This window comes from Methylobacterium sp. NEAU K, from assembly GCF_030700285.1.
Classification (GTDB): Bacteria; Pseudomonadota; Alphaproteobacteria; order Rhizobiales; family Beijerinckiaceae; genus Methylobacterium.
The window spans coordinates 109,699-222,671 of sequence record NZ_JAUYZJ010000002.1 but is presented as its reverse complement, the minus strand read 5'-3'; the positions used below and the strand labels follow the sequence as shown (position 1 = coordinate 222,671).

101 protein-coding genes, 3 tRNA genes and 1 other annotated feature (2 of these 105 only partly in view) are annotated in these 112,973 nt (G+C 69.2%); of the genes, 56 read left to right on the top strand and 48 right to left on the bottom strand.

Translation table 11 applies throughout. From position 1 onward, the window contains the following. Together Q8W67_RS02690 and Q8W67_RS02685 are read left to right on the top strand one after the other, a co-directional pair. Positions 1-163: the 3' portion of an HPr kinase/phosphorylase gene (locus Q8W67_RS02690; protein WP_305540300.1), read on the top strand. It extends 278 nt beyond the left edge of the window; the window shows 163 of its 441 coding nt (coding positions 279-441); its start codon lies off the left edge, out of view; it ends in the stop codon at positions 161-163. Between the two features lie 175 nt (positions 164-338). Continuing rightward, the gene (locus Q8W67_RS02685) at positions 339-740 is read left to right on the top strand and encodes a PTS sugar transporter subunit IIA (protein ID WP_243973829.1); all 402 of its coding nucleotides are present in this window, start codon (positions 339-341) and stop codon (positions 738-740) included. Between the two features lie 7 nt (positions 741-747). Here Q8W67_RS02685 and Q8W67_RS02680 read toward each other — a convergent pair whose 3' ends face one another. The 6 genes from Q8W67_RS02680 to Q8W67_RS02655 all read right to left on the bottom strand — a co-directional run bounded on the left by Q8W67_RS02680 (position 748) and on the right by Q8W67_RS02655 (position 8,409). After that, entirely contained in the window at positions 748-1,572 is an 825-nt protein-coding gene (locus Q8W67_RS02680; RefSeq protein WP_305540594.1) for a DMT family transporter, read from the bottom strand. A 62-nt stretch (positions 1,573-1,634) separates the two neighbouring features. Then, positions 1,635-2,948: an ATP-dependent protease ATPase subunit HslU gene (gene hslU, locus Q8W67_RS02675; protein WP_305540297.1), complete on the bottom strand. Its 1,314-nt coding sequence runs from the start codon at positions 2,946-2,948 to the stop codon at positions 1,635-1,637. Positions 2,949-3,233: 285 nt separating this feature from the next. Further along, complete coding sequence (locus tag Q8W67_RS02670) at positions 3,234-4,730, bottom strand: SulP family inorganic anion transporter (protein WP_305540294.1); 1,497 nt, start codon at positions 4,728-4,730, stop codon at positions 3,234-3,236. 60 nt (positions 4,731-4,790) lie between these two features. After that, positions 4,791-4,846, bottom strand: a sequence feature (sul1 is cis-regulatory element that is thought to sense ions involved in sulfur or methionine metabolism; They are found in Alphaproteobacteria). Between the two features lie 52 nt (positions 4,847-4,898). Beyond that, on the bottom strand, positions 4,899-6,569 hold the full coding sequence (locus Q8W67_RS02665; RefSeq protein WP_305540291.1) for a methyl-accepting chemotaxis protein: 1,671 nt from the start codon (positions 6,567-6,569) through the stop codon (positions 4,899-4,901). 201 nt (positions 6,570-6,770) lie between these two features. Beyond that, positions 6,771-7,301 (bottom strand): ATP-dependent protease subunit HslV, encoded by a 531-nt coding sequence (gene hslV, locus Q8W67_RS02660; RefSeq protein ID WP_305540592.1) that lies wholly within the window; start codon positions 7,299-7,301, stop codon positions 6,771-6,773. A gap of 109 nt (positions 7,302-7,410) precedes the next feature. Beyond that, positions 7,411-8,409: an SGNH/GDSL hydrolase family protein gene (locus Q8W67_RS02655; RefSeq protein ID WP_370693801.1), complete on the bottom strand. Its 999-nt coding sequence runs from the start codon at positions 8,407-8,409 to the stop codon at positions 7,411-7,413. Positions 8,410-8,617: 208 nt separating this feature from the next. On the opposite strand from Q8W67_RS02655, the gene Q8W67_RS02650 reads away from it, so the two are divergent. Together Q8W67_RS02650 and Q8W67_RS02645 are read left to right on the top strand one after the other, a co-directional pair. After that, entirely contained in the window at positions 8,618-9,844 is a 1,227-nt protein-coding gene (locus Q8W67_RS02650) for an MSMEG_0565 family glycosyltransferase (RefSeq protein WP_305540288.1), read from the top strand. 172 nt (positions 9,845-10,016) lie between these two features. Further along, a complete protein-coding gene (locus tag Q8W67_RS02645) occupies positions 10,017-10,316 on the top strand; it encodes a hypothetical protein (RefSeq protein ID WP_305540286.1) in 300 nt (99 codons plus the stop codon). A gap of 88 nt (positions 10,317-10,404) precedes the next feature. Here Q8W67_RS02645 and selB read toward each other — a convergent pair whose 3' ends face one another. Then, a complete protein-coding gene (selB, locus tag Q8W67_RS02640) occupies positions 10,405-12,324 on the bottom strand; it encodes a selenocysteine-specific translation elongation factor (protein WP_370693800.1) in 1,920 nt (639 codons plus the stop codon). Between the two features lie 372 nt (positions 12,325-12,696). Between selB and Q8W67_RS02635 the strand changes: the two genes are divergently transcribed. The 10 genes from Q8W67_RS02635 to Q8W67_RS02590 all read left to right on the top strand — a co-directional run bounded on the left by Q8W67_RS02635 (position 12,697) and on the right by Q8W67_RS02590 (position 23,085). Continuing rightward, a complete protein-coding gene (locus Q8W67_RS02635) occupies positions 12,697-14,214 on the top strand; it encodes a CYTH and CHAD domain-containing protein (protein ID WP_305540279.1) in 1,518 nt (505 codons plus the stop codon). 379 nt (positions 14,215-14,593) lie between these two features. After that, positions 14,594-15,055, top strand: a complete 462-nt coding sequence (locus tag Q8W67_RS02630; protein ID WP_305540276.1) for a tellurite resistance TerB family protein — start codon at positions 14,594-14,596, stop codon at positions 15,053-15,055. A gap of 106 nt (positions 15,056-15,161) precedes the next feature. Next, a complete protein-coding gene (locus tag Q8W67_RS02625) occupies positions 15,162-16,442 on the top strand; it encodes a Zn-dependent hydrolase (protein ID WP_370693799.1) in 1,281 nt (426 codons plus the stop codon). Next, complete coding sequence (locus Q8W67_RS02620; RefSeq protein ID WP_305540273.1) at positions 16,439-17,671, top strand: allantoate amidohydrolase; 1,233 nt, start codon at positions 16,439-16,441, stop codon at positions 17,669-17,671. The genes Q8W67_RS02625 and Q8W67_RS02620 overlap by 4 nt, the downstream gene beginning before the upstream one ends. Positions 17,672-17,728: 57 nt before the next feature. Continuing rightward, positions 17,729-19,012: a beta-ketoacyl-ACP synthase gene (locus Q8W67_RS02615; RefSeq protein WP_305540270.1), complete on the top strand. Its 1,284-nt coding sequence runs from the start codon at positions 17,729-17,731 to the stop codon at positions 19,010-19,012. An 8-nt stretch (positions 19,013-19,020) separates the two neighbouring features. Continuing rightward, entirely contained in the window at positions 19,021-19,776 is a 756-nt protein-coding gene (locus Q8W67_RS02610) for an SDR family NAD(P)-dependent oxidoreductase (RefSeq protein ID WP_305540584.1), read from the top strand. Positions 19,777-19,884: 108 nt separating this feature from the next. Continuing rightward, entirely contained in the window at positions 19,885-20,175 is a 291-nt protein-coding gene (locus Q8W67_RS02605) for an SH3 domain-containing protein (protein ID WP_305540267.1), read from the top strand. An 8-nt stretch (positions 20,176-20,183) separates the two neighbouring features. Continuing rightward, positions 20,184-21,206, top strand: a complete 1,023-nt coding sequence (locus Q8W67_RS02600; protein WP_305540265.1) for a zinc-binding dehydrogenase — start codon at positions 20,184-20,186, stop codon at positions 21,204-21,206. A gap of 87 nt (positions 21,207-21,293) precedes the next feature. Then, positions 21,294-22,310, top strand: a complete 1,017-nt coding sequence (locus Q8W67_RS02595) for a lipid A biosynthesis lauroyl acyltransferase (protein WP_305540262.1) — start codon at positions 21,294-21,296, stop codon at positions 22,308-22,310. A 7-nt stretch (positions 22,311-22,317) separates the two neighbouring features. Continuing rightward, positions 22,318-23,085 (top strand): thioredoxin family protein, encoded by a 768-nt coding sequence (locus Q8W67_RS02590; protein ID WP_305540247.1) that lies wholly within the window; start codon positions 22,318-22,320, stop codon positions 23,083-23,085. Between the two features lie 24 nt (positions 23,086-23,109). On the opposite strand, the gene Q8W67_RS02585 is transcribed toward Q8W67_RS02590, so the two are convergent. From Q8W67_RS02585 to Q8W67_RS02570, 4 genes are all read right to left on the bottom strand, one after another. Further along, positions 23,110-23,319, bottom strand: a complete 210-nt coding sequence (locus Q8W67_RS02585; RefSeq protein WP_305540244.1) for a hypothetical protein — start codon at positions 23,317-23,319, stop codon at positions 23,110-23,112. Between the two features lie 290 nt (positions 23,320-23,609). Next, positions 23,610-23,684: transfer RNA gene (locus tag Q8W67_RS02580), tRNA-Gly, on the bottom strand. Positions 23,685-23,791: 107 nt separating this feature from the next. Next, a complete protein-coding gene (locus Q8W67_RS02575) occupies positions 23,792-24,259 on the bottom strand; it encodes an NUDIX domain-containing protein (RefSeq protein WP_305540241.1) in 468 nt (155 codons plus the stop codon). A gap of 16 nt (positions 24,260-24,275) precedes the next feature. Next, on the bottom strand, positions 24,276-24,971 hold the full coding sequence (locus Q8W67_RS02570; protein ID WP_305540237.1) for a fumarylacetoacetate hydrolase family protein: 696 nt from the start codon (positions 24,969-24,971) through the stop codon (positions 24,276-24,278). A gap of 137 nt (positions 24,972-25,108) precedes the next feature. Here Q8W67_RS02570 and Q8W67_RS02565 point away from each other — a divergent pair, with 137 nt between their 5' ends. From Q8W67_RS02565 to Q8W67_RS02555, 3 genes are all read left to right on the top strand, one after another. Next, on the top strand, positions 25,109-26,560 hold the full coding sequence (locus Q8W67_RS02565) for an FAD-binding oxidoreductase (RefSeq protein WP_305540235.1): 1,452 nt from the start codon (positions 25,109-25,111) through the stop codon (positions 26,558-26,560). A 254-nt stretch (positions 26,561-26,814) separates the two neighbouring features. Further along, positions 26,815-27,108 carry a DUF2218 domain-containing protein gene (locus tag Q8W67_RS02560; RefSeq protein ID WP_305540232.1) on the top strand — a complete coding sequence of 98 codons (294 nt, stop codon included), beginning with the start codon at positions 26,815-26,817 and terminating at the stop codon, positions 27,106-27,108. Positions 27,109-27,325: 217 nt separating this feature from the next. After that, on the top strand, positions 27,326-28,918 hold the full coding sequence (locus tag Q8W67_RS02555) for an ABC transporter substrate-binding protein (RefSeq protein ID WP_305540229.1): 1,593 nt from the start codon (positions 27,326-27,328) through the stop codon (positions 28,916-28,918). 39 nt (positions 28,919-28,957) lie between these two features. On the opposite strand, the gene putA is transcribed toward Q8W67_RS02555, so the two are convergent. Next, positions 28,958-32,644: a trifunctional transcriptional regulator/proline dehydrogenase/L-glutamate gamma-semialdehyde dehydrogenase gene (gene putA / locus Q8W67_RS02550; RefSeq protein ID WP_305540226.1), complete on the bottom strand. Its 3,687-nt coding sequence runs from the start codon at positions 32,642-32,644 to the stop codon at positions 28,958-28,960. A gap of 363 nt (positions 32,645-33,007) precedes the next feature. Here putA and Q8W67_RS02545 point away from each other — a divergent pair, with 363 nt between their 5' ends. Continuing rightward, positions 33,008-34,054, top strand: coding sequence for a trans-acting enoyl reductase family protein (locus tag Q8W67_RS02545; protein WP_305540223.1), 1,047 nt, complete (start codon positions 33,008-33,010; stop codon positions 34,052-34,054). Between the two features lie 220 nt (positions 34,055-34,274). On the opposite strand, the gene Q8W67_RS02540 is transcribed toward Q8W67_RS02545, so the two are convergent. Beyond that, the gene (locus Q8W67_RS02540; RefSeq protein WP_305540219.1) at positions 34,275-34,712 is read right to left on the bottom strand and encodes a DUF3429 domain-containing protein; all 438 of its coding nucleotides are present in this window, start codon (positions 34,710-34,712) and stop codon (positions 34,275-34,277) included. A 141-nt stretch (positions 34,713-34,853) separates the two neighbouring features. After that, positions 34,854-38,096: a hypothetical protein gene (locus Q8W67_RS02535; protein WP_305540216.1), complete on the bottom strand. Its 3,243-nt coding sequence runs from the start codon at positions 38,094-38,096 to the stop codon at positions 34,854-34,856. Positions 38,097-38,389: 293 nt separating this feature from the next. On the opposite strand from Q8W67_RS02535, the gene Q8W67_RS02530 reads away from it, so the two are divergent. Continuing rightward, complete coding sequence (locus Q8W67_RS02530; protein WP_305540214.1) at positions 38,390-40,177, top strand: acyl-CoA dehydrogenase C-terminal domain-containing protein; 1,788 nt, start codon at positions 38,390-38,392, stop codon at positions 40,175-40,177. 162 nt (positions 40,178-40,339) lie between these two features. On the opposite strand, the gene Q8W67_RS02525 is transcribed toward Q8W67_RS02530, so the two are convergent. From Q8W67_RS02525 to Q8W67_RS02515, 3 genes are all read right to left on the bottom strand, one after another. Beyond that, complete coding sequence (locus Q8W67_RS02525) at positions 40,340-41,620, bottom strand: O-acetylhomoserine aminocarboxypropyltransferase (protein WP_305540211.1); 1,281 nt, start codon at positions 41,618-41,620, stop codon at positions 40,340-40,342. A gap of 191 nt (positions 41,621-41,811) precedes the next feature. After that, the gene (locus Q8W67_RS02520; RefSeq protein WP_305540208.1) at positions 41,812-42,027 is read right to left on the bottom strand and encodes a hypothetical protein; all 216 of its coding nucleotides are present in this window, start codon (positions 42,025-42,027) and stop codon (positions 41,812-41,814) included. Positions 42,028-42,055: 28 nt separating this feature from the next. Then, the gene (locus Q8W67_RS02515; protein ID WP_305540206.1) at positions 42,056-42,298 is read right to left on the bottom strand and encodes a hypothetical protein; all 243 of its coding nucleotides are present in this window, start codon (positions 42,296-42,298) and stop codon (positions 42,056-42,058) included. Between the two features lie 253 nt (positions 42,299-42,551). Between Q8W67_RS02515 and Q8W67_RS02510 the strand changes: the two genes are divergently transcribed. Then, a complete protein-coding gene (locus Q8W67_RS02510) occupies positions 42,552-42,752 on the top strand; it encodes a hypothetical protein (RefSeq protein WP_305540204.1) in 201 nt (66 codons plus the stop codon). A 30-nt stretch (positions 42,753-42,782) separates the two neighbouring features. On the opposite strand, the gene Q8W67_RS02505 is transcribed toward Q8W67_RS02510, so the two are convergent. Beyond that, positions 42,783-43,112, bottom strand: coding sequence for a hypothetical protein (locus tag Q8W67_RS02505; protein ID WP_305540202.1), 330 nt, complete (start codon positions 43,110-43,112; stop codon positions 42,783-42,785). A gap of 269 nt (positions 43,113-43,381) precedes the next feature. Between Q8W67_RS02505 and Q8W67_RS02500 the strand changes: the two genes are divergently transcribed. Further along, positions 43,382-45,205 carry an ATP-binding protein gene (locus Q8W67_RS02500; protein WP_305540200.1) on the top strand — a complete coding sequence of 608 codons (1,824 nt, stop codon included), beginning with the start codon at positions 43,382-43,384 and terminating at the stop codon, positions 45,203-45,205. Positions 45,206-45,207: 2 nt separating this feature from the next. Further along, complete coding sequence (locus Q8W67_RS02495; protein WP_305540198.1) at positions 45,208-46,881, top strand: bifunctional diguanylate cyclase/phosphodiesterase; 1,674 nt, start codon at positions 45,208-45,210, stop codon at positions 46,879-46,881. Positions 46,882-47,379: 498 nt separating this feature from the next. Here Q8W67_RS02495 and Q8W67_RS02490 read toward each other — a convergent pair whose 3' ends face one another. Both Q8W67_RS02490 and Q8W67_RS02485 read right to left on the bottom strand, forming a co-directional pair. After that, positions 47,380-47,616 carry a hypothetical protein gene (locus Q8W67_RS02490; RefSeq protein ID WP_305540196.1) on the bottom strand — a complete coding sequence of 79 codons (237 nt, stop codon included), beginning with the start codon at positions 47,614-47,616 and terminating at the stop codon, positions 47,380-47,382. Positions 47,617-48,795: 1,179 nt separating this feature from the next. Further along, entirely contained in the window at positions 48,796-50,010 is a 1,215-nt protein-coding gene (locus Q8W67_RS02485; RefSeq protein ID WP_305540194.1) for an NADP-dependent isocitrate dehydrogenase, read from the bottom strand. A 197-nt stretch (positions 50,011-50,207) separates the two neighbouring features. Between Q8W67_RS02485 and Q8W67_RS02480 the strand changes: the two genes are divergently transcribed. Next, positions 50,208-50,993 (top strand): RNA methyltransferase, encoded by a 786-nt coding sequence (locus Q8W67_RS02480; RefSeq protein ID WP_305540191.1) that lies wholly within the window; start codon positions 50,208-50,210, stop codon positions 50,991-50,993. Here Q8W67_RS02480 and Q8W67_RS02475 read toward each other — a convergent pair whose 3' ends face one another. Then, on the bottom strand, positions 50,994-51,179 hold the full coding sequence (locus Q8W67_RS02475) for a hypothetical protein (protein ID WP_305540188.1): 186 nt from the start codon (positions 51,177-51,179) through the stop codon (positions 50,994-50,996). Between the two features lie 174 nt (positions 51,180-51,353). Here Q8W67_RS02475 and ccmA point away from each other — a divergent pair, with 174 nt between their 5' ends. The 6 genes from ccmA to Q8W67_RS02445 all read left to right on the top strand — a co-directional run bounded on the left by ccmA (position 51,354) and on the right by Q8W67_RS02445 (position 57,281). Next, positions 51,354-51,989, top strand: coding sequence for a heme ABC exporter ATP-binding protein CcmA (gene ccmA / locus Q8W67_RS02470; RefSeq protein WP_305540185.1), 636 nt, complete (start codon positions 51,354-51,356; stop codon positions 51,987-51,989). Then, the gene (ccmB, locus tag Q8W67_RS02465; RefSeq protein WP_305540182.1) at positions 51,986-52,654 is read left to right on the top strand and encodes a heme exporter protein CcmB; all 669 of its coding nucleotides are present in this window, start codon (positions 51,986-51,988) and stop codon (positions 52,652-52,654) included. Before ccmA ends, ccmB begins: the two co-directional genes overlap by 4 nt. A gap of 283 nt (positions 52,655-52,937) precedes the next feature. Further along, the gene (gene rpsT, locus Q8W67_RS02460; RefSeq protein WP_007561677.1) at positions 52,938-53,204 is read left to right on the top strand and encodes a 30S ribosomal protein S20; all 267 of its coding nucleotides are present in this window, start codon (positions 52,938-52,940) and stop codon (positions 53,202-53,204) included. A gap of 488 nt (positions 53,205-53,692) precedes the next feature. After that, entirely contained in the window at positions 53,693-55,186 is a 1,494-nt protein-coding gene (gene dnaA, locus Q8W67_RS02455; RefSeq protein ID WP_305540175.1) for a chromosomal replication initiator protein DnaA, read from the top strand. 252 nt (positions 55,187-55,438) lie between these two features. Then, entirely contained in the window at positions 55,439-56,647 is a 1,209-nt protein-coding gene (locus Q8W67_RS02450; protein WP_305540172.1) for an acetyl-CoA C-acetyltransferase, read from the top strand. Between the two features lie 124 nt (positions 56,648-56,771). Continuing rightward, positions 56,772-57,281 carry a hypothetical protein gene (locus Q8W67_RS02445; RefSeq protein WP_305540169.1) on the top strand — a complete coding sequence of 170 codons (510 nt, stop codon included), beginning with the start codon at positions 56,772-56,774 and terminating at the stop codon, positions 57,279-57,281. A gap of 30 nt (positions 57,282-57,311) precedes the next feature. Here the strand turns inward: Q8W67_RS02445 and Q8W67_RS02440 are convergent, their stop codons facing one another. Beyond that, positions 57,312-58,091: an EAL domain-containing protein gene (locus tag Q8W67_RS02440; protein ID WP_305540166.1), complete on the bottom strand. Its 780-nt coding sequence runs from the start codon at positions 58,089-58,091 to the stop codon at positions 57,312-57,314. Between the two features lie 113 nt (positions 58,092-58,204). Here Q8W67_RS02440 and Q8W67_RS02435 point away from each other — a divergent pair, with 113 nt between their 5' ends. Next, positions 58,205-60,403 (top strand): 3-hydroxyacyl-CoA dehydrogenase NAD-binding domain-containing protein, encoded by a 2,199-nt coding sequence (locus tag Q8W67_RS02435; protein ID WP_305540163.1) that lies wholly within the window; start codon positions 58,205-58,207, stop codon positions 60,401-60,403. 63 nt (positions 60,404-60,466) lie between these two features. Here the strand turns inward: Q8W67_RS02435 and Q8W67_RS02430 are convergent, their stop codons facing one another. The 3 genes from Q8W67_RS02430 to Q8W67_RS02420 all read right to left on the bottom strand — a co-directional run bounded on the left by Q8W67_RS02430 (position 60,467) and on the right by Q8W67_RS02420 (position 65,200). Next, entirely contained in the window at positions 60,467-61,336 is an 870-nt protein-coding gene (locus tag Q8W67_RS02430; RefSeq protein WP_305540160.1) for a 3'-5' exonuclease, read from the bottom strand. 73 nt (positions 61,337-61,409) lie between these two features. Next, entirely contained in the window at positions 61,410-63,842 is a 2,433-nt protein-coding gene (gene ligA, locus Q8W67_RS02425; RefSeq protein ID WP_305540157.1) for an NAD-dependent DNA ligase LigA, read from the bottom strand. A gap of 65 nt (positions 63,843-63,907) precedes the next feature. Further along, the gene (locus tag Q8W67_RS02420) at positions 63,908-65,200 is read right to left on the bottom strand and encodes an MFS transporter (protein WP_305540154.1); all 1,293 of its coding nucleotides are present in this window, start codon (positions 65,198-65,200) and stop codon (positions 63,908-63,910) included. Between the two features lie 127 nt (positions 65,201-65,327). Between Q8W67_RS02420 and Q8W67_RS02415 the strand changes: the two genes are divergently transcribed. The 3 genes from Q8W67_RS02415 to Q8W67_RS02405 all read left to right on the top strand — a co-directional run bounded on the left by Q8W67_RS02415 (position 65,328) and on the right by Q8W67_RS02405 (position 67,532). Then, positions 65,328-66,026 carry a 4'-phosphopantetheinyl transferase superfamily protein gene (locus tag Q8W67_RS02415; RefSeq protein ID WP_305540151.1) on the top strand — a complete coding sequence of 233 codons (699 nt, stop codon included), beginning with the start codon at positions 65,328-65,330 and terminating at the stop codon, positions 66,024-66,026. Between the two features lie 147 nt (positions 66,027-66,173). Then, a tRNA-Pro gene (locus tag Q8W67_RS02410) sits at positions 66,174-66,250 on the top strand. Positions 66,251-66,476: 226 nt separating this feature from the next. Then, positions 66,477-67,532 (top strand): hypothetical protein, encoded by a 1,056-nt coding sequence (locus Q8W67_RS02405; protein ID WP_305540148.1) that lies wholly within the window; start codon positions 66,477-66,479, stop codon positions 67,530-67,532. A gap of 71 nt (positions 67,533-67,603) precedes the next feature. Here the strand turns inward: Q8W67_RS02405 and tgt are convergent, their stop codons facing one another. Next, the gene (gene tgt / locus Q8W67_RS02400; protein ID WP_305540145.1) at positions 67,604-68,740 is read right to left on the bottom strand and encodes a tRNA guanosine(34) transglycosylase Tgt; all 1,137 of its coding nucleotides are present in this window, start codon (positions 68,738-68,740) and stop codon (positions 67,604-67,606) included. Next, a complete protein-coding gene (gene queA / locus Q8W67_RS02395) occupies positions 68,737-69,801 on the bottom strand; it encodes a tRNA preQ1(34) S-adenosylmethionine ribosyltransferase-isomerase QueA (RefSeq protein WP_305540142.1) in 1,065 nt (354 codons plus the stop codon). Before queA ends, tgt begins: the two co-directional genes overlap by 4 nt. Positions 69,802-69,899: 98 nt before the next feature. Here queA and Q8W67_RS02390 point away from each other — a divergent pair, with 98 nt between their 5' ends. The 3 genes from Q8W67_RS02390 (at position 69,900) to Q8W67_RS02380 (ending at position 71,360) form a co-directional block, all read left to right on the top strand. Then, the gene (locus Q8W67_RS02390; RefSeq protein WP_305540139.1) at positions 69,900-70,148 is read left to right on the top strand and encodes a hypothetical protein; all 249 of its coding nucleotides are present in this window, start codon (positions 69,900-69,902) and stop codon (positions 70,146-70,148) included. Positions 70,149-70,153: 5 nt separating this feature from the next. Then, entirely contained in the window at positions 70,154-70,375 is a 222-nt protein-coding gene (locus Q8W67_RS02385; protein WP_305540136.1) for a hypothetical protein, read from the top strand. 97 nt (positions 70,376-70,472) lie between these two features. After that, a complete protein-coding gene (locus Q8W67_RS02380; RefSeq protein ID WP_305540134.1) occupies positions 70,473-71,360 on the top strand; it encodes a cation diffusion facilitator family transporter in 888 nt (295 codons plus the stop codon). 62 nt (positions 71,361-71,422) lie between these two features. On the opposite strand, the gene Q8W67_RS02375 is transcribed toward Q8W67_RS02380, so the two are convergent. Next, positions 71,423-71,662: a hypothetical protein gene (locus Q8W67_RS02375; RefSeq protein WP_305540131.1), complete on the bottom strand. Its 240-nt coding sequence runs from the start codon at positions 71,660-71,662 to the stop codon at positions 71,423-71,425. Between the two features lie 272 nt (positions 71,663-71,934). Between Q8W67_RS02375 and Q8W67_RS02370 the strand changes: the two genes are divergently transcribed. After that, positions 71,935-72,684 (top strand): Crp/Fnr family transcriptional regulator, encoded by a 750-nt coding sequence (locus Q8W67_RS02370; protein WP_305540127.1) that lies wholly within the window; start codon positions 71,935-71,937, stop codon positions 72,682-72,684. Positions 72,685-73,240: 556 nt separating this feature from the next. Here the strand turns inward: Q8W67_RS02370 and Q8W67_RS02365 are convergent. The 10 genes from Q8W67_RS02365 to coxB form a co-directional block, all read right to left on the bottom strand. Continuing rightward, the gene (locus Q8W67_RS02365) at positions 73,241-74,497 is read right to left on the bottom strand and encodes an SfnB family sulfur acquisition oxidoreductase (RefSeq protein ID WP_305540124.1); all 1,257 of its coding nucleotides are present in this window, start codon (positions 74,495-74,497) and stop codon (positions 73,241-73,243) included. Between the two features lie 44 nt (positions 74,498-74,541). After that, entirely contained in the window at positions 74,542-75,657 is a 1,116-nt protein-coding gene (sfnG, locus tag Q8W67_RS02360; protein WP_305540120.1) for a dimethylsulfone monooxygenase SfnG, read from the bottom strand. A gap of 211 nt (positions 75,658-75,868) precedes the next feature. Then, positions 75,869-76,633 (bottom strand): SURF1 family protein, encoded by a 765-nt coding sequence (locus Q8W67_RS02355; RefSeq protein WP_305540118.1) that lies wholly within the window; start codon positions 76,631-76,633, stop codon positions 75,869-75,871. Next, on the bottom strand, positions 76,630-77,037 hold the full coding sequence (locus Q8W67_RS02350) for a DUF983 domain-containing protein (protein ID WP_370693798.1): 408 nt from the start codon (positions 77,035-77,037) through the stop codon (positions 76,630-76,632). The genes Q8W67_RS02355 and Q8W67_RS02350 overlap by 4 nt, the downstream gene beginning before the upstream one ends. A 116-nt stretch (positions 77,038-77,153) precedes the next feature. Continuing rightward, positions 77,154-78,014: a cytochrome c oxidase subunit 3 gene (locus Q8W67_RS02345; RefSeq protein ID WP_305540112.1), complete on the bottom strand. Its 861-nt coding sequence runs from the start codon at positions 78,012-78,014 to the stop codon at positions 77,154-77,156. Positions 78,015-78,155: 141 nt separating this feature from the next. Beyond that, positions 78,156-78,767 (bottom strand): cytochrome c oxidase assembly protein, encoded by a 612-nt coding sequence (locus Q8W67_RS02340; RefSeq protein ID WP_305540109.1) that lies wholly within the window; start codon positions 78,765-78,767, stop codon positions 78,156-78,158. A gap of 10 nt (positions 78,768-78,777) precedes the next feature. Beyond that, positions 78,778-78,942: a hypothetical protein gene (locus Q8W67_RS02335; protein ID WP_305540107.1), complete on the bottom strand. Its 165-nt coding sequence runs from the start codon at positions 78,940-78,942 to the stop codon at positions 78,778-78,780. Between the two features lie 5 nt (positions 78,943-78,947). After that, the gene (locus tag Q8W67_RS02330; RefSeq protein ID WP_305540104.1) at positions 78,948-79,901 is read right to left on the bottom strand and encodes a heme o synthase; all 954 of its coding nucleotides are present in this window, start codon (positions 79,899-79,901) and stop codon (positions 78,948-78,950) included. Between the two features lie 202 nt (positions 79,902-80,103). After that, positions 80,104-81,732 (bottom strand): cytochrome c oxidase subunit I, encoded by a 1,629-nt coding sequence (ctaD, locus tag Q8W67_RS02325; RefSeq protein WP_305540101.1) that lies wholly within the window; start codon positions 81,730-81,732, stop codon positions 80,104-80,106. A gap of 50 nt (positions 81,733-81,782) precedes the next feature. Next, complete coding sequence (coxB, locus tag Q8W67_RS02320) at positions 81,783-82,622, bottom strand: cytochrome c oxidase subunit II (protein WP_305540099.1); 840 nt, start codon at positions 82,620-82,622, stop codon at positions 81,783-81,785. A gap of 291 nt (positions 82,623-82,913) precedes the next feature. Here coxB and fdhD point away from each other — a divergent pair, with 291 nt between their 5' ends. Further along, a complete protein-coding gene (gene fdhD / locus Q8W67_RS02315) occupies positions 82,914-83,756 on the top strand; it encodes a formate dehydrogenase accessory sulfurtransferase FdhD (protein WP_305540096.1) in 843 nt (280 codons plus the stop codon). Between the two features lie 2 nt (positions 83,757-83,758). Here fdhD and Q8W67_RS02310 read toward each other — a convergent pair whose 3' ends face one another. Beyond that, a complete protein-coding gene (locus tag Q8W67_RS02310) occupies positions 83,759-84,634 on the bottom strand; it encodes a hypothetical protein (RefSeq protein WP_305540093.1) in 876 nt (291 codons plus the stop codon). 542 nt (positions 84,635-85,176) lie between these two features. Here Q8W67_RS02310 and gltB point away from each other — a divergent pair. Together gltB and Q8W67_RS02300 are read left to right on the top strand one after the other, a co-directional pair. Beyond that, on the top strand, positions 85,177-89,892 hold the full coding sequence (gene gltB / locus Q8W67_RS02305) for a glutamate synthase large subunit (protein WP_305540090.1): 4,716 nt from the start codon (positions 85,177-85,179) through the stop codon (positions 89,890-89,892). Between the two features lie 101 nt (positions 89,893-89,993). Beyond that, the gene (locus Q8W67_RS02300) at positions 89,994-91,427 is read left to right on the top strand and encodes a glutamate synthase subunit beta (RefSeq protein WP_305540087.1); all 1,434 of its coding nucleotides are present in this window, start codon (positions 89,994-89,996) and stop codon (positions 91,425-91,427) included. A gap of 31 nt (positions 91,428-91,458) precedes the next feature. On the opposite strand, the gene Q8W67_RS02295 is transcribed toward Q8W67_RS02300, so the two are convergent. The 3 genes from Q8W67_RS02295 to Q8W67_RS02285 form a co-directional block, all read right to left on the bottom strand. Further along, entirely contained in the window at positions 91,459-92,898 is a 1,440-nt protein-coding gene (locus tag Q8W67_RS02295) for a DUF459 domain-containing protein (RefSeq protein WP_305540084.1), read from the bottom strand. A 98-nt stretch (positions 92,899-92,996) separates the two neighbouring features. Further along, positions 92,997-94,202: a lytic murein transglycosylase gene (locus Q8W67_RS02290; RefSeq protein ID WP_305540081.1), complete on the bottom strand. Its 1,206-nt coding sequence runs from the start codon at positions 94,200-94,202 to the stop codon at positions 92,997-92,999. Positions 94,203-94,206: 4 nt separating this feature from the next. Further along, positions 94,207-94,404: a hypothetical protein gene (locus tag Q8W67_RS02285; protein ID WP_305540078.1), complete on the bottom strand. Its 198-nt coding sequence runs from the start codon at positions 94,402-94,404 to the stop codon at positions 94,207-94,209. Positions 94,405-94,711: 307 nt separating this feature from the next. Between Q8W67_RS02285 and galU the strand changes: the two genes are divergently transcribed. Continuing rightward, a complete protein-coding gene (gene galU / locus Q8W67_RS02280) occupies positions 94,712-95,578 on the top strand; it encodes a UTP--glucose-1-phosphate uridylyltransferase GalU (protein ID WP_305540076.1) in 867 nt (288 codons plus the stop codon). A 302-nt stretch (positions 95,579-95,880) separates the two neighbouring features. On the opposite strand, the gene Q8W67_RS02275 is transcribed toward galU, so the two are convergent. Then, positions 95,881-96,783: an N-formylglutamate amidohydrolase gene (locus Q8W67_RS02275; RefSeq protein ID WP_305540072.1), complete on the bottom strand. Its 903-nt coding sequence runs from the start codon at positions 96,781-96,783 to the stop codon at positions 95,881-95,883. Positions 96,784-96,991: 208 nt separating this feature from the next. On the opposite strand from Q8W67_RS02275, the gene cpdR reads away from it, so the two are divergent. From cpdR to Q8W67_RS02255, 4 genes are all read left to right on the top strand, one after another. After that, positions 96,992-97,348, top strand: coding sequence for a cell cycle two-component system response regulator CpdR (gene cpdR, locus Q8W67_RS02270; RefSeq protein WP_305540069.1), 357 nt, complete (start codon positions 96,992-96,994; stop codon positions 97,346-97,348). A 152-nt stretch (positions 97,349-97,500) separates the two neighbouring features. Then, entirely contained in the window at positions 97,501-97,770 is a 270-nt protein-coding gene (gene grxC, locus Q8W67_RS02265; protein WP_305540064.1) for a glutaredoxin 3, read from the top strand. Then, a complete protein-coding gene (locus tag Q8W67_RS02260; protein ID WP_305540061.1) occupies positions 97,763-98,620 on the top strand; it encodes a carbon-nitrogen hydrolase family protein in 858 nt (285 codons plus the stop codon). The genes grxC and Q8W67_RS02260 overlap by 8 nt, the downstream gene beginning before the upstream one ends. 8 nt (positions 98,621-98,628) lie before the next feature. Beyond that, on the top strand, positions 98,629-99,084 hold the full coding sequence (locus Q8W67_RS02255) for a DUF1178 family protein (protein WP_305540058.1): 456 nt from the start codon (positions 98,629-98,631) through the stop codon (positions 99,082-99,084). Positions 99,085-99,093: 9 nt separating this feature from the next. Here Q8W67_RS02255 and Q8W67_RS02250 read toward each other — a convergent pair whose 3' ends face one another. Next, a complete protein-coding gene (locus Q8W67_RS02250) occupies positions 99,094-99,582 on the bottom strand; it encodes a disulfide bond formation protein B (RefSeq protein ID WP_305540055.1) in 489 nt (162 codons plus the stop codon). A gap of 2 nt (positions 99,583-99,584) precedes the next feature. Next, positions 99,585-100,166, bottom strand: coding sequence for a YqaA family protein (locus Q8W67_RS02245; protein WP_305540052.1), 582 nt, complete (start codon positions 100,164-100,166; stop codon positions 99,585-99,587). A 137-nt stretch (positions 100,167-100,303) separates the two neighbouring features. On the opposite strand from Q8W67_RS02245, the gene Q8W67_RS02240 reads away from it, so the two are divergent. The 4 genes from Q8W67_RS02240 (at position 100,304) to Q8W67_RS02225 (ending at position 102,943) form a co-directional block, all read left to right on the top strand. Continuing rightward, a tRNA-Leu gene (locus tag Q8W67_RS02240) sits at positions 100,304-100,388 on the top strand. A 286-nt stretch (positions 100,389-100,674) separates the two neighbouring features. Next, positions 100,675-101,616, top strand: a complete 942-nt coding sequence (locus Q8W67_RS02235; RefSeq protein WP_305540050.1) for an NAD(P)/FAD-dependent oxidoreductase — start codon at positions 100,675-100,677, stop codon at positions 101,614-101,616. Beyond that, positions 101,613-102,533 carry a histone deacetylase gene (locus tag Q8W67_RS02230; RefSeq protein ID WP_305540047.1) on the top strand — a complete coding sequence of 307 codons (921 nt, stop codon included), beginning with the start codon at positions 101,613-101,615 and terminating at the stop codon, positions 102,531-102,533. Before Q8W67_RS02235 ends, Q8W67_RS02230 begins: the two co-directional genes overlap by 4 nt. A gap of 236 nt (positions 102,534-102,769) precedes the next feature. Then, positions 102,770-102,943 carry a hypothetical protein gene (locus tag Q8W67_RS02225; RefSeq protein WP_305540044.1) on the top strand — a complete coding sequence of 58 codons (174 nt, stop codon included), beginning with the start codon at positions 102,770-102,772 and terminating at the stop codon, positions 102,941-102,943. Positions 102,944-103,383: 440 nt separating this feature from the next. Here the strand turns inward: Q8W67_RS02225 and Q8W67_RS02220 are convergent, their stop codons facing one another. The 3 genes from Q8W67_RS02220 to Q8W67_RS02210 form a co-directional block, all read right to left on the bottom strand. After that, entirely contained in the window at positions 103,384-104,544 is a 1,161-nt protein-coding gene (locus Q8W67_RS02220; protein WP_305540042.1) for a DSD1 family PLP-dependent enzyme, read from the bottom strand. Positions 104,545-104,661: 117 nt separating this feature from the next. Beyond that, positions 104,662-105,297: a 2-dehydro-3-deoxy-6-phosphogalactonate aldolase gene (locus tag Q8W67_RS02215; RefSeq protein WP_305540040.1), complete on the bottom strand. Its 636-nt coding sequence runs from the start codon at positions 105,295-105,297 to the stop codon at positions 104,662-104,664. Further along, positions 105,294-106,190, bottom strand: a complete 897-nt coding sequence (locus tag Q8W67_RS02210; RefSeq protein ID WP_305540037.1) for a 2-dehydro-3-deoxygalactonokinase — start codon at positions 106,188-106,190, stop codon at positions 105,294-105,296. Before Q8W67_RS02210 ends, Q8W67_RS02215 begins: the two co-directional genes overlap by 4 nt. A gap of 291 nt (positions 106,191-106,481) precedes the next feature. On the opposite strand from Q8W67_RS02210, the gene Q8W67_RS02205 reads away from it, so the two are divergent. The 7 genes from Q8W67_RS02205 to mutL all read left to right on the top strand — a co-directional run. Then, positions 106,482-107,240: an ABC transporter ATP-binding protein gene (locus tag Q8W67_RS02205; protein WP_305540035.1), complete on the top strand. Its 759-nt coding sequence runs from the start codon at positions 106,482-106,484 to the stop codon at positions 107,238-107,240. Further along, a complete protein-coding gene (locus Q8W67_RS02200) occupies positions 107,233-107,976 on the top strand; it encodes an ABC transporter ATP-binding protein (RefSeq protein WP_305540032.1) in 744 nt (247 codons plus the stop codon). The genes Q8W67_RS02205 and Q8W67_RS02200 overlap by 8 nt, the downstream gene beginning before the upstream one ends. 93 nt (positions 107,977-108,069) lie before the next feature. Next, positions 108,070-109,287, top strand: coding sequence for an ABC transporter substrate-binding protein (locus tag Q8W67_RS02195; protein WP_305540030.1), 1,218 nt, complete (start codon positions 108,070-108,072; stop codon positions 109,285-109,287). 28 nt (positions 109,288-109,315) lie between these two features. Then, the gene (locus Q8W67_RS02190) at positions 109,316-110,203 is read left to right on the top strand and encodes a branched-chain amino acid ABC transporter permease (RefSeq protein ID WP_147855162.1); all 888 of its coding nucleotides are present in this window, start codon (positions 109,316-109,318) and stop codon (positions 110,201-110,203) included. Between the two features lie 23 nt (positions 110,204-110,226). Then, positions 110,227-111,213: a branched-chain amino acid ABC transporter permease gene (locus Q8W67_RS02185; RefSeq protein ID WP_305540024.1), complete on the top strand. Its 987-nt coding sequence runs from the start codon at positions 110,227-110,229 to the stop codon at positions 111,211-111,213. A gap of 91 nt (positions 111,214-111,304) precedes the next feature. Next, the gene (locus tag Q8W67_RS02180; protein ID WP_305540022.1) at positions 111,305-111,664 is read left to right on the top strand and encodes a hypothetical protein; all 360 of its coding nucleotides are present in this window, start codon (positions 111,305-111,307) and stop codon (positions 111,662-111,664) included. A 69-nt stretch (positions 111,665-111,733) separates the two neighbouring features. Further along, positions 111,734-112,973, top strand: partial view of a DNA mismatch repair endonuclease MutL gene (gene mutL, locus Q8W67_RS02175; protein ID WP_305540020.1) — the 5' portion only. The gene runs 740 nt beyond the window's last position; only the first 1,240 of its 1,980 coding nucleotides appear in the window; the start codon lies at positions 111,734-111,736; its stop codon lies off the right edge, out of view.

The window sequence follows — 112,973 nt, the reverse complement described above, 5'->3', positions numbered from 1 at the left end:
CGTCGTCGATCTCGTTGCGTCGTCTCCCCGGCTGCCCGAGCCCCCGGCGGACGCCGAGATCCTCGGAATCCGCCTGCCGCGCCTCGTCCTCGACCCAGGCGTCCGGGCCGCAGGGCTGGCGCCGCTCCTGGTGCGTGCGGCGCTGCGAAAGCAGCGGCCGTGACTTCGCAGCCGCACAGGTCCGGCGATTCGCGCAACGGTGGTGATCCCCCATGGCGCCTGGAGTGCGCGCGTGGCATGATTGCCGGAATGTCCGAGCAAAATAGTCGCGATCGCCTTGTGGGTGTCTGTGCGATGCACAACATGGCGGCAGACACAGGACGTTGGAACACGTGTCGATGATTGGCATGGTGCTCGTCACCCACGGGCTGTTGGCGACCGAATTCAAGGCCGCTCTGGAGCACGTGGTCGGCCCGCAGGATCAGATCGAGACGATCACGATCGGGCCGGAAGACGATATGGAGCTGCGGCGACGGGACATCATGTCCGCGGTCTGTCGCGTGAACAGTGGAGAAGGCGTGGTGGTGCTGACCGACATGTTCGGCGGCACGCCCTCCAATCTTGCGCTCTCCTGCATGAATGGCGGCTCGGTCGAGGTGGTGGCGGGCATCAACCTGCCGATGCTGATCAAGCTGGCCAGCGTGCGCGACGAGGAGAATCTCGGCGACGCCGTCCTCCACGCCCAGGAAGCCGGCCGCAAGTACATCAACGTCGCCTCGCGGGTCCTCGCGGGCAAGTAAAGCGTCCTCAGCGGTCCACCGTGACCGCCTCCGTCAGCGGCGGCCGGGCCTTGGCGGTGATTCCCGCGGATGCCGCGATCACCAGCCCGATGGCGAGCCACTGCATGCCGCTGAGCCGTTCGCCCAGGACCGCGAAGCCCGCGCAGGCGGCAAGCGCCGGCTCCAGGCTCATCAGCACGCCGAAACTCTTCCGGTCGAGCCGGCGCAGGGCGACCATCTCCAGCGAATAGGGCAGGGCGCTCGACATCAGCGCCACCGCGAGTCCTGCAGCCAGTATGTCGGGGGCAAAAAGGCCTATGCCCGCCTCGGCGACGCCGAAGGGCGCCGCCACGAGGGCAGCGGCCAGCATCCCGAGCGACACCGCCTGCCCCCCGTCGACCCGACCGGCGCGCTGGCCGCACAGGATGTAGAGCGCCCAGGCCACGGCCGCGCCGAGGGCCAGCAGGACGCCGAGCGGGTCCAGTGCGCTGGTCGAGGAAATCGGCAGTAGCAGCCCGAGCCCGAGCACGGCCACGCCGATCCACAGGAAATCGGCCCTGCGGCGAGAGGCGGCCAGCGCGACCGCTAGCGGCCCCGCGAACTCGATCGCCACGGCCGGCCCGAGCGGCAGCCGCGCCAGCGCCAAGTAAAACAGCAGGTTCATCAGGCCGAGCGCCGCGCCGTAGAGCGCGATCCAGCCCGCGTCCCACCGGGAGATGCTGTGCCGCCACGGGCGCCACACCGCCATCAGGATCAGCGCCGAGAAGCCGACCCGCAGGGCCGCCGTACCGGCCGCCCCCACGGCCGGGAACAGGCTCTTGGCGAAAGTCGCGCCGCATTGCAGCGAGACCATGCCGGCGACCAGTGCCGCGACCGGGAGAAGCGTCGAAGGCAGCGCCGGCCGCCCGGCGGCGCTCACAGGATGAACCGGCTCAGATCCGCGTTGGCCGCCAGATCCTCGACCCGCGCACGTACGTATGCGGCATCGATCGGCACGGTCTCGCCCGAACGGTCGGTGGCGGTGAACGAGATCTCGTCGATCACACGCTCCAGGACGGTCTGGAGGCGGCGGGCGCCGATATTCTCGACCGACGAATTCACCTCGACAGCGACGCGGGCCAGCGCATCCACCGCGTCGTCGGTGAACGTGAGGGTCACGCCCTCGGTCTCCATCAGGGCGACCGTCTGCTTGATCAGGCTGGCCTCGGTCGAGGTGAGGATCTTGCGGAAATCGTCCACGGTCAGCGGCTGCAGCTCGACCCGGATCGGAAGCCGACCTTGCAGCTCGGGCAGGAGATCGGCCGGCTTCGAGACGTGGAAGGCGCCGGAGGCGATGAACAGCACGTGGTCGGTCTTCACCGGGCCGTGCTTCGTCGCCACGGTCGTCCCCTCGATCAGGGGCAGCAGATCGCGCTGGACGCCCTCGCGCGATACGTCGCCGGACGACCGGCCTTCGCGCGCGCAGATCTTGTCGATCTCGTCGAGGAAGACGATGCCGTTGTTCTCGACCTCGCTGATCGCCTCGCGCACCAGCGCCTCGTCGTCGACGAGCTTGTCGGATTCCTCGGCCAGCAGCGGCGCGTAGGCGTCCCGCACCAGAATCCGGCGCGGCTTGCCGCGTTGGCCGCCGAGCGCCTTACCGAGCATGTCGCCGATGTTGATCGCACCCATTGAGGCACCCGGCACGCCGGGAATCTCGAACATCGGCAGCCCCGCGGGCGCGCCCGATGTCAGTTCCAGCTCGACCTCCTTGTCGTCGAGCTCGCTGTTCCGGAGCTTGCGCCGGAAGCTGTCGCGGGTGGCCTGGCTTGCGGTCGGACCGACGAGGGCATCGAGGATGCGATTTTCCGCGGCGGCCTCGGCCTTCGCCTTCACGGCCTCTCGTTTCACCTGCCGGGTCAGGCCGATCGCCACCTCCACGAGGTCCCGCACGATCTGCTCGACATCGCGACCGACATAGCCGACCTCGGTGAACTTGGTCGCCTCGATCTTCAGGAACGGCGCGTTGGCGAGCCGGGCGAGCCGCCGGGCGATCTCGGTCTTGCCGCAGCCGGTCGGGCCGATCATCAGGATGTTCTTGGGGGCCACCTCCTCGCGCAGCGGACCGGTGAGCTGCTGGCGCCGCCAGCGGTTGCGGAGCGCAATTGCGACGGCGCGCTTGGCGTCGTGCTGCCCGACGATGAAGCGATCGAGTTCGGACACGATCTCGCGCGGAGAGAACGTCGTCACCGCTTTGCCATCCCTGTTCCCGGGCCCGAAGTCCCGACCCACCGGCCCGGAATGGGGTCGCGCGCCGCGCCGCGCAAGAGGCCGCCCGCACCTGCGCGCAGCTGTAGCAGACTGCAAGAACGATGGCCTGACCGCAACGACAGGGCGGTCGACGGCCGTGCAGAGCGCGTGCCGGACGAGGGACCGATGACCGCACACGCGCGCGATGAAGGCACACGCTGAGAGCATCGGGTGGCTCTTATCCGTCTCGGATCACGCATCCGCGGCGTGCGAGGGACGGCAGCCTCAGTGAGCCGCGGGCGAGGGTGCGGATCCCGGTTTATCGTGCATGCCGAACCGCTCGACCAACGTCGCGCTCGCGACGTTCAATCCGACGACCTCGACGACACGTCCGCGAGCCCGGGCCTTGAGGACCACGCGATCGAGGGCGGCGACCGCCGAGATGTCCCAGAAATGCGCGGCGTGCACGTCGATGACGAGGCGCTCCACCGGCTCGAGCACGTCGATCGCCTCCGAGAAGGTGCCGGCCGAGGCGAAGAACACCTGTCCGGTGACGCGGTAGGTCCGGGTCCGGCCGTCGCCCGAGAGCGTGGACGTCACCTGGCTCAGCCGCGACACCTTGCCGGCGAAGAACACGCCGGACAGGAGCACCCCGGCTAGGACGCCGATCGCGAGGTCCTTGGTGGCCACCACGACCAGCACGGTCGCCAGCATCACAGCCGAGGACGGCAGCGGGTTGGTCCGCAGCTGCGCCAGCGAGCGCCAGGAGAACGTGTTCAGCGAGACCATGATCATCACGGCTGTCAGGGCCGCCACCGGCACCACGGCGAGCAGGTCCTGGAGCGCCACGAGCAGCAGGAGCAGGAAGGCGCCCGCCACCAGGGTCGACAACCGGCCCCGCGCCCCCGAGGAGACATTGATCACCGACTGCCCGATCATCGCGCAGCCGCCCATGCCGCCGAACACCGCCGACGCCATGTTGGCGAGCCCCTGACCCATGCATTCCCGGTTCTTGTTGCTGCCGGTATCGGTCATGTCGTCGACGATCTGCGCGGTGAGCAGGCTCTCCAGCAGGCCGACCGCCGCCAGAGTCGCCGCATAGGGCAGCAGGATCCGCAGGGTCTCGAGGGTCAGGGGCACGTTCGGCAGCGCGAAGCTCGGGAGCGCCGAGGGCAAGGCGCCCAGATGCGAGACCGTGCGCACGTCGAGGTGGAAGACCGCAGTGATCGCGGTGAGCACCGCGATCGCCACGAGCGGCGACGGGACCGCCCGCGTGATCCGCGGGAAGCCGTAGATGATCGCGAGCCCGAGGGCGATCAGCCCATAGGTCGCCGGCGTGACGCCGGTGAGCTCGGGCAGCTGCGCCAGGAAGATCAGGATCGCCAGCGCGTTGACGAAGCCGGTCATCACCGACTGCGAGACGAACCGCATCAGCCGGCCGAGCCTGAGCAGGCCGGCGAGGATCTGGATCACCCCCATCAAAATGGTCGCGGCGAACAGGTACTGCACGCCGTGCTCGCGGACGAGATCGACCATCACCACCGCGGTTGCCGCGGTGGCGGCCGAGATCATCGCCGGGCGGCCGCCCGCGAAGGCGATGGTGCAGGCGATGACCACCGAGGCGTAGAGGCCGACCTTGGGGTCGACCCCGGCGATCACCGAGAAGCCGATCGCCTCCGGGATAAGCGCGAGGGCGACGACGATCCCCGACAGGGTGTCGCCGCGGATGTTTGAGAACCACGGGCCGAGAGCGCCGACGGTTCCGGATGTGCTGCGTTGCATGGAGAAATCCGCACGAGACGCGCGGCCGCATTCGGAGCGGTCGGAGGTGCGTCTCGGATGCGTGGTCCGGCGGATCGGCGGCCGGAAGAGCCACCCGGGCTTTCACCGGGTCCTTGCGAATGCCGCGACCCTACGGGGCCTCGCGCTGCGACGCAACATCCGCTCGGCTCAAGCCGCCCGTACCTGCGCCACGAAGCCCGCGACCTCGCTGCCGAGGCCGTCCGAGCGGCGGGCGATATCGGCCGCCGCGTCGAGGACCTGGGCCGCGCTGGCGCCGGTCTCGTGGGCGGCGCCGAGGACGAGCGCCATCGTCTCGGTCACGGCGCGTGTGCCGCTCGCGGCCTCGGAGACGCTGCGGGCGATCTCCTGCGTGGCGAGCTGCTGCTCCTCGACCGCCGCGGCGACGCCGATCGCGATACCGTGGACCTGCTCGATGGTGCCGCCGATCTCCTCGATGGCCACGATCGCCTCGTGGGTGGCGGCGCGCATCGCCGCGATCTGCCCGGCGATCTCGTCCGTGGCCTTGGCGGTCTGGGTCGCCAGCTCCTTCACCTCGGTGGCGACGACCGCGAAGCCGCGCCCGGCCTCGCCCGCCCGGGCCGCCTCGATCGTGGCGTTGAGCGCCAGCAGGTTGGTCTGGCCGGCGATGGTGGAGATCAGCGACACGACCTGCCCGATGCCGTCGGCGCTGCGGGCCAGCGCCTGGACGCTCGTCCGGGTGCGGCGGGCCGCCTCGACGGCGCCGGCCGCGGCATCGGAGGTCTGCGTGACCTGGACGCCGATCTCGCTCGCGGTGGCGGCGAGTTCCTCCGTGGCGGCGGCCACGGCCTCGACGTTGTAGGCGGTCGTTTCGGCGGCGCGGGTCACCGCGCGGGACTGGGTATCGGTGTGCTTCGCATTGCCGGCCATGGCGGCGGCGGCGCGCTCCATGCCGGCGGCGGCGTCGGCCAAGTGACCGACGAGCCCCCCGATGCTGCCCTGGAAGCGATCGGCGAGACCGATCATTTCCGCCCGCTTGAGCGTCGCCACCTCGACGCCCGAGCGCTCGCGTTCCTGCCGCAGGCCTTCCGCCTCCCGCATCGTCCCGGCGAAGACCTGCATGCTCGCCCAGATCGCCCCGATCTCGTCGCGGCTCGGCTTGACGACCGGAAGGGCGAGGTCTCCGCGGGAGAGACGCTGGATCGCGTCGGAGACCGCCCGCAGCGGCCGGACGATCTGCCGCTGCCCGACGAGGAGGCCGAGCGCGAAGCACACCAGCGTCCCGACGAGCGCCAGCCCGAGCAGGAGCAGCATGCGCACCCGGAAAAGATCCTGCGTCTCGGCCTTGATCGCGGCCATCTCGGCGCGGCCGCCGGTGACGAGGGCGTCGATGCTCGTCTGGAAGGCCTTGCGGTTGCCGCGGTTCGCGTCGTTGAAGCCGAGATCGGCGGCGGCGCGGGGGCTGATCTGCTCTCCCGCATCGGCGACCGCATTCCGCAGGGTCCGGAAGGCATCGGCGTTGCGCGCCATCACGTCGAACAGAGGACGCTCGGATTCGATCACCCGGGGGGCCCAGGCGGTGCGCAGCGCATCCATCTCGGCGAGGCCCTTGCGGATGCCATCGGCGTACTTGGCAGCCTCGGCCCGGTCGGCCGAGGCGTAGACGCCGCGTGAGTCCATCGTGACTTCGGCGGCGAGGCGATTGAAGTTCGCAGCGTTGAGCGCGCGGATCGAAGCGTCCTCGGCCCGCGCCAGCGATTCTTCGAAGCGCTGGAGCGTCATGACGCTCACGCCGGCCACGACCAGCGTCGTCAGGCTGCAAGCGCCCACAAAGCCGAGGAGTTTCCCACCGATCTTCATCGTGCTTCCGCCCGTGACGTATTCGTAGGCGGATTTTGATGAAAACTGCTCAATAGCCCGTTAACCGGGGCCAATAATCGGCGAGTATCAGAAATCAGGCCGCAGCCGGTGAACGTCCCCCCACGGCGACATCGCGGAATGCGAATCTGCCGCATCCCTCGGATCCGGCATCAGAGTCGCCGCCGGCGCGGCGACCGATGCTCAGGGCGCATCGAGCGCCTCGATCACGAGGTTTCCGTTGGTGTAGACGCAGATCTCGGCCGCGATTGCCATGGCGCGACGGACGATTGCTTCCGCGTCGAGATCGCCGTCCTCCAGCGCGCGGGCGGCCGCCAGCGCGTAATTGCCGCCGGAGCCGATCGCCATGACGCCGCTTTCCGGCTCGAGCACGTCGCCCGAGCCCGACAGCAGCAGGCTCACCTCCCGGTCGGCCACCACCATCATCGCTTCCAGGCGGCGCAGGTAGCGGTCCGTCCGCCAATCCTTGGTGAGCTCGACGCAGGCCCGGGTCAGCTGGCCGGGATACTGCTCTAGCTTGCCTTCGAGGCGTTCGAACAGCGTGAAGGCGTCCGCTGTGGCCCCCGCGAAGCCGCCGATCACCGCGCCCTTGGCGAGACGCCGGACCTTGCGGGCATTGCCCTTCACGATGGTCTGGCCGAGGCTCACCTGCCCGTCGCCGCCGACCACGACCCGTCCGCCCTTTCGGACCATCAGGATCGTGGTTGCGTGCATCTGGGGCGGGCCGCCCCTGTCATCGTACCTGAATGCGTCCTGGCTCACGGTTCCGCTCCGGTCTCGGTCGGTGCCGAGATGGGGAGCTTTGCCGGCCGCGTCCAGCCGCCTATTCCGCGACGGCCTCGGCAGTCTGCACCGAACCCGCATCGTTCAGGATCGACTCGGCCGCAGCCTGGGCCAGCAGGGCATAGCCGCCATCGGCCATGTGCAGCCCGTCGGAGGCGAAGAGCTGCTTCGTGGTCAGCTTCCCCTCGCGGACCCAGCCGTGCATCAGATCGGCGCGGCGTATCACCGGGACATCGAGCTCGTCCCCGATCGCCCGCACGGCTTGGAGGAACCGGGATGATCCGGGCGTCGAATCGAGCTTCGGGCACCATTGCGGCTCCATCAGCACGACGTCGATGCCTGCCTCCCGGATCCGCCGGATCGCCGCGACCGTGGCCTCGCGGAAATGCTCGATCGAGACACCGCGCAGGGGATCGTTGCTGCCCGTCTGCCAGATGACAAGCTGCGGCTCCGCCGCGATCACGTCACGGTCGAGGCGGGCCAGCATGTCGTCCACGTGTTCGCCGCCGATGCCGCGGTTGATTACGGCGACATCCATGCCGCGCAGCTTCTTGCGCAGGTCGACCTGCAGGCGCGCCGGATAGGAATTGGCCGGTGTGGACGCCCCGATCCCTTCGGTGGACGACGAGCCGAAGGCCACGATCTTGAGCGGGGCACCGATGGCGATCTGCCGGGCGACGTGCGGCAGATCCGGGCTTTCGCGCAGGTCGATGCCGAGAACATCCAGCGAATCGGGCAGCAGGTCCGCGTAGGCCAGGACCGCAGTCGGGACCGAGAGGAGCGCACACAGCACCAGGCGCTGCAGACGCCTGCGACGCGGCTTGGCGGAACTGGTGTGAATCGACGATTGGGCCACGGGACCGACTGCTCCGGCGCTCGTCACCGACGGATACAATCTGTCACATAGGCTTGAAAAGAGCGGTTCCGCGGGATGCTTGAAGAGAAAGTGCATTCGTAACGCAAAATTAGGAGTGCGGACCGGCGGTCCGCTACCGTCGACCGATTCATCATGCGGCACCCGATGCGGCACCCGCGGCACGGGTGGGCTGGCGCATAGCCCGGACTCTCGGATCTGGCGCCTGAGCAGGCGGAACCGGACGTTTTTGCGCCATCGTGACCACTGCGTCCCGGACCGGCACGATCAATGCGAACCGGGTGGAGCGGATCTCCGAGAGGGCGGCGGAGAGCGTGGTCCGGGACTTCGCGCGTGAGTTCTCGACCGGCTGCGGGCCTCGGTATGCTGTCCGATGGTCGACCGCTTGCGCATCGCGATCCTCACGCACTCGACCAATCCCCGCGGCAGCGTGGTCCATGCCCTGGCGCTCGGCGAGGCCCTGTGCGGCCTCGGGCACGAGGCGGTGGTCCACGCCCCCGACCCGACCGGCCGGGGCTTCTTCCGCGGCGCGCGCTGTCCGGTGGTGTCGGTGGCCGGGCAGCCCGTCACCGAGCCGACCGTCGCCCTCGTCCGTGCCCGGATCGCCGATTTCCTCGCGCATTTCTCGACGCCGGCCGCCTGCGAATTCGATGTCTTCCACGCCCATTGCGGCATCAGCGGCAACGCGCTGGCGACCCTGACGCGCCGACGCCTGATCCCGGGCTTCGTGCGCACGGTCCACCACATCGATACATTCTCGGACCCGCAGCTCGCCCAGTTGCAGGAACGGGCGATCGTCGATGCCACGCGGCTGCTCTGCGTCAGCCGGACCTGGGCGGCGACCCTCGCGGCGGAATACGGCGCGCAGGCGGACGTGGTCGGCAACGGCGTGGACGGGACGGTCTTCACCCCCGATGCGGCCGCAGAGGATGCCGAACTCCGCCGGGGGTTCGGGCTCGGGCCGGGCCCGGTCTTCCTCAGCGTCGGCGGCTTCGAGGCGCGCAAGAACACGCTGGCGATCATCGAGGCCTTCGCGATGCTGCGCCGGCGCGTTCCCGGTGCGCAGCTCTTGGTGACCGGGGGCGCCTCCCTCCTCGACCACGCGGGCTACGAGGCCCGTTGCTGCGCCGCGCTGGAGCGCGAGGGCCTGGAGGTCGGACCGGGAAGGCCGGTAATCCGAACCGGGCCGATCGCACAGGCCGACATGCCGGGCCTCTACCGGGCCGCCGACACGCTGGTCTTCCCCTCCCTGAAGGAAGGCTACGGCCTCTGCGTGCTCGAGGCGATGGCCTGCGGCACGCCCGTCATCGTCTCGGCGCGCCCGCCATTCACCGAATATCTCGCCCCCGGCGAGGCGCTGTCGGTCGATCCCGACGATACCGGTGCGATCGCGGCGACGATGCTGGCAAGCCTGGAGCCGGGGCGGCGCGGTCGCCTGCGCAACGCCGGGCGAGAGGTGGCCCGGGCTCATGCTTGGGAGGCCTGCGCAGCGCGACACCTGCCCTCCTACGCGGCGCTCGCCCCGGGCCCCGCCCCGGTGGTCGCCGTTGCCACGGGCTCGGCGGCCTGGAACATCACGCGCAGACCCGGCGATGCCTGATACAGTCACCGTGATCGCGGACACTCGCGCCCTCGGCGAGGACGCCCCCCCTTCCGACCCGTGTGCGGAGGCTGCCTTTCCCCATGACGCACATCCGTGGCGAACGGACGCAGGTGGCGCTGCCGATGCGCCTGTGTTGTCCGTGTGTCCGCACTCTACGGAGGCGCCTTCGATGATCGTCCGGATCGCCGCTGCCCTCGCGGTGGTCGCATGTCCCGCCGCGGCGCAGACGCGGCCGTCCAGCACCACGATGACCTGCCGGGAAGCGATTCGGCTGATCCAGGCTCGCGGCGCCGTCGTCCTCGGGACCGGCGGCCAGACCTACGACCGCTTCGTGCGGGATCGCTCGTTCTGCGAGGTTACTGAGATCGCCAGGCGCGCCTTCCGACAGACTCGTGACAATCCAGCCTGCCTGATCGGCTATACCTGCTACGAGCCTGGACCCGGCGACCGGCTCGGCGAGGATTTCTAGGGCGTCGCCCAGGAGATCGGGCGCTCGGCGATGTGCTCGCCGAGTAGGCACGGCGACGTGCGCGACCAACAGGCACGGCGACGGGGGCTCAGGCCACCACCCGGGGCGCCTCCAGCGCCACGATGACCCGGCGGTCGCCGGCCCGGCGGGTGAAACCGACGGCGTCGAGATGCTCGAGGAGCGGGATCGAGAACTTTCGCGAGATTCCCAGGGTCGCGCCGGCCTCCCGGGCCAGGAAGCCGGTCTCCGGCGTCGCGGCGTTCGGGAACGCTTCCGAGAGCCGGGTCCGGGCGCTCGCCACCGCCTCCCGATGGAACAGAACCGCCCGGCGCTGCACCCGGTCGACGGCGCGGATCACCGTGCCGGCGCCGACCAGATAGGTCAGCGCCTCCCGCCGGCGCAGGTCGCGGCCGACCGCCTCCGTCTCGTCGGGCGGGTTCAAGCCGGCGCGGCGGAACATCTGCTCCAGCCGTCGGGCGGCCTCGCTCTCGTTGCGGGCCGGGTCGAAATCGGCGTGGCGCCAGAGGGTTCCGACCTGGACCGCGGCACCGGTCGCCGCAAGATCGCGCAGCACCGCGACGGTCACGGTTTCCGGGAGCGCCAGCATGCGGGCGACGCGCTCGATGGCGACGCCGTGCTCCATCGGATTGTCGCGGTGATGCTGGGATAGCGCCGCCAGTGTCCCGGTGCGGAGCGCCGCGAAGGCCGGCGCCCCGATGAAGCGGTCGCCGATCTCATGGGCGCCCGAGGCACTCAGCATCTGCCGGACCCGCGCCGTCCCGGTCCCGGAGAGCCGGGCCAGTTCCGGCAGGGCGGCTCCGGCCGCGCCTGCCTGTGCGAGGCGGATCGCGACGGCTTCGACGGCCTGCCCCGTCGCGAGCGCGGCCAGGTCGGCGAGGACGCGGTCGTCATGGCGCCGCCGCCGCCGGCTCCCCGGATCGATCACATGGCCGCCCGCCACCGTCGAGGCGGGCGAGTCGAGACGCAGGACGAACGGTTCGCGTGCCGGCACCGTCACCGGCTCCGCGAGGTGAAGCTGTGCCTGCGCGCTCGCACCCGGCTCCAGCGCGTCGCGATCAAGCAGCCGCAGCCGGGCCCCGACCTCGGTGGTGCCGAACAGGAGGCGACAGGCGGTGCCGCCGGCCAGCGCGGCGTCCGCGCTCGCCGCGGCCGTGATCGCGACGTCGAGCCAGTCGGACGGGGCAAGCAGGCCGGGGACCGACAGGGCCTGCCCGCGGGCGACCTCGTCGAGGCCGATGCCGCGCAATGCCACGGCGGTCCGCCGTCCGGGCTCGGCCCGCTCGACCGGGCGGCCGTGGATCTGGAGACCGCGTACCACGGCGCTGCGTCCCCCGGGGACGATCTCAAGGGTGTCGCCGACCGCGAGCGGCCCCCGTCGCAGGGTGCCGGTCACCACCGTGCCGAAGCCAGCCCGGGAGAAGACACGGTCCACCGGCAGGTACGGGAAGCCGTCGTCGGTCACCGGCTCCGCGTCCGTCAGCAGCGCGGCGAGAGCGTCTCCAAGATCGTGGATCCCTGCCCCCGTCAGCGTGGACGTGGCGATCACCGGTCCCGCGGCGATCCCGGCCCTGGACGCGGCAGCGGCGATCTCGGACGAACGCGCCGCGATCCCGTCGGGCGAGGCCAGATCGGATTTGGTCAGGGCCAGGACACCCCGGCGCACGCCGATGAGACGGGCGATCTCCAGATGCTCGACGGTCTGCGGCTTGATGCCCTCGTTGGCATCGACCGCCAGCAGCACGGCGCGCATGCCGGTGGCGCCGGAGACCATGGCGCGGACGAAGCGCTCGTGGCCGGGCAGGTCGACGAGATCGATCTCGCCGCGTTCCGAGGAGAGGAGGGCGAAGCCCGGGACGATGGAGACGCCGCGGGCCTGCTCCTCCTTGAGCCTGTCCGTCTCGACCCCCGTGAGCGCACGCACCAGCGCTGTCTTGCCGTGATCGACGTGCCCGATCACGCCGACGAGTATTGTCTTCAACCCAGTCACCGACCCGAATACCTCTATTGTGACGCCGTCCACGCTGGGCGCACCGCTCTGGAAGCAAGGGACACCATCTCGCTGGCTCCGCGTCGAGCCGTGAGCCGCCGGACGGTCGGGGCCGGGGCGCAGGAGGCAGGTGAATTGTGGACAATCGATTTTGCCACGGCATCCCGATTTGGGAAAGCGCATTTTTAACGCGGTGCAACATGCGCGCCGCCCGCCCGTTCGTCATCCCGCGATAGGCGCTCTCGGCGGGCGGTTCGCCGACGAATCGGCAGATGGCGTGTGTCGGCCGTGCTAGACCCTCGCAGCGGGGCTCCGGTGCGATCCGGCGGCCCACTCGCTGAGTCGGCGCCTGGACGTTTCGAAGAGGAGATCATGAGCGAGACCGAAAGCCGCGCCCCGGCAGCCCCCCGCGAAGTCGAGCTGAAGCTCGACTGCGCAGCATCCGACCTCTCGGCCCTGGCAGCGCATCCGCGGCTCCAGGGCGCCGGGGACTCCGCGCCGACGCCCCTCGTCACGACCTATTACGACACGCCGGATCGCGACCTGCGCGCGGCCGGGCTGACCCTGCGGGTCCGGGCGAAGGGCGGTCGCCACATCCAGACCGTGAAGGCGGGGAATGGCGGCGTCGGCCTGTTTGACCGGGCCGAGTGGGAGGCCGAGATCGCCGGCGAGACGCCCGACCCCGGTGCCTGGGCCGGCACGGCGGCCGAGGAGGTCTTGCGCAAGGCGGACGCATCCCTGGAGCCGCTCTTCTCCACCGTGATCATGCGCCGGGTTGTCCCGGTCGAGCAGGGGGCCTCGCGGATCCTCGTCACCCTCGACGAGGGGCGTGTCGAGAGCCGGGCCGGCGCCGCGCCGCTGGGCGAGCTGGAGCTGGAGATCGAGAGCGGTGAGGCCGCTGACCTGTTCGCCCTCGCGCAGACGCTCGCCGAGAGCGTGCCGCTGCGCCTGAGCGTGAACGCCAAGAGCGACCGCGGATTCGCTCTCGTGGATGGAATCGGCCCGGCCGTGGTCAAGGCGGAGCCTGTGGAACTGCCCGAGGGGGCGAGCGTGCGCGAGGTCTTCCGCCGCGTGGCGCGCGCCTGCCTGCGCCACATGCGGCTCAATGAGACCGCCTTCCTGGACGGCGGCCGGTCTCCCGAGGCCCTGCACCAGATCCGCGTGTCCCTGCGGCGGCTGCGCTCGGCGCTGTCGCTGTTCTCCCCCATGCTGGCGGGTGACCCGCGGGCGGTGAGCTTCGGTGACGAGATCAAGCGCGTCACCGAGCCGTTCGGGCATGCCCGCAACCTCGACGTGTTCCTGGGCCACACCCTTCCGGGCCTTGCCAAGGAGCGCCCGGATGAGCCGGGCCTCGACGACCTCCGGATCCGGGCCGAGGCCGAGCGCGAGCGTGCCTACGATGGGGTGCTGGCGATCCTGGAGAGCCCGCAATGGCGCGGCCTGATCATCGACTTCGCCGGCTGGATCGAGGCGGGCGCCTGGGCCGCCCAGCCCGCGGCCACCGAGGACGGCCGCGACTTCGCCGCCCGGGTTCTGGAGCGGGCCCGGCTCCGTTTGAAGAAGCGCGGGCGCGGCTTGAAGCGGCTGGATCCGCAGACCCGCCATCGGGCGCGGATTGCCGCGAAGAAGTTGCGCTACGGTGCGGAATTCTTCGCACAATTGTTTCCGAAGACGAAGGCCCGCCGGCGCCAGGACAAGTTCGGCGCCGCGCTCTCGGACCTGCAGGATCATCTCGGCGCCCTGAACGACCGGGAGACGGCCCGTTCGATGACCGAGAGCCTGGACGGCCCGGGAATGCCCGGTTCTGACGACGCGGGTGCCCGGGATCAGCTCGATGCGGCCGCGGCGGCAAGAGCCGAGCTTCTCGACGTGAAGCCGTTCTGGCGCTGAATCTCTCGGAACGCTCACACCCGGGACGGCAGCCGGTTCTGCAAGAGCGATCGCGTCGGCCGCGCGCAGGGAACCCACCGTCGGAACGGTGGACGCGGCTGGGGCCACCCGCGCACCGTCCCGACGGCGTAACGATGGATCCGGAACCGCGCGAGGGGGGGAACGCGGCGCCGGGACCCGTCGACCGCGCTCGCGGCGCGGTTGGACCAACGGATCCCACGCGCATGTTGCCGAAGGATGTCTGGATCCGGATGTTGTATGCCAAGCTGTCATTCATACGGATCCCGCGGCGCGTTGAACGGCGGCACCCAGACGCCTTCCTTCCGCCCCGCGCTCTGCTATCCCTCTCCCTCCGCAACGGACATCTCGAACATCCGGCATGAGCCTTCTGCGCGACATCTTCGGCCGTGTCGGTCGCACCGTGACGGCCTATGCGGGTGACAAGGCCCTGATGCTGGCCGCCGTCTCGGCCTCGGCCAACGTCATCGTGGCCGACGGGGAGGTGGCGGGCGAGGAGTTCGACGCTGCGCTCCACGGACTGCGCGCCGATCCGGTCCTGGTGAAAGGCTACGACGCGCTGATGCTGGAGACCGAGTTGTACGAGGGCATTGCCCGGGCCCGCACCCGTCTCGGTCGCGCCGAGAACCTGCGCCACGTCTCCGCAATCGTCGAGCGGCCCCTGAGCCAGCGCGAGAACGTCTTCCTGATCGCCGCGGATGTGGCCGATCAGGACGGCATCAGCGGAATCGAGGCGAATGCGCTCGGCGAGATCGCGGCGGCGTTACGGGTCGACGGCGTGGGGCTGTTGCGCGCCAATCCGGTGCTGCGGCCGCCCGTCTGACGCGGCCGGATGGCATCGGCCTTGCGCTGCGCCGGCGCAGAGCCCGCAAGCGTCGCCACAACATAATGCACTTGCCGCGCGGTATCGCGCCGTGAAAGGAGCCGCCATGGCCGAGACGAATCTGAGCAAGACCCACAACCTGCGCGCAGATGGCTCGCGCCTCTGGGCGACGATCCTGGAGACGGCCGCGTTCGGCGGCACGCCGGCCGGCGGCATCAACCGCCTGACCCTATCGGCCGATGACGGCCGCGTCCGCGACTGGTTCCGGGACGCCTGCGAGGCGGCGGGGCTGACGGTCTCGGTCGATGCGCTGGGCACCCAGTACGCCGTGCGGCCGGGGCGCGACATGAGCCGGCCGCCCGTCGCATTCGGTTCCCATCTCGACACCCAGCCCACCGGCGGCAAGTTCGACGGAGTGCTCGGGGTCCTGGCCGGTCTCGAGGTGATGCGCAGCCTGAACGACGCCGGCATCGAGACCGAGGCGCCCCTGATGGTGGTCAACTGGACCAACGAGGAGGGCTCGCGCTTCGCCCCCGCCATGATGGCCTCGGCGGCCTATGCTGGCGAATTCACCACGGACGAGATCCTGGGCAAGCGCGACGCGGCCGGCACCACCGTGGCCGAAGCTCTGGAGGCGATCGGCTATCGCGGCGGCGAGGCCGTGGGTACGCGGGAGATCGGCGCCTTCGTCGAGCTGCACATCGAGCAGGGACCGATCCTGGAGGCCGAGGGCAAGACCATCGGCGTGGTCGAGGGCGGCCAGGGCATCATGTGGTTCGACGGGCTGATCACGGGCTTCGAGAGCCATGCCGGCACGACGCCGATGCCGCGCCGCCGGGATGCACTGCTGGCCCTGTCGGAGCTCGCGTTGGCCGGCGAGCGGATCGCCCTGTCGCATGCGCCCTCTGCGGTGGCCACGATCGGCGAGTCCACGATCCTGGCGCCCTCTCGCAACGTCGTGCCCGGCCGCGTCGCCTTCACTCTGGACGTGCGCGATCCCCGCTCGACGGCCCTCGACGCGATGGAGGCCAGCCTGCGCGAGGCTGCGGCCGAGATCGCCGAGCGGCGGCGGCTGGAGATCGCTCTGACCCGGATCTGGCGCAAGGAGCCGGTGCCGTTCGATCCCGCCATCGTGGCGGCTGTCGATGAGGCGGCGGAGAGCCTCGGTCATTCCCGGCGCCGCATCATCTCCGGGGCGGGCCACGACGCCTGCAACCTCGCCGCGAAGGTGCCCACCGCGATGATCTTCGTGCCGTGCAAGGACGGCGTCAGCCACAACGAATCTGAATCCGCCACGCAGGGCGACTGCGCGGCCGGGGCAGACGTCCTGCTTCAGACGGTCCTTCGCCTCGCCAACGCGCCCCGCGGCGACCGGCCTGTGGGATGATCTTCGCCCCGCGCATCCAGGAGCGCCTCGACGCGCTGGCGGCGATCACGGCCGAGCCCGCTGCCATCACCCGCCTGTACCTGACACCCGAGCAGGCGCGTGCCGAGGCGCTGGTGGCCGGCTGGATGCGCGAGGCCGGGATGGCGGTGCGCCAGGACGCCGTCGGCAACCTCATCGGCCGGATCGAGGGGCCGGTTGAGGGCGGACCGGCCCTCGTCATCGGCTCGCATCTCGACACCGTGCGCAACGCCGGCCGGTACGATGGGCCGCTCGGCGTGATCACGGGAATCGCCTGCGTGGAGGCGCTCGCCCGCAACGGGATACGGCTGCCGCACGCCCTGGAGGTGGTGGCCTTCGCCGACGAGGAGGGCGTGCGTTTCGCTGCCACGCTCACCGGCAGCCGCGCCTTCGCGGGCCATCTGGACCCGGTGGCACTCCGCACCACGGATGCCGACGGGATCACGCTGGCCGCGGCGATGCGGGACTACGGACTTGATCCCACGGCGATTGCGTCCGCGGCGCGTCGGCCCGACGACATCCTGGGCTACCTGGAACTGCACATCGAGCAGGGGCCGATGCTCGAGCGGGCAGGGCTGCCGGTCGGCGTGGTGACGGCGATCTCCGGGGCCAGTCGCCTCGAATTCACCGTGACGGGGGAAGCCGGCCATGCCGGCACGGTCGCCATGTCCGAGCGGCGCGATGCCCTCGGGGGCGCAGCCGAGTGCGTGCTCGCCGTGGAGGCGCGCTGCCGCGATGCGGAGCACCTCGTTGGCACCGTCGGCCGGATCCACGCGCATCCGGGGGCGGTGAACACGATCCCGGGCCTGGTGCGCTTCTCGATCGATCTGCGCGCGCCCGACGACGCGCAGCGTCTTTCAGCGCTCGCCGACATCGACACGGCCTGCAAGCGTATCGCCGTGCGCCGCCGTCTCGGCCTCGGCATCAGCCTCCTGCACGAGGCCGAGGCGGTCCCGTGCGATCCCGGGCTGACGGCGCTGATCAGCAACGCGATCGCCGCAGAAGGTTATCCCGTGCACAGCTTGCCGAGCGGCGCCGGCCATGACGGCATGGCGGTGGCGGCGATCGCCCCGATCGCCATGGTCTTCGTGCGTTGCCGGGGTGGCGTCAGCCACAACCCGGCGGAATTCGCGAGCCTGCATGACATCGAGGCCGGTGCCCAGGTTCTGTTCGGGGCGGTCAAGGCGTTTGGGATGCGGCGCCGGAGCTGAGCCGTGCTTCCGCAGACCGGGTGTGCGAAGCCGGAAAATACCGATATGGACGGTTCCATGAGCGCGCGATCCCACCGCGACGCCAGGGGCCGGCCGCTGATCGCGGTGACGGGCATCGGCGTCGTCTCCTCCCTCGGACGGGGCCAGACCGACACCTGGGAGGCCCTGGTCGAGGGCCGGTCCGGCATCCATGCGATCGCCCGGTTCCCGACCGACGGGCTGCGGACGCGCATCGCCGGCACGGTCGATTTCCTCGACACCGAGCCGCTGGTCGCGCCGCTCCTGTCCGAACGCTTCGCCGCGGTGGCCGCCGAGGAGGCCGTGGCGCAGGCCGGGATCGGCACGAAGGGCGACTTCCCGGGCGCGCTGTTCATTGCGGTTCCCCCGGTCGAGATGGAGTGGCCGCAACGGCAGGCGCTCGCCGAAGCCGCCGGCGGAGACGGGGCGGTCGACTATGCCGGATTGCTCAGGGCCGTGGCCACGCGGCGATTCGACGACTGGCACGACCTGTTCATCTTCGGCACCGTGGCGGAGCGCATCGCCGACCAGTTCGGCACGAAGGGGTCGCCGATCTCCCTCTCCACCGCCTGCTCCTCTGGCGCCACCGCGATCCAGCTCGGCGTCGAGGCGATCCGGCGCGGCGAGACCGCGGCCGCGCTCTGCATCGGCACCGACGGTTCGGTGAACCCGGAATCTCTGATCCGCTTCTCGCTGCTCTCGGCGCTCTCCACCCGAAACGACGCGCCGGAGGCGGCTTCGAAGCCGTTCTCGAAGGACCGGGACGGCTTCGTGATGGGCGAGGGCGCGGCCGCCCTGGTGCTCGAAGATGCCGGAGCGGCGGCGGCGCGGGGCGCCGAGATCCTCGGCTACGTGCTCGGCTGCGGCGAGAAGGGCGACGGCTTCCACCGCACCCGTTCCAGTCCCGACGGGGCGCCGATCATCGCGGCGATCCGGGCCAGCCTGGAGGATGCCGGGCTCGGGCCCGAGGGGATCGACACGGTCAACGCCCACGGCACTTCGACTCCGGAGAACGACAAGATGGAGGCGCTCGGCCTCGCCGCGGTGTTCGGCGACAGCGCGCCTTCTCTGCCGGTGACCTCCAACAAGTCGATGATCGGTCACACGTTGACCGCGGCCGGTGCCATCGAGGCCGCGGTGTCGCTGCTGACCATCCGCTACGGCCGCATCCCGCCGACCATCAACCACCGTGTGCCGGATCCGGCGATCGGCATCGACGTGGTCGAGACGGCCCGCGACCTGCCGGTGCGCACGGTGCTGTCGAATTCCTTCGGTTTCGGCGGCCAGAACACCTGCCTGGTCTTGGGGGCGGAGCCGGCGTGAGCGCAGAGATGAACGCGCGCCGTGTCCTCGTCACCGGGGGCGCCTCGGGGGTCGGAGCAGCGATCGTGCGCGCCCTGGCCGGCGCCGGCCACGCCGTCGACTTCACCTATCGCGCGTCGGGCGACGCCGCGGAGGCGCTGATCGCTGAATTGCGCGCGGCGTATCCGGATCGGGCATTTGCCGGGCATGCCCTCGACCTCGCCGACAAGGCCGCCCTCGAGGGGTTCTGCGAGGTCGCCGAGGGCACGGGCTACTACGGCCTCGTCCACAATGCCGGGCAGCCCTGCGACGCGCTGGCGGCGATGTTCGACCAGGACCGCGCCGAGGCGGCCATGCAGGTCAACTTCTTCGCGCTGACCCGCCTCGCCAAGGCGCTGGTCCGCGAGATGATCCGGGCGCGCACGGGCCGGATCGTCGCCATCGGCTCCGTGGCCGCCCTGCGGGGCAATGCCGGCAACGCCGCCTACGCGGCTACCAAGGGCGCGCTGGTCGCCTATTGCCGCACCCTTGCCGTCGAGTCGGCCAAGCGCGGGGTCACCGTCAACGTGATCGCGCCAGGCTTCGTCGACACCGCCATGATGGAGCGCTACGCCGCCCACCGTGCCGGGATGGAGCGGCAGATCCCCGCCGGCCGGTTCGCGCAGCCGGAGGACGTCGCTGCGCTCGCCGCCTTCCTGATGGGCGAGGGCGCCGCCTACATCACCGGCGCGGTGCTGCCCGTCGATGGCGGCCTGACCGCGATGATGGGCGTCCACCGCGCTTGACCGGCACGGATACCGTCGTTCTGGAGATACCCGTCTCTCCGCCGTCGGCGTGACGGTTTCGGAAAACCGAATTCCCCTTTTCCGCATCATGCTCTAGCGACCTTGACGATGCGTGCCCGCCTCGCCCTCACCGCCGCACTCTGCCTCGCGCGCCCGCTGGTCCCAGGTGACGCCCGGGCCGAGCCCGAGACCTACCGAATCTCGGGGCTGCCGGCCGGTGAGGCCCTGAGCATCCGCGCCGAGCCGGATCCGGGGGCTGAGCAGGTCGGCGAGATCCGGGACCGCACCCTGGTCTTCGGGTGTACCAACGACACGCCGAGCCGGACCACGTGGTGCCGGGTCAAGGCCGGCCGGGCCTTGGGCTGGGCACGGCGGCGCTACCTGGCGCCGGAACGATGAGAGACAGGATGAAAGCCCTCCAACTGTTCGGCGACCGCGATCTGCGCCTCACCGAGGTCGAGGCCCCCGAAGCCCCCGGGCCGGGCGAGGTGCGGATCCGCATCCGCGCGGTCGGCCTGAACTTCATCGACGTCTGGGGGTTTCGCGGCATGGCGTTCGCCAAGCGGACAATGCCGCTGATCGTCGGCGCCGAGGCCGCGGGCGTCGTCGAGTCGGCGGGAGAGGGCGTCGCTGGCCTTGCGCCGGGCGACCGGGTCGTCCCCTACGGCGCGATGACCTGCGGGCAATGCCGGGCCTGCCGCGAGGGCCGCGACAACCTCTGCGAGGAGGTGGCGGGCGTGATGGGCTTCCACATCGACGGGTTCGCCCGCGAGCTGGTGACCGTGCCGGCCCGCTTGGTCGTGAAGGTGCCGGACGGGGTCAGCGACACCGACGCGGCCTGTGCCGGCATCGCCTTCGGCACGGTCCAGCACATGCTGTTCGACAATGCGCGCCTCGAGTCCGGTGAGAGCATCCTCGTCCACGCAGGCGGCTCAGGGATCGGCACCGCGGCGATCCGCATGGCCAAGGCGATCGGCTGCACCGTCTACACCACGGTCGGCGACGACGAGAAGGGCCGGAAGGCGGCGGAGCTCGGCGCCGACCACGTCGTCAATTACCGAACCGAGCGGTTCGAGGGCGAGGTCCGGCGGTTGACCAGGCGCAAGGGCGTCGACGTGGTTTTCGAGCATGTCGGCGCCGACACTTGGAACGGCTCGCTCCTTTGCCTCAAGCGCGGCGGCCGCTTGGTGACCTGCGGCTCGACCTCGGGCGTCTCGGCCACCATGAACCTGATGCAGCTGTTCCAGCAGCAATACCGTATCACCGGCTCGTTTGGCTGTTCGCTGGCGAATATCGGCCAGGCCCTCGACAAGATGGCGCAGGGTATCCGGCCGGTGGTGGACACAGTCTACCCGCTCGCCGACTTCGCACAGGGCCTGGAGCGGCTGGAATCGCGCCGGGTGTTCGGCAAGCTCCTCGTCAGCCTCTGAAACATTTCGCGCCGTGCAGGAAATGGCTTAAGCGTCGCCTTATACGCGAGCTGCCGGGCCTGCCCGCACCGTGCCCGGGAATCGAACGTGCTGCGTCTCGCGCTTATCCTCAGACGGTCGTTCCCGCGGCTCGCGGGGTTCGCCATGATCCCGCTGATCCGCGCCCTGGTCTGGCTCGCCCGCGCGCTCGGGCCGGAACGCTCGACGGCGCTGGGCGCCGCAATCCTGCGCGGGGTCGGCCCCCTGCTACCGGCGCATCGCACGGCGCTTGCGAACCTTCGCGCAGCCTTCCCTGACATGCCCGATGCGGAGCGCAGGCGGATCGCCCTGGAGGCCTGGGACAATCTCGGGCGGACGGGGGTCGAGTACGCCCACCTCGATAGGCTGTTCGACTACGATCCCGCGGCCCCGGGTCCGATGCGCACCGAGGTCGCCGGCATCGAGCATTTCTTTGCCCTGCGCGACGATGACAAGCCGGGGCTGATCTTCTCCGCACATCTGGCGAACTGGGAACTGCCCGCGATCTGCGCGGCGCGGTTCGGCCTGGACGCGACCGCCGTGTTCCGGCCGCCCAACAACCCGGCGGCCGCCCGGCTGGTGCAGGAGGTCCGCCGCCGATCCATGGGCGGGCTGGCGGCCTCGATCCCCGGGGCCGTCTTCGCCATGCGCGACGTGGTCGAGCACGGCGGTCATCTCGGTCAGCTGATCGACCAGCACTTCACCCGCGGCGTCGTGGTGGACTTCCTTGGCCGGCCCTGCCTCGCCAATCCGCTCTTGGCGAAGCTCGCCCGGCACTACGATTGCCCTGTGCACGGCGTCCGCGTCGTGCGCCTGCCCGAGGGCCGTTTCCGGCTGGAGCTGACCCCGGCCCTCGACCTGCCCCGGAATGCCGATGGGGTGATCGACGTGGCCGGGGCCATGCAGGCGATGACCGCGGTGGTCGAGGGCTGGGTGCGGGAGAACCCGGGCCAATGGCTGTGGATGCACCGCCGCTGGCGCCCGGACATGTTGCCGAAGCCGAAAGTCGTGCGGACGGCTCCGCAACCTATGGTAGAAGACTCTCAAGCCAACGTGATTTCACACGCGGCGTCCCAGACGCTCTGATGGTCCGATGACGCTTCGGCCTCGTACCCGGACCGGCGACCGCCGCGCGCTGTACGCTGCCCTGATGCTCTACGCCGTTTCGGCCGCAGCCCGGGTGCAGGCCGAGCCTATTCGCGCTGTGGTCGAGTTGTTCACCAGTCAGGGTTGCGGTGCTTGCCGGTCCGCCGATCCGGTCATCCGCGACCTGGCCCGCCAGCCCGGCATGGTCGCGCTGACGCTGCCGGTGACCTACTGGGATTACCTGGGCTGGAAGGACACCCTGGCGTTGCGGCCGCTGAACGAGCGCCAGCGCGCCTACGCGCGGGGCCGTGGTGCCCGCCAGATCTTCACCCCCCAGGTGGTGGTCGATGGCGGTGGCGTCGCGGTCGGCTCCGATCGCGCGGCCCTCGAACGGCTGCTGCGCGAGGCGTCGCAGCGCGGCGGGTTGCCGATTCCGGTCCGCGGCGAGATGCATGGCGACCGGATCCTCGTCGAGGCCGGCGCCGCCCCGGAGGCCAAGCCCGAGTTTCGCGGTGACGTCTGGCTGGTCCCGGTGCTGCGCAGCCGCGCCATCGCGATCCAGAGCGGCGAGAACGGCGGCCGGACGGCGACCTACATCAACGTGGTGCGCGGGATGGTGCGCCTCGGCCCCTGGACCGGCCAGCCGACGCACTTCGACGTGCCCTGCACCCTCGCCGAGATCGCCGATGCCGACAGCTGGGTGGTCCTGCTCCAGGGCGCCTCGGAGGGCCGGCCCGGCCGCATCCTCGGGGCCGCCAAGGGACCGGGATTGTAGCGAAGCGCGCAATCTTCCGAACCCCTAGCGCAGGCCGATCGGGCCGATCCGGTGCCGGCGTGGCCGCTCGTGGCGCGCGTTCGACTCCTGCGCCAGTTCGGCGAACGTCGCGTCCAGGCGGTCGGACAGGCGGCCGACGCGAGCTATAGTCGCGTCGATGAGCCTGCTCACAAGGGCGACCGTGCCGATGACGGCGGCAATGATGACCTGACCGGTCCGGGGGAAGATCCGCATGTGTCGCTTCTCGCAGTCGAGGCGGCGCCGAAAACGCCCGTTGCGACGGGAGGTAGCGCGGCGCTGCCCCGGCCCAATGCGGCCGAAAGCGGCGTCTGCGGGAGCGCATGCGGCGGAACTTCTTGGCGGCTTGCTACCGACGCCGCGCCGCTTCGCGCGCGATGATACGCCGAGCTAGTCAACCGGAAATAGTATGCTTTGAGCAGCGCTATCACGGCGGCCTGCAAAGGCCACAAACAACAAAGGCTGCGCGGAGGCAGCCTGTTGTTCAGTATTTTGGTTGGGAAAACTGGAGCGGGCGAAGGGATTCGAACCCTCGACCCCAACCTTGGCAAGGTTGTGCTCTACCCCTGAGCTACACCCGCTCACTAGTGCCGCGCCGCCCGGACTTTCGTTCCGGCGGCCCCGGCGGCGCTCTCTAAACACCATTCCGCCGGGCGACGCAAGCGTCTCTTTTGCCCGCCATGTCGATTCACCAATTCGGGTCGGCGGGGAGGCCGAGCCGGATCTCGCGCAGGCGGGCGCGGGTCGCCCGCGTGGTGCCGTCCGGCGGCGCATCGGCCGGGAAGAACCCGCAGGCGGCGATCTCGCGGTCCGGCACCTTGGGCCGCAGCACCGCGAAGGTCGGCAGCACGAAGAGCGCCACGTGGTCGCGCGGCGCCGTCCCGGCGTTCCGATAGAGGCCGAGAAGGCGCGGCGTCTCTTCCGGGACGATCTCGGCCTCCTCGCGGAACTCACGCACCATCGCGTCGAGGGCGGTCTCGCCGCGTTCGACGCCCCCGCCCGGCAGGTGCCATCCACTGACATAGGTATGACGCACAAGCGCCACGCGACCCTGGCCGTCGATGGCGACGCCGCGCACGCCGAGCGTCATACCCCGGGACGCGAGCGCCCCGAGATGGAACAGGCGCCGCAGCAGCGGCCGGTCGAGGAGCGTCAAGAGCGCGGTTCGCGGGTCAGACGACGTCGAGGGCGATCTCGCCGAGCCCGGCGATCGCCGCGACCATGCGCTCGCCGCGCTTCACCGGCCCGACGCCCGAGGGCGTCCCGGTGAAGATCAGGTCGCCGGGATGGAGGACGAACAAGCCCGACAGGTAGGCGATCTGCTCGGCCACCGACCAGATCATGTCGGCGAGGTCGCCAGTCTGGCGGATCTCGCCGTTCACCGACAGGGTGATCGGCCCGCGCGCGGGATGACCCACCAGCGACACCGGGCGCAGGGCGCCGATCGGGCCGGAATTGTCGGCCGCCTTGGCGGTATCCCAGGGCCGCGACATCCGCTTGGCCTCGTCCTGGAGGTCACGTCGGGTCATGTCGAGGCCGATCGCGTAGCCGTAGACGTGATCGAGGGCGGCGTCGACCGGGATGTCGCGGCCGCCCTCGGAGAGGGCCGCCACCATCTCGACCTCAAAATGGTAGTTCTGGGTCCTGGGCGGATACGGATGCGCCACCGGCTCGGATCCCACGATCTGCAAAGCATCGGCGGGCTTCATGAAGAAGAACGGCGGCTCACGATCCGGATCGGCGCCCATCTCGCGGGCATGGGCGGCGTAGTTGCGCCCGACGCAATAGACGCGGCGCACGGGGAAGAAGTCGCTGCTGCCGACGATCGGGAGCGCGACGCGGGGCGGGTTCTGGATGACGGAGAGCATCGCTGCCTCTGCGGTGGAGCGTCTTGAGGTCCGGGCGTGGGGCGGCCCCGGGTGTACGGGGCCGTTGTAAGGCCTGCGCAGGCCCGTGCCATCCCGGCGCTTGCAACCACCGCGTCCGCGCCTACAGAATTTCACCGATGACGCCGCCAGTCCCCGCCCACGACGCCCTGCTCGCCGCCCTGCGCGAGAGTCTCGGCGCGCGCCACGTCGTGACGGATCCCGTGGACGTCGCCCCCTACCTGATCGAGAGCCGCCGGTTGTTCACCGGCTCAGCCCTGGCGGTGCTGCGGCCGGGCACCACCGACGAGGTCGCGTTCGCGGTCCGGGCCTGCGCACAGGCCGGCGTCTCGGTGGTCCCGCTCGGCGGCAATACGGGGCTCACCGGCGCCGGGGTGCCGCTCGGCGGTGTCGTCCTCTCCCTGGAGCGGATGAACCGCGTGCGCGCGGTCGATCCGGTCGCCGCCACCATCACGGTGGAGGCCGGGATGATCCTGTCGGCGGTGCAGGACGCCGCCGAGCAGGCCGACCTGTTCTTCCCGCTGTCCTACGCTTCCCGTGGCTCGGCGCGGATCGGGGGCGGCATCGCCACGAATGCGGGTGGCATCGCCGTGCTGGCTTACGGCAATGCCCGGGACCTCGTCCTCGGGCTGGAGGTGGTGCTCCCCGACGGGCGGGTGTGGAACGGGTTGAAGGCCCTGCGGAAGGACAATGCGGGCTACGACCTCAAGCAGCTCTTCATCGGCTCGGAGGGCACGCTCGGCATCGTCACCGCGGCGGTGCTGAAGCTGTTCCCGAGAGCCCGCTCCACGAGCGTCGCCTTCGTCGGGCTGGATTCCGCGCGCACCGCCCTCGACCTGTTCGTGTCGCTGCGGGCGCGGATGGACCGGGACCTCACCGCCTTCGAGTACCTGCCTCCCTTCGCGCTGGAGATCGTGTTGCGGCACGATCCGGGTGCGGTCCGCCCGCTGGCGGACGCACACGGCGCCTACGCGCTGATCGAGGCCGCCTCCGCCAGGCCGGACGCCGACATGCGCGCCGAACTGGGATCCGCCCTCGGCGAGGCGCTGGAGGCCGGGTTGATCGCCGACGCCACGATCGGCGCCAGCGGGTTGCAGAACGACGCGCTCTGGCGCCTGCGCGAGGGCGTGCCTGAGGCTCAGACCCGCGAGGGCGCCTCGATCAAGCACGACGTATCGGTGCCACTCTCGCGCCTGCCCGAGTTCCTGGAGCAGGCGAGCGCGGCCTGCATGGACGCGATGCCCGGCCTGCGCCCATGCGGCTTCGGGCATTTCGGCGACGGCAACATCCACTTCAACCTGACACAGCCGGTCGGCATGGCCCGCGAGGCTTTCCTGGCGGAATGGGGCCGGTTCAATCGCGTCGTTCACGACATCGTGCACGCGCACGGCGGCTCGATCGCGGCGGAGCACGGCGTCGGTCTGATCAAGCGCGACGAGCTGGAACGCTATGCCGATCCGGTTGGGCTCGACCTCATGCGGCGGATCAAGGCGGCGCTCGACCCCGAGAACCTGCTCAATCCCGGGAAGGTCGTCCTCCTCCGGGACCGGGAGCCAACGTGCCGGCCGTAATTTTTGTGCGGCGCGCCATAATTCGGCACGCCGGCGGGTGCACGACGGTGCCGCGACGGCGCGTTCCACTGCCGTGGCTCGAAGCATTAAGCACCTGCTAAGGCTTCGGACCCACCTTGAACGAAGACGGCGAGGACGCGTCGGTCAGCGTCAGGCATGGCATTTGCTGTGAGGCCTTACTATCTCGCAGTTGCGAGAGCGAGCGACGGCCAGCCCACCGACAGCCCGCACCAACCTCTCTGGAGACAGACGGAATGCCCACCTCTCAGGCCCGCGTGCAGACCACCGAGGCAAGCCGCTACCTGCAGCAGCTGTGCCGGCACTGGAGCCACAAGTTCCAGGTCGAGGCGACCCCCGAGCACGGCACCGTGCCGTTCGGCGAGGACCGCGTCTGCACCTTCGATGCCGAGCCCGACGCGCTGGTGATGCGCATCGACAGCGCCGACCCGGTCAATCTCACGCGGCTTGAGAACGTGGTGGCCGACCACCTCGCCCGCTTCGCCTTCCGCGAGAGCCTCGGCGACATCCGCTGGTCGCGCGCCGCCTGAACGTCTCGGCTCTCACCGGCATATCGGTGCGGGTCCTGAAGGAGGGCTCCGCATCGCGACAAGCCACGCCGCTCGACCCGCCCGGTCCCGGATCAGGCGGGTTTTTCGTATCCCGGACGGTGCCGTAATCGGCGATCCGGCCCGCCCGCTGGCCTACCCTTTGCACACCGGCCACGCCGCGGTTTCTGCAACCCACGACCACCACCGGGACGGATCGATGAAGCGACGCACCCTGCTGGGCGGCGCCGGCGCCCTGATCGCCGGGGCTGTCGCCCGCCCCGCGCTGGTCCGGGCGGCATCGGCGACCACCCTGCGCTTCGTGCCCTACGCCGACCTCGCCCTGCTCGATCCGATCATCACCACGAACTACGTCACGCGCACGCATGCGCTGATGGTGTTCGACACGCTCTACAGCCTGGACGCCTCCTACCGCGCCCAGCCGCAGATGGTGGCGGGCCACACGGTATCGGAGGACGGCCTCACCTGGCGCCTCACCTTGCGCGAAGGCCTGCGCTTCCACGACGGCACGCCGGTGCTCGCCCGCGACGTGGTAGCCAGCCTGAAACGCTGGTCAGTGCGCGATTCCTACGGCGGTGCCCTGTTCGCCGCCGTGGACGAGCTGTCCGCCCCCTCCGATGCCGTGGTGCAGTTCCGCCTGAAGCGGCCGTTCCCGCTCCTGCCGGACGCCCTCGCGAAGCCGACCTCCTATCTTCCCGCGATCATGCCGGAGCGCTTGAGCGCCACGCCGGCCACGCAGGCGGTGACAGAGGTGATCGGCAGCGGCCCCTATCGCTACGTCGCAGCCGAGCGCGTGCCCGGCTCGCTCAACGTCTACCGCCGGTTCGAGGATTACCGGCCGCGTTCGGACGGCAGCCCGAGCTTCACCGCCGGGCCGCGGATCGCCCATTTCGACCGGGTGGAGTGGCGGACGATACCCGACGGCGCCACCGCCGCGGGTGCCCTGCGCTCGGGCGAGGTCGATTGGTGGGAGCAGCCTCTCGTCGACCTCGTGCCCGACCTGATGCGCAAGCGGGACGTGCGCGTCGAACTGCTGGAGACCGCCGGCCTGATCGGCCAGATCCGCCTCAATCACACGCTGCCGCCCTTCGACAATCCGGCGATCAGCCACGCCCTGCTGTCGGCGGTCGACCAGACCGAAATGATGGACGCGGTGGCCGGCAGCGACCCCGCGATCCGGCGCGGCCCCGTTGGCGTCTTCACCCCCGGCGGCCCGATGGCGTCGCAGGCCGGCATGGAAGTCCTCACCGGCCCGCGCGATCTCGCGGCGGCCAGGCGGGCGCTGGAGTCGGCCGGATACAACGGCGAGCGGGTCGTGCTGCTCTCAGGGACCGACGTGCCGCGGATCAACGCGATCTGCGAGGTCATGGCCGACCTCTGCCGCAAGCTCGGGATGAATCTCGACGTCGTGGCCACCGATTGGGGCACGGTGAACCAGCGGATCCTGAACTCGAAGCCCCTGGACCAGGGCGGATGGTCGATGTTCGGCATCTTCTCCGGCGGTCTCGACCAGCTGTCGCCGGCCTACCACTTGGTGATCCGAGGCAACGGCCGCGCCGGCGTCCCGAGTTGGCTCACGGACGCGCCGCTGGAACAACTGCGCGACCAGTGGTTCGCAGCGCCGGACCTCGCCAGCCAGAAGGCGCTCGCGGAGAGGATCCAGGCCCGCGCCCTGGCGGTCGGCGCCTACGTCCCGTGCGGCCAGTATTTCCAGCCGACCGCCTATCGGCGCGACCTCGCGGGCATGCTCACCGGCCTGCCGCTGTTCTGGAACCTGCGCCGGTCGGCCTGACGCGGCGGCGGCCCATGTCCGGCTCCGACCCCTGCCGGCTCAGCCGATCGCCATCAGGCTGGCATTGCCGCCGGCCGCAGCGGTGTTGATCGAGGTCGAGCGCTCCTCGACCAGACCGGTGAGGGCATAGTCGTCACCGCCCGCGAGCGCTTCGGGGGTGCGGCCCTGGACCGGCAGGATCCGCCCGAGACGCGCGGCGACCGCTCGGTTCACCGTGCGTAAGCCGGCCAGGTCGCCCTCGAACAGGATCGCCCGTACGTCGCCCGCGTCCTCGAGGCGCGGAGCCGGCTCGATCCGCCCCGCCAGCCCGGCCGGGAGGTCGCGCAGCACGTCGACGATCCGGTCCGGGGCGATCGCGACGGCACGGTTGCCGGTAGCCAGGATCGAGCCGAGCTGGATCAGCAGCCCGTGCTCCGTCCGGGCGATGGCCGCGATGCGACCGCGCGGATGGAGGGCGTAAAGATTGCGCTCGCCCACCGGCCCGGCCAGCTCCATCTCGGCACCGGCGGGACAGCGCATGGCCGAGACGCGATCCGCGAGCCCCGGCTGCCCGCGGGACCGGAGCCAATCGGCATAGCGGCAGACCGGGCTGCTGTCGCCGCCGGGAAACCCGGCGAGGGCGGCGGCCGGCGGCCGCTTCACCAGCCGTCCGAGATAGAGCGGGCCGCCGGCCTTGGGTCCGGTGCCCGACAGGCCGGATCCGCCGAAGGGCTGCACGCCTACCACCGCGCCGATGACGTTGCGGTTGACGTAGCGGTTGCCGGCTCCGACACGTCCAAGCACCCGCTCCACGGTCTCGTCGATGCGGGTATGCAGGCCGAAGGTCAGGCCGTAGCCAGTGGCGTCGATCTCCGTCAGGAGACGGTCCAGATCCTCCCGGCCGTAGCGCAGCACATGCAGCACCGGCCCGAAGATCTCGCTCTCGACATCAGACACGCTGTCGATCTCGATCAGGGTCGGGGGCACGAAGGTCCCGAGGGCAGCCCCCCGCGGCAGCGGGACCTGCTCGACCGAAAAGCCCCGGCTCCGCATCGCCGCCACGTGATCCCCGATGCGGTCGGCGGCCTCGCGGGTGATCACCGGGCCGACATCGGCCGCCAGCCGGCGCGGATCGCCCACATCCAGCTCGCGCATGGCGCATTTCAGCATCCGCAGGGTGCGTTCTGCGATCTCCGCCTGCAGACACAGGATGCGCAAGGCCGAACAGCGCTGGCCGGCCGAATCGAAGGCCGAGGCGATCACGTCCGCGACCACCTGCTCGGCCAGCGCGGAGGAATCGACGACCATCGCGTTCTGGCCCCCAGTCTCGGCGATGAGCGGGACAGGCTCGCCGTCGCGGCTCAGGCGCTCGGCGAGGCGGCGCTGGATCGTCTTGGCGACGGCGGTCGAGCCGGTGAACATCACCCCCTGCACCCGCGGATCCTCGACCAGTGCCGCGCCGACTTCGCCAGCCCCGGGCAGGAATTGAAGCGCATCCTCCGGGACCCCGGCGCCGTGCAGCGCCCGGACGGCCTCGGCGGCGATGAGTGGCGTCTCTTCGGCGGGCTTTGCCAGGACCGCGTTGCCGGCAGCCAGGGCGGCCGCGACCTGCCCCATGAAGATCGCCAGCGGGAAGTTCCAGGGCGCGATGCACACGACGGGCCCGAGCGGCGAGGTTCCCTCCAGCGTGCGTTCGGCCTCGACCGCGTAGTAACGCAAGAAATCCACGGCCTCGCGCAGCTCGGCCACCGCATTGCCGAAGGACTTGCCCGCCTCGCGCACGACCAGCCCGATCAGCACGGGCATCCGCGCCTCCAGTGCGTCGGCGGCACGGCGCAGGCAGGCTGCGCGCGCGGCCGGCTCCTTCGCCCCCCAGGCGCCGGCCGCAGCCTCCGCCCGGGCGAGCGCACGTTCGATCTCGTCGGGCGATGCGGCCCGGCACCGGCCGACCACGTCGCGATGATCGGCCGGGTTGCAAACCGACGCGTCCGCCGAATCCGGGTCCGCGCCGGACGGCAGGGCAATCCATGGCGTCCGGCCACCCTCGGCGAGCGCATCGACCAGGCGTTCGAGTGCCGCCTCGTCGGCGAGGTCCAAACCGGCCGCGTTGGCGCGGGGCGGCCCGTAGAGATCGCGGGGCAGCGCGATCCCCGGGTGCGGCGCGCCCGGGACCGGCATCGCCTCGACGGCGGCGACGGGATCGGCGATCAGCACCTCGACCGGCACGGTCGCGTCGCCGACCCGGTTCACGAACGAGGTGTTGGCCCCGTTCTCCAACAACCGGCGGACGAGATAGGCCAGCAGGGTCTCGTGGGTGCCGACCGGCGCGTAGATGCGGCAGGGCCGGCCGAGCCTGCCGGCGCCCACCACCGCCTCGTAGAGCGGCTCGCCCATGCCGTGCAGGCACTGGAACTCGTACTGGCCGAGACGGAAGTCGGGCCCCGCCATCTCGATGATGCTCGCCAGCGTCTGCGCGTTGTGGGTGGCGAATTGCGGGAAGACCGCGTCGGGCGCGGAGAGGAGCTTCCGGGCGCAGGCGAGGTACGACACGTCGGTGTAGACCTTGCGGGTATAGACCGGGAAGCCGTCGAGCCCGTCCGCCTGCGCCCGCTTGATCTCGCTGTCCCAATAGGCCCCCTTCACGAGGCGGACCATCAGCCGGCGGCGGCTGCGCCGGGCGAGGTCGACGAGCACGTCGATCACGTACGGGCAGCGCTTTCCATAGGCCTGGACGACGAAGCCGAGGCCGTCCCAGCCGGTAAGCTCCGGGTCCACCGCCAGAGTTTCGAGTATGTCGAGCGACAGGTCGAGCCGGTCGGCCTCTTCGGCGTCGATGTTGAGGCCGATATCGCAATGCTTCGCCAGCCGGGCGAGGCCCAGGACCCGCGGCACCAGCTCCGCCATGACGCGCCCGCGCTTGGACCGGACGTAGCGCGGATGGAGCGCCGAGAGCTTGATCGAGATGCCCGGACCGGCCAGCACGCCCCGCCCGGCCGAGGCCGCGCCGATGGCCTGGATCGCCTCTTCGTAGGACCGGAGATACCGGTCCGCATCCTCGGCGGTGACGGCGGCCTCACCGAGCATGTCGTACGAGTAGGTGAACCCCTTCGCTTCCATGGGCGTGGCGTTTCGGATAGCCTCCGCGATCGTTCGCCCGGTGACGAATTGCTCGCCCATCATCCGCATGGCGAGGTCGACCGCCTTGCGGATCAACGGCTCGCCCCCGCGGCCGATCAGGCGGGTGAGCGCCGCGGCGAGGCCGGCCTCGCTCCGGGTCGCCACGAGCCTGCCGGTGACCACCAGGCCCCAGGTCGCGGCGTTGACGAAGGGCGACGGGCTGTGGCCGAGATGTGCGGCCCAGTCCCCGCCGGCGATCTTGTCCCGGATCAGCGCGTCCCGGGTCGCGGCATCCGGGATGCGCAGGAGCGCCTCCGCGAGGCACATCAGCGCCACGCCCTCCTGGCTCGACAGGGAATATTCGTGGATCAACCCCTCGACGCCGCCTCGGCGGCTCTGGCGACGCAAGGTCTCGACAAGGCTTCGGGCGGTGCCGGCGACGCGCCGGGCGGCCTCGGGTGCCAAGCGGCCGAGGTCGAGGAGGGGCACGATGCAGTCCGGCTCGGGCCGTCGACAGGCGGCGACCACGGCCGCTCGAAGCGGCGACAGGTCCGGCAGCTCGGACGCGAACGCGCCGAACGGAGGGCTCTGCGCGGCGGCCGCAGGATCGGGAATTCCGGATCCGGACATGGTTCGCCCCTCGCGACGGGGTGATGCGGCGGATCACACGCCTCCGCCGCCCCAAGCTACGCCGTCTGCCGACGCTGTTGAAGGGCCTATCATCGCGCTCAATCGGCTGAAGATGCGCGTCCGGTCAAAATAATATCGATCGATTTTCTATCGATCAAGACTTGCATGGGCCGTGCTCAACCTCGGATCGAGGGAACCTGATTACCTTCAGCATGTCTTTCCGGCTCGCTCATCTTTTGCGGGAGTCGATTTTCATACGGTTGCCGGATTGCCAAGCCGCCCCGGGAATCCATCGCCGCGCCCTGCCGCACGGCCCGGTCTCGCGGCTTGGAGGCGGCCCGGCGCGATGGCAGAACGGCGGCCATGACCACGATACTGATCTACGGCGCGACCGGCTATACCGGCACGCTCCTGACCGAACACGCCGTCGGACAGGGCCTTCGACCGATCCTGGCCGGCCGCGACCCGGATAAGCTCCAGTCCCTCGCCGGCCGGCTCGGGCTCGACTGGCGGGCGGCGCCCCTCGATGCTCCGGACCGCCTGCGGGAGGCACTCGCCGGAATCGCCGTGGTGATCCACGCCGCCGGCCCGTTCTCCAAGACGGCCCGGCCGATGGCCGAGGCCTGTCTGGCCGCTGGGGCGCACTACGTCGACATCACCGGAGAGATCGATGTCCTGGAAGCGTTCGCCGCGCGGGATTCAGAGGCGAAGGCGTCGGGCGTCGTGCTGCTGCCCGCCGCGGGGTTCGACGTGGTACCGAGCGACTGTCTCGCCGCACACGTGGCGGCCCGGCTGCCCGGTGCCACGCGTCTGAGGATTTCCATCGGCGGCTTCGGGGGCTTCAGCCGGGGTACGGCGCGCACCATGGTCGAGGGCATCGCCTGGGGCACACGGGTGCGCCGCGATGGCCGGATCGTCGAGCTGCCGAGCCCGCCCCGCGGCAGCGCCGATTTCGGCCGCGGCGCGCGGCGCACGGTAGGCCTCGGCTGGGGCGACGTGTCGAGCGCGTGGTACTCGACCCGGGTTCCCAACATTGACGTCTATTTCGAGGCGCTCCCCGCCATGGCGGCCGTCGCGGGCCTGCCGGCCGGGATCCGCCGGATCATCGCCGGCGGCACCGCGCAGCGGCTGATCAACCGCGGCATCGACCGGCTGCCGCCGGGCCCCTCCGCGGCGGCGCGGGCGACGGCGCGCAGCACGTTCCTGGCCGAGGCCTGGGATGCGCGAGGCAATCGCGCGGCGAGCCGCATGGAGACCCCCGAAGGCTACACCCTGACGGTTTGTACCGCCCTGGAGATTGCCCGGCGCGTGGCGTCGAACGCGATTCCGGCCGGCTTCCACACCCCGGTCACCGCCTTCGGACCGGATTTCATCCTGGGATTTCCGGGTGTGAGCCGGACGGACCTCTGACGGCGTTTCCGGTTGATTGGGTCGGTTTGGATTGCTGCGGTCACCATCGGGAGAGCGTGTCGGCGCGCAGGGTGTCGGGCTCGTCTGCGCGGTCCCGGCATGGCCGGCCTGGTCGCCGGAAGGCCGCCGCCGGTGCTGCGAGCACGGGCGTGAGCCGCTGTTTCGATGTGCGCACGTTTGCCGGACCGGTCGATACGCCCTGCAGCGAGCGCCCTGACTCTCAAGCCGCCACCAGCAGGGCGGCGCCGGCGACGCCGGAGAGCAGGAGCCGCAGTCGGCCGAGCCAGAGGGGCACGAGGCCCCGGCGCGACAGGTCCTGGTCTATCAGGCCCCAGGCCAGCACCAGTGCGCCGAGGATACGCAGATCCCAGGGGGCGGGAGCCGCCATCGCCGCCCAGGCCACCAGGGATGGCACGATCGCGACGACGTAATCCCCGTTGCCGGTGTTGCGCGCCGCAGCGGCACCCCAGCGGATGCCGCCGAGGAACGACGCGATCACCGCCCCGTAGGCGGACAGAATCGTGCGCGGCGAGAGCCCGATGCTGCTCAGGCCGCCGTCGCTGCCCGAGACCGCCAGTGCCGCAAAGCCCAGGAATGGGACCAGGCCGGCCACGCCGAGCACGAGCGCGCTGATCGGGACAGGGTTCCGGCGCGCCATCCATCCTCCGTGCCGCGGCGAGGGCGGCGACCGCGCAACCTCGCCGCGCTCTGCCGCCCTTTCGACGGAGCGTTCCCGCATCGCGGCAAGGCGGTCAAGCTGGGATCGGGGCGGCAAAATAGGCCCCGCCCGTATCGGACGCTAGGTTTTGCGGCCCGGTGCGATGAACGCCGTCGGGCTCGGACTGGGAGCGCCGAGGAGGGACATCGGCGCGGTGATACCCTCCTTCGGGGCCGGCGGTTCGTTGACCGCCGCGTCGGTCTTACGCGGCTTGAACGTCGCCGCGAGGCTCTTCGCGCTGGCGAGGTCGGCAGCGCTCATCTTGTTCGCCACGTCGTCGCGCTTCTTGGCCGCATCGTCGTCGCCCTGTGCGGCAGCCGCCGCGAACCACGCGTAGGATTGCACCAGATCCTGCGTCAGGCCGAGGCCCCGCGCGTAGAGCACGGCAAGATTGTACTGGCTGTCGCGGACGCCGAACTCGGCGCCCTGGCGGAACCAGGATGCCGCGGAGGCGAAGTCCGGCTTGCCGTTGGCCGAGGGGTTCTCGGCGTAGATCACCGCCAGGTTGTGCATCGAACGGGCGTGGCCCTGTTCGGCCGCGCGGCCGTACCAGAGCTTCGCCTTGTCGAGGTCGCGAACCACCCCCGAGCCCTTCTCGTAATGGCCCGCCAGTTTGTACTCGGCGGGCGCGTAACCGGCCGAGGCCAGCTTCTCGTACAGCTTGGCCGCCACCGCGAGGTCGCGCGGCATGCCGCGGCCATCGGCCTCACGCGTGGCGAGGTCCCAGATCGCCGTGCCGTCTCCGTCGAGGGCGGCCTGCTTGACCTTGGCGAGCGCCGGCGGAACGGTTCCGAGGTCCGCCTGCAACGTGTTCATGCCCGAGACTTGGGGCACCGCAGCCTTCGGCAACGGACGCGCAGCTGCGGGGATGGGATTCGGCAGGGATTGCGTGGTGACCGGATCGACGGCGGACGGCTTGGAAGCCGGAGTCTCCGCAGCTGCGTCCTTGGGCGCGTCCTTGCCCGCCTCCTTGCCCGCGTCCTCGCGGACCGGGGTGCCCTGGGACGTCGGCACCGCGTGCGGCGCCTCCTCGGGGGTGCGCATGCTGATCGCCTGGAGCGCTCCAAGCGCCAGGACGATGGCGGCGAGCCCGAGCAGCAGCGGCCGGCGCCGCCGGTCGATCTCGGCGCGCAGCCGGCCGATCCGGCTCTCCGTCCCCGCCGATTGCGCCGGGACGGCGATGCGGGCGCGCAGGTCGCGGCGCTCGGTCGGGGTTTCCGCGGCCAGCTCCGCCTGCGCGGCCTGGGCGGCGCGACGGGCCGCCGCGATGAAGCTGGTCTTGATGTCGGTGTCGCCACCGGCCTCCGCGCCGGATCGGCTGCGTTCCGGGTCGCGGCCCTGCACGATCGGACGCTCCTGCGCGGCGCGCGACTCGCGTCCCGGCCGCCCGCTTCCGGGTTCGAGCAGGTCGTCGGCGAGCCGGGAGGATTCGGCCGTCGCGTCGCGGTGCGTACCGCCTCGGCCTTCCGGCGGGACGAAGCCCGCCTCCGGGCTCGTCGAAGCGAGCAGGCGCTGGTCGAGCGAGAGCCCCCGCGCGTTCGTCGCCTCGGCCGGCCCGAGCCGGCTGACGAGGCGCTCGAGGGCGGACTGGACGCCCTCCAACGTGGCGCCCAGGCGCTGGTCCGAGGCGACCTGCCGTGCCTGCATGTCGGCGAGGCTGGCCCGAAGGAGGCCGATCTCGCCCAAATCGGCGGCGGCGATGCCGGATCCCTGGAGGGTCTGAGCCACAGCTTTGCGGGCGGCGCGCTCGACGACGGCCTCGCTCGGCGCCGACTCGCGCAGCGCCGTCACCTGCCGCAGCAGGTCGTCCATGGTCCGCTCGAGGCCAGCGAGGGCCGGATCGCCGCTGCGGGGTGCGTCGAGCCGCCCCGCGAGCGAGACCACCTGCTTCTCAAGGGCGTCGAGACCCTCGTGTTCCGAGCGGCTGCCGACCTGGTCGACTTTCTCGGCGAGGCTGCGCAGCATCGCGTGGATCGAGGCCATGTCGCCGGACCGCGCGGATTCCACCTCTTCCGCGCGCTCCGTCCGCTCGAACTGGTCGTCCCTGGCGCACAGGGTGTCGACCTTATCGGCAAGGGTCTGGATCTGCTCGGCGATCGCCATCGGCGCCGCAGTCCTGACGTCGCTGCGGATCTCCTCTAGGAGCGGACGGAGGCCCGCGTCTGTGCCGATCCGCTGCAGCTGTGCAATCTGGGCGCTGACAGCCTGAAGACTCTGCGCGAGGCCCTGGATGCGCTCCGGGCCGGCCAGGGCACCGATCAGGCGGCGGATCTCCTCAAGTTCGGAAAACAGCCCGGCAAGGGTGTGGCCGTCGGGACCGGCGGTGCCGGCCGCCGCGACGCTGTCGAGCCGCTCCGCGAGCCGGCGCACGTCGTCGGCCACCCGGCTGTGGACGTTCTCCGCGACTTCCTCTGCCAAGCGCTCGACCTGCGCGCGGATCTGCTCGATCGGTGCGGCGATGACGGTGAGGTCGGTGCCGACCTGCGCGCGCTCGATCCCGTCGGCGAGCGAGATCACGGCCTGTTCGAGGGCGCCGACATCCCGGCTGGTCGCGAGCTGATGGATGGCCTCGCGCAGGCACACGATCTCGCTCTGAAGCTCGGACACGGCGTCCGACGGTGCGGCGGTCTCCTCGACGCGCGCCTCCAGGCGACGGGCGAGATCCAGGCGCATGCTCGCCACGACGCCGCCATCCGACTGGGCCGACCCCGCACTCGCGCCCTGCGCGAGTTCGCGCTGACGCTGGCGGATATCCTGGACCGCGTTGCGAATCTCCACGGCCGCCGGGCGCCCACGGCGGCCGAGCGGCCGCGAGACAGCGAACTGCTCTCCGAGCTGGGACATCCGGCGCTCGATGTCACCGAGGCGCTCGGTCACCTGCTGAACGGGTGTGGCCTTCAGGGCGCGCTCGATCCGGGTCTCGATCTCGGCCAAGCGCCGCGCCTCCGCCTCCTGGGCGAGGCGCCGCTCCTCGTCCAGCGTGCGATCGAGGCCGTCGAGGCGGCTCATCAGGGCGGCGAAGCCGTCGCCGTAGGGCTCGGAGACAGGCTCCGGGCGGGGCCCGGCGCGCCGCTCCGGCCGTGGGCTTTCGGCGTCTGCACGAGCCTCGTGATGCTCGCGCTCCTGCCGGGTCTCAAGACCGGCGCCGGCCTCGGCGCGGTGACGGCGACGTTGGCGCCGGTTGCCTTGCGCACTCTGCTGCTGCGGAACGACGGAGGCGATCCAGGTCTCGAGCGGAACGCCCGCCCGGGCCGCCACGTCGCGCGCGGCGTCCAGCACCTCCGGATCGAAACTGTCGAGCTGTGGCATCGCGTTGCGAGTCATCGGTGGCCTGTCGTCGGCAGCGTTCGGCGTCCGATCCTGTTCGCGAGATGGGACCGAGGGACGGTATCCACGGAACGCGGGTGCCGGATCGTGTGAGGCGACCTTTAACTTTCTTGGTAAACACACGGTTAAGGCGAGGCGATCGCAGTAATCTTCTGCGCTGGCGTGCATGCCCCTGACACATCCGAAATCCGGCGAGGCTTGGCCGTTGCTCCGGAACGGTCCGCGCGCTTAGATGGCGGCAAAAGGCGGGCCGAATTGGGCTGTCAGCCTGTGCTTGGGGGAAGCAAGCCATGCCGCAGTACCGTGCACCCGTCGACGACACTCTTTTCCTGCTGACCGATGTTCTGGGGTTCCACGCCCGGGACAACCTCGCGGGATTCGCCGACGCCTCCCCGGACGTGGTCGAGGCGGTCCTGCGCGAAGGCGCCAAGCTCGCCGAGGAGGTGCTCGCCCCGGTCAACCGTGTGGGCGACCTCGAAGGCTGCCGCCGCGAGCCCGATGGCAGCGTGCGCACGCCTACGGGCTTCAAGTCCGCCTACGATGCCTACGCGAAAGGCGGCTGGATGGGCTTGGCGGTCCCGGAGGAATTCGGCGGGCAGGGCCTGCCGCACACCGTCAACACTGCGATGCAGGAATTCGCCTCGGGGGCGAATCTCGCCCTCGGGATGTATCCGGGCCTGACCCAGGGTGCGATGGCCGCCCTTCTGGTCCACGGCTCCGACGAACAGAAGGCGCTCTACCTGCCCAAGATGGTCGAGGGCGCCTGGACCGGCACCATGAACCTCACCGAGCCGCATTGCGGCACGGATCTCGGCCTCCTGAAGACCAAGGCGGTGCCGAACGGCGACGGCTCCTACAGCCTGACCGGCACCAAGATCTTCATTTCCGCGGGCGAGCACGACCTCGCCGAGAACATCGTCCACCTGGTGATCGCCCGGATCGAGGGCGCGCCGGCGGGCACGAAGGGCATCTCCCTGTTCGTCGTGCCGAAGTTCCTGGTTAATCCGGACGGCTCGCTCGGCGCCCGGAACGGGGTGTCCTGCGGCTCCCTGGAGCACAAGATGGGCATCCACGGCAACGCGACCTGCGTGATGAACTACGACGGCGCCACGGGCTGGCTCGTCGGCCAGGAGAATCGCGGCCTCAACGCGATGTTCGTGATGATGAACGAGGCGCGGCTCGCCGTGGGCGTCCAGGGGCTGGGCCAGTCCGAGGTCGCCTACCAGAACGCGGTCGCCTACGCGAAGGAGCGGCTCCAGGGCCGGGCCCTGACCGGCGCCAAGGCGCCCGACAAGGCCGCCGACCCGATCATCGTGCATCCGGACGTGCGCCGCACGCTGATGCAGATCGGCGCCTTCAACGAGGCGGCGCGGGCGCTGATGCTCTGGACCGCCCTCCAGGCCGACATCCTGCACCGCTCGGAGGACGCCAAGGAGCGCCAGACCGCCGACGACCATCTCGGGCTGCTGACCCCGGTGGTGAAGGGCGTGCTGACCGATCGCGGCTTCGCCAACGCGGTCGAGGCGCAGCAGCTGTTCGGCGGCCACGGCTATATCGAGGAATGGGGCATGTCGCAGTTCGTGCGCGATGCCCGCATCGCCATGATCTACGAGGGTGCCAACGGCATCCAGGCCATGGACCTGATCGGCCGCAAGCTGCCCAAGGACGGCGGCCGGGCGATGATGGCGTTCCTGGGCGAGGTCCAGACCTTCCTGAAGGACCACGGCGAGGATCCCGCGATGGCGCCGTTCACCCAGCCGCTCCAGGCCGGGCTGAACGACCTCCAAGGCGCCGTGATGTGGCTGATGCAGAACGCGTTCTCGAAGCCCGACAATGCCGGCGCCGGCGCCTCCGACTTCATGCACCTCTTCGGCCTCGTGGCCCTGGGCTACATGTGGGCGCGGATCGCCAAGGCGGCCCTGGCCCGGAATGCCGAGACGGCCTCGCCCCGCTGGGAAGCCAAGCTCACCACCGGCCGGTTCTTCATGGAGCGGATGCTGCCGGAGACCGCCTTGCGGCTCGTGCGGATCAAGGCCGGGGCTGATACGACCATGGCGCTGGCGGACGAAGCGTTTTAGCCAGCGGACCGGATGTCCCGCCCAACCCATTCATCCCGAGGAGGCCGCATCGGCGGCCCCCGAAGGAGGGCCGCCGACATCGCGCGGCCGCTGGACGGCTCCTTCGAGGGCAACGCTGCGCACCGCCGCTCCAGGATGAGATGATCCGGCAGGATCAGGGCGTCACGCACTGAGAGCCGCGTCCAGATCCTCGATCAGGTCCGCCGGATCCTCAAGCCCGATCGACAGCCGCACCACCTCAGGCCCGGCGCCCGCGGCCGTCTTCTGCGCATCGGTGAGCTGGCGGTGCGTGGTCGAGGCCGGATGGATGACCAGCGAGCGGGTGTCTCCGATATTCGCGAGATGTGAGAACAGCTGCAGGTTCGAGACGAGCTTCACGCCCGCCTCGTAGCCGCCCTTCAACCCGAAGGTGAATACCGCGCCGGCGCCGTTCGGCGTGTAGCGTTTGGCGAGCGCATGGTAGCGGTCGGCCTCCAGGCCCGGGTAGCTCACCCAGGACACCGCCTCGTGCTTGGACAGGTGCGTGGCCACGACCAGCGCATTGTCGGAGTGGCGCTGCATCCGCAGCGGCAGCGTCTCAATGCCGTTGAGGATCAGGAAGGCGTTGAACGGCGACAGGGCCGGCCCGAGGTCGCGCAGGCCGAGGACGCGGCACGCGATGGCGAAACCGAAATTGCCGAAGGTCTCGGCCAGGACCATCCCGGAATATTCCGGCCGGGGCTGGCTCATCATCGGGTAGCGGGCATCGCCGACCCACTGGAACGAGCCGCCGTCGACGATCAGGCCGCCGATCGAATTGCCGTGCCCACCCAGGAACTTGGTGGCCGAATGCACGACGATGTCGGCCCCGTGCTCGAACGGCCGGATCAGGTACGGCGTCGCCATGGTGTTGTCGACGACCAGCGGGATGTTGTGCTTCTTGGCGACCTGCGAGAGCGCCGCGATGTCCGTGATGACCCCGCCCGGATTGGCGATGGACTCACAGAAGATCGCCTTGGTGCGCGGCGTGATCGCCGCCTCGAACGAGGCCGGGTCGTCGTTGTCCGCCCAGGCCACCGACCAGCCGAAGTTCTTGTACGAGTGATTGAACTGGTTGATCGAGCCGCCATACAGCTTGTTCGAGGCGACGAACTCGTCGCCCGGCTGCATCAGGGCATGCATCGTCAGGAACTCGGCGGCGTGGCCCGAGGCCACGGCCAGCGCGGCGGTGCCGCCCTCGAGCGCCGCGATGCGCTCCTCCAGCACGGCGTTCGTCGGGTTGGTGATCCGCGTATAGATGTTGCCGAAGGCCTGAAGTCCGAACAGCGAAGCGGCGTGGTCGACGTCGTCGAAGACGAAGCTCGTGGTCTGGTAGATCGGCGTGGCCCGCGCGCCCGTGGCGGCGTCGGGTGCGGCGCCCGCGTGGATCGCCAGCGTGTTGAAGCCGGGCAGGCGGTCGGTCATCGTCAGGTCTCCTCGGACATGGTCCGCCTGTACGCCCGCGCGAGAGCGCGGCGCAAGGTTGCACCCGGCTTCGGGACGTGAAACCGGGCCGACTCGATCGCGCCTGAACGCACGCTGGCGACGTGGATCCGCTTCGGCGAAGGCGTGCGCGTCAGGACAAGGACGCGTAGCGGCATCCGTTGGGCACCGTTCTAGGCCTCGCGCGGGGCGCCGCTATCGATGTGCGGTTGCCCGGCATCGACCAGGGCGCGGTCGACCGCCTCGATCGCCAGCAGCGTCCGGGTCAGGTCCTCGGCCATCGAGATCGGGGCGACCTCAAGGCCGCCGAGCCGCTTGGCGATGGCGTTCCTCTGCCGCGCCAGGGCACCGCGAGCCCGCTTCAAGTCTTCGACTTCGTCGACGCTCATCCGCATTCCCTTTCCAGGCCCGAGGCGGTCAGTCTCCGGGAGTCCAGTCGATGTTAGGCCGCTGGGCCAGCATCCGGTCGAAGTAGTTGGCCACCGCCTGAGCCCCGTCGGTGTGCATCATCGCGACCGGATGCGCGAGGTAGGCCCGAGCGAGATCCATCGGAATCTGTCCGGACTGGAGCGCGCTCAGAACCTCGTCGATGAACGCGTCGTTGGCTTCGTTGAAGTCGCTCGACAGCTTCTTTCGTTCGTTGAGCGCCTTGATCGGCATACCGTATCCTCTGTGTGGAGATTGCGCCGCCGACCGGGCAGGCGGCCATGCGGCGGCCTTCCAAGTCGTTGCGGCGGATCGGGAAATCGGGGGGCGACGGGCCGGCACCGTCCGGCCGAACCTGGGCGAGAATAAGGATTCCCGGCGCAGGCGACCGGTCACCAGGGTGCGCGCAGGCCGGTCCGCGCACACTTAGGTAACCGCGCGCGACAAAGCGGTGGAGCGGTTGTCGATCCTGAGACGTTAACAGGCTATGTCGACCAATCCGCTCCATTCCCATACCGTCGAGGTCGTCCCGTGCGCGCTCGACCCGCGATGCTTCCGCTGGATCATCCGCGCCGACGGCGGCATGATCGTCGAGCGCTCGCCCTACGCGTTCGTGACTCACAATGGCGCCCGCATCTCCGGCGAGTGCTGGAAGCGCGAACATTTCGGCGAGGGACTCGGCTTCTGAACCAGCGGGCATCGATGACGGGATGCAGGGTTACGGCGCCTGCCCATCCTCGATCATCCGTTCTCCGATGGGAACCTGCGGGGTTGCACGCGTTCCGGTTTCATATCCCGGGAACCGATGGTGCCGACTTTCCGAGTCGGCGTGACGTCCTTTTCCGAAGCTGTCGCCGATGCGGTGGTGGCCGGTCGCTTTCCTGGAGCGGCGCTCGACGATCGAGTCGTGGATCTGCTGTCCGTCAGCGTCCGTCGGTCTCGCAATCGCTCCTGTTGGCGGGTTGAGGCGGCGTCCTCGACTTCGGATGCCGAGACGATGCGCCAGCGCCTTGCCTTGCATCGACTTTTTCCGAAATTCGGCGGCCATCCTTCGGGTCGCGGCTCTCTCCATGCCCAGGCCGTTGTGCGCCCGGGAAAGCCTCCGCTGTATCGCAGGTCGGTATCGACCATGATGCGTAAACAGCGACATCACTAGAGCCCGTGTAGCAAAATTTGATTCGTTGGGAGTGCGGCGGCCTCGGTGAAGCAAATGATTAAGCATTGCTCGACCGACATCTTCGCATTGCAGGATCTTTAAGCAGGACCGTCCAGAATGGACGTACATACGATGCACAATGCGCGTCGAGGGACCCGGTGATGCTGGACGTCAACGTTACGTTTCGGGACGAGCAAGCTGCGACGCAGATGGGTTCGGTGACCTCGATCGAGGGGTCGAAGGTCCACCTTGAGCTGCTGGGGCAGAACGGTCGCCCGAACATCCGCGTGACCGTGGGAAATTTCGTTCGGATCCGGGCCGGAAATGCCGTGCTGGTCGGCATCATCACCACCCTCTCGTCGGGCAGCGACCGTGCGCGGGTGTCTGGCGCCTATGCCAGCCTGGATCTTCTCGGCGAGATTCTGGTCGAAGGCGGCGCGAAGCGTTTCCGCCGCGGAGTCACATGCTATCCGGCCATCGGAGACGCGGTCGATCTGCTCCCGGCGGGCGACCTGCGCATCGTCTATCAGGTCGCGGACTTGAACACGGCCCCCGTGGGCGCGCTGTACCAGGATCCGGATACGCCGGCCTGCATTAAGATCGACGACCTGTTGACCAAGCATTTCGCGGTCCTCGGCACGACCGGCGTCGGCAAGTCCAGCGGCGTGGCCGTCATCCTCAATCAAGTCCTGGGTGCGCAGAAGAACGTGCGCGTCTTCCTCCTCGACGTCCACAACGAGTACGCCGCCTGTTTCGGCGAGCGCGCGAGCGTGATCAACCCACGAAATCTCAAGCTTCCCTTCTGGCTGTTCAATCTGGAGGAGATCGCGGACGTCATCTATGGCGGACGCTCGGCGATCGACGAGGAGATCGAGATCCTGGCGGAAGTGATTCCCCTGGCAAAGAGCAAGTACGCTCAATACAAGGAAGCGAGCGACCGGCAGATCGTCAAGCGGTCGATCGGCAAGAGTGCCGGCTACACGGTCGACACCCCCGTGCCGTACATGCTGCAGGACCTCATCTCCCTCATCGACGAACGGATGGGCCGCCTGGAGAACCGCGTCTCGCGGATGCACTACCACCGCCTGATCAGCCGGATCGAAGCGATCCGCAATGATCCGCGCTACGGCTTCATGTTCGAGAACGCCAATGTCGGCGGCGACATGATGGGCGAGATCCTCGCCCACCTGTTCCGGCTTGAGCCGGACGGGCGGCCGATGACGATCATGCAGCTGGCCGGGCTGCCGATGGAGGTGGTCGACGCGGTGGTCTGCGTCCTCTGTCGCCTCGCCTTCGAGTTCGGCATCTGGAGCGAGGGCGCGATCCCGCTCCTGTTCGTGTGCGAGGAGGCCCACCGCTACGCCTCGGCGGACCGCTCGGTCGGCTTCACGCCGACGCGTCGCGCGCTGTCTCGGATCGCCCGCGAGGGCCGAAAGCACGGCGTCTATCTGGGTCTGGTCACTCAGCGCCCCGCCGAGCTCGACCCTACGATCATGTCACAGTGCAGCACGCTCTTCGCCATGCGGATGACGAACGAGCGAGACCAGGCCTTCCTGGCTGCAGCCGTCTCGGATGCGGTGAATCTGCTCACCTTCGTGCCGTCCCTCGGGACTGGCGAGGTCATCGCGTTCGGCGAGGGCGTGCCCATGCCGGCGCGGATGACGTTCACGCCGCTGCCCCCGGGACGGCAGCCGCGCAACGACATGAGCGGGCGCGCTCCCGAGGATGGTGAGACGATCGCCGGCGCCGCCTTCGTGGGCGCCGTGGTCGAGCGCTGGCGCGGGGCGACCATGAGCAAGGCGAGCGGGCCCGAACAGGACGGGTCGGGGATGGCGCGCCTCAATCGAGAGCCGGGCACCGAGGGCGGCAACGGCGTCGCCCTCGATCAAGTGCACCGTCGGCTGCTCCGACGCCCCCTCGAAGCTGGAGAAACGCAGGGAGATCCGGGCCTGCGCACCGTGAAGCCTCTCTGGCAGCAGGGCTGAGCGTGAGCGACCCGGTCCAGCCCAGCCATCGGCGCAGCCTGCTCGAGGCAGCCATCCAGGCGCTCCCGATCGGGGTCGTGGTCCACGACGAGCAAGGGCTCTGCATACTCGCGAACGCCGCCGCGCGGGCGCTCGGGCCCGAGGCTGCCCGCGACGTACCGGAAGCCGCTTTCGACGCAAAGGCATCGCAGCTCGTCGAGCAGGTCGACGGGCGTGTCGTGGAGGCACAGGCGCGCACGATGGTGGCCGAGCGCGAGGCCTACACGCTGACCACCCTGACCGACGTCACGCACCACCACAAGATCCAGCGCGATCTCATCGCCCGCGCCTTCATCGATGCGCTCACGGGGCTGCCGAACCGGACGATGTTCGAGCAGAGCATCGAGGAACTCGTCGCGGAAGCGTCCTCGACAGACCGCTTCGCCCTGGCCTTCATCGACCTGGACAACTTCAAGCACATCAACGACTACTACAGCCATGCTGCGGGTGACGCGCTCCTGCGCAAGGTGGCCGACCGGATCCGCGGCGCCCTCGGTCCCAGCGACCTGCTGGCCCGCCTCGGCGGCGACGAGTTCGTGCTGCTTCTGAATCCGATAACCGATCAGGACACGACACTGGCGGCCGTCTCCGACATCTCGGAGCGCCTGAAGCAGCCATTCTTCATCGACGGCCACGAGATCTTCGCCTCGGCGTCGATCGGCCTGAGCCTTTTCCCGGAGCACGGGACCACCTACGAGGTGCTGCGCCGCCAAGCCGACAACGCGATGTACCGGGTCAAGGGCGGCGTGAAGGGCGGCGTCAGCGTCTTCGAGGAGACGATGAGCCACGCCGCCACGGCCCGCATGGCGGTGGAGCAGCGTCTCCGTCTGGCCATCCGCGACCGCTGCTTCTGCTGCGCCTTCCAGCCGAAGGTCGACATGCGCACGCACGCGGTGCTGGGCGTCGAGGTGCTGCTGCGCTGGCGGGACGAACTGGGAGTGATCCAGGCCCCCGGCGATTTCATCGGGCTCGCCATCGAACTGGGTCTGATCAACGAGATCACCCTGCAAGTCCTGGCCGACACCGTCCTGGCCATGCCCGACATCGACGAGGTCTTCGGTTCCGATGTCTCCGTGAGCATCAACATCGCAGCCAAGCAGGCCTGCGACGTACCGTTCATGACCATGTTTTGCGACGCCCTCGGTGCGACCGGCATGGCCGACCGCTTCGTCCTCGAGCTGACCGAGGAGGCGTTCTTCACGAAGGGCCGTTTCCAGCGCGAGGTCCTGCCGCGCATCCGCGCGATCGGGGCGCGGGTCTCGATCGACGATTTCGGCGTCGGCTACTCGTCGCTGGCCGCCCTGGCGGAGATCACCGCTGACGAGTTGAAGATCGACCGCTCGTTCATCATGGATATCGACAAGCGGCCGCGCAGCCAGATCGTCCTCAAGGCCATCGAGTCCCTGGGCTTGGCACTGGGGATGTCGGTGGTCGCCGAGGGCGTCGAGACCTACGAGGAAGTCGCCTACCTCCTGGGCGCGACCCAGATCCGGTGCGCGCAGGGCTACTATTACGCGAGGCCCCTGCTGATCGATCAGATACGGCTGTCGGACCCGCGGAATTCCGGGCCGCGCGCGGCCGTATCCCAGAGCCGCGCGTCGGATCTCCGGCCGGCGAGCTTCCTGCGACGGGCGTGATCGCAGCAGGATCGGACAGGCCAAGCCTTATAGGCGACTGGTGTTGCCCCGGTTTGGATAGCGCTGGCGCAGTGGGTCGTCCGGTCTGGTGCGGTGGGCATTCGCGGATCGAGGCGCAGAATGCGCCATGATCCGGGAGGCTGCGGATATCCCTCCATCCGACGCTCGACGCAGGCGTGCCGACCGTTACGCCCACCGTCGACCACGCCGCGTGTCCCCGCGGCCGATGCGATGCGCTGGCGCATCCACTGGACGGACCTGCTCGGCCTCAACCTGACCGACCCCGGGCTTCGACGCCGCGGTCCTGAGCGAATTCCGCTCCCTCCTCATCGACGCAGACGGCCTCGTGGCATCCCCATGCGGTCCCGGCGCCGAACTGATTGGGCCGGTGCCCAACGGGGATCAGTGGCGTGCGCGGTCGTCGGCGAAGGCAATCGATCAGGTCGGCGGATTTCCCACGAGGTCAAATCGGCAGGGTCGCCATTTGAAAACACACCATCAATGGCGGGACTGCCGCGCCATCTCACGGAGCAGTTCCAGCACCGCGCCCCTTCGCGTCGGCGATCTGATGGCGCGGAACAGAGTTGAGACCTCGTCGCATTGTATGACGGTCGGCCGATCCGGGTTGGCCGAGCCGATATCCGCGTTGAAGAAGTAGCTGGCAGGTAGGTTCAGCGTCGCAGCGATCCGTTCCAGCATGCGGCGTGTCGCCGGAGGTGTCTCGTCGTCCATCATTTGCCCGAGGCCCACATCCGACCCGCTTCACGCATCGACGCCGCAGTGATCTTGGAATCCGCGATCTCGGAAGCCGCAGGGCCTCGCGGTCAGCCTACCGCCAAAGCGTCATCGTTTCCATCCTCAGGTTGTGCTGAGGATCCGTCTTGGCACATGACGTGCAGAAACTCGGGAGCGAGCCCGCCGCAGGCGAGGCATCTGGACAGGACGTTCAGCATTCTTGGGCCACTCGATCAGGCCGCGACGCCCGACGAGATCGCTCGAATGCTGGTCGCCGCTTTCGCAGGCTGCGCGATTATCGACTTCATGGCCGGCATGCTGCCGGGACCGCACACGCCGACGTCGTTCTCTTCAGCACCATGCCGGAGGAGGGGGCAATCCGCGACGTGACGCGCGGCCACCCTGCGCACGGTCCCACATTACCAACGGCTCGGCACCAGCGCGCCGCCCTTCGACCGACCGGCGGGCGTCGTGCAACCCGACACGCCGGCGGCCGCACGGGTGCTGGGTATCACGGCGGAGGGCATCGACTTTCATCGCCGCTGGGCGCGCGCGAAGCGCGACACGGTCCAAAGCCCAGACGGGCGCGCAGGCCTGATGGTCCGGAGAGACCACTTGGTTCCGACCGGCCTTGATCCTCGGCCGCAAACGAGGGAGCGCCTCCGTTGCCGTAGGCTCGACTGAAGAGCGATGCCCACAACCCTAGGTTTTGCGTCACAGCCCGCAGGTTCTGAGCGAAGAACGCGCGCGGCATGCTAACTTTAGGTTTCTTCATGATCCATGTGGTCGCCCTCGCCAAAGCCGATCGTCGCCTCGGCGGCTGCTGTTCGGTGCGGGTGTCCGCGCCCGCCTACCTGGCCACGTGACGAGAGGCCGCGCCATGAACCAAGCCCGCTGGACGGGCTCGCCGCGCAATGCATCACCATCAGTCGTCTCGTCGGTGCGATCCGCGATCCGCGCATGCGCGCGGCCATCGAACTGGTGCCGATCGAGGTTGCCAGAGCGCTGGCGGCGATCTGCTTGCCGGTGCGGCCAGGCGACGCCTGCGCGCCTTCCCGGTTTTCCCCGGGCAGAAGTCGTCGGGATGGTGATGACGCGTGTCCCGGCCGCCCACACCGACAGCCGAATGAAGTACGGCGGGCCCCCGGGGGCCCGCCGTTCTGTTGGACGGAAAGCGCCTCAGGCGCCCATCGCGGTCTTCAGGTTCTGGTCGACCTTGTCGAGGAAGCCCGTGGTCGAGAGCCACTTCTGGTCGGGGCCGACCAGGAGCGCGAGATCCTTGGTCATGTGCCCGGCCTCGACCGTGTCGACGCAGACCTTCTCAAGGGTCGCCGAGAACTTCGCCAGATCGTCGTTGCCGTCGAGCTTGGCGCGGTGAGACAGGCCGCGGGTCCAGGCGAAGATCGACGCGATCGAGTTAGTCGAGGTCTCGCGGCCCTTCTGGTGCTCGCGGAAGTGGCGGGTGACGGTGCCGTGAGCGGCTTCGGCCTCGACGGTGTTGCCGTCCGGCGTCATCAGCACGGAGGTCATCAGGCCGAGCGAGCCGAAGCCCTGGGCCGCCGTGTCGGACTGCACGTCGCCGTCGTAGTTCTTGCAGGCCCAGACGTAGCCGCCCGACCATTTCAGGCACGAGGCGACCATGTCGTCGATCAGCCGGTGCTCGTAGGTGATCCCGAGCGCCTTGAACTTGGCCTCGAACTCCTCCTCGTAGACCTTCTGGAACAGGTCCTTGAATCGACCGTCATAAGCCTTGAGGATGGTGTTCTTGGTCGACAGGTACACCGGGTACTTTCGCGCCAGTCCGTAATTCATCGAGGCGCGGGCGAAGTCGATGATCGACTGGTCGAGGTTGTACATCGACATCGCGACGCCGGCACCGGGGAACTTGAAGACCTCCTTCTCGATCACCGTGCCGTCGTCGCCCTCGAACTTGATCGTCAGGCGCCCCTTGCCGGGCACCTTGAAGTCGGTCGCGCGATACTGGTCGCCGTAAGCGTGACGGCCGATGACGAAGGGTTGGGTCCAGCCGGGCACGAGGCGGGGCACGTTCTTGCAGATGATCGGCTCGCGGAAGATCACGCCGCCCAGGATGTTGCGGATCGTGCCGTTGGGCGAGCGCCACATCTCCTTGAGCTTGAACTCCTGAACCCGCTGCTCATCGGGCGTGATGGTGGCGCACTTCACGCCGACGCCGTGGCGCTTGATGGCCTCGGCGGCATCGACCGTGACCTTGTCGTTCGTGGCGTCGCGGTGCTCGACGCCGAGGTCGTAATACTCGAGGTCGATGTCGAGATAAGGGTGGATGAGCTTGTTCTTGATCTCGGCCCAGATGATCCGGGTCATCTCGTCGCCGTCGAGTTCGACGACGGGGTTCGCTACCTTGATCTTCGCCATGGACCGATGCCTTCTCGCGTTGTCCGCGCGCACGGCATGCAAGGGCCGTACGGTCGCCTGCCCAAAATCCGATTGGGTGTGTATCGCACCGGCGACATAGCGCGGCCCTTTCGGCAGCGGAAGGCGCGGGCTGTCATCCGGTCGGCTTCGTCACCCGGACCTCGACGGGGGGGCGCCGAGCATGCCAGAGGGCCGGTATGACGACCCACGACACGCCGAGCGAAGTGCCCAGGCACGCGCCCAAGACGGTCACCGAGATCCCGCCCGGCCTCGCGCCTGCCGTGATTCTGGTGGAGCCGCAGCTTGCCGAGAATATCGGCATGACGGCCCGGGCCATGGCGAATTTCGGCCTGTCGGAGCTGCGCCTCGTCAACCCCAAGAACGGCTGGCCCAAGAAGGGTGTGCGCGAGGCCGCCTCGGGCGCCACCCACGTCCTCGACCGGGCGACGATCCACGGCAGCGTCGCCGAGGCGATCGGCGACCTTCACTACGTGCTGGCCACCACGGCGCGGGAGCGCGGCCAGATGAAACGCGTCTTCTCCCCCGAGGACGGGATGGGAGAGCTGGTCGCCCGGGAGGGGCAGCGCACGGCGGTGATGTTCGGGCGCGAGCGGGTCGGACTCACCAACGAGGAGGTGTCGCTCGCCGATGCCATCGTCACCTTCCCGGTCTCGCCGGACTTCCCGTCCCTGAACCTCGCGCAGGCGGTGCTCCTGGTCGGCTACGCCTGGCGTCAGGCCAGCGGGCGCGCGCGGCTGCCCTTTTCGGGCGAGCTGCTGTCGCCGCCCGCGACCCGGGAGGCCCTCGTGGCGCTGTTCGGGAGTTTGGAAACGGCCCTTGAGGAGGCCGGCTTCTATCCACCGGAGAAGCGCGACATCATCGCCCGCAACATGCGCGACATGCTGCACCGCATGAGCCTGACCGAGCAGGATGTGCGCACCTTCCGCGGTGCGCTGCGCGCCCTGACCCGCCGGGGCGCCTGATCAGTCGGCGCCGGCCTTCGCGTCCGGCGGCTTGCCGCCGCCGAAGCAGCGTCCCACCGCCTCCCAGAACGCCGCCTGCTCCTCGTGCGTGCACCGGGCGATCCGCGCCTCGATCAAGGCCCGTCCGGCCACTGCGTCGGCGGTGGCGGCGACCTCGGCCTCACTCGGGTTTCGAGCCTCGTTCATGGATTCCTCCGCACCGGAGGAAAGCCGACGCACAGCTCTGCGGTTCCGTTGCGGGCCGCAATCGGGCATGGAAGCGCCGCGCGCATTTTTCCCGCAGAGCCGAGATCAGGGCGCCGGGGCGGGAACGGCACGGAGCGGTCTTGGCCGGCCGCGGTTGAAGGGGCGAGGTATCGGGTGCGGCTCAGCGTCGAGAATCTGGCCTGCCGCCGCTCCGGGCGCCGCATCTTCTCTGGCCTGGCCTTCGTCCTCGGACCGGGCGATGCCCTGGCGGTCACCGGGCGGAACGGGGCCGGCAAGTCGAGCCTGCTCGCTATCCTGTCGGGCCGGCTGCGGCCCGATGCCGGGCGCATCGCGGTGGCCGATGTCGGCGAGGCGAGCCTGCCCGAATGCCTTCATGCGGTCGGCCATCGAGACGGGCTGAAGAGCTCGCTCACCGCCGGCGAGAACCTGCTCTTCGCGCAGAAGCTCCTCGGGGCGCCGCGGCTCTCGCCGCACGATGCCTTGGAGCAGCTCGGCCTCGGGCACGCCCACGACCTGCCGGTGGGCTACCTCTCGGCCGGCCAGCGGCGGCGGGTTGCCCTGGCACGGCTGCTGGTCTGCGAACGCCCGCTCTGGCTCCTCGACGAGCCGACCGCGGCCCTCGACGCCGCCTCGCAGGCGGTGCTCGCCGGGCTCATGGCGGCACATCGGGCCGACGGCGGCCTCGTCATCGCGGCGACCCACCAGGCGCTCGGCCTCGAGGGGGCGGCGGAGCTGCGTATCGACGCCGGGGCCGCGCCTGAGCCCGAGCCCACGGAGGATTGGGCGTGACCCGCGCCATCCTCGCCCTGATCGCCCGGGACCTGCGGCTGGCCGGTCGCGTCGGCGGCTCCGGCGCTTTGTCGCTGGTGTTCTTCCTGATGATCGTCGCCCTGGTGCCGTTCGCGCTGGGGCCCGACCTCAACCTGCTGTCGCGGATCGGCCCGGCGATCCTCTGGCTCGCCGCGGTGCTCTCGACGCTGATTGGCCTCGACCGCCTGTTCCAGGCCGATGAGGAGGACGGCTCCCTCGACCTGATGACCGCGGCCCCGGTCCCGCTCGAAGGCGTGGTGCTCGCCAAGGTCGCCGCGCACTGGCTCACCACCGGCCTGCCCCTGGCGCTGGCCTCGCCGCTCTTCGGCCTGCTCGTCGCCCTAGACGGCACGGCCATGGGCGCCACGGGGCTGACGCTGCTCGCCGGCACCCCGGCGCTCAGCTTCATCGGCGCGGTCGGGGCGGCACTCACGGCCTCGATTCGGCGGGGCGGGCTGATTCTCGCCGTTCTGGTCCTGCCGCTGATGATTCCGAGCCTGATCTTCGGCGTCTCGGCCGCACAGGCGGCGACGGGGGGTACGGTACCGTTCCTGGTGCCGCTGGCGGTGCTGGCGGCGCTGACCCTGATCGCCGCCGTGGTCGGGACGTTGGCGGCGGCGGCGGCGTTGCGCTGGCCGGAGTGAGCGTTTCGGGATTGGAGGCCTTCTCAGGTCTGGATGACGTCGCCTGCCGGTACTGCTCCGACACCGTGCCGAAGAGGTTGGTCGCCTCCCGGCTGCCCAGTCAGCGCACAAGCGTCACCCGCGTTGACGCGCCGCATCGCGCTAACTATAGAAGGCGCTTCGCCGAGGGGCCGCGCTTCAGCGCGCGCTGCGTCTCGGCCATCGCCTGACAACCTGTTGCGTTGACCGATCACCGGCCGTTCCGGCCCGTCGGCATCGCCCGACGAAGAGAACGAGGACGTAGATGGCCAATACCGCGTCGGCCAAGAAAATGACCCGCAAGATCGCCAAGCGCACGGCGATCAATCGTTCGCGCCGCTCGCGTATGCGCACCTTCGTCCGCAAGGTCGAGGAGGCGATCGCCACCGGCAACCAGCAGGACGCCCTGGCCGCCCTGCGCGCCGCCGAGCCCGAGATGATGCGCGCTGCCCAGCACGGTATCGTTCATAAGAACAACGCCTCGCGGAAGGTCTCGCGTCTGGCGGCCCGGGTTAAGGCGCTCGCCGCCTAGACTGCCACCGCACGACCGAGACGACACAAAGCCCGGCCATCGCGCCGGGCTTTTTCGTGTCTGCGTACCGGATTCGCGCGACCAGTCCGGACGCGTCGGCCTCGCGAACCGTTAACCCTAGATCAGAATTTGGCGCATTGCAGAGTCTAAGGGCGGCGTGTAGCTTAACAGAAACTGACTGCGTTCAAGCAAAAACTGCCGATTTCGGGACGAGGGCGAATCAATCCGATTCGCCAAGACTCTAGCAAGCGGTTTGGTTGGGTCCGGGAACACTTGCAGTTGGGAATCCGGGCCGTCCCCGCAAGTCCCACTGTTAAAGGAACTGTAGGTAATTGTTGATAGGCTCTTCCAATCGGCAAAAGTTCCTTGGTGGGGAGTTGACTCCACCAAAGGAGTCTGTCCCGCCCGGTCATGCGGGACGCTGAGGGCGTAAATCGTGCGTACGCGCAGCCTGCGGGTTTCCGCCGGCGGCGTCGGGAGAGCCAGTGATGCGTGTCGACGGAACGGTGGCGAGCGACGACGAGGGCGGCCGCAGCGGCGGCAACACGGATTTCGGATCCGCCTGGGCACGGGTGAAGCGGCGGCTGCGCGCCGAGTTGGGCGAGGACGTATTCGCCAGCTGGTTCGCCCGTCTGGAACTGGAAGGCGTTGCGGCCGGGACGGCGCGGCTGACGGTGCCAACGCGCTTCCTAAAGAGCTGGATCGAGTCACACTACCTCGATCGGGTGCTCGGCACCTTCAAGGCCGAGGCCGAGGAGATTGCCCGGATCGAGGTCGGCGTGCGCGGCACGGCCGCCCCGGTCCGCGCCGCCGCTGTCGGTGCGGCCAAGGCCGGTCCGGCCAGCGGGCCGCTCGCTCGGCTCCACGCGACCGGAACGCCGGCACCGGTGGCTGCGGTCTCCACGGCCGCCGAGCATCGCGGCGCCGATGCCGGGGGCGACCTCAGCGGCACGCCTCTCGATGCGCGGCTGACCTTCGCGAGCTTCGTCATCGGCCGCTCGAACGCGCTCGCCCACGCCGCCGCCGAGCGGGTCGCCCGGCACCAGGGCGAGGGCGCGCTCTACAACCCGCTCTATCTCCATGCCGGCGTCGGCCTGGGCAAGACCCACCTGCTGCACGGCATCGGCCACGCCGCTCGCGAGGCGGGGCGCCGGGTGATCTATCTGACCGCCGACCGCTTCATGTACGGCTTCGTCAGCGCCCTGAAGACCCAGTCGGCACTGGCCTACAAGGAACGGCTGCGCGGCATCGACCTGCTGATCCTCGACGACGTTCAGTTCATCCAGGGCAAGTCGATCCAGGCGGAGTTCGGCCACACCATCAACGCGCTGATCGATGCCGGCCGGCAGGTCGTCGTCGCTTCGGACCGGCCCCCGACCGAGCTGGAGGCCCTCGACGAACGCGTGCGCTCGCGCCTGGGTGGCGGCCTTGTGGTCGAGATCACCGCCCTCGACGAGGCACTGCGCGTCTCGATCCTCTCGGCGCGACTCGCTGCCGTGCGGGCGGCGCATCCGGGCTTCGATGTGTCGCCGCAGGTGGCGACCTATGTCGCCCGGGCGATCACCGCCAACGGCCGCGACCTCGAAGGCGCGGTCAACCGTCTGCTGGCCCATGCCACGCTCACCGGCGCCGCCGTCACGATGGAGACCGCCGAGAGCGCGATCCGCGACCTCGTGAAGAATCGCGAGCCGAAGCGCATCAAGATCGAGGACATCCAGAAGCTGGTGGCGTCGCGCTACAACGTCTCGCGGTCGGACATCCTTTCGGAGCGGCGCACCGCCGCCGTGGTCAAGCCACGCCAGATCGCCATGTACCTGTCGAAGGTTCTGACCCTGCGCTCGCTTCCCGAGATCGGCCGCCGCTTCGGCGGGCGCGACCACACGACCGTGCTGCACGCGGTGCGCAAGATCGAGAAGCAGATCGGTGAAGATACGGTGCTCGGCGATGAGGTCGAGCTCCTGAAACGCATGCTTCAGGACTAGCCCAAGATTCTCCCGCGCCGGAGCGGCTCTCATCCCGGCGCGGGAGAAGGTGAATCCCTACCTGTTGCGTCTCGATCGGGGACCTTCAGCTAGCAAAGTCATTCGAGCCCCGCCCGCTGTTGCGAGAAACCGCCAAGCTTCCCTCCCGCCCGGGGTGGCACAACCCCTCTGCCCCGTGTCAGACTGGCGCCCAGCGAGTCGGGCGGCTAAGGCCGCGTCGCGACAAGGCAAGAACACGTCTGGGGAGCGCCGATGCCGGAAGCCTTCATCTACGATCACGTCCGCACCCCGCGCGGACGCGGAAAGGCGGATGGTGCCCTGCATGAGGTGACGGCCCTGCGCCTCGCCGAGACGGTCCTTCGGGCGCTCAAGGAGCGGACGGGCCTCGATACCGCGCTGGTGGATGATGTCATCCTGGGCTGCGTCGACCCGGTGGGTGAGGCGGGCGGCGACATCGCCCGCGCCGCGGCCCTGGTGGCCGATTACGGCGATCAGGTCCCCGGCGTGCAGATCAACCGCTTTTGCGCCTCCGGCCTCGATGCGGTGAACTTCGCCGCCGCGCAGGTGATGAGCGGCCAGCACGAGATGGCGGTCGGTGGCGGCGTCGAATCGATGAGCCGGATCGGCATCGGTGCGTCGGGGGGGGCATGGCCGGTCGACCCTGCGATCGCCATCAAGTCGTACTTCATGCCGCAGGGCGTCTCGGCCGACCTGATCGCCACCAAGTACGGCTTCTCACGGGACGATTGCGATTCCTACGCGGTGCGCTCGCAGGCGCGCTCCGCCAAGTCCTGGGCGGACGGTCTGTTCGACGGCTCGGTGGTTCCGGTGCGCGACGTGAACGGCATCACCCTGCTGGACCGTGACGAGCACATGCGCCCGGGTACCGACATGCAGTCGCTGGCCGCGCTGAAGGCCTCCTTCGTGCAGATGGGTCAGATGGGCGGTTTCGACGCGGTTGCGACCGACGCGCACCCCGATGTCGAGACGGTCAACCACGTCCACCACGCCGGCAACTCGTCCGGCATCGTCGATGGGGCAGCAGCGGTGCTGATCGGCTCGAAGGCGGCCGGAGAAGCCGCGGGGCTGCGGCCGCGTGCGCGGATCCGGGCCTTCGCCAATATCGGCTCCGACCCGGCCCTGATGCTGACCGGTCCGGTGGACGTCACCCGGAAGGTGCTGGCCCGGGCCGGAATGAGCCTGTCGGATATCGATCTGTTCGAGGTGAACGAGGCTTTCGCCGCCGTGGTGCTGCGATTCTGCCAGGCCTTCGAACTCGATCCCGAGGTCGTCAATGTCACAGGCGGCGCGATTGCGCTGGGCCATCCGTTGGGCGCCACCGGCGCGATGATCCTCGGGACGGCGCTCGACGAGCTGGAGCGCACTGGCAAGGAGCGCGCGCTGGTCACGCTCTGCATCGGTGCCGGCATGGGTACCGCGACGATCATCGAGCGGATCTGACGATCGGCGCCGCATGGGAGCGGCTCGGGCCCGCTCCCCAAAGTCCGGGAACGCTGCTAGAGGCGCGGGCGACGACTGGGCCGGACTATGCGGGCCGGTCGATAAATCGATGGGAGACAAGCCCTTGAACCGCCTGATCACGACGCTCTGCCTGGGCGTCACTCTGAGCATGCCGCTCGCCGCGCGCGCCGACGACTCGTCGGAGCGCATCGCCGAGGCCACATCGCTCGTGAACAAGACCCTGATCAAAAATCTTCAGACCGGCTTCAACGTCGCACTAGAGAAGACCGTCGCGCCGATGCCGGAGGCGCGCGGCGAAGCCGTCCGCAAGGAACTCACCGACGAGTTCGAAAAGCAGCGCGGCATCATGGTCGAGGGGCTGTCGAAGGAATACGCCCAGAAGTTCACTCTCGCCGAACTAAAGCATCTCGACGAGATCTATTCTGACCCGACCTACCTCAAGTTCCAGACGATGAACGCCGATCCCAATTCCTCGGTGACGGCGATCTCACAGAACTCGGTCACCAAACTGCTCAACATGCTGGCCGTGGCAGCCGCCACCGACAACACGCCCAAGGGCGGCACCCCCCCGGCCCCGCCGCCGGCGGCTCCGCCCGTCCCGGCTCCCAAGTAGATCATGGCGTCCGCGCGCAATCGGCTGGCCTCAGGCCGCGCGCGCGGCCGCTCTCGGGGCGAATCCCTCGACCTGGGGCAGCTCTTCAAGCCTCGGCTTGGCGAAGTGATAGCCCTGTACCAGCGTGATCCCGAGACTGCGCAAAGCGCCGAGTTCCGATGCGGTCTCGATGCCCTCCGCCAGCACCGTGATTCCGAGCGCGCGAGCGATGTCGTTGATTCCCGTGACGATCGCGCGGCGTCCAGGATCGCTGTCGATGCCGCGCAGGAGTTCCATGTCGATCTTGATCAGATCGGGGCGGAAGTTGGCGAGGAGGTTCAGCCCGGCGAAGCCCGCCCCGAAATCGTCGAGGGCCGTCAGGAAGCCCTGCTGGCGATAGGCGGCGACGATGCGTTTGACGTGCTCAATGTCGCGGAACCGCTCCTGCTCGGTGAATTCAAACATGATGCGGCGGTGCGAGAAGTCGACGCGCCGTGCGGCCTCCAGCGAAGCGCGGATACAGGCATTCGGTTCGTAGACCGCGTTCGGCATGAAGTTGATCGAGAGCCGTGTGTCGCTGTCCCGCGGGAACAGGCGCCCGGCGAGTTCGATCGCCTTCACGCGGGCAGCCTGGTCGAACTGATAGCGGGTCTCGTCGGTCACGCGGCTGAGGATCGTGCCGGCCGGCTCCCCGTTGAGGCCGCGCACCAAAGCCTCGTAGGCCCAGACACTTCCGGATCCGACATCGAGGATCGGTTGGAAGGCCATCGTGAAATCGAAGTCGAGAGTGTTGCCGGCGCGGCATGCGCGGCAACCGATGTCCTTCGTCATAAGCGGATTCCGTCGGTGCCCCTCGACGCGCGGATCATGCGCGACGGCACTCAACGCAACCTTAATGCAAGCTCGCCGGCGGATTAACGGCGGTAGCCTGGGAGGACGGCACCATGACGCTGACCGATTTCCGCTTCGAGACCGACGCCGACGGCGTCGCGCTGGCGAACTGGGACATGCCCGGCCGCTCGATGAACGTGATCACCGAAGCGGTGATGGACCAGCTCGAACGGATCATCGAGCAGGTCGCTGCCGACCCCGCGATCAAGGGATGCGTCATCGCCACCGGCAAGGATAATTTCTCCGGCGGGGCCGACCTCACCATGCTCCAGGGTCTCGGCCGCGCCTACGAGACGCTCAAGGTCGAGCAGGGCGAGGAGGTGGCGATGCGCCACTTTTTCGAGGCTTCCCGCCGCCTTTCGCTGCTCTTCCGGCGGCTCGAGACCTGCGGCAAGCCGTTCGCTGCGGCGATCCAGGGCCTGTGCCTGGGGGGCGCCTTCGAACTGGCGCTGTCCTGCCACCATCGGGTCGCCTCGGACGACGCGAAGACCCGTGTCGGGCTTCCGGAGATCAAGGTCGGGCTGTTCCCGGGCGGTGGCGGCACGCAGCGGGTCGCCCGGCTGATGCAGACCGGCGACGCCCTCCAAATGCTGTTCAAGGGCGAGCAGATCCGCGCGCCTATGGCCAAGGGCATGGGCCTGATCCACGCTGTGGCGCCCCAAGCTGAGATCGTCGAGCGCGCCAAGGCGTGGATCCGCGAGGGTGGCTCGGCGGTGGCGCCCTGGGACGTGCCGAATTTCAAAGCGCCGTCCGGGAAGGTCTACTCGCCCGCCGGCATGATGATCTGGCCGCCCGCCAACGCGATCTACCGGCGCGAGACGCACGACAATTACCCGGCCGCCAAGGCGATCCTGGCCTCGGTCTACGAGGGCCTGCAGCTACCCATGGACCTCGCGCTGCGCGTCGAGAGCCGGTACTTCGCCCATATCCTGCGCTCGAAGGAGGCGGCGGCGATGATCCGCACGCTGTTCATCTCCATGGGCGAGCTGAACAAGGGAGCCCGCCGGCCAAAGGAGGTCCCCGCCACCGACCTGCGCCGGGTCGGGGTGATCGGCGCCGGCTTCATGGGCGCCGGCGTTGCCTACGTCTCGGCCCAGGCCGGCCTCGACGTGGTGCTGGTCGACCAGTCGGCGGAGGCCGCCGACAAAGGCAAGGCCTACGCCCACACTCTGATCACCGGCCAGATCAACAAGGGCCGCGCCAAGACAGCAGACCGCGACGCGCTGCTCGCCCGCATCACCGCGACGTCGGACTATGCCGCGCTCGCCGGCTGCGACCTCGTGATCGAGGCGGTGTTCGAGGATCCCAAGGTCAAGGCCGAGGTGATCCAGAAGGTCGAGGCCGTGATCGGCCCCGACGCGATCTTCGCTTCCAACACCTCGACTCTGCCGATCACCGGCCTGGCCAAGAGCTCGCGGCGGCCGGAAAAGTTCGTCGGCATCCATTTCTTCTCGCCGGTGGAGAAGATGATGCTGGTCGAGATCATCAAGGGCGAGGCCACGGGCGAGGCAGCTCTGGCCGCGGCCCTCGATTACGTGCGGCTGATCAAGAAGACCCCGATCGTCGTCAACGACTGTCGCGGCTTCTTCGCCAACCGCTGTGTCGGCGCCTACATCCTCGAAGGGCACAAGATGCTCGCCGAGGGCGTGCCCCCCGCGATGATCGAGAGCGCCGGCCGTCAGGCGGGCATGCCGGTCGGGCCGCTGTCGCTCAACGACGAAGTCGCTCTCGACCTCGTGCTCAAGATCGCCAAGGCGACTGAAGCGCAAGTGGGCGAGGGCGCCGTGGACCCGGCCCAGAAGGCGATCCTGTCCACCATGGTGGAGGGCGAGGGGCGGCTCGGACGGAAGAACCGCAAGGGGTTCTACGATTATCCCGAAGGCGCGCCGAAGCGTCTGTGGCCCGGCCTCGCCACTCTCCAGCCCGACCGGCTCGACTCGGAGTCGGTCGACTTCGCCGAGCTGAAGCAGCGGCTCTTGGTCGTTCAGGCGCTCGAGGCTGCCCGCACCTATGGCGAGGGCGTCGTCACGGATCCGCGCGAGGCCGATGTCGGCTCGATCCTCGGCTTCGGATTCGCCCCCTTCACCGGGGGAGCCCTGTCCTACATCGACTTCATGGGCGCGGCGGCGTTCGTCGAACTCGCCCGCCGGCTCGAGGCCAAGCACGGCCCCCGCTTCCGGGTGCCCGACACCCTCGCCGCCATGGCCGAGCGCGGCGGCACGTTCTACGGCGAGGGGGAGCGCGCCGCTTGATCTGAGGTTGCCGGGCGCCCGATCGCGGTGCCCGGCCTCCGCCGCGACGCGGCGATTGCACCCTCAGGCGGCTCCCGCCATCCGCCCCTTCGCGCCGATCATGCGGGCGAGCAATGCGACGTCGGACACGTTGTCCGAGAGCAGGTCGGTGATGTCGCCGACCTCCAGCGCCTTCACGTGGCGGCAGCGCATCCCGTAGCGGCCGGCCGTGCAGGTGCAGCGCAGTTGCGGACCGCCCGGCCGCTCCTCCAGCACCACCGCGTATCGGTTGCCGGTGGAGCCCCGCATGGCGAAGCTGAGCGCCGTCGGGGCGGCCGGGACGGCGGCGAGCGCCCGGTCGCTGATCACCCCCGGCGCACGGCGGGGGAGGGGCGGCCCACCGGTCACCCGCGTCACTGGCACGCCGATCGCCGCCGCGAGCCCGTGCACGTCCGCGGCTTCGGTCTCGCGCATAGCGGCGAGCGCGATCTCCGCGCAGGCATAGGCGTCCTCGCCGGCGTCATGGTGCTCGAAGCGGATGCCGAGGCGCCGCGCCACCTTGCCGAGGCCGCAGCCCTCCGGCGCCGGGAACACCCGGCGGGCGATCTGGACGGTGCAGAGATACGACAGGGCCGGCACCGGCAAGCCGGCGCGTGCCAACCCCGCCCGCAGTACGCCGATATCGAAGCTCGCATTGTGCGCGAGGATCAATCCGCGCGTCAGGTCGTCCAGATAGGGCGCCATCACGCCGGCGAAGTCCGGCTCGCCCGCCACGTTGGCCGGCAGGATGCCGTGGACCCGGATGTTGCCCGGCGCGAAGCGCATCTCCGGCGGCCGGATCAGGTGGCTCTCCCGCCGCACCACGCGGCCCTCCGCGATCCAGGCGAGTCCCACCGCGCAGGCGCTGTCGCGCCGCTCGTTGGCCGTCTCGAAGTCGAGGGCCAGGACCGTCATCGCGGGTGGACCATGCCGGGAAAGGGTTCTGGAGACGTGGCCCCGGGAGGTCTAGAGCTCGCCGACTCAGGCTTCAACCCTGCCCCACCATCCCCAACCAATCATCTTCCGACACCACCCGGACGCCGTGCTTCTCAGCGTCCTTGAGCTTGGAACCGGCGCCCGGCCCGGCGACCACCAGGTCGGTCTTGGCCGAGACCGAGCCGGACACCTTCGCCCCCAGCCGCTCGGCCACCGCCTTGGCCTCGTTGCGGGTCATCTTCTCCAGGGTGCCGGTGAAGACCACGGTCTTGCCCGCGAAGGCCGAGGCCGCGGCCGGCCGCTCCATCGGCTCGACCTCCACCGCGTCGAGCAGGGCCGTCACGGCGTCGGCGTTGTGCGGCTCGGAGAAGAACAGGATCAACGCCTCGGTCGCCACCGTGCCGATCTCGCCATCGTCGGCGAAGGCCCGGTAGGCATCCCCGGGGCGTTGCCCCGCCGCCCGGCCGATCGCGGCCCGAACCGCTTCCGCGTCGCCGTAATGCTTGAGCAGGTTCTCGCGCTGCACGGCGCTCAGGCGCGCCCGCTCCGTACCGGGGGCCACGCCGTCCTCCGGGTAGCCGAGATCGAGCAGACGGTCACGGGTCGTCCCGCCGACCCGGGGCACCGCGGTCAGCTCCACCCAGTCCGGGCCCGGCTGCATGGTGGCCGCCTCACCGATCGCCGATATGAGTGACGGCATATCGGGAAACCGCTTGGCCAGCGCCTTGGCGGTGGCCTCGCCGATTTGCGGGATCCCCAACGAGAACAGCAGGCGGTTCATCGGGACCCTGCGGCGCGCCTCGACGCCGGCGAGCAGGTTCTTGATCGCCTTGTCGTCCTCCTCGCCCTTCTTCTTGGCCCCCTTCCTGGGCGGATCGGCAGCCCCGGCCTCGGCGCGCCGCTCGGCCGAGAGCGCCTCGCGTCGCGCTACGATGGCAGCCTTCAGCGCGTCGAAATCGAGCCGGAACAGGTCGGCCGGCTGATGCACCAAGCCGGCTTCGAACAGCACCTCGACGTAGGTCTCGCCGAACCCCTCGATGTCGAAGCCATTGCGCGACACGAAGTGCTTCAGCCGCTCGACGCCTTGCGCTGGGCAGATCAGGCCGCCGGTGCAGCGGCGCACCGCGTCGGGGCGGCCGGTACGCGGGTTGACCGCTCGCACGGCGCGGCTGCCGCAAGCCGGGCATGTCTCCGGAAAGGCATAGGGCCTCGAATCCGCCGGGCGCTTGGCGAGGTCGACATCCATTACCTTCGGGATCACGTCGCCGGCCCGGACCACCGTCACGGTGTCCCCGACGCGGATGTCGCGGCCGTCCCGGATCGGCTCGCCATCGGCGCCGACGCCCTTCACGTAGCCCTCGTTGTGCAGGGTCGCGTTGGAGACGACCACGCCGCCCACCGTCACGGGCCTGAGCTTCGCCAGGGGATTGAGCGAGCCGGTGCGGCCGACATTGATGACGATGTCCTCGACCAAAGTCGTCGCCTCCTGGGCGGCGAACTTGTGAGCCAGCGCCCAGCGGGGCGAGCGCGAGACGAAGCCGAGCCGCTTCTGGAGCGCAAGATCGTCGACCTTGTAGACAACGCCGTCGATATCGTAGCCGAGCCCGGCCCGGCCCGCCTCGATAAGGCGGTAATGAGCGAGCATCACCGCCGTGTCGGTGAAAGTCTCGGTGAGCGGGTTCACCGGCAGGCCCCAGGCGGCGAGATGCTGCAGGGCGCCGGATTGCGTCGCGGCGATCGGCTCGGACAGCTCGCCCCAGGCATAGGCGAAGAACCTCAGCGGCCGGGACGCTGTGATCTCCGGGTCGAGCTGGCGCAGGCTGCCGGCGGCGGCATTACGCGGATTCGCGAAGAGCGGCTTGCCGGCCGTTTCCTGGCGCAGATTGATGGCGGCGAAGTCGGCGTGGGACAGGAAGACCTCGCCGCGCACCTCGCAGATCTCCGGCCAGCCCGTACCGGCGAGCCTTGCCGGGATGTCCTTCACGGTCCTGGCGTTGGCCGTGACGTTCTCGCCGACCTCGCCGTCGCCCCGCGTCGCCGCGGTCTCGAGCCGTCCGTTCACGTAGCGCAGCGACAGGGACAGGCCGTCGATCTTGGGCTCGGCCGTGAAGGCGAGCGGCGCCTCCTCGGGCCAGCCGAGGAACCGACGCACCCGGGCCACGAACTCGGCGACCTCGCCCTCGTCGAAGGCGTTGCCCAGCGACAGCATCGGCACCGCATGCCGCACCTTGGCGAATTTCTCCGCGGGCTTGGCGCCCACCGAGGTGCTGGCCGCCCCGGTGCCCGTGAGATCGGGGAACCGGGCCTCGATCGTCTCCAGGCGGCGGCGCAGGCGGTCGTATTCTGCGTCCGAGATCTCGGGGGCGTCCTCCTGGTGGTAGAGCCTGTCCGCCTCCAGGATCGCCTCCGAGAGTTGCGCGTGCTCTGCGCGTGCTTCGTCCGCGGTGAGGTCGAGGTCGGGGGTGTCGGGTTTCGCGGCGGCCATGGCGGCGGTTCTAGCGCATCCCCGGCGCTGCGTGAGCCGCCCGGACCGCAGCATCCCCGCTTCTCTCATCCGCGGGGCGCGAACAGATCGCCGCGGCCGACCATCCGGAACGCGGCCAGGAACGCGGCGGCGACCAGGGCGGCCACCAGAGCCAGCGGCATCAGGGGAGCGAACCAGCCCGCCAGTGCGGTGCCGGCGACCGAGCCGAAATTCATCGCCGCCATGTAGATCTCGAACTGCGTCGCCGCGCCGGCGCGCCCGCGACTGGCCTGGAGGAGGGCCGGCATCAGCGCGACGATCAGCAGCCCCGGGAGCGCGCCGGTGAGGGCGAGGAGCGGGCCCGCGGAACCGACGAATCCGGCTGCGATCAGGCCACCGGCCAGCACGAAGGTGACGGAGCTGGCCAGCAGCAGCGCCCGCATCGGGCGCACGGGCCCGGCCCGGTCCGACCAGAGTCCGACCGCGAAGGCGCCGGCCGTGCCACTCGCGAGCGCCAGCGCCGCCTGGAGGCGCGACAGGGCAGCCGGATCCCAACCGTGCCGCTGGATCAGCTCGACCGAGAAGGGCAGCTCGAACAGGCCGAGGGCGCCGTCGAGGCCGAAGCACAGGGCGAGGAGCCGCAGGGCCGCGGGTCGACGCAGGGCGAGTCCGAGCCGGCGTAGGAAGCGCCGGACGGGCAGACGACGCGGTGCCGGGCCGCGCCGGCCGAAACCGATCAGCGTGTCGGCCGGTGCCTCGCGCACAGCCAGCATCGGCAGGGTCGCGAGCGTCCCGAGAAGCAGCATCCAGACGAGGGTTGCCGCGAGCCCATGGGCCGCGAGCGTCCAGGCGAAGAGGGCGGCGCTGAGGCTCGTGCCGACCACGAATCCTGCCCGCGTGCACGCGCTGACCCGGCCGAGCTCGCCGGCCGGCACGTGATCCATGATCATCCGATCGCAGGCGGTGTCCAGGAGGGACGCAAACAGGCTGTGGGCCAGGAAGGCGAGACCGAGAAGGCCGACGCGTTCGGCGTCGAGCAGCAGCGTGAGGGCGAGCGTCGCGTGGCAGCCGAGGATCGCAATCACCGCGAAGGGCCGGCGCCGGCCCATCCGGAATTCGCCGGCCCGGTCGACCAGCGGACCCCACAGGATCGGCTGAAACGTCCAGGGCAGACCCGCAAGCGCGAAGTGGGTCCCGATCTCGGCTGCCGAGACGCCGCGGGCCGCGAGGTGATTGGCCAGCGCGGTCAGCGAGAACCCTGCGATCAGGCCCTGATAGAGGTAGGTCGCGAAGAAGACGCCGTAGCGGGTGCTCCGCGCCTCGAGACTCGACAGGAACGGTGCGCCGTATCGGGCAGGCGCGAGGGTCGGCGCGCTCAAGCCGGGGCGCCCTTGCCCGGCCGCCGTCTGACGACGATGCTTCTCATCCCGCGCTCACCGGACCCGTCCCCGTGCCGCCTCCCCCCGACTTTGTTAGCCCCTGCCATCCACAGCCGCGAGGCGTCGCGTGAGCGCGGCCACGATCTGGGTTGTCGATCTCGCCCTGTCGGAGCGGCAGCTCGACCGATGCGCCGCGATCCTCGATCCGTCGGAGCGTGATCGTGCCGGGCGCTTCCTGCGGCCGGCGGATCGGGCACGCTACTTGGCGAGCCATGCCGCCCTGCGGCTGATTCTCGGCGAGGAAACGGGTACCGCTCCGGTCGGTATCCGCCTCGCGGCCGGCATGTCCGGCAAGCCGGCGCTCGCCTGCGCGGCGAGCGAGCCCGTCGAATTCAACCTCTCGCATTCGGGGCGCCGTGCCCTGATCGGCATCGCGCGCGGCGCGGCGGTTGGCGTCGATGTCGAAGCGATCCGACCGCTGCCGGACGCGTTGCGAATCGCGCGCGCCCATTTCGCCGCCGACGAGGCCGCCGGACTGGCGGCCCTGCCGCCGCGCGCGATCGAAGCCGCCTTCTTCAGCCTGTGGACCCGCAAGGAAGCCGTGGTGAAGGCCCTGGGCACCGGTCTCGCGCTGCCCCTAGACCGCTTCAGCGTGAGCCTGCCGCCCCTGCCGGCCCGCCTCCTGCGCATGGCGGAGCCCGGCCCCTGGACCCTCGCCGACATCGAGGCCGGTCCCGGCCACGCTGCGACGCTCGCCCTGCGGGCACCGGACGCCGCGATCTGCCGCCGCACCCTCCCGGTCGACTGGCCGGATCGTCTCGGATGAATACGCATTTAAAATCAGATACTTAGGCTATGTCCTGATGGTGCTGCGTCCGGGAACGGACGGAAGTTGGAACACTGTGCTTGCGGCCCGGGACAGGCACGGCTATAAGCCCGCTCGCCGGCCCTGGCGGACACGCAGGCCGGCCTTCGGAGTGTAGCGCAGTCTGGTAGCGCACCACGTTCGGGACGTGGGGGTCGCAGGTTCAAATCCTGCCACTCCGACCAGCTCCTTTGCGGAGCAAAGGTCTTCCCGAGATGTTCTGGAAATTGCGACCGGCGAAGCTCGCACAGGCTTTGGGCCAGCCGGGTTCGTAGCGTTTCCGGCGAAGGCGATGCGGTTCGGCGTGAGCGAGCGCGTCGCGGGCTCCCATCCGGTGAGTCGCCCGAAGGTCGGCGATGCGGCTCCGATCCCCGCGACGGCACGGCCCGCAGCTTGTATGGGGCTTGTCGCATGGCCCCCGAACCGCCAGCCTGTTCCGCCCGCATCGATGCCGCGCCCGCTGCGTGGGCCAGGTTCGCGCGCACCTTCCTGATCGGCGCCACGCTGCTCGGGCTAGTCGTTATCGCCTTCGTGGCAAGCCTCGATCCATACGGCCTGCGCGCGGCGCCCGGGCAGCCGCCCGGTCCGATCATGGATGCGAACCAGCGGCTCTCCTACCCACAGATCGCCCGCGGCGGCCCGTTCGATGCGGCGGTCTTCGGCACCTCGACGGCGCGGCTGCTCGACCCGGAGGCTCTCGACGCCGCCTTCGGCGCCCGCTTTGCCAACCTGGCGGTGAACGCGGCGACGCCGGATGAACAGATGCGTCTCGCCGGGCTGTTCCTCGCGCGACAGCCGGTGCGGGCGATCCTGTTCGGGCTCGATGCGACTTGGTGTGCCGCAGACCCGCCGCCCCGCACCGACAACGCGTTCCCGGATTGGCTCTACGAGACGGGAGCGCCCTGGGGCGTGCTGCGGCAGGTCAGCCTGCGCGCGGTCACGACCGCCGTACAGGCCGGGCTCGCGCGCCTCGGCTGGGCGCGCCAGCGGATCCGCCCCGACGGCTACGCGGTCTTCACCCCGCCCGAGGCGCGCTACGATCCCGGGCGTGCCCGTATCCATATCCGGTCTGGCGCCCTCGATCCGACCGCGCCCGCGGCGCCGCCGGAGGCCCCCATGCCGGCGCTGGCACAGCTCGACACGCTTCTCGGACGCGTCCCTGCGGATGCGCTGAAGCTCGTCGCCTTCATGCCGGTGCACGCGGCGGCCCAAGGCGCGCCCGGGTCGCCGGCCGGGCGGCGCGAGGCGGCCTGCAAGACCCGCGTCGCGGAGATCGGCGCCGGTCGCGGCGCGGTGGTGGTCGATTTCCGGCGGCGCTCGCCGGTCACCACCCAGGACGCGAATTACTGGGACGCGCTGCACTACCGCTTGCCGGTGGCGGCGCGGATCGTAGCGGACCTGAAGGCGGCGGTCGCGTCCGGCGCCGACGATCCGGAGGGCGTCTACCGCGTCTTGACGCACCCCTGACGCGGCGGCCCAGCGCCTTGCATCGCTTCGCCTTCTCCCGAAAGCCGGCGCTCCCCTTCCGGGGCGATCCTCTAGGCCGCCGGCCGCTCGGCCTGCGCCCAGGCCGCGCGCGTGGCGGCGCAATAATCCGCGAACCGCCCCTCCCGGATCGCCGCCCGGGCGCCGGCCATCAGGTCCTGGTAATAGGCGAGGTTGTTCCAGGTGAGCAGCATCATCCCGAGGATCTCGTTCGACCGGACGAGGTGATGCAGATAGGCCCGGGAATAATCCCGCGCGGCGGGGCAGATCGAGGCTTCGTCCAGCGGTGCGGTGTCCTCGGCGTGACGGGCGTTGCGCAGGTTGACCCGGCCGTGGCGGGTATAGGCGAGGCCGTGGCGGCCGGCGCGGGTCGGCATCACGCAGTCGAACATGTCGATGCCGCGGGCGACCGCGCCCAGGATGTCGTCCGGCGTGCCGACGCCCATCAGGTAGCGGGGCTTGGCCTGCGGCAGGTGCGGCTCCACCGTCTCGATCATCGCAAACATCACCGCCTGCGGCTCGCCCACCGCCAGGCCGCCCACCGCGTAGCCCTTCAGGTCCAGGTCGGCCAGCGCGCGCGCGCTCTCGATCCGCAAGGCCGGGACATCGCCGCCCTGGACGATGCCGAACATCGCCCGGCCCGGCTGCTCGCCGAAGGCAACCCGGCAGCGCTCGGCCCAGCGCAGAGACAGGTGCATGGCCTTCTCGATCGCCCCGTGCTCGGCCGGCAGGCGCACGCATTCGTCGAGCTGCATCTGGATGTCGGAGCCGAGCAGCCCCTGGATCTCAATGGAGCGCTCCGGGCTCATGTGGTGGGCGGTGCCGTCGATATGGGAGCGGAAGGTCACGCCCTGCTCGTCGATCTTCCGCAGGGCCGAGAGCGACATCACCTGAAAGCCGCCGGAATCGGTGAGGATCGGCTGGTCCCAGTTCATGAACCGGTGCAGGCCCCCGAGCCGGGCCATCCGCTCCGGGCCCGGGCGCAGCATCAAGTGGTAGGTGTTGCCCAGCACCACGTCGGCGCCGAGGTCGCGCACCTGATCCGGATACATCGCCTTGACGGTGGCGGCCGTGCCCACCGGCATGAAGGCCGGCGTGCGGATGTTTCCGCGCGGGGTGGCGATGGTGCCGGTCCGGGCCGTGCCGTCCTGCGCGTGCAGGGTGAAGCCGAAGCGCTCTGTGTCGGTCATGGTATGTCCGCGCGCGGGGCCGGGAACAGCAGGCTCGCGTCGCCGTAGGAGTAGAAGCGGTAGCCGGTCCGGATCGCGTGCGCATAGGCCGCCCGCATCGTCTCCAGGCCCGAGAAGGCCGAGACCAGCATGAACAGCGTCGAGCGCGGCAGGTGGAAATTCGTCACCAGGGCATCGACCGCGCGGAACCGGTAGCCCGGCGTGATGAAGATGTCGGTCGCGCCCGAGAACGCCGAGAGCGTGCCGTCCGGGGCGGCGGCGCTCTCCAGGAGCCGCAGGGCCGTGGTGCCCACCGCGACGATCCGGCCGCCGGCCGCTCGGGTTGCGTTGAGGGCGGCGGCCGTGTCGGCGTCGAGGATTCCGATCTCGGCGTGCATGCGGTGGCCGTCCGTGTCGTCCGCCTTGACCGGCAGGAAGGTGCCGGCGCCGACATGCAGGGTGACGTGGCAGCGCCGCAGGCCGGCCGCGTCGAGCGCCCCCAGCAGATCCTCGGAGAAGTGCAGTCCGGCCGTCGGTGCCGCCACGGCACCCGGATTTCTTGCGTAGATTGTCTGGTAGTCGGTGGCGTCGCGGCCGTCCGTGGCGCGCTTGCCGGCGATGTAGGGCGGCAGGGGCAGTGCCCCCTCAGCGGCGATGGCGGCGTCGAGCGCCGCGCCGGCCCGGTCGAATTCGAGGACGATCTCGCCGGCCTCGCCCTTCTCCGCCACGGTCGCCCCGAGATCGCCGAAGCGCAGCGCATCGCCGCGGGCGAGCCGCTTGGCCGGGCGGGCGAAGGCGCGCCAACGCGAAGGCGCCTCGCGCAGGTGCAGCATCACCTCGGTGCGCTGGCCCGAAGCGCCGGGACGGGTCCGAACGCCGTTGAGTCGCGCCGGGATCACCCGGGTATCGTTGAACACCAGGGCATCGCCGGCCTGTAGCGCCCCCGGCAGGTCGCGCACGGTCCGGTCGGCCAGCGTCTCGCCGGGGCGCACGACCAGGAGCCGCCCGGCATCGCGCGGCTCGGCCGGGCGCAGGGCGATACAGCTCTCCGGGAGGTCGAAGTCGAACAGGTCCACGCGCATCGCCGGCTGCCTGCACCGAACGGCACGCGCTTTCAACCTCGGAACTGGTCCCCGGCCCCGCCGGTTCTCGCCTCACCGCAGCATGAGAACTCCGAACGATGCCCTGGTACGCCGTGCGCCCACGTGATGTTGCCGATCCCCGCTGGCCGCTGCCCGGTACGCCCGAGATCGTCCTCAAGGCCGACGATCCGGCAAGAGCCCGAGCGAAGTTCGAGGAGGCCTATCCCAGCGAGCCTTTCGGCAGCCCCGCCGTCCCGGTGCCCGGTGCGGGGGCGGGCAGCTTCCACGGGGATGCGGACGCGCTGATCGTGGCCGAGACCGGCGAGCCGGCCGCACCCAGGGATTGATGGCCATGGTTGGAACCGTTCGGCGCCGGCAGATCACCCTGGACGGGCAACTGCTGACCTACTGGGAACGCGAGGCCGCCCGGCTCGACACCCTCGCCGCTGCCACGCGCTTCGCCTGGCAAAGGCGGCGCTACCTGCGCAAAGCGGTCGAGGCGCGCGCAAAGGCCGAGCGCAGCCGCCAGCGCGAAGTGGTCCGCGGACGGGGTCCCGAGCCGACCGACGTTTAGCCGAAGCTAAGATTCATTCGGAGGCGTCGAAGCTTTGCCGTGGCCTTGGGCGCGGTGCATCCCGTATGGGCGCGTCGACTCGTGACCGGCGCATTCCATGGACCGCACCCAAAAAGCAGCCCTGCTCAGTGCCGGTATCGGCTTTGCCGTAACCGCGCTCAAATTCTACGCGGCGTGGCTCACCGGCAGCCTGGCGCTGTATTCCGACGCGCTTGAGAGCATCATCAACGTCGTCGCGGCAATCGGGGCCTTCGTGGCCCTGCGGGTCGCCGCGCGCCCGGCCGACGAGGAACACCCCTACGGCCACCACAAGGCCGAGTTTTTCTCCGCGGTGATCGAAGGCGCGCTGATCATCGTGGCCGCGCTCGTGATCATGCGCGAGGTGTATTTCGGCCTGATCGCCCCCGAGCCCCTCGACGCGCCGGCATTGGGACTGGCCGTCAATTTCGCGGCCGGCGCTATAAACGCCGTCTGGGCCTGCGCGCTGATGCGCTGGGGCAGCCTGTGGCGGTCGCCCGCCCTGATCGCGGACGCCCGCCACGTGTTCGCCGACGTGGTGACCTCCTGCGGCGTGCTCGCCGGCGTCGCCGCCGTCTGGCTGACGGGCTACCCGATCCTCGATCCGGCCGTGGCTGGGCTCGTCGCGCTGAACATCCTGTGGTCAGGCTTCCGGATGGTGCGCGAATCGGTCGACGGCTTGATGGATCGGGCCGCGCCCCCCGAGATGGTCTCCGAGATCCGTGCGCTCATCTCCCGCCACGGGGAGGGGGCGCTGGAAGCCCACGATGTCCGGACTCGCTCGGCCGGGCAGGCGACCTTCATCGACTTCCATCTCGTCGTACCGGGCGCCATGACCGTCGAGGCCTCGCACGCCATCTGCGATCGCCTGGAAACCGCCTTGGAAACCACGATCCCGGGGGCGGTGGTGACCATCCACGTCGAGCCCGGCGAGGAAGCCAAGGCCCGTGGCCTGCCGGTTCTCTGACGCCTGCCGATCCAACGTCGGCGTAGGTCTTCAGCGGCTTCCCCGCCCGCGCCTGTCAGGTTTCAGCGGATCAGCCAGAGCCCGACAAGTGAGAGCGTCGCCGAATAGACGGGACGATGATCCTCATCGGTCACCAGAACCGTATAATTCTGGCGGTCCCCCTCCCTGGGTGCCTCTTCGCGCGCGAGATCGGGGAGAAGGCGCATAGCCTGCGCACGCGCGGCTTCCAGCGTCGCGCATTCCGTGCCGTCCTCGTCGAATTGGATTGTGCCGTCGTGAATATCGAAGAAATAGCGTGCCACGGATGTGCTCGGCGCGTCTAGGGCGGGAGCGCACACCTCTCTCAGGCACTGACAGCCAGAATCGAAGCCAGCGATTATCGATTGTGGGACAATTATCGTCAAGGTATACTAACTTACGTTATTAAGCATCCCATGTTTTCGATCCTGTTTTTCAAGTTGCGGGTTGCGGTTTGAGTGACATGGATTAATTCTTGAGTATCGCCAGCTGGAACGATCAGGGCGCTGGCGGCTGGAAGGGGACATCTTCCGCCTGCTCGACGAGGCAGAGCGCTGTGGTTGCCGTCGCGAACAGTACCGCCGCCATCCTCATCCAGAAGTTGAGCGGCGCTGGCGGCCTGTCGGATGCCGAGCAGGACGGGCTCCGGGGCCTGCCGGTCGCGGTCCGCACAGTGGCTGCGCGGCAGGACATCTTGCGGGATGGCGATGCAACCGGATCCTGCTGCATCCTGCTCGATGGCTGGACGTGCTGCTACCAGATGCTCAACGGGGGCAGGCGTCCGATTCTGGCGATCCACGTTCCCGGGGATCTGCCGGATCTCCAGAGCCTGCACCTGCCCGAGCCGGATTTCGGCATGGTAGCGCTGACGCCGGCGACCCTCGGCTTCGTCCCACATGCGGCCGTCCGCAGGCTGATGGAGGCCTTCCCGAACTTGGCGGCGGCGTTCTGGCGCGAGGCGTTGATCCTCGCGGCGATCCAGCGGGCCTGGATGGCTGGGCTCAGCCGTCGCGATGCCCGCGGACGGCTCGCGCACCTGTGCTGCGAGTTGTACCTGCGGCTCTCCTCGACCGGCCGGACCGATGGACCCGCCATGCCGATGCCGCTCCGGCAGCACGATCTTGCGGATGCGCTTGGGTTGACGCCCGTCCATGTGAACCGGACCCTGAAAGATCTGCGGGACGCCGGATTGATCAGCCTGCACGGCCGCAGGTTGGAGATCCTGGATTGGCTGGGCTTGCGCTTGGCGGCCGAGTTCGATGACCAGTACCTTCATTTGAACAGCGCAGAACATGCCTTCGCCTGAAGGCCAGGGGCGGCGGTAAGGGAGTCTGGCGATTCATCGGACGGCCTGAGTCGGTGCTGGCCATCGGCCCATCGTTACAGGGTCACGACCTGGCCCGGTGTCGCTGAGCCCTCATGAGGCGCGAGAAGCTGCCAGCCGGGCGCCCAAGTCTCGGAAGGTGGCCGCCCGTCGGACGAGGGCGATGGCGGGCGCCCCTGACAACGGATCCACATGTCGGTGACGGGCTGGGCGAACGCACCGTGCGGGCGCGTCAGACCGTCGGCTGGACATACACGTCGCCCTTCCCGCGCAGTAGGAGAAGGGAGACTTGGCGCCCCTTCTTGCGGGGCCTCACGTGCTGACGCGGACGATCCTGATCCCGATGCGTGGATCCCGCAGGCTGCCAAAAGCGGGACCGGACCGCTCCGGCGACTTCTCCGACTTCACGCTCTCCCGCTCGGGGTGAGGTGGCGCGTCGCGGCTTGCCCGGGTCGAAGTGGCAATACCAAAGGGCGGCCACGCGGGGGCGGGGCCTGACCGGCGATCGAGCCATCGCGGGAAAGCCTCTCGTCCCCGCTCAGCTCCAGGCGTGGAAGGGCGGGGCGACCCCGTTCAGCGCGTGATTGCCGATGATGGCGTATTTCCAGCGCACCGGGTCGTGCAGGGTGTGCGTGCGGGCATTGCGCCAGTGCCGGTCGAGATTCTCGGCCGCCAGGGTGGAGCGGGTGCCCGACAGCTCGAACAGCTTGTTGGCCGCCGCAAGCGCGACTTCGGTGGTCAGCACCTTCGCCTCGGCCACAGCGAGCTGCGCTGCCGCAACGTTCTCCGCGCTCGGGTGCGTGATCGCCTCGTCGAGGGCGAGGCCGGCCCGGTCCAGCAGCGCTTCGGCCGCATGCTGGCGGAGGGTCAGGTCGCCGATCGCCTGGATCGTGTAGGGATCGTCGGAAGCCCGTTCCAGTCCACTGTCGATCCAGGGCCTCGACTTCTCGCGCACGAACCGGATCGTGTCGTCGAGGGCCTCGCGGCCGATGCCGGCATCGATGGCTGCCTGGATGATCTGGAACACGGCGCCGTCCGAGCGGGTCTGCTCGTAGCCCTTCCAGGCCGGAACGAGGTGGGTCTTCTCCACCCGGACGTCCTCGATCAGCACCGTGCCGCTCGCGGTGCCGCGCTGGCCGAAGCTGGACCAGTCGTCGATCACCGTCAGCCCCGGCGCGTCCCGCTCGGCGATCGCGTACCAGGCGCGCCCTTCGGCATCGAGGGCGACGATCGGTACGAGATGGGCGAGGAGCGCCCCCGTCGCGTAGAACTTCTGTCCGCGCACCAGCACGTGGTCGCCGTGATCGGTGAACCGCGTCTCGAAATCGGCCGCGCGCTTGGTCCCCCGTTCGGAGAACGCGTTGCCAAACCGGGTGCCGCGCAGGACCTCCCCGAACAGGAACCGCTTCTGCGGCTCATCCGATACGGTCCGGATCGCCGCCACGATGCCGAGGTGATTCTGGGCGATCTGCCCGATCGCCGGATCGGCCGCCGAGATGATCGCGATCACCCGTGCGAGGGTCCGATAGGAGACCTCCGCGCCGCCATAGGCCCGGGGGATGTTGATCGACCACAGGCCGTTCTGGGAGAAGGCGTCGAGTTCCTTCAGAGGCCGGGCATGGCTCCGGTCGCGCTCCGAGGCGCCGGCACGGAATTCGACGGCCAGCCGGCGCGCCACGTCGAGGGCCTCGGTATCGTCGCGGATCACGCGAGCCGGGGAGGGCGGCCGGTCGGGGCCGGGAACTCCCCGCGGTTGCGGGGTCTCGAAGGTACGCGCATCGACGGCGATGTTCATGGCTCACTCCGGAAGGGTCGAGGATCTCGGTCGGGTGGCGCCGGTCAGGCCGCCACAGCACGCTTCTCGCGCGCGGCCTCCAAGGCGCGGACCCGCGGAATCACCTCGGCGCCGAAATACGCGACCTCCTCCTGGACGTGCAGGAACGCCAGCAGCGCGAGATCCGCGCCGGCATCCTTGAGCGCCAGGATCCGCTCGGCGATCTGCTCCGGTGTGCCAATCAGATCGGTCTTGAAGCCGTCGTTGTACTGGACGAGGTCGTTGAAGCTCGACCTCGCCCAATTGCCCTCGCCCTCCGGGGACGCTTTGCCGGCGTTCTTCACCTCGTGGCCAAAAGCCTTCACGGCGTCCGGATCGGCGTGGTCGATGATGTCCTGGAGGACCGCGCGAGCCTCTTCCTCCGTGTCCCGCGCGATCACGAAGGCGTTGACGCCGATCCGCGGCCGGTTGCCGCTCTCGGGCGCTTTGGCGCGGATATCGTCGACCTGCGCGCGGATGTTCTCGGGCGTGTCGCCGTTCGTGAAGTACCAATCGGAGACGCGGGCCGCCATGTCGCGCGCCGCCCGGGACGAGCCGCCCTGGAAGATCTCCGGCAGCGGTTCGGCCGGCTTCGGCTTCAGGGTGTAGTCGCTGTAGCGGTAGAAATCGCCCCGGAAGGTGAAGTTGTCCTGCGTCCAGATCCCCCGGAGGCTGCGGATGAACTCTTCTGAGCGCCGGTAGCGCTCATCATGGTCGAGCCAGGGTTCCCCGATCGCCCGGAACTCGCCGGAGAACCAGCCCGAGACGATGTTGACGGCGATGCGGCCCCCGGTGAGCTGCGAAATCGTGGCGATCTGCTTGGCCGCCAGCGTCGGGTTCCAGGGCCCGGGCAGGATCGCCGCGATGACCTTGAGCCGGGAGGTCGCGGCGAGCAGCGCGTGGCTGAAGGCGACCGATTCGTGCTGGTACTCGGCGCCGTAACCCGCGGTGAAACGGATCTGCGTCAGCGCATAATCGAAGCCGGCTTCCTCAGCGACCTGCGCGAGGCGTCGGTTGTAGTCGGCGTCCCAGCTCGTGCGCTGCGGAATTTTGCTGATCACGAGGCCACCCGAGACGTTGGGCACCCAGTACGCGAAGCGAATCGGATTAGGCGACGTTTCTTCGGCGAACCGCACGGTCATGGCGCGCACCCTCAATCGAACGGAGCCGTTGCTCCGCGTCATCTTCGAATGATCGCCGCAAACTGAATACACGATGCAGACAAGGGCGACCGCTCAGGAACACGCAAAATATTCCGGCGGGATCGCTGTCGGTCAAAGGAATGCATTGCCGTTTTACAGGCTGGTCAGGCGGTATTCTTCCGTGAGGCCGCACACCCGGCGCGGCTTCGTTCTAAGGCGCACCGGTCCCGTCCGAATCGTACAGGCGTCGGTAGGCGAACACGCCGAATACGCCGATCAGGCAAGCGGCGAGGGCGAACCACGTGAAGGCGTATTGCAGGTGGTTGTTCGGCAGATCGACCTTCAGCTGGCCGCCGCGCGGCCACGTGGTCTGGCCCGGCACCGCGTCGGACTCGATCAGGTAGGGGGCAGCATCGGTGATCCCGCGGGCCGCCGCGATGCCGGCGACATCGCGGTTGAACCATTCGCCCCGCGCCGGGTCCGGCTCCGGCACGAACATCCCGCGGGCCTCGCTGGCACGGAGAACGCCGGTGACCGTGGTCGGGCCCTCGATCAACCCGTCCCGGCGATCGGATTGTTCCTTCAGTTCCGTCGGCACGAAGCCGCGATTGATCAGCGCCGTGCCGCCGTCCTCGCGAAGCAGCGGCGTGATGACGTAGTAGCCCTGGAGCGCGCGACCCGGCGTCTCGCCCGCAGCAAGGCCGTGGACCAGAGTCTCGCGGTCGTTGAGGAAGCGTCCGGAGACGCGGACGTGGCGGAACTCGTCGCGCCCGGCATCCCACGCGTCGGGCGCAGGCGGCGCCACCGGCTCGGCCTTGGTCTGCCGCACGATGCGGTCGATCAGGTCTTCCTTCCAGGCCTTGCGCTCGATCTGCCAGATTCCGAGTCCCAAGAGGATCGCGAGGGCGATCAGGGTGGCAAGAGCCGGCGCGATGAGATCCCGCCACGCGGCCGCACGCGGATCGGCAACGCTCACTGTTCGAAGCGCCCCTGCTCGGCCTTGTTGCTGTACTGGAGGGCAATCAGCATGCCCTTGAGCGGCCGGACCAGCATCAGGCTCAGGCCGACCGACAGCGTCCCCGCGACGAGGGCGTGCACCCAGATCGGCGGCTCGTAGGTAACCTCGAGCCACAGGGCGAGGCCGACCACGATCAGCCCGACGATCGACATCACGAAGAACGCCGGCCCGTCGGCCGAATCGAAGTTCGCATAGTCGAGGCCGCAGGCCTCGCAGGACGGGCGCAGCGTCAGGTAACCCTTGAACAGGTGGCCCTCGCCGCAACGCGGACACCGGCCGCGCAGACCCGTGGGGATCGGCGGCGGTGGCGAATAGGTTCGTTGGTCCACGTGCACACTCCAGACCGGCCCGGGGAGCCACATTCGCGCAACGCCCCGGCCGCGTGCAGGATATGGTGTCCCGCGCCGGACCGGGCACGAAAAAGGGCGGCCGAAGCCGCCCTCGTTACAGACCCGCCATGCAGCGGCAGCGCAGGCCGTCAGTGCGCTGCGCCGTGGAAGGCGCCCGAGCCCCACACGTAGATCGCCGCGAACAGGAACAGCCACACGACATCGACGAAGTGCCAGTACCAGGCGGCGAATTCGAAGCCGAGGTGCTGGCGCGGGGTGAACTGGCCCGCATAGGCGCGGAACAGGCAGACTGCCAGGAAGATCGTGCCGATGATGACGTGGGCCCCGTGGAAGCCCGTGGCCATGAAAAAGGTCGACGAGTAGATGCTGCCAGAGAAGCCGAACTCGGCGTGGCTGTACTCGTAGGCTTGGCAGGCGGTGAACAGGACGCCCAGGATGATCGTCAGCCACAGGCCGTACTTCAGCCCCTTACGGTCGCCGTGCAGGAGGGCGTGGTGCGCCCAGGTGACGGTGGTTCCCGAGGTCAGAAGGATCAGCGTGTTGAGCAGGGGCAGGTGCCACGGATCGAAGGCTTCGATTCCCTTGGGCGGCCAGACGCCGCCGGTGAACTCCACGCGGGAGGCCTGGATCGGATCTGCGGTGTAGAGGGCGGCCTCGAAATAGGCCCAGAACCAAGCGACGAAGAACATCACCTCTGAGGCGATGAACATCATCATGCCGTAGCGGTGATGGAGTTGGACGACGCGGGTGTGATCGCCGGAATTGGCCTCGTGCGCCACGTCCTTCCACCAGGAAAACATGGTGTACAGCACGCCCACCGCGCCGAGGCCGAAGATGTAGGGTCCCGGCGACAGGGTGCCGATCTGGAGGCTCTTCATCCAGAACACGGCACCGAAGGCCATCAGGAAGCCCGAGAAGGCTCCGATCAGCGGCCACGGACTCGGGTTCAGGATGTGAAAATCGTGATTCTTGGCGTGCGCCTCGGCCATCGTCCCGTCGCTCCTCACCCTCACACCCCGCGCCGTTCCCGGCATCCGGCCTGTCGCTCTTGGCCAGGCGCAGCAAACCCCCGCGCCTAAGCTTGTCCGCACATCTAGTCGGTGCAGCCCGGTATTGTCACGCGCCCGCGATCAGAAATCGCGCTTCGCCCCCGGCCCACCCTTGGTGGCCACAGCAGCGGTCACCGGCTGGCCGTTCTTCGAGGCGAAATACGTATAGGATAGCGTCATCTCCGAGAGATGCGCGGTGTTCGAATCGTCCCGAACGGCCGGGTCGACATAGAATACCACCGGCACGTCAAGCGTCTCGCCCGGCTGGAGCGTCTGCTCGTTGAAGCAGAAGCAGGCGATCTTGACGAAGTAGCTTCCCATCAGACCAGGCTGAACGTTGAAGGTCGCCACGCCCGTGGACGGCTTGGTGCCGGTATTCTGGACCCGGAAGAACACCGTCTTGGTCTCACCGAGCTTCGCCTCGACGCTGCTCGCCTCCGGGGCAAACTTCCAGGCGAGACCGGGCGCGACGTTGGTGTCGAAATGCACCACCATGCTGTCGTCGGCCCGGGCCGCCGCGGCGGCCAGAGCAGGACCCTGCCGGGGCGTGCCGTCGTAGCCGGTGGCCTTGCAGAAAGCGTCGTAGAGCGGCACCGACGCGAAGGCCAGGCCGACCATGCCGATGGCCAGTCCGGCGCAGGCGATGGCGGTCCGTCTGGCGCCGCGGCTTGGAACAGGGCGGGATGCGGTCATCGCGTGCGCCTCAGAGCGGCCGGCTGAGGATCTGCGGCCCGAGCTTGACGATCGTCAGCACGAAGAACAGCAGAACCCATGCGCCGAGTGCCAGGGCGATCGCCACGGAGCGCTTCCGGCGGCGCGCCTCTTCGGCGGGCGTGAGCGGCCGATACTGGATGTCTGGATCCGGCATGGCGGTCAGCCCAGCACAGGCCGGAACAGGCCGAAGCTCTGTTCGGCGAGCAGCGCAGAGAACAACGCGAAGAGGTAGAGGATCGAGAAGCCGAACATACCCATGGCTGCCCGCTTCTCCGCGTCGCCCTCGCGGTTGCGAAGCACGCGGATGCTGAAGGCGACCATGCCGAGGCCACCGATGAGGCCGACCACCGCGTAGAGCAGGCCACCGAAGTCAAGAACTACGGGTACGAGACCGAGCGGCGCCAGGAGCACCGAGTACCATACGATCTGCCTGCGGGTGGAGGCAGGACCGGCGACGTTGGGCATCATCGGGATGCCGGCGCGCGCATATTCATCGGCCTTGATCAAGGCCAGCGCCCAGAAGTGCGGCGGTGTCCAGATGAAGATGATCGCGAACAGGACGAGGGATTCGATCCCCACCGAGCCGGAGACCACCGCCTGGCCGATCACCGGTGGCAGCGCCCCTGCGGCGCCGCCAATCACGATGTTCTGCGCGGTCGCCCGCTTCAGCCACATCGAGTAGATCACCGCGTAGAATACGATCGTGAAGCCGAGCAGCGCGGCGGCCAGCCAGTTCGCAGCCAGCCCCAGAACCAGTACGGACGCGACCGACAGGAACAGCCCGAAACCGAGGGCCTCTTCGGACGACACCCGGCCGGCCGGTATCGGACGCTTTGCCGTCCGGACCATCACGGCGTCGATATCCGAGTCCCACCACATGTTGAGGCATCCGGAGGCGCCGGCACCGACCGCGATCGCGAGCAGCGAGATGACACCGATCGCCGGCTGCACATGCCCTTGCGAGACCACCATCCCGACCAGCGCGGTGAAGATGACCAGGACCATCACCCGCGGCTTGAGCAGGGCGAAATAGTCCGGGACGTCGCCACCGACGGCCGTGAAGGCCGCCGGGGCCGGAACGTCCGGGCCGATGCTGTTCGTCAGGCTCGTCATCGCGTCTGCCGCTACATTGCCGGCGCCCGGCCACGCGCGTCACGGCCGAGTCGTATCTTGAGATCGACTAGTTCCAAGGGTGGGCGCGAGCGGGTCGCTCGGCCTGTGCGGATCGTCCGTCTCGCTCGCCCTTGCCGGGAGGTCGGATCGCGGCCTCCGGGGAAGGGCGAGGGCCGCAGATGCAGCCCTCGCCGGTAGTGTCTCAGTGAGCGCCCGGCTCGTCGACGATGCGGGGCAGGGTCTCGAACTGGTGGAACGGAGGCGGGGAAGGGAGAGTCCATTCCAGGGTGGTTGCACCCTCGCCCCACGGGTTGTCGGCGGCCCGCTCCTTCGAGCGGAAGGCCAGAACCACGCCGATCACGAAGACGAACATGCTGAGGCCGAAGATGTGGCCGCCGTAGGTCGAGACCTTGTGCCAGGCGGCGAAGGCGTCCGGGTAATCGGCGTAGCGGCGCGGCATCCCGGCCAGCCCGAGGAAGTGCATCGGGAAGAACAGGACGTTGGCACCGATGAAGGCCAGCCAGAAATGGAGCTTGCCCGCCCATTCCGGAATGATGTGCCCGGTCATCTTCGGGAACCAGTAGTACACGCCGGCGAAGATGATGAACACCGCGCCGAGCGAGAGCACGTAGTGGAAGTGCGCGACGACGTAGTAGGTGTCGTGCAGGTACTTGTCGACCGCGGAGTTCGCCAGCACGACGCCGGTGACGCCGCCGACGGTGAACAGGAAGATGAAGCCCACCGCCCAGTGCATCGCCGCGGTGAAGCGGATCGAGCCGCCCCACATCGTGGCGATCCACGAGAAGATCTTCACGCCGGTCGGAACCGCGATCACCATGGTGGCGAACACGAAGTACGACTGCGTCTGCAGCGAAAGGCCGACCGTGTACATGTGGTGAGCCCACACGACGAAGCCGACGACGCCGATCGCCACCATCGCGTAGGCCATCGCGAGATAGCCGAAGACCGGCTTGCGCGAGAACGTGGCGATGATGTGCGAGACGATGCCGAAGGCCGGCAGGATCATGATGTAGACTTCGGGGTGGCCGAAGAACCAGAACAGGTGCTGGTACAGGATCGGGTCGCCGCCGCCGGCCGGGTCGAAAAAGGTCGTGCCGAAGTTACGGTCGGTGAGCAGCATCGTGATGGCGCCCGCGAGCACCGGCAGCGACAGCAGGAGCAGGAAGGCGGTCACCAGCTCGGCCCAGGCGAAAAGCGGCATCTTGTGCAGCGTCATGCCCGGGGCGCGCATGTTCAGGATCGTGGTGATGAAATTGATCGCGCCGAGGATCGAGCCCGCGCCGGACAGGTGCAGGGCGAAGATCGCGAAGTCGACGGCCGGACCGGGATGGCCGGCGGTCGACAGCGGCGGGTAGACGGTCCAGCCGGTGCCTGCGCCAGACGCGCCGGGCGCACCCTCGACGAACAGCGAGCAGAGCAGGGAGCAGAAGCCTGCCACCGTCAGCCAGAACGAGATGTTGTTCATGCGCGGGAACGCCATGTCGGGCGCGCCGATCATGAGGGGCACGAACCAGTTGCCGAAGCCGCCGATCAGTGCCGGCATCACCATGAAGAACACCATGATGAGGCCGTGGCCCGTGACGAACACGTTGTAGGTCGCGGGGTTCGAGAAGTACTGCAGTCCGGGCTGCTCCATCTCCATCCGGATGCCGAAGGAGAGGAACGCGCCGATCATGCCGGCGCAGAAGGCGAACAGCAGGTAGAGCGTTCCGATGTCCTTGTGGTTCGTCGACAGGAACCACCGGGCGAAGAACGACGGTTTGTGGTCGTGGACCTCGTGGGCCTCGGCATGGGCTGCGGCTGTAGCCATGGATTCGGGTGCCTTGTGGATCTGACGGGTTCTGTTCGGTCAGCCGGGGCTCAGCGCGCCTCGGCGAAGCTCGTGCCGTTGTCGATGCGGGCGTACTTGGTCTTCGCCTCCTTCAGCCAGTCGGCATAGGCCTGCTCGCTGACCACGCGCACGACGATCGGCATGTAGGCGTGACGCTGGCCGCAGAGTTCGGAGCACTGACCATGGAATGTGCCCTCCTTCTCGGCCTTGAACCACATCTGGTTCAGGCGGCCCGGGACGGCATCGATCTTGAAGCCGAAGGCCGGCATCGCCCAGGAATGCAGGACGTCGGCGGCGGTGACCTGGATCTTCACGATCTTGCCGACCGGAACGACCATCTCGTTGTCGGTCTGCAGCAGGCGCGGCTGCTTGTCCTCGTCGATGTTGGCGTCGAAGGTGAAGCCGCCACCGGTCTCCGTCTGCGGGTACTCGTACGACCAGTACCACGCGTGGCCGATGACCTTGACCATCATATCGGCCTTCGGGTCCGACAGCTGCGTGCGCAGCAGCCGGAACGAGGGGATCGCCACGGCCACCAGGATGAGCACCGGCACGATCGTCCAGGCGATCTCGATCGCGGTGTTGTGGGTCGTGCGCGACGCGGTCGGGTTACGCTTCTCGCTGAAGCGGAAGATGCACCACAGGATCAGCCCCAGCACGAACAGCGAAATCCCGAGCGAGAGCCAATGAAGGCCGATCTCGAAGTTGAGGATGTCGCGCGCGTTCTCGGTGACCGGAACCTGCCGGCTCATCTCCCAGGGAACCGGCTGGCCGAAGCCGCCGGCCATCGCCTGGGATGTCGGGGCGAGCACGGCGCCGAGGGCGGCGACGCTCCAGGGTGATCGGGTGATCGTCCGCACCGTCCGCATCTGCCTCTCGTGGCTCCCCGTGGTTTGCTTTCCCGCCGGCCCTTCCCGTCTTGATTGCGCGGGGAATGGTACCGACGTGACGGACCGCCGATTGTGTCATCCGGCGGCTCTTCGGTCGCGGCTTCAGATCACAAGGACGGATCTGGTGCAACCGCACAAGCGTCGCACAGCGCGCTTTCCGGCCAGTTCCCGGGCTTTCGTGGCGCGTCGGCACCTGGTTTTGCGAACGTTCCGGCCGTTGCCGCGCGGAGGCAGACGCGGATACGTTCGCGTCCCCCATCGGAGCTGTGGATGTCGACCATACCTGAGGATCGCCCCCCCGGGCTGCCGCCCTGCACGATCCGCGTCCCCATGCAGGTCGTCGCCTACGCGGCGGAGGAGTCGCGGTCGGACACGCGGGCGCTCGCCGTCGAGGCGCCGGTCAACCTCGTCTACGGCAGTGTTCCGCATGCCGTGATGATGGCGACGCCCGCCGATCTCGAAGACTTTGCCTACGGCTTCAGCCTCACGGAAGGGATCGTCGAGTCTGCCGACGAGATCCGTGCCACGCGGGTCGAGGCCGGCCCGGACGGGCTGCGGCTCCACGTGGAGCTGGCGCCCGGCCGCCTCCGGGAGCACCTCGCCCGTAAGCGTGCGATCAGCGGCCGCACGGGCTGCGGCGTGTGCGGCATCGAGGACCTGGCGGACTTGCCGCGGGCGCAGATGCAGGAGGCGTCGGAGGTGCGGGTCGCGCTCCCGGCGATCGCGCGCGCTCTCGCCGGCCTCGACGCTGCGCAGGTGCTGGGGGCCGAGACCCGGGCGGTGCATGCGGCGGCCTGGGCCCGGCTGGACGGCTCCCTCGTCGCCGTGCGGGAGGATGTCGGGCGCCACAACGCCCTGGACAAGCTGATCGGCGCCCTGTTGCGGGCCGGGACGTCCCCGGACGAGGGCTTCCTGGTGATCACCAGCCGCTGCTCGTTCGAGATGGTGGAGAAGGCCGCCCGGCTGGGCGCGGCCGTGATCGTCGCGATCTCGGCCCCGACCTCTCTGGCGCTGGATCGCGCCCGGACGCACGGAATGACGCTCTGCGCCATCGCGCGCTCAGATACGCTGACCGTCTTCAACGGCGCTGAGCGGCTGTTTCCGGCGCCGTAGCGCTACTGCGCCGCGGCCGGCTCCTTCTCGGACGTGCCCGGGACAATCGTGGCGCCGCCGATGACGCGCACGGGTTTCCTGTCCACCGGCGGGTCCTTCCAGTCCGGTGCCGGCGGTTTGGCCGCCTCTGCGACGGTGCCCTCCGCCGGCTTGACCGGCGCGGTGTTGGCTGGGGCCGGGCTCGCCGGCGCCACCTTGTCGATGGCGGCGGATTTGGTCTCCGGCTTCGAATCCCTGTCTTCGGGCTTAGTCGCCTCCACGGGGGCGACCGTCGGGGCGGGCGCCGCAGGGACAGTGCGGAGCGCCGGCTTCAGCACAGGCTGACGGGGGGCGGGTGCGACCGCGCGCGCGACCTTACGTGGTGCCGCAGGCCGGACATGGCTGTCCGGGTTCAGTCCATCGGGGCTGGCCTCCGGACGCAGGGCATCCCCGGACGGACGGTGCTGGGGGCGCGCACCCGGGCCATCCTCGGGCGGCAGGGGCCGCAGGACGTGCCGCGGTCCGGCATCCTCCTCGGTCCAGCCTAATCCGGGACCGGGCCGTTCGAGCCTGGCATAGGTCTCGGGCGCGCCGAGCCGCTGCCGGCCGACGATGGCGCCCGCCGCCGGGTCGACGAACAGCCGGACAGGCACGCCGGCCGGGCTCACCGCGTCGACCACGTAGACCCGCCCGTCGAAGCGGGGGCGACTCAGGCCGCTGAAGCCGCGATCGGCGAGGCGCCACGCGATGACGCGCGGCGGAAGGATCTCCTCGTCAAAGGCGAATTGCGCGCTGGCGGCGTGGCACAGACCCAACGTGGCGCCTGCGGACAGGAGAACGGCGCAGAGGGCGCGCGTCGTCGCGAGTCGTGTGCGGGCAGCCGTTCTGCTGTGAAACATCACTCTGGTGCGTTCCCGTTTTGGAGACCCGGCAGAGTATCCGGTTCCGGCATGGTCCGGGCCGGTTCGCCCGGACCTCGACCATGCCGGCGAGGTCGTTGCCCCGCATGCCGCTTGTGCTCGGCCCCGGCGGTAGACAGCCCGATTCGGGCGAGATTGCGGAGGGTCTCGTCCTCACGCGCGTCGCCCGCGTCGAAGACGCCGCGCCTGCAGCCCTGGCGATCCCTTGCTGAAACCGTTTCAATCTGGCAATTTCGCGACTTAGGACAGCACAACTGTCCCATCGGCCGTGCATGCCGGCCGTCGCCGTCTCGCGTGCGGGCGAGAAATCCGGCAGACGGTCGCGACCGCGCCAGCGCACCGCTCCTTGAGCGGTCCGGGTTCTCGATGAACGAAGGTCGGCGGACGCGTCCTCTCATGGGGACCGGCCGGACCGCCTGCGACATCGGGTCGGGGCGCCGGGCGGCGACGGCTCGCGGGCACAGAACATGCTCGCGTGCTTGCCGGCGGCGGAGGGGATCGAGAGAAGGACGAGACGAAGCATGGCACAGCGCGGACCCGCCGAAGAGTTTGCTGCTTCCGAGTTCCAGGCTGCCGCTCCGCGCGGCGGCACGTGGCCGCTCACGGTTCGTGATCCCGCGCTGCCGAAAGCCCAGGGCGCCTACGATCCGGCCCATGAGCGCGACGCCTGCGGCGTCGGGTTCATCGCCGATATGCACGACCGGCGGACCCACGCCATCGTCCAGCAGGGCCTGAAGATTCTCGAGAATCTGGATCACCGCGGCGCGGTCGGCGCCGACCCGAAGATGGGCGACGGCTGCGGCATCCTTACGCAGATTCCGCACGGCTTCTTCGCCGAGGAATGCTCGCGGCTCGGGTTCGAACTGCCGCCGGCCGGGCAATACGCGATTGCCCAGTTGTTCATGCCCAAAGCGGAGGAGCCCAGGGCGATCATCCAGGAGATCGTCGAATCGGTCCTCGCGGCCGAGGGCCTTCCGCTGCTCGGCTGGCGCGATGTGCCGGTCGACCCGGAGGACCTGGGCGTGGCCGTGAAGGCCACCGAGCCGCATCACCGGCAGGTCTTCATCGGCCGGCCCGCTTCGGTGGCCGACCAGGATACGTTCGAGCGGCGCGTGTATGTCGCCCGCAAGGTGATCTCCAACACGGTCTACGGCCTCGACGACCCGCGGGTGAAGGAGTTCTATCCCGTCTCGGTGTCGACCCGGACCATCGTCTACAAGGGCATGGTGCTGGTCACCCAGCTCGGCGGCTACTTCCTCGACCTGCAGGACGAGCGCTTCGTGTCGGCCATCGCGCTGGTCCACCAGCGCTTCGCGACCAACACGTTCCCGACCTGGCGGCTCTCGCACCCCTACCGGATGGTCGCCCATAACGGCGAGATCAACACCCTGCGCGGCAACGTCAACTGGATGGCGGCGCGGCAGGCCAGCGTCGATTCGGACCTGTTCGGCAACGACATCTCGAAGCTCTGGCCGATTTCCTACGAGGGCCAGTCAGACACCGCGTGCTTCGACAACGCCCTCGAGTTCCTCGTGCAGGGCGGCTATCCGCTCGCGCACGCGATGATGATGCTGATCCCGGAGGCCTGGGCCGGCAACCCGCTGATGGGCGAGGAGCGGCGCGCCTTCTACGAGTACCACGCCGCCCTGATGGAGCCGTGGGACGGTCCGGCGGCGGTGGCGTTCACGGATGGCCGCCAGATCGGCGCCACCCTCGACCGCAACGGCCTGCGCCCGGCCCGCTACATCGTCACCGATGACGGGCTCGTGGTTCTCGCCTCCGAGATGGGCACGCTGCCGATTCCGGACGAGAAGATCGTCCAGTCCTGGCGCCTCCAGCCGGGCCGGATGCTGTTGATCGACCTGCAGAGGGGCCGGATCGTCTCCGACGAGGAGATCAAGGGCGAACTCGCCGCCGCCCACCCCTATGCCGAGTGGGTCAAGAACACCCAGATCGTGCTGGAGGACCTCAAGCCCGTCGTGGCGCGCGAGAGCCGCTCGGATGTGAGCCTGCTCGATCGCCAGCAGGCCTTCGGCTACACCCAGGAGGACCTAAAGCTGCTGATGCAGCCCATGGCCGTCACCGGCCAGGAGGCGGTCGGCTCGATGGGAACGGACACGCCGCTCTCGGCGCTCTCCGACAAGTCGAAGCTGCTCTACACCTATTTCAAGCAGAACTTCGCGCAGGTCACCAATCCGCCGATCGACCCGATCCGGGAAGAGGCGGTGATGAGCCTCGTCTCGTTCATCGGGCCGCGGCCGAACCTGCTCGACATGGAGGGCGCGTCCCGGCGTAAGCGCCTGGAGGTCCGCCAGCCGATCCTGACGAACGGCGACCTGGAGAAGATCCGGTCGATCGGTCATTTCGAGGACCGGTTCGACACCAAGACGCTGGACATGACCTACCCGGCCGAGATGGGCGCACAGGCCATGAACGGGGCCGTCGATCGGCTCTGCGACCGGGCCGAGGCAGCGGTGCGCGGCGGCTACAACATCATCGTGCTGACCGACCGCGCCGTGGGCCCGGACCGGATCCCGATCCCGGCCCTGCTGGCCACGGCGGCCGTGCACAATTACCTCATCCGCAAGGGGCTGCGCACCTCGGTCGGCCTCGTGGTCGAGTCGGGTGAACCGCGCGAGGTTCACCATTTCGCGTGCCTCGCCGGCTATGGCGCCGAGGCGGTGAATCCCTATCTCGCCTTCGAGACGCTTCTGGCGATGAAGGACGAGTTCCCGCCGGACCTCACGGACGACGAGATCATCTATCGCTACATCAAGGCGATCGATAAGGGCCTGCTCAAGGTCATGTCCAAGATGGGCATCTCGACTTATCAGTCCTATTGTGGCGCGCAGATCTTCGATGCGGTCGGCCTGAACTCGACCTTCGTGAGCCGCGATTTCTTCGGGACAGCGACGACCATCGAAGGTGTCGGCATGGCCGAGGTGGCGGAGGAGACGGTGCGCCGTCACCGCGACGCCTTCGGGGACGCGCCGATCTACCGCAACGCCCTCGATGTGGGCGGCGAATACGCCTACCGGCTGCGCGGCGAGACACATACCTGGACGCCCGACACGGTCGCGACGCTCCAGCATGCGGTGCGTCTCAACATACCCGAGCGCTACCGCGAATTCGCCGCGCTGGTGAACCGGCAGGAGCACCATCTCAAGACCCTGCGCGGGCTGTTCCGCATCAAGGCGGCGTCGGAGATCGGCCGCGCGCCGGTGCCGATCGACTCGGTCGAGCCGGCGGCCGAGATCGTCAAGCGCTTCGCCACGGGGGCGATGTCCTACGGATCGATCTCCAAGGAGGCCCACGAGACGCTCGCCATCGCGCTGAACTCGTTCGGCGGGCGCTCGAATTCGGGCGAGGGCGGCGAGGAGGTCGAGCGGTTCAAGCCACTGCCGGACGGGCGCTCGCGCCGCTCGTCGATCAAGCAGGTCGCCTCCGGCCGCTTCGGTGTGACGACGGAATACCTCGTCAATTCCGACATGATGCAGATCAAGGTCGCGCAGGGTGCCAAGCCCGGCGAGGGCGGCCAGCTGCCCGGCCACAAGGTCGACGCCAAGATCGCCAAGGTCCGCTACGCCACCCCGGGCGTCGGCCTGATCTCGCCGCCGCCGCACCACGACATCTACTCGATCGAGGATCTGGCCCAGCTGATCTTCGACCTGAAGAACGTGAATCCGTCCGCGGACGTGTCGGTCAAGCTCGTCTCCGAAGTCGGCGTCGGCACGGTGGCGGCGGGCGTCGCCAAAGCGCGGGCCGACCACATCACCATCTCGGGCTTCGACGGCGGCACCGGGGCGGCGCCGCTCACCTCGCTCAAGCATGCCGGCGGCCCCTGGGAGACCGGCCTTGCCGAGACCCAGCAGACGCTGGTGCTCAACGGCCTGCGCGGGCGCGTCGCCCTCCAGGCCGACGGCGGCATCCGCACCGGGCGCGACGTGATGGTCGCCGCGCTGCTCGGCGCCGACCAGATGGGCTTCTCCACGGCGCCCCTGATCGCGGCCGGCTGCATCATGATGCGCAAGTGCCACCTGAATACCTGCCCGGTGGGCGTCGCCACGCAGGATCCAGTGCTGCGCAAGCGCTTCAAAGGCACGCCCGAGCACGTGGTAAACTACTTCTTCTTCGTGGCCGAAGAGGTGCGTGAGATCCTGGCATCCCTCGGCTTCACCAAGCTGGAAGAAGCGGTCGGCCGCTCCGACCTGCTCGACAAGGTCGAGGCCATCGCCCACTGGAAGGCGCGCGGGCTCGACTTCACGAAGCTGTTCCACCGTCCGAAGGTGGCCGAGGGCACGGCCATCCGCCACGTGGAGAAGCAGCACCACCCGATCGACACGGTCCTCGACCGGCGCCTGATCGAGCAGGCCAAGCACGCCATCGAGACCGGCGAGCCGGTGGTCGTCACCGACACGATCCGGAACTCGGACCGCGCCGCGGGGGCCATGCTGTCCGGCATGGTCGCCAAGGCGCACGGGCACGAGGGGCTGCCCGACGACACCATCGTGGTGAAGCTTTCGGGCACCGCCGGCCAGAGCTTCGGCGCCTGGGTGGCGGCCGGCGTGACCATCGAGCTGACCGGGCACGGCAACGACTACGTCGGCAAGGGCCTCTCGGGCGGCAAGTTGATCATCCGGCCGAGCGACGCGCTGCGGTCGCCCCCGGACCGGACCATCATGGTCGGCAACACCGTTCTGTACGGGGCGATCGCCGGCGAGTGCTACATCCGCGGATCGGCGGGCGAGCGCTTCGCGGTGCGCAACTCCGGCGCGATCACCGTGGTCGAGGGCATGGGCGACCATGGCTGCGAGTACATGACCGGCGGCGTCGTGGTCTCGATCGGCGAGACCGGGCGCAACTTCGCGGCCGGCATGTCGGGCGGCATCGCCTACGTCCTCGATGAGGACGGGTCATTCTCGGCACGCTGCAACCTGTCGATGGTCGATCTCGAACCGGTCGAGGAGGAGGACGACCTGATGCGCCGCTTCCACCAGGACGGCGACCTGGAGACGAAGGGGCGCGTCGATATCCTGGCCGACATGTCCGGCCACGACGAGGAGCGCCTCAGCCAGCTCATCACCAACCATCTCAAATACACGGGCAGCCCGCGGGCCAAGCAGATCCTCGACGACTGGGCGGGCTTCCGCACCAAGTTCGTCAAGGTAATGCCGGTGGAGTACCGCCGCGCGCTGCGTGAGATGGAGATGGCGCGGATGCCGGTGGCGGCGGAGTGATGTTCCGAGGATCGGCGCCCGACCGATACGGGCGCAGATCTGGGGGTGACGGTTCAATAGGCGGCAGGATCGGTCGATCTGCAGGCCTCAAGGGTTGATCGATGGGCAAGATCACGGGTTTCCTCGAGTTCGACCGGCAGGAGCAGAAGTACCAGCTCGCAGCCGACCGCGTGCGGCACTTCCGCGAGTTCACCCTGCCGCTCGACGAGCACGACCTGACCAAGCAGGCGGCCCGCTGCATGGATTGCGGCATCCCATTCTGCCACGGCCCGACCGGCTGCCCGGTCCACAACCAGATCCCGGACTGGAACGACCTCGTGTTCCAGTCGGATTGGGAGGAGGCCTCGCGCAACCTCCATTCGACCAACAACTTCCCCGAATTCACCGGCCGAATCTGCCCAGCGCCCTGCGAGGAGGCGTGCACGCTGAACCTCGAGAACCAGCCGGTCGCCATCAAGACGATCGAGCAGGCGATCGCCGACCGCGCCTGGAACATGGGCTGGATCAAGCCTGAGCCGGCTTCGGTGCGCACCGGCAAGCGCGTGGCGATCGTCGGCTCCGGGCCGGCCGGCATGGCGGCGGCACAGCAGCTCGCCCGGGTCGGCCACGATGTTCATGTGTTCGAGCGCGAGCCGAAGGCCGGCGGCCTGCTCCGCTACGGCATCCCCGACTTCAAGATGGAGAAGCGCCACATCGATCGCCGGGTGCGGCAGATGGAGGCCGAGGGCGTGGTGTTCCACTACAACCAGAACATCGGCGTGACCAAGCCGGTGGACGAGCTGAAGGCCGAGTTCGATGCCGTGATGTTCTGCGGCGGCGCCGAGGACCCGCGCAATCCTCAGCTTCCCGGGCAGGACCTTGAGGGCGTGCACTACGCGATGCCTTACCTCGTCCAGTCGAACCGCCGCGTCGCGGCCGAGCCGATGCGAGGCAACGGCGAAGCGCCGATCCTCGCCTCGGGCAAGAACGTCGTGGTGATCGGCGGCGGCGACACCGCGTCCGACTGTGTCGGCACCGCCTTCCGCCAGGGCGCCCTCTCGGTAACGCAGCTCGACATCCGCCCCCGCCCGCCCGAGCGCGAGGACAAGCTGACGGTATGGCCCTACTGGCCGACCAAGATGCGGACCTCGTCCAGCCAGGCCGAGGGCGCCGAGCGCGAGTTCCAGGCCGCGACCCTGCGGCTGGAGGGCAACAAGAAGGGTCGCTTGACCGGCGTGGTCTGCGCCCGGGTCGACGCCAAGCGCCAGCCGATCCCCGGCAGCGAGTTCGTGCTGCCCGCCGACCTCGTCTTCATGGCGATCGGCTTCGCCGGGTCGATCCAGAGCGGCCTGCTCGATCAGTCCGGCGTCAGCGTCAGCAAGCGCGGCAATGTCGAAGCGAACGAGGAGGATTACCGCACCTCCGATGCACAGATCTGGGCGGCGGGCGACATGCGCCGGGGCCAGTCCCTGGTTGTCTGGGCGATCCGCGAGGGCCGGCAGGCGGCCCGCGCCATCGATGAGGCGTTGATGGGCGCGAGCGTGCTGCCGCGATAGCGGTTTACCGGACCGCGCGGGCCGCCCGCCCTCAGCCTGGCGGCCAGCGGAAATCGTCGGCGCGGCCGGGCTGTGGCAGCGGCGCGTTGCCGCGCACCAGCGTCCGCTCCACCGTGCCGAGGTTGTCGGAATCGCGCGGCCGGGCGCTCAGCAGCGTTCCACCCGGCGAGACCTCGGCGCGGATCAGCGGCACGACCGGTCCGGCCGCGGGCTTTACCGGCAGCGCCGGGACACCCGGCGGTTCCGGCAGGCTCGGCAGCATCGCGGTGATCTGGCGGTCGATCGCCGCCGTGTCGGTGGGCTGCTGCCCGGAGCCATCGAGGCTCGGACCGGATGTCGAAGGGGGCGTCGCGGGCCCCAGGGTCGCTGTGGGGGGCTGCTCCGGCAGCGCAGGCGCGGCCGTGCCCATCAGACGCTTCAGCTCGACATCGGCGAAATGCGCCAGCTTGCGGTCGCCCGCCTTCGTGAAGTGGATGCCGTCGGACGTGCGGAGCTTAGCCATCTGACCCTCGGGATCCGGACCCGAAGCGGCGTAGCGGTCGCGGTCGTCCACGAAGCCCGGCCAGATGTCGACATAGGTCGCGCCGGCCTTCGTCACGCTGTCCCGGACGAGGTCGTTGATGCTGGCAAGGTCCCGGCTCAGCGCCTCGCTCTGCACCGGCGGCAGGCCGACCCAGACCAGCGGCACCTTGCGGTCGGCGAACACCTTCACAAGGGCGTCGACCCGGGCCCGGTACAGGGACCGCCAGCGATCGGTGAGCGGATCGACCGTTTCGTCGCCCTCCCGGATCGGCTGCCGGTCGTTCACGCCGAGCATGACCAGCGCATAGCGGACCTTCGGATTGCCCTGCAGATAATCCTCGGCCGTCTTGGCCCAGTCGATCACGTCTTTGCGGACGAGGCCGCTATCGCCCTTGGCCCGGTCGACCACGGCCACGTCGGCATTGTCCTCGAAGACATCGTCGAGGCCGCGAGCGAGGTGGTCCGCCAGCGAATCGCCGAATACCGCGATCTGAACGTTCGGGGCGGTCTTGGCGATGGTGGGCTTCGGCGGTGCCGGAGCCCGGGCGGGTCTCGCGTGGCGCTTCACGGCGGGCGCGGGCCGCTGTGTCTCGGCGGTCCCGTAATTGCTGCGCGGGCGCGGCGCCCGGTAGGTTCGCTCCGGAGCAGGAGCGACCGGCTGAGGCCTATCCTCCCAAGGCCAGTAGAATTGCCGCGGCGCCTCCTGGGGCGGCGCGTAGCGGGGCTGGCGACCATAGGTGCCGTCGTCCCGGTAATAGGCATCGCGCGAACGCCGGCGCGGGGGCGCCTCGTAATTGGTGCCGTTTCCGGATTGCTGGTAGCTGTCGCCCCATTGCGCCCTGGCGGGTGCACCGTAGAGCAAGCACGAGCCCGCCAGGCAGAGCATCGCCGCCAGCCCAAGGAGGCCCGGGCGGGTCGTGCGATGCCAGACAGCGACTCTCATGTGCATCACGCATTCCTACGCCGACCGGAGCCCGGTCGGAACAGGCGCAATATAAGGGAGCGCGGCACCAACGTCTAAACCGGCCCTCCGGGTCGCGAGAATCCTCACCGCCGGGGCATGGATCGCCCTTCGATTTGGGCCAGAAGCGCCGGTGTCGCGTAGCCGTCGGCCGGTAGGCCCGCGCTGACCTGATAGCGACGCACCGCGTCGCGCAGTTTCGGCCCTGCGCGGCCGTCGGTGGGCCCGTCGTAGAAGCCGGCTGCCGCGAGGCCCGTCTGGAGTGCCCGCAGTCCCGACCCGTCGAGGCGCGCTGCCGTGGGCCAGGGTGCCGCGAGGCTGGGACCGCCACCCAGCCGGTCGGCGAGATGCCCCACCGCCAGCGCGTAGGAATCCGAGGTGTTGTAGCCACGGATCACCTCGAAATTGTCGGTGATCAGGAAGGCCGGGGCACCCAGGCCGCCGGGCAGGAACAGGCTGGCGCGCCCCCGTGCGGGGAACGGCTTGCCATCCGCGCGGCGCAAGCCGCGTTCCGCGAATTCCGCGAGGTCGCCGGAATAGCGCGCCAGATCGAAATCCCCGGGCAGGCGCACCTCATAGCCCCAGGACAGCGCCGGATCCCAGCCGAGATCTTTCAGGTACGACGCGATGGAGGCAATGGAATCCGCGTCGCTGAGCCAGATGTCCCTCCGCCCGTCCCCGTCGAAATCGACAGCATGTGCCAGGTAGGTGGAGGGCAGGAACTGCACCTGGCCCATGGCACCCGCCCAGCTGCCGCTCATGCGGTTCGCCGCGATGTCGCCGCGCTGCAGGATCGTCAGGGCGGCGAGAAGCTCGTCACGGAACAAGGTCCCTCGGTGCCGGGCCGCCGCGAGGGTCGCCAGCGCCCGAATCGTCGGGATGCCCCCGGCGCTCGCGCCGAAGTCCGATTCGATCCCCCAGAACGCCAGGACGATCGGTTCCGGTACCCCGTAGCGGGCCTCGATCGCCTTCAACGTCTGCGTGAGTGCCACCGCGCGGGCGCGCCCGCGGGCGATCCGTCCCGCGGAGACGGTCCCGACGAGGTAGTCCCAGACCGGCCGCACGAACTCGCCCTGTCGACGGGTTCTGGCCAGGACGCTGGCATCGGGCGTCGTGATGCCGCGGAACGCCGCATCGAAGGTCTCCGCCGATACGCCCCGGGCTGCCGCATCGGGACGCAGGGCGGCGATGAACGCCTGGAACGCGCCGTCCGTCCCGGGCGTCTGCGCGGCCCGCGATACGGCTGGGAGCAAGCCGACAGCGGACGCGAGGATCGCCCTGCGGGACACCATCGCGTCAGATCCTGTTGCGGGTTGCGAGCTTGTCCTCCCAGGCGAGGGCCTGAGCGACGATGGCGTCGAGGCGGGGCTTCCAGCCGAGCGGCGCCCGGATGCGGCTCGCCTCGGCCACGATCCGGGCCGAGTTGCCGGCCCGGATCGGGTAAAGGCGCACCGCGAAGTCGCAATCCGAGATCCGCTTGACCACCTCGATCACCACAAGCCCCCCGTCACCAGAACCGGCATGCCGTTCGCTCCGAAGCCATTCCGAGGGTGCCTGTGTAGAGCTTTGCCCGATTGGATTCCGACAGTGCAAGGCTCTCGACCGTTGTGTCCTCGCCCGCTCGACCGCCGAGTGGGATCCCGTTTCGACGAAGGCCACTCCAGGTGGTCACAGACGGTATATTTACGGCACTCTGCTTCATACGATCGACGTAGAGGCCTTGCGACGCATCGCGTTAGGCTATCTCACTGCCTGAACCGTTGACCATGCCGTTCCATTCAGTCCCTGGGGTTGCCGCTTGATGAAACCGATCCGCAAGGCCGTCCTGCCCGTCGCGGGCCTGGGCACGCGATTCCTGCCCGCGACCAAGGCGGTTCCCAAGGAGATGCTCACGGTCGTGGATCGGCCGGTGGTGCAGCACGTCGTCGACGAGGCGCGCGAGGCCGGCATCGAGCATTTCATTTTCGTGACCGGACGTGGCAAGGCTGTGATAGAGGACCATTTCGACATCGCCTTCGAGCTCGACCACACCCTTCAGGAGCGCGGCAAGACGGCCGCCTTCGAGGAGCTGAAGCGCGACTTGCCCAAGGCCGGCCAGACCAGCTTCACCCGCCAGCAGGCGCCTCTCGGGCTCGGGCACGCGGTCTGGTGCGCCCGCGAGATCGTGGGCGATGAGCCCTTCGCGGTGCTCTTGCCGGACATGCTGAGCCGCGGGTGCATGCAGCAAATGCTGGCGACCTACGAGCGTCACGGCGGCAACATCATCGCCGTCGAGGAGGTGGCGCCCGATGAAACGCATCAATACGGCATCGTCAGCACCGGGGAGACATACGGCCAGTCCTTCGAGATCACTGGCATGGTCGAGAAACCGAAGCAGGGTACGGCACCATCGAATTTCATCATCTCCGGCCGCTACATTCTCCAGCCCGAGATCTTCGCGATCCTGGAGCACGGGAAGAAGGGCGCAGGTGGAGAGATCCAGCTGACCGACGCCATGATCGAGCTGATGGCGACGCAGGATTTCTTCGGCATGCGCTACGAAGGTCGAACCTACGATACCGGCTCCAAGATCGGCTTCCTCACTGCCAACCTCGCCTATGCCCTCGAGCGGCCGGACCTCGCCGGCCCTTTGAAAGCCGAGATCGCAAAGCTGCTCAGGGACGACTGACGGTGCCTGCGCGCAACGCGCCCGAGCCATGCATTCATAGCGGAGGCCGCGAGGATTCTGCACTTGCTTCTTGTGCAGCGCACTTTATTTTGTGCGTTGCGAGATCGCGATGGCGTCGCGATCTCGTTGCCCTTCTTGGGCGTTTCCTCCCTAGACTTCGGGCCGCTCCTTCGGGAGTGGCCTTTTTTCTTTTCAGACAGCGGGATCATTCGCCGGAATGGAAAGCGCCGCTGCGGAGCGGACGCGCCCCCTCTGAGGTCTCGAAAGGGACATCTAAGCCCGATCCCGCTTCGGCATCGTCCCTATTCGGCGGCCATCCGACGCGGCGTGAGATCGCCCAGATCAGCCGCGACGGTGGCGATCACGGCACGCAGGGCCTTCACCAGACTCGGGAAGTCCGGCGTTACCGCGAGGCTCGCCTCGTTCATGTAGAGCGCCCGGTTGACCTCGATCTGCAGTGCGTGACGTCCGAGATTGGGCTCGCCGTAATGCTCGGTGATGAAGCCGCCAGCGTAGGGCTTGTTACGCACCACGCGAAAACCCCGCGCCCGCAAGGCCGCTTCGAAACCGTCGATGAGGCAGGGGGCGCACGCAGTGCCGTAGCGGTCGCCGAGGACCATATCGGCTTTGAATTCCGCGTCACGCCCCAGGCTCGATGACGGCATCGAGTGGCAATCGATCAGGACGCAGTGGCCGTGGCTGCGCGCCGTGCGCTGGATCAGGCCGCGCAGCGCCCGGTGATAGGGCTTGTAAAGAGCCTCGATCCGGGCCGTCGCCTCGCTGACCGGCAGCCGCCGTGCGTAGATCTCCTGTCCGTCCGCCACGACGCGCGGCACCGTCCCTAGGCCACCGGCGACCCGCATCGACCGGGTATTGGCGAAGGGCGGCAGCCGCCCGTCGAACATGCGTGGGTCGAGCTCGAAGGGTTCGCGATTCACGTCCAGGAATGCGCGCGGAAAGTGGGCGCGCAAGAGCGGGGCGCCGAGTTCCACCACCGGGGCGAATAGCCGATCGACATACGCGTCCTCCGATCGGCGCAGGGTCAAAGCATCCAATCGCGACGCGGCGACGAACTCGGGGGGGTAGACGGCCCCGGAATGACCGGTATTGAAGACGAAAGGCAGTGTGTGCGTCGCAGGTTCGTCGACCGCGAAGGCCGGAGCGAAACCGAAGGCGTCTGGCAGTACCGTTTCGGGGGCGGTCATCGGTTGCGTGGACACCCCGGCGGTTGAACGAGCGCGGCGGACGCGCACTGTGGTGCGCGAACGGCCGCCTGTCCACTCCGGTGCCGGCGGCTTATGCTCCGTCGTTGGGACGCGCGGCGCCGGCTGCGCGCTCCAATCCTAACACCTTGTTTACCATCGCGTCCCTTTATGGGATCAACATTTCGACTCAAGGGCTCGGAAACGGCCGATGAAAATCCTACTGGCGGAAGACGACAACGACATGCGCCGGTTTCTGGCCAAGGCGCTGCAGAACGCAGGTTACGACGTTCTGTCCTTCGACAACGGCCTCTCGGCCTACAACCGGCTGCGCGAGGAGCCGTTCGAGCTGTTGCTGACCGATATCGTGATGCCGGAGATGGACGGGATCGAGCTGGCTCGGCGCGCCACCGAGCTCGACCCGGACATCAAGGTGATGTTCATCACCGGGTTCGCCGCGGTGGCACTCAATCCGGATTCCAAGGCTCCCAAGGACGCGAAGGTCCTGTCGAAGCCATTCCATCTGCGCGAACTCGTCAACGAGGTCGAGAAGCTGATGGCCGCCTGACAGTCCGATCGGAGCGGTCGATCACCCGTTCCGACGAAGCAGCGCGGACCGGGCTACCGCCGGGGCCGGCCCGCCTGTGACCGCGTAGGCATAGGCAATTCGTCTCGCGAGCCCCTATATGGGCGGACTTCACGCGCGAGACGACGAACGTCATGCAGTCGGTCACGATCTATACCACGGCTTGGTGCCCCTATTGCTCGGCGGCAAAGAGCCTGCTGAAAGAGAAGGGCGCCGCCTTCCAGGAGATCGACGTGGAGCGGACGCAAGGCGCGCGGGCCGCGATGATCGAACGTGCGGGTGGCCGCACCAGCGTTCCGCAGATCTTCGTCGGCACCACCCACGTCGGAGGGTGCGACGATCTCTACGCACTCGACCGGGCCGACAGACTCGACGCGCTGCTGGCGGACAAGGCCAATGCCTGAGAGGCGATTCACCGCGGCATGCGTGCAGATGCGCTCGGGCCGCGACCCGGGCGCCAATCGCGACGCGGCCGTGGCCGGCATCCGCGAGGCGGCGGCCCGCGGTGCAGACTACGTTCAGACCCCCGAGATGACATCTCTGGTCGAGCGGAATCGGGAACCGCTCTTCGAGCACGTCACCGTCGAGGAGCGGGATCCGACCCTCGCGGCCCTGCGGCAGGCCGCCCGCGAGAGCGGATCGATGATACACATCGGCTCGATCGCCGTACGTTCTGGAGACAAGTTCGCCAACCGTGCCTACCTGATCGGTGCCGACGGCGAGATCCTCGCGTCCTACGACAAGCTCCACCTGTTCGATGTCGATCTGCCGAGCGGCGAGCGCTGGCGGGAATCGGCGACCTACACGGGAGGCGCCTGTGCGGTTCTGGCGGCCACGCCCTGGGCCATTCTCGGCCTGACGATCTGCTACGATATTCGCTTTCCGGCGCTGTACCGGGCCCTCGCCGAGGCGGGTGCCGAGGTGCTCACCGCGCCCGCCTGCTTCACGCGCCAGACCGGCGAAGCGCATTGGCATGTGCTCCAGCGGGCGCGCGCGATCGAGACCGGTGCGTTCGTGATCTCGGCGGCCCAGGGCGGCGTGCACGAGGACGGGCGCGAGACCTTCGGCCATTCCCTGATCGTCGACCCCTGGGGCCGGGTGCTGGCCGATGCGGGCGGGTCCGAGCCCGGTGTGATCCTGGCGGAGATCGACCTCGCACAGGTCGCCGATGCCAGGGCGCGTATCCCGGCGCTCCAGCACGGACGTCCATTCACGGTCGAGCGTATCGACCGGCAAGTCCCGGCTGCACAGTAAGCAGGCTCATGATCCGGTACAGTCTCGTCTGCGAGGCCGGACACGGCTTCGACAGCTGGTTCCCGTCTTCGGAATCCTACGATGATCAAGTCGCGCGCGGGCTCGTGACCTGTCCGGCCTGCGACAGTGCGAAGGTCACGAAGGCCCTGATGGCCCCGAGCGTCGCGCGCACCGACCGGGGGCACGCCCCGACGGCTGCCGTCCCCCCGGCCGAGGTGTCTGTGCCGATGATCGCGGAACCCGAGCGACAGGTCAGGGCGATGCTGCGGGCCTTGCGCGAACAGGTCGTCGCCAATGCGGAGCATGTCGGTGCCCGTTTCCCCGAAGAGGCGCGCAGGATCCATTACGGCGAGGCGGAAGGCCGCTCGATCTACGGTGAGGCGAGCCCGGCGGAGGCGCGCGCCCTGATCGAGGAGGGGATCGACGTCGCGCCGATCCCGGTCATGCCCGACGACCGCAACTGAGCGGCAGGTTCAGGGACGCGCAGCGACGGTTCCAGCCAGCGAGGCCAGCGCGAAGGAAACGAGGGCGCTCCAGCCGGCGAGCGAGATCTCGAGGACGCGCAGAGCCGCCACCGAGCAATCGACCACCTTGGTAGTCTGGAGCGCGTTCAGGAAATCCCCGACCTGCCCCGGGTTGGCGCCCGTGCCGCCGCCGCAATCCGTCGGCCCCGGCCAGAACCCCCATTCCGCACCGGCGTGGTAGACGCCGATCCCCGCACCATAGAGGAGCCCGAGGGCGGCAAGCCCGAGTGCCAGACGGGCGAGGCGCTCCGGCGCCAGGAGCGCCGCGAGGCCCAGCGGGACGGCCGCGTAGAAGGGCAGGCGCTCGGTCAGGCAGAGCTTGCACGGCGCGTAGCCGTACCCGTACTGGAGCACCAGGACGGCCCCGAGGATCAGGGCCGAGAGGAGCGCGAGCCAGAGGCCGGCCGTCTTGAGGCGAAGCGCTGACGCCGTGTTCATCGCTAAAGGATCACCTTGAAGAGCACGAAACCGAGGACGATCACCGCGACGGAGATGGCCGCGACCGCGTTGAGATGCCGGTCGAGCACGTTGCGGATCGGGACGCCGTAGCGCCCGAGCAGCCCGGCCAGGATGAAGAACCGGGCACCGCGGGTGATGATCGACAACACCGTGAACCAGAACAGGCTGTAATGGGCAAAGCCCGAGGTGATGGTCACGAGCTTGTAGGGGATCGGCGTGAGGCCCTTCAGCAGGATCACCCAGTGCCCGTAGCGGGCGTAGGAATCCTGGAAGGTCTCCGCCGAATTCTGCAGCCCGTACAGGCGGATCAGCCATGCGCCGAGGGAGTCGAACAGCAACGCGCCGATGGCGTAGCCGACGAGGCCGCCCAGCACCGAGGCGATCGTCGCGATGGTCGCGTAGAGCCAGACCCGGTCCGGGCGGCTGACCGCCATGGGCACCAGCATCGCGTCCGGCGGGATCGGGAAGAACGAACTCTCGGCGAAGGCCACGGCGCCGAGCGCGTAGGGCGCCGAGGGCTTGCCGCTCAGGGCGAGGATCCACGCATAGAGCCGGCGGAGCATTCAATGTCCGGGTCGTGAGGTAACGGGCGCCCTTTGAGCATAGGCGAAGCGCCTTGGCCAGATCGCGCCGCCCGGCAAAAAACCCGCACGAACGCTCTTGGCCCGGGCGCCATACCTATGCGAAGAGCCGAACGCGCGCGGGTATGGCGGAACTGGTAGACGCGGGCGACTCAAAATCGCCAGCCGCAAGGCGTGGGGGTTCGATTCCCTCTACCCGCACCATCCGCCTCTCGATCGCCCCGGGATCGGGACTCGGACCCGGTCTAGGCGCGCAGATCGAGCATCTCTCTGGCGCTGTGTCGCGCCGGGATCGACCGTCGAGGTCGACGGCACGCCATCTCCGCCGCCGATCGGCATCAGACCATCCTTCCGGTGGCTGCCGGGCGGGTTGATGCGTCGCGGCCGGCGAGCGCTTACGCAGACGGCAACGTCCCCTATGTCGATCACATCGGGGGCCCGACGGGGCCGTCGTCGGTTTCGAGACAATATCGTGAGCGAGCGACCAGTCGTGAACGAGCGCCCAAGCGTCGCGATCCTGGGGGCCGGCATGGCGGGCGCGACCGTGGCGCGGCGCATCGCCGAAGCCGGTTGGCACGTCAGGGTCTTCGACAAGGGTCGCGGCGTCGGCGGCCGGATGTCGACCCGGCACACGCACGCGATGCAATTCGACCACGGCGCGCAATTCATGCGGGCGCGGGGCGAAACGTTCGCGGCGCGGCTCGCCGGCTGGGATCGACGGGGTATCGTGGCATCCTGGGCCGGTGCCGGCCGCCGGGTCGGCGTGCCGGGCATGACGGCGCCGGTTCGGGACCTCCTCGGCGACCTACCCGTCGCGAGCGGCACCACGATCGTTCGAATCGGTCGCGACCGGGCCGGTTGGCGCCTGACGGACAGCGCCGGCGCTAACCAAGGGCCCTTCGCCGCCCTGGCGATCGCGATCCCGGCACCGCAAGCCGCCGCCCTGCTCGACGCCTCCGGGCTCGCTCTGCCGGGCGTCGAGCAGGCGGCTTATGCACCCTGCTGGTCGCTGATGCTGGCGGTCGAGAACGCACCCGGCGATGTGCTGATCGAACCGCAGGAAGGGCCTGTGGGCCTCATCGCGCTGGATTCGTCGAAGCCCGGCCGTCCCGCGGGTGCCCGGCTGACGCTGCATGCCACGCGGAGCTGGTCGCGTGCGCACCTTGAGGCGCCGTGCGAGGCGATCGTGGACGCGCTGACCCGCGCCGCAGGAGAGTGCCTCGGTGCCCCATTGCGCCCCGCCTACGCCGAGGCGCATCGCTGGCGCTACGCCCAGGTCGAGACCGCCCTGGGCAGGCCCTGCCTGTACGATCCCGGCCTGCGGCTGGGCGCGGCCGGAGACTGGTGCCTGGGGCCGCGGATCGAGGCGGCCCATGACAGCGGCTTGGCACTCGCGGAGGCGATCCTCGCCGATCTGAGCGCATCCGCGTGATCCCACCCATCGCCTTTCACCCGGCCTACGAGTCGAGCCTGCCGGCCGGGCATCGCTTTCCGATGCGCAAGTACGGCCTGCTGGCCGAGACGCTGATCGCAAAGGGTCTGGCGCCACTCGGGTTCGTCACGCCGGAACCGGCCGGCGCCGGGATCCTGACCCGTGCGCATGATCCGGCCTACGTGCAGGCGGTCCTCGATTGCGCGGTGCACCCGGAGATCGAGCGGGCGATCGGCCTTCCGGTGGATGCTGCACTCGTTCGCCGCTCGCGCGCGTCGGTGGGCGGGACACTGCTGGCAGCGCGCCTGGCGCTGGCCGAGGGGCTGGCCGGGAGCGCGGCCGGGGGGAGCCACCATGCCCGGCGCCAGCAGGGAGCCGGATTCTGCGTGCTGAACGACGTCGCGGTCGCCGCCCGCACCCTTCAGGATGAGGGGGCCGTGCGGCGCGCCCTCGTGGTCGATCTCGACGTCCATCAGGGCGATGGGACCGCGGATTGCCTCGCGCTGTGCCCGGACCTGTTCACGCTCTCGATCCATTGCGAGAACAACTACCCGGCCCAGAAGATCGCCGGCGACCTCGATATCGGCCTGCCGGACCGCCTCGATGATGCCGGCTACCTCGAGGTCCTGCGCGCACGGCTGCCGCCGCTCCTCGCCGCGCTCGCCCCCGACATCGTATTCTACAACGCCGGAGTTGATCCCCATCGCGACGACCGTCTCGGGCGGCTCTGCCTCAGCGATGAGGGTTTATTGGCCCGGGATCGTTTCGTCGTGGCGCAGGCGCGAGCCCGCGGCATTCCCCTCGTGGCGGTGATTGGCGGCGGGTACACCCACGACGTCGAGGCCCTGGCCCGGCGTCACGCTCTGGTCTTCGAGGCGCTGGCGGCGGAAGCGGCAGCGGAGCCGGCGACCGAGTGAGGCACGGATGCATCAGGTGTCCGTGCAGCATCACGCGACGCCGGGCGCGAAAGGTTTTGGGAAGGGTCCACCCCGAAGATCGTGAAACCGCAGTTCGGTGAGGTGGTGCCGCTGCTGAAGATCATTCGCGAAGCGGTCACTGCCGCGGCGAAGAGGACGGCTCGGGATCAATCGCCTGAACAGCTTCGCCCAAGGCAAATCTGCTTAGGCTTCTGCGATGCCATCGGGATTCAGTCATGCTTGCGCGAGTCTGGGAGGTGGTGAAGGCGACGCTGGCGGTGGCAGCCCTGATCACCGCTGCCCTCGTCTCCGCGGATAAGCTCGATCGCCAGAAAGCGCAGACGAGTGTCGGCGCGGCTTTGAACGAGCCCGTCGCTACGGGAGCCATCACCTCGGCCTCACAGCCTTGAGTGCCGCCGGTGCCGTTCGGAACGGTCCTTCGCGAGATCGCCTGTGTCGGCGGCTTCGCGGCGGCAGTGCGGCAGGATGCTCTCGCGTCGGACGGATGTTTGCCAGATTCACGACGTTCTCGCCGTAAGCCTTGGCTTGGCCATTCGGGCGGCCCCTCTCGTGTCAGGATTGCGTTCCAATGAAATCTGCCAGGTTTGCACTCCTCGCCTTCGCGGCGGCTACTTTGCCCGCGCTCGCAGTGACGCCCGACGAGCGCGCCGCCTGCACGCCGGACGTCATGCGCCTGTGTGCGTCCCATGTTCCGGATGCCGGGGCGATTACGGCGTGCCTGCGCCAGCAGCGGGCCAGCCTCAGCACAGCGTGCCGTGGGGTGATGAGTCGCGCTGACCGCCCGGTCCGGGCCGTCTCGAACCGGCAGTAGGAACGGTACGGCCGCGCGTCACCAGCCGTTGATGCGCGGCCAAGCCTCTCCGGTGTGCCGCCCGCCCGAGAGCACGTGATAGCGATCGTGCTGGGCGCCGGTGGCACAGGCATGGTTTGGGAGGATGCGCAGGCGCGCGCCGACCGGGAGATCCGGAACGGCGGCCGACGAGCCCGCCCGCAGGCCGACGATGCCGTGCTCCTGGTTCGCGTCCCGCACGATCAGATCCGGATAGGAACGCCCGGCACGGTCGCACACGAGCCCGTAGCCCTGATCGACCCGCTGCCGTGCCGTCCCTCGGTCGCGCGAGAGCGCCATCCAACCGGCATCGGTGATGATCCAGCCCTTGTCTCGTTGATGGCCGATCACCGTCGCCAGGACGGTGAGCGCGATGTCGCCGATCCCGCAGGAGCCGACGCCGGCCTGGAACAGGTCGCCGATCATGAAGACGCCGGCCCGGACCTCGGTGACGCCGTCGAGATTCTCCGCGTAGCGCGCGGTCGGCGTCGACCCGACGCTGACGACCGGGCAGGGTAGCCCCGCCTCCCGCAGTATCGTCGCCGCCGTAACGGCCGCCCGGCGTTCGTCCTCGGCGGCCCTCGTCAGCGCGGCCGGATCGGTCAACCCGTAGCTGTCGCCCGCGTGCAACAGCACGCCGCGCAGGCAGGCGCCGTCGGCGAGCATCCCGCCGATCGCCACGAGCCGCTCGGCATCCTTCGGCTTCACGCCGGACCGGTGCCCGTCGGCGTCGACCTCGATCAGCACTGGGAGCGTATCGCCGTTTCGGCGGCTCCAGGCGGTGACGGCCTCGGCCTGTTCGACCGAATCCAGCACGATCGCGAGATCCGTTCCCCAGCGCCGACGGATCGCGCCGACCCGGTCGAGCTTCTGCGGCGCGATCCCCACAGCGTAGATGAGGTCGCGGATTCCGCCCTCGGCGAAGTGCTCCGCCTCGCGCAGGGTGGAGACCGTCGCCGGGCCGGACGGGCTCGCCATGGCGACTCGGGCAACATCGAGCGACTTGGCCGTCTTCAAGTGCGGCCGCAGGGATACGCCCAGCCGGTCGAGCCGCGCCCGCATCCCGGCGACATTGGCCTGGAGCCTGTCCGCGTCGAGGAGGAGGCAGGGGGTCTCCAGCCCGTCGAGGCCGTCCGCCTGTGCGATGTGCCCGTCCGTCATGCGCCCACTCCCGCGCTGTTCATCCGGAGGACCTTCTAGACAGCGCCGTGCGGCAGCCCAAGACACCATGCCGGGCCGCAGGCGCCTTGAGCCTTCCGACCCAGAGGTCTCGAGCGCTTACGCGGGCATCCTTGTGGCGGCGATGAAGGCAGCCGCGTCCCGCGCGACCTCGGCCGCGGGCTTGCCCGGCCGGTAGAGGTTCGAGCCGAGGCCGAAGCCGACGGCCCCCGCCTGTCGCCATCCGGCGACGCTGTCCGGCGTGACTCCGCCGACTGCCAATACGCGCGTGTCGGCGGGTAAGACGGCCCGATGAGCCTTGAGCGCCGCGGGCGAGGCGATGTCCGCTGGGAAGAGCTTCAGCGCGGTGGCACCGGCCGCGAGAGCCGCGAAGGCTTCGGTCGGCGTCTGATAGCCGGGCAACGAGATCAGGCCAGCGGCGACGGTCGCGTGGATCACTGCGGCATCGGTGTTGGGCGAGACGATCAGCGTTCCGCGCGCCGACACGACCTCCGCGACCTGCATCGGCGTCAGGACGGTGCCCGCCCCGACCAGGGCGCGCCCGGCGAACCGTTCGGCGAGGAGCGCGATGCTCTTGAACGGCTCCGGCGAGTTGAGAGGCACCTCGATGAGGGTGAAGCCGGCATCGACCAGCGCGTCGCCGATGCCCGGCGCCTCCTCGGGCGTGAGGCCGCGCAGGATCGCCACAAGGGGACAGGTCGAGAATGCCGCCTCGAATCGGTCGAGGATCGTCATGTCTGGAGCCTCCGGATGGCGTGGATGCCGGCCGCGGTGGAATTGCCTGGCACGGTCACGGCGCGACCACCCGCTTCCGTGATCGCGATGGCATAGAGCGCGGTCAAGGACCCGCCGCCCAGCAGATGGACCGGACGGTGACCGAGATCCTCCCGGGTGCCGACATCTGCGCCGATCAGAATGCCGCTGGCGTAGGCGGCCGCGTCGGCGGGCGCGAGCGTGCCGACAAGCACGCCGGCCCGGACCTCGAAGAGGGAGGCGGCGAGATTGCGCGATTGCAGCCCGCGGCGTAGCCCCTCTCGAAAGGGCGCGCCGTCCGCCACCGCGCTGTCCAGCATGCCCGCCAGCACGCCTTTGGCACGGAAGAGGGCGAACATCTCGCCCGTCATGACGGTGGCGAAGTCCGTGATCGCACCGTCGACCGTCGCGATCCACTTGTTGTGCGTGCCGGGCTGGCAGAACAGAGCGGTCGGTGGTGCCGCGCCCGTGCTGATGGCGCCGAGCACCTGCGTTTCTTCGCCACGCATAACGTCCGGCCGCGTCCCGTGCCTGATGGCGACGCCGGGCACGATCCGCACACCGGGAGCGGCCTCCAGGCTTGCCGCCGCAAGGTCCTCCAGGGTCGCCGGTGCATTGACGTAGGGCGCTTCGCGCCAGCCCCGGCTGGAGCCGACCATGCCGACAGCCACGACTGGCTGCGCACCGAAGCGTTCGCGCAACGCGGCGATCGCGTCTGGATAATCGCGAGGCGCGAGAGCCAGGACGCCACGGTCATCCTGCAGGATGTCCGCCACCGCGCCGTCCGCCGTCATCGCATAGGCGCGGCGGTTGGTCGTGCCCCAGTCGACGGCGATATAGGCCGTTCGACCGATCAAGCGCCCCTCCCCATGCACAATATGTCTGAGTTAACGGGACGTCTACCTATGGTCAAGCTCGGTTGGCCCTGGCTTCCATCCCATCAAGGCGCCGAGGAACCATCCGCCGTCCGAAGCGGAGGTCGGTTCGGTGCGTGGCGCTGGCGTGATGGCTGCCTCGGGCCCTGAATCGATGGCCCGTGATGCGATCGGCTTCGGAGGCCTCACGTATCACTTGGCGGGGATTGTACCTCGGCACTCAGCATTTGCGATGGACTGGTACCCGGCGAATAGGCGATATGGCCGGCAATAAAACCGGGAGGGATGGGCTTGGCACGGGATGTGATCCTGGCGACCGACGGCTTGACGATGGAATTCAAGGGATTCCGGGCCGTCAACGGCGTCGCGCTCCAAGTCGAGCGCGGGTCGATCCATGCGCTGATCGGCCCGAACGGCGCCGGCAAAACCACCTGCTTTAATCTGCTGACCAAGTTCCTCATCCCGACGGCCGGCACGATCCGCTACAAGGACCGTGACATCACCGGAATGCGGGCCGCCGACGTGGCCCGGCTCGGCCTCGTACGCTCCTTCCAGATCTCGGCGGTGTTCCCGCACCTCACGGTGATGGAAAATGTGCGCATCGCGCTGCAGCGTCGGCGGCGCGGCGATTCCTTCGATTTCTGGCGGCCGGAGCGGGTGCTGCGCGCCCTGAACGGCGAGGCGCTCGCCCTGGTGGAAGCCGTAGGACTTTCCGATTTCGCCGACGTGCTGGCGGTCGAGCTGTCCTACGGCCGCAAGCGCGCCCTGGAGATCGCCACGACGCTGGCCCTCGATCCCGAGATGCTTCTGCTCGACGAGCCGATGGCTGGAATGGGCCACGAGGACGTGGACCGGACGGCGCAGCTCATCCGCCGGGTCGCGAAGGACCGGACCATCCTGATGGTCGAGCACAACCTGTCGGTCGTCGCCTCGTTGTCCGACCGCATCACCGTGCTCGCCCGCGGCCAGGTTTTGGCCGAGGGCGACTATGCCACCGTCTCGAAGGATTCGCGGGTGATCGAGGCCTATATCGGTGCGGGACATGCTTGAGCCGGCCCTGAAGACGCCCGCGCCGGCCGCGGCGACCGGGTCCCTCCTGACCGTGCGCGGGCTGGAGGGCTGGTACGGCGAGAGCCACGTGCTGCACGGCATCGACATCGACGTACGGGCCGGCGAAGTGATCACGCTGCTCGGCCGCAACGGCGCCGGCAAGACGACGACGCTGAGGGCCATCATCGGCATTCTGGGCCGGCGCTCGGGTTCGATCGTGTATGACGGCGTCGAAACCATCCGGATGGCGTCCCGCAACATCGCCCGGCTGGGACTCGGCTACGTCCCGGAGGAGCGCGGCATCTTCGCGAGCCTGACCGTCCACGAGAATCTGATGCTGCCGCCGCGGGTGAAGCCGGGCGGGATGTCGGTCGCCGAGATCCACACGCTGTTCCCCAACCTGAAGGAGCGCGCGGGCAGCCAGGGCACCAAGCTCTCGGGCGGCGAGCAGCAGATGCTCGCCATCGGCCGGATCCTGCGGACCGGCGCCAAACTGATCCTGCTCGACGAGCCGACGGAAGGACTCGCCCCCGTCATCGTCCAGCAGATCGGCCGGACCATTCAGCAATTGAAGGCCAAGGGCTACACCATCGTGCTGGTCGAGCAGAACTTCCGCTTCGCACAGACGCTGGCGGACCGGCATTTCGTGATCGAGCAGGGCCGGGTGGTCGATATGATCCCCAATGCCGAGCTTGACGCCAATATCGACAAGCTTCACGCCTATCTCGGCGTCTGAAGCCTGAAACCAATACGGTTGAAGCGCCGGTAAAACGGCGCGTTGATGCTCGGCAGGCGGGGTACCGCTGCGCCGCTGGAGGACAGGAACGCTATGTTCGGACGTCTCATCGGGTCCGTGTCGCTCGCCGCCCTCGCCGGCGCCCTCATGATGGGCACCGCGGCCGCGCAGACGAATGTGAAGATCGGCGTCCTGGGCGACCGCTCCGGCGCCTATTCCGACATCAGCGGCGAGGGTTCGGTGGTGGCGGCCCGGCTGGCCGTGGAGGATTTCAAGCCGGCCGAGCACGGCCTGAAGGTCGAGATCGTCTCGGCCGACCACCAGAACAAGCCCGATGTCGGGGCCGGCATCGCCCGGCAATGGTACGACCGCGATGGCGTCGACATGATCACGGACGGCGTCACCTCCTCGGTCGCCCTGGCGATCAGCCAGGTCACCAAGGAGAAGAACAAGGTCTTCATCGACACGGGTGCCGGTACTGCCGACCTCACCGGCCCGCAATGCACACCCAACACCATCCACTGGGTGTACGACACGGTGGCGCTGGCCAACGGCACCGGCGGCGCCATGGTGAAGCGCGGCGGAAACACCTGGTTCTTCCTCACCGCCGACTACGTGTTCGGCCAGACCCTGCAGCGCGACACCAGCGCGGTGATCACCAAGAACGGCGGCACGGTCGTCGGCTCGGTCAAGACACCGTTCCCGACCTCTGACTTCTCGTCGTTCCTGCTCCAGGCCCAGGGGTCCGGCGCCAAGGTGATCGGGCTGGCCAATGCCGGCACCGACACGATCAATTCCATCAAGCAGGCGGGCGAGTTCGGCATCACCGAGGGGGGGCAGGCGCTGGCCGGCCTCCTGGTTTTCTCGTCGGACGTGCACTCGCTCGGTACCAAGGTGGCGCAGGGTCTCGTCTTGACCGAGCCGTTCTACTGGGACCTCAACGACGCCACCCGCGCCTTCTCGGACCGGTTCGCCAAGCAGATGAAGGGCGGCTCGAAGCCCACCGCCAACCATGCCGGCGTCTATTCCGACGTGTTGCATTATCTGAAGGCGGTGGCTGAGCTGAAATCGACCGCGGACGGGGCCGCAACCGTCGCCAAGATGAAGGCGATGCCCACCGACGATCCGCTGTTCGGCAAGGGCACGATCCGCGCGGACGGCCGCAAGATCCACGACATGTATCTGTTCGAGGTCAAGAAGCCCTCCGAGTCGAAGGGTGAGTGGGACCTCTACAAGACACTCGAGACGATCCCCGGCGATCAGGTCTTCCGGCCGCTGAGCGAGGGCAAGTGCCCCCTCGTGAAGGGCTGACGGTGCGGGTGCGGCACGGAGGACGGCCATGACCACGATCTTCGGCGTGCCGACCCAGGCTTTGTTCGGGCAATTGCTGCTCGGCCTGATCAACGGCTCGTTCTACGCGATCCTGTCGCTCGGACTTGCGATCATCTTCGGGCTGTTGAACATCATCAACTTCGCCCACGGCGCGCTCTACATGATGGGCGCGTTCGTGGCGTGGATGCTGCTGACCTATGTCGGGCTGGGCTACTGGTGGGCGCTTGGGCTGGCGCCGCTGGTGGTGGGCGCCTTCGGGATCCTACTGGAGCGGGTGCTGATTGCGCGGCTCTACAAGCTCGACCACCTCTACGGGCTTCTCCTGACCTTTGGGCTCGCGCTCATCATCCAGGGCCTGTTCCGCAACCAGTACGGCGTCTCCGGCCTGCCTTACGCGATCCCGGCCGAGCTGTCGGGCGGCCAGCGCCTGCCGTTCATGTTCCTGCCGAACTACCGGGCCTGGGTGGTGGTAGCCTCGCTCACCGTGTGCATTGCTACCTGGCTCGTTATCGAGAAGACCAAGCTCGGCGCCTATCTCCGGGCCGCCACCGAGAACCCGACGCTGGTCCAGGCCTTCGGCGTCAACGTGCCCCTGTTCCTGACGCTGACATACGGCTTCGGCGTGGCGCTGGCGGGTTTCGCGGGGGTGCTGGCGGCTCCGATCTACTCGGTGAACCCGAACATGGGCGCCGACATCATCATCGTGGTCTTCGCCGTGGTGGTGATCGGCGGCATGGGCTCGATCATCGGCTCGGTGATCACGGGCTTCGCCCTCGGCCTCGTCGAGGGTCTGACCAAGGTGTTCTATCCGGAAGCATCCGCCACCGTGATCTTCGTCATCATGGTGCTGGTGCTGCTCGTCAAACCCGCCGGCCTGTTCGGCCGGACGGCCTGACCGCGATCTGAGGCTCGATCCCCATGGCCGACACCGCCGTCATCGACACCGCCCCGATCGCCGCCGCTCTGCCGACGAGCCGGGACGACAAAACGCTCCACCGCATGATCTTCGTCGGCATCGCGGTGCTGCTGATCGTGGCGCCGCTGGTGCTCTATCCTGTCTACCTCATGAAGGTGCTGTGCTTCGCGCTGTTCGCGCTCGCCTTCAACCTGCTGCTCGGCTACGGCGGCCTGCTCTCCTTCGGGCACGCCGCCTATTTCGGCATGGCGAGCTATCTCTGCGCCTACACGGCCAAGAAGCTCGGCTTCACGCCGGAGCTGGCGATCCTCTCTGGCACCGCGACGGCCGCACTTCTGGGGCTCATTTTCGGCGCTCTGGCGATCCGGCGCCAGGGCATCTACTTCTCGATGATCACCCTCGCGCTTGCGCAGATGGCGTTCTTCTTCTCGCTGCAGGCGAAGTTCACCGGCGGCGAGGACGGCATCCAGGCGGTGCCGCGTGGCAACCTCTTCGGAATCATCAGCCTCGCGGACGACCGGGCGATGTATGCGGTCGTCTGCGTCGTCTTCATGGCCGGGATGCTGCTCATCTACCGCATCATCCACTCGCCCTTCGGGCAGGTGCTGAAGGCCATCCGGGACAACGAACCCCGGGCGATCTCGCTGGGCTACCGCGCCAGCCAGTACAAGCTTGCGGTGTTCGTGCTCTCTGCCACGCTGGCCGGCCTCGCAGGCTCGACCAAGGCGATCGTGTTCCAGCTCGCCTCCCTCACAGACGTCCACTGGTCGATGTCGGGTGAGGTCGTGTTGATGACGCTGGTCGGCGGCATGGGAACGGTGTTCGGGCCCATCGTCGGGGCGCTGGTTATCGTCACCATGGAGACCTACTTGGCGCAGTTCGGGGCCTGGGTGACGATCATCCAGGGCTGCGTGTTCGTCCTCTGCGTCCTGCTGTTCCGCGAGGGCATCGTCGGGCTGATCGCGAGGACGATCCGCAAGCCACTTTGAGCCTGCCAGACGCCGCCCGGCATACGGGAATGTTGACGCTTCATTAACCAAGACGGCGCAACCTGCAGTTCCCAGGCTGACAGGTTCCGCCATGACGAAAGCCCGGTCGCTCAGCGTCGACGATCCCGCGCTCGACTGCCCGGTCCCGCCGGAGACCGTCAGCCGGCTGATCAAGGCCGATGCCGAGGACGCGTCGTTCATCCTGGACGGTATCCCGGAGTCGACCCGGGCGCGTCTTGCCGTCTGGCTCTACGGCCGCAGTCACACCCACGAGATCGGCGTGCGCGTGGCCGCGACCTGCGAAGGCGTGACCCTGCGCCGGGCGGCTGGCAACGTCGGAAACGCGCTCTACGACCTGTCCCGACGGCCCTACAAGGCGCCGAGTCACGGTGCTCGCGCCGCGAGTACCGGCCGCGTGACCCTCGGCGGCTCCTCGGCCCGGCGCGCCTGAGCGCCGGGCGGCCCGGCTGTCACCCGGCGCCATTGGACCCTCGTCCGCGAGGGGCTATCGTCGCGGCAGATGTCCGAACCCGTTCCCGCGCCGTCCGTCCGCCGCCTCGACCCGATCCTCGTCGACCGCATCGCGGCGGGCGAGGTGGTGGAGCGTCCGGCCTCGGCCGTGAAGGAGCTTGTCGAGAACGCGATCGATGCCGGGGCCGGGACGATCGACGTGGTGGTCGAAAGCGGCGGCCGCCGGCTGATCCGCGTCGTCGACGACGGCCTCGGCATGACGGCGGAGGATCTGGCGCTGGCGGTGGAGCGCCACGCCACCTCGAAGCTCCCGGGCGGCGACCTTTCGGCCATCGACACCCTGGGTTTCCGCGGCGAGGCGCTGCCCTCGATCGGCGCGGTATCGCGGCTGGCGATCGTCACGCGCCCCGCTGGCGCCGAGGCGGGGGCGAGCCTGACCGTCGAGGCCGGCCTTAAGGGTCCGGTGCGCCCGGCGCCGGCCCAGCGCGGGACCCGGATCGAGGTGACCGAGCTGTTCGCAGCGACGCCGGCGCGGCTGAAGTTCCTCAAGTCCGACCGGGCGGAGAACGCCGCCATCGCCGAGACCCTGCGGCGGCTCGCCGTGGCGCAGCCCGGAATCCGCATCACCCTCCGGGCCGATTCCGGCCAGCCTCTGATCCTGCCGGCAGAGACCGGACCGGAGGCGGACCTGCGCCGCCTCACCGCGGTGCTCGGGCCGGATTTTGCCGCCAATGCCCTGCCGGTGTCGCTCGCCCGCGAGGGCTTCTCAGTAGTCGGGCATGTCGGCCTGCCGACATATCACCGCGGCGCCGCAGGCCACATCCACCTCGTGGTCAACGGCCGCCCGGTGCGCGACCGGCTGCTGCTCGGCGCGGTGCGCGGGGCCTATGCCGATACGCTCGCCTCCGACCGCCACCCTGTGCTCGGCCTCGCCATCGCGTGCGATCCCGGCCTCGTCGACGTCAATGTGCATCCTGCCAAGACGGAGGTGCGGTTCCGCGAGCCCGGCTTGGTCCGAGCACTCGTCGTCAGCGCGATCCACGACGCCCTGCGCCGGGGCGGTGCCCGCTCGGCCACCACCGGTGCCGCCCGGACCCTCGACGCCCTGCGCCCGGCCGGTGCCGCTCTCGCGACCCATACCGGTGCCGCCGCACCCAGCCTGTTCCCGGCCGCGCGGCCCAGCTACTTCCCGGCCGGCACGCCCTCGGTGGCAGCGCCCTCGGGCTACAGGCGGCCAGAGGACTGGCGGCCGGCCCCCGAGGCGGCCGGATACCGCGCGGAGCCGGCCG

Coding starts and splice junctions, on each gene's coding strand:
- Q8W67_RS02685 (WP_243973829.1), top strand. CDS start 339: ATGATTGGCATGGTGCTCGTCACCCACGGGCTGTTGGCGACCGAATTC.
- Q8W67_RS02680 (WP_305540594.1), bottom strand. CDS start 1,572: ATGGTCTCGCTGCAATGCGGCGCGACTTTCGCCAAGAGCCTGTTCCCG.
- Q8W67_RS02670 (WP_305540294.1), bottom strand. CDS start 4,730: ATGCAACGCAGCACATCCGGAACCGTCGGCGCTCTCGGCCCGTGGTTC.
- Q8W67_RS02665 (WP_305540291.1), bottom strand. CDS start 6,569: ATGAAGATCGGTGGGAAACTCCTCGGCTTTGTGGGCGCTTGCAGCCTG.
- hslV (WP_305540592.1), bottom strand. CDS start 7,301: ATGCACGCAACCACGATCCTGATGGTCCGAAAGGGCGGACGGGTCGTG.
- Q8W67_RS02650 (WP_305540288.1), top strand. CDS start 8,618: ATGGTCGACCGCTTGCGCATCGCGATCCTCACGCACTCGACCAATCCC.
- Q8W67_RS02645 (WP_305540286.1), top strand. CDS start 10,017: ATGATCGTCCGGATCGCCGCTGCCCTCGCGGTGGTCGCATGTCCCGCC.
- Q8W67_RS02635 (WP_305540279.1), top strand. CDS start 12,697: ATGAGCGAGACCGAAAGCCGCGCCCCGGCAGCCCCCCGCGAAGTCGAG.
- Q8W67_RS02630 (WP_305540276.1), top strand. CDS start 14,594: ATGAGCCTTCTGCGCGACATCTTCGGCCGTGTCGGTCGCACCGTGACG.
- Q8W67_RS02625 (WP_370693799.1), top strand. CDS start 15,162: ATGGCCGAGACGAATCTGAGCAAGACCCACAACCTGCGCGCAGATGGC.
- Q8W67_RS02620 (WP_305540273.1), top strand. CDS start 16,439: ATGATCTTCGCCCCGCGCATCCAGGAGCGCCTCGACGCGCTGGCGGCG.
- Q8W67_RS02615 (WP_305540270.1), top strand. CDS start 17,729: ATGAGCGCGCGATCCCACCGCGACGCCAGGGGCCGGCCGCTGATCGCG.
- Q8W67_RS02610 (WP_305540584.1), top strand. CDS start 19,021: ATGAACGCGCGCCGTGTCCTCGTCACCGGGGGCGCCTCGGGGGTCGGA.
- Q8W67_RS02605 (WP_305540267.1), top strand. CDS start 19,885: ATGCGTGCCCGCCTCGCCCTCACCGCCGCACTCTGCCTCGCGCGCCCG.
- Q8W67_RS02600 (WP_305540265.1), top strand. CDS start 20,184: ATGAAAGCCCTCCAACTGTTCGGCGACCGCGATCTGCGCCTCACCGAG.
- Q8W67_RS02590 (WP_305540247.1), top strand. CDS start 22,318: ATGACGCTTCGGCCTCGTACCCGGACCGGCGACCGCCGCGCGCTGTAC.
- Q8W67_RS02585 (WP_305540244.1), bottom strand. CDS start 23,319: ATGCGGATCTTCCCCCGGACCGGTCAGGTCATCATTGCCGCCGTCATC.
- Q8W67_RS02570 (WP_305540237.1), bottom strand. CDS start 24,971: ATGCTCTCCGTCATCCAGAACCCGCCCCGCGTCGCGCTCCCGATCGTC.
- Q8W67_RS02565 (WP_305540235.1), top strand. CDS start 25,109: ATGACGCCGCCAGTCCCCGCCCACGACGCCCTGCTCGCCGCCCTGCGC.
- Q8W67_RS02560 (WP_305540232.1), top strand. CDS start 26,815: ATGCCCACCTCTCAGGCCCGCGTGCAGACCACCGAGGCAAGCCGCTAC.
- Q8W67_RS02555 (WP_305540229.1), top strand. CDS start 27,326: ATGAAGCGACGCACCCTGCTGGGCGGCGCCGGCGCCCTGATCGCCGGG.
- putA (WP_305540226.1), bottom strand. CDS start 32,644: ATGTCCGGATCCGGAATTCCCGATCCTGCGGCCGCCGCGCAGAGCCCT.
- Q8W67_RS02545 (WP_305540223.1), top strand. CDS start 33,008: ATGACCACGATACTGATCTACGGCGCGACCGGCTATACCGGCACGCTC.
- Q8W67_RS02540 (WP_305540219.1), bottom strand. CDS start 34,712: ATGGCGCGCCGGAACCCTGTCCCGATCAGCGCGCTCGTGCTCGGCGTG.
- Q8W67_RS02535 (WP_305540216.1), bottom strand. CDS start 38,096: ATGACTCGCAACGCGATGCCACAGCTCGACAGTTTCGATCCGGAGGTG.
- Q8W67_RS02530 (WP_305540214.1), top strand. CDS start 38,390: ATGCCGCAGTACCGTGCACCCGTCGACGACACTCTTTTCCTGCTGACC.
- Q8W67_RS02525 (WP_305540211.1), bottom strand. CDS start 41,620: ATGACCGACCGCCTGCCCGGCTTCAACACGCTGGCGATCCACGCGGGC.
- Q8W67_RS02520 (WP_305540208.1), bottom strand. CDS start 42,027: ATGAGCGTCGACGAAGTCGAAGACTTGAAGCGGGCTCGCGGTGCCCTG.
- Q8W67_RS02515 (WP_305540206.1), bottom strand. CDS start 42,298: ATGCCGATCAAGGCGCTCAACGAACGAAAGAAGCTGTCGAGCGACTTC.
- Q8W67_RS02510 (WP_305540204.1), top strand. CDS start 42,552: ATGTCGACCAATCCGCTCCATTCCCATACCGTCGAGGTCGTCCCGTGC.
- Q8W67_RS02505 (WP_305540202.1), bottom strand. CDS start 43,112: ATGGCCGCCGAATTTCGGAAAAAGTCGATGCAAGGCAAGGCGCTGGCG.
- Q8W67_RS02500 (WP_305540200.1), top strand. CDS start 43,382: ATGCTGGACGTCAACGTTACGTTTCGGGACGAGCAAGCTGCGACGCAG.
- Q8W67_RS02490 (WP_305540196.1), bottom strand. CDS start 47,616: ATGATGGACGACGAGACACCTCCGGCGACACGCCGCATGCTGGAACGG.
- Q8W67_RS02485 (WP_305540194.1), bottom strand. CDS start 50,010: ATGGCGAAGATCAAGGTAGCGAACCCCGTCGTCGAACTCGACGGCGAC.
- Q8W67_RS02480 (WP_305540191.1), top strand. CDS start 50,208: ATGACGACCCACGACACGCCGAGCGAAGTGCCCAGGCACGCGCCCAAG.
- Q8W67_RS02475 (WP_305540188.1), bottom strand. CDS start 51,179: ATGAACGAGGCTCGAAACCCGAGTGAGGCCGAGGTCGCCGCCACCGCC.
- rpsT (WP_007561677.1), top strand. CDS start 52,938: ATGGCCAATACCGCGTCGGCCAAGAAAATGACCCGCAAGATCGCCAAG.
- dnaA (WP_305540175.1), top strand. CDS start 53,693: ATGCGTGTCGACGGAACGGTGGCGAGCGACGACGAGGGCGGCCGCAGC.
- Q8W67_RS02450 (WP_305540172.1), top strand. CDS start 55,439: ATGCCGGAAGCCTTCATCTACGATCACGTCCGCACCCCGCGCGGACGC.
- Q8W67_RS02440 (WP_305540166.1), bottom strand. CDS start 58,091: ATGACGAAGGACATCGGTTGCCGCGCATGCCGCGCCGGCAACACTCTC.
- Q8W67_RS02435 (WP_305540163.1), top strand. CDS start 58,205: ATGACGCTGACCGATTTCCGCTTCGAGACCGACGCCGACGGCGTCGCG.
- Q8W67_RS02430 (WP_305540160.1), bottom strand. CDS start 61,336: ATGACGGTCCTGGCCCTCGACTTCGAGACGGCCAACGAGCGGCGCGAC.
- ligA (WP_305540157.1), bottom strand. CDS start 63,842: ATGGCCGCCGCGAAACCCGACACCCCCGACCTCGACCTCACCGCGGAC.
- Q8W67_RS02405 (WP_305540148.1), top strand. CDS start 66,477: ATGGCCCCCGAACCGCCAGCCTGTTCCGCCCGCATCGATGCCGCGCCC.
- tgt (WP_305540145.1), bottom strand. CDS start 68,740: ATGACCGACACAGAGCGCTTCGGCTTCACCCTGCACGCGCAGGACGGC.
- queA (WP_305540142.1), bottom strand. CDS start 69,801: ATGCGCGTGGACCTGTTCGACTTCGACCTCCCGGAGAGCTGTATCGCC.
- Q8W67_RS02390 (WP_305540139.1), top strand. CDS start 69,900: ATGCCCTGGTACGCCGTGCGCCCACGTGATGTTGCCGATCCCCGCTGG.
- Q8W67_RS02385 (WP_305540136.1), top strand. CDS start 70,154: ATGGTTGGAACCGTTCGGCGCCGGCAGATCACCCTGGACGGGCAACTG.
- Q8W67_RS02380 (WP_305540134.1), top strand. CDS start 70,473: ATGGACCGCACCCAAAAAGCAGCCCTGCTCAGTGCCGGTATCGGCTTT.
- Q8W67_RS02365 (WP_305540124.1), bottom strand. CDS start 74,497: ATGAACATCGCCGTCGATGCGCGTACCTTCGAGACCCCGCAACCGCGG.
- sfnG (WP_305540120.1), bottom strand. CDS start 75,657: ATGACCGTGCGGTTCGCCGAAGAAACGTCGCCTAATCCGATTCGCTTC.
- Q8W67_RS02350 (WP_370693798.1), bottom strand. CDS start 77,037: ATGTGGCTCCCCGGGCCGGTCTGGAGTGTGCACGTGGACCAACGAACC.
- Q8W67_RS02345 (WP_305540112.1), bottom strand. CDS start 78,014: ATGGCCGAGGCGCACGCCAAGAATCACGATTTTCACATCCTGAACCCG.
- Q8W67_RS02340 (WP_305540109.1), bottom strand. CDS start 78,767: ATGACCGCATCCCGCCCTGTTCCAAGCCGCGGCGCCAGACGGACCGCC.
- Q8W67_RS02335 (WP_305540107.1), bottom strand. CDS start 78,942: ATGCCGGATCCAGACATCCAGTATCGGCCGCTCACGCCCGCCGAAGAG.
- Q8W67_RS02330 (WP_305540104.1), bottom strand. CDS start 79,901: ATGACGAGCCTGACGAACAGCATCGGCCCGGACGTTCCGGCCCCGGCG.
- ctaD (WP_305540101.1), bottom strand. CDS start 81,732: ATGGCTACAGCCGCAGCCCATGCCGAGGCCCACGAGGTCCACGACCAC.
- coxB (WP_305540099.1), bottom strand. CDS start 82,622: ATGCGGACGGTGCGGACGATCACCCGATCACCCTGGAGCGTCGCCGCC.
- fdhD (WP_305540096.1), top strand. CDS start 82,914: ATGTCGACCATACCTGAGGATCGCCCCCCCGGGCTGCCGCCCTGCACG.
- Q8W67_RS02310 (WP_305540093.1), bottom strand. CDS start 84,634: ATGTTTCACAGCAGAACGGCTGCCCGCACACGACTCGCGACGACGCGC.
- gltB (WP_305540090.1), top strand. CDS start 85,177: ATGGCACAGCGCGGACCCGCCGAAGAGTTTGCTGCTTCCGAGTTCCAG.
- Q8W67_RS02300 (WP_305540087.1), top strand. CDS start 89,994: ATGGGCAAGATCACGGGTTTCCTCGAGTTCGACCGGCAGGAGCAGAAG.
- Q8W67_RS02295 (WP_305540084.1), bottom strand. CDS start 92,898: ATGCACATGAGAGTCGCTGTCTGGCATCGCACGACCCGCCCGGGCCTC.
- Q8W67_RS02290 (WP_305540081.1), bottom strand. CDS start 94,202: ATGGTGTCCCGCAGGGCGATCCTCGCGTCCGCTGTCGGCTTGCTCCCA.
- galU (WP_305540076.1), top strand. CDS start 94,712: ATGAAACCGATCCGCAAGGCCGTCCTGCCCGTCGCGGGCCTGGGCACG.
- Q8W67_RS02275 (WP_305540072.1), bottom strand. CDS start 96,783: ATGACCGCCCCCGAAACGGTACTGCCAGACGCCTTCGGTTTCGCTCCG.
- cpdR (WP_305540069.1), top strand. CDS start 96,992: ATGAAAATCCTACTGGCGGAAGACGACAACGACATGCGCCGGTTTCTG.
- grxC (WP_305540064.1), top strand. CDS start 97,501: ATGCAGTCGGTCACGATCTATACCACGGCTTGGTGCCCCTATTGCTCG.
- Q8W67_RS02260 (WP_305540061.1), top strand. CDS start 97,763: ATGCCTGAGAGGCGATTCACCGCGGCATGCGTGCAGATGCGCTCGGGC.
- Q8W67_RS02255 (WP_305540058.1), top strand. CDS start 98,629: ATGATCCGGTACAGTCTCGTCTGCGAGGCCGGACACGGCTTCGACAGC.
- Q8W67_RS02250 (WP_305540055.1), bottom strand. CDS start 99,582: ATGAACACGGCGTCAGCGCTTCGCCTCAAGACGGCCGGCCTCTGGCTC.
- Q8W67_RS02245 (WP_305540052.1), bottom strand. CDS start 100,166: ATGCTCCGCCGGCTCTATGCGTGGATCCTCGCCCTGAGCGGCAAGCCC.
- Q8W67_RS02225 (WP_305540044.1), top strand. CDS start 102,770: ATGCTTGCGCGAGTCTGGGAGGTGGTGAAGGCGACGCTGGCGGTGGCA.
- Q8W67_RS02220 (WP_305540042.1), bottom strand. CDS start 104,544: ATGACGGACGGGCACATCGCACAGGCGGACGGCCTCGACGGGCTGGAG.
- Q8W67_RS02215 (WP_305540040.1), bottom strand. CDS start 105,297: ATGACGATCCTCGACCGATTCGAGGCGGCATTCTCGACCTGTCCCCTT.
- Q8W67_RS02200 (WP_305540032.1), top strand. CDS start 107,233: ATGCTTGAGCCGGCCCTGAAGACGCCCGCGCCGGCCGCGGCGACCGGG.
- Q8W67_RS02195 (WP_305540030.1), top strand. CDS start 108,070: ATGTTCGGACGTCTCATCGGGTCCGTGTCGCTCGCCGCCCTCGCCGGC.
- Q8W67_RS02190 (WP_147855162.1), top strand. CDS start 109,316: ATGACCACGATCTTCGGCGTGCCGACCCAGGCTTTGTTCGGGCAATTG.
- Q8W67_RS02185 (WP_305540024.1), top strand. CDS start 110,227: ATGGCCGACACCGCCGTCATCGACACCGCCCCGATCGCCGCCGCTCTG.
- Q8W67_RS02180 (WP_305540022.1), top strand. CDS start 111,305: ATGACGAAAGCCCGGTCGCTCAGCGTCGACGATCCCGCGCTCGACTGC.